The organism is Hyalangium gracile, from assembly GCF_020103725.1.
Classification (GTDB): Bacteria; Myxococcota; Myxococcia; order Myxococcales; family Myxococcaceae; genus Hyalangium; species Hyalangium gracile.
In genome coordinates this window covers 344,215-459,557 of record NZ_JAHXBG010000006.1, presented here as the reverse complement: position 1 = coordinate 459,557, position 115,343 = coordinate 344,215, and the positions used below count along the sequence as shown (strand labels likewise).

The window sequence follows — 115,343 nt, the reverse complement described above, 5'->3', positions numbered from 1 at the left end:
GGGTGAGGGTGTTCTCGTAGCTGCTGATGCGCTCGGACACGCTGCTCTTCTTGTTCTCCGCCGAGACGGCGAGCATGTCCGTGTTCTTCTTGAAGTCGTACAGGGCCAGCTCGCTCACCTGCGAGGCCTTCTCGAGCTCGGCCTTGCGCTCCTCGAGCCACTGGGTGGCGCTCTCGGTGGTGCGCAGGCGCAGCGCCAGGTTCTCCGCCATGTAGGCCTGGGCCACCTCGTTGGCGAGCAGCGCCGCGCGCTGGGGATCCAGGTCCTCCACGGCCACGTTCACCACGCGCGAGTCCTTCACCGGCGACACGCCGATGCGAGACTGGAGCAGGCCGGCCGCGTCCGCGCCCTGCATGAGCTGCTGGCGGAGCTTCTCGTCCTTGACGTGCGTCAGCCCCAGGAAGGCCGCGTCATGCTGGAGGCCCAGCTTCTCCACCACCCGGGTGGCCACCGCGCGCGAGGTGATGACCTGGTTCTGGGTGGCGTAGTACTCCTTGTTGAACCAGTAGTTGCCGCGCTCGTCCCCCATCAACTCCTTCACGTCGTTGTCGAGCACGCGAGGGGCGGCCACGTCGATGATGAGGGAGGTGCTGGCGGCGTAGACCTTGGGCTGGCGCAGCGTCTGCACGGAAGCCAGGCCGGTGACGAGCACGGCGACGGCCAGGACGACCCACTTGCGGCGCCAGAACGCGCGCACGTAGCGCATCACGTTCAATGGCGTCAGTCCGGCGCTCGCCGGGTCGTTCACGGAACCTTCCAACGTCGCTCTCCTGGAGACTTCCTCGCGCGGCGGCGCCCCGGCTCGGACACCTGGCCCCGACCTGCACCCACAACCGGCGCCGAGCGTGCCCCTTCCGGGCCAAGGGGTCAATCTTCCAGGACGGGTTGTGGAATGCCTGGATGCTCGCCGGGCGGACCCTTGCCTCCGAGGGCCGCGCACATTGGCCGGGGCGTGTGCTAGTGACGCCCGCGTGAGTCCGCCTCTCTCCGTGGTCGTCCCCTACTCTCCCACCACCGCCGCCATCGCGGCCCGCTTCGCCCAGGCGCTGGCGGGCCGGGCCGAGGTCGTCCTCGCGGGCGAGGGCGCCGTCAACATGCCCTCGGGGCCAGGTGTCCACGTGCTCTCCGGCATGGCCGGCAAGGGAGCAGCCATCCGCGCCGCGCTGGAGAAGGTGACGGGAGCGGTGACGGTGCTCCAGGAGCCGGACGAGGCCTACACGCCCTCCACCTATGAGGCGCTCTGCCGTCCCATCCAGGAGGACACGGCGGACGCCGTCTTCGGCCGCCGCTCGGCGCCGGGGCTGCGGCCGGAGCTGCTGGCCGATCGCGCGCTGGGCGGCTTCACCCGCTTCGTCGCGGACGTGGCGCTGGAGGATCCGCTCACGGGCGTGCGCGCCTTCCGGACGGAGGCGCTGCGCTCGGTGACGCTCACCAGCGAGGACGACGCGGTGGACGCGGAGCTGGTGGTGAAGCTGGCCGCGCAGCTCTACCGGCTGACGGAGGTGCCCCTGCACCTGCAGGCCAGCCCCCGGCACACGCTGGGCTCGCACCTCACGACGCTGCGGACGCTGATGCGGTACGCCACGGTGCGCGACGACGCGGACAACCAGCACGAGGGCTACAGCACGCTGGAGCGGATGGACGGCGCCAACAACTACAACGCCTGGCTGGGCCGCCGGTTCCGCGAGCACCTGGGCCGGCGGGTGCTGGAGATCGGCGCGGGCATCGGGACCATCACCAAGGAGCTGGAGTCGGGGTGCGAGAAGCTCATCGCGCTCGAGGTGGATCGCTTCTACGTGGACCGGCTGAAGAACCTGTTCCGGGGCAAGCCGCACGTGCAGCCGTACCTGTCGGACGTGGCGCTGGCGGACTGGGAGTCGCTGAAGGCCGAGCACCTGGACACCATCGTGCTGTCCAACGTGCTGGAGCACATCCCGGACGACGGGGCGGCGGTGCGGCGCTTTCGGCAGATCCTCCCCGAGGGGGGCAAGGTGCTGGTGCTGGTGCCGGCGCTGCCGCAGCTGTTCGGGGCCATCGACGAGGCGGTGGGGCACTACCGGCGCTACACGCCGGAGACGCTGCGCAAGGTGCTGGAGGAGAACGGCTTCGCGGTGGACACGCTGGAGTGGATGAACCTGGTGGGGATACCGGGGTGGTTCATGAACAGCCGGGTGCTGCGGCGGCGGGCGGTGCCTCGGTTCCAGCTCAAGCTGTATGACCGGCTGGCGCCGCTGCTCGCGGAGGCGGAGCGGCACGTGAAGCTGCCGGTGGGGATGAGTCTGTTCGCGGTTGCACGCGTCACGGGAGAGGCCGGATGAAGAGGGTCGAAGCCATCATCAAGCCGTCGAAGCTGGAAGAGGTGAAGGAAGCGCTGCACAGGCTGGGCGTGCAGGGCATGACGGCCACGGATGTGAAGGGGTTCGGGCGGCAGCGGGGCCACACGGAGTTCTACAAGGGCGCCGAGGCGTCGGTGGGCTTCCTGCAGAAGGTGAAGCTCGAGGTGGTGGTGGACGACGAGCAGGTGGGCCAGGTGGTGGAGGCCATCGTCGGCGCGGCGCGGACGGGGAAGATCGGCGACGGGAAGATCTTCGTGATGCCGGTGGAAGAGGTGATCCGCATCCGCACCGGGGAGCGCGGTAGCAAGGCGCTGTGAGCACGGCGCCCCGACAGGCCGAGCCCGCCGCTCCGAGCACGGCGGAGTCCTCGACGGCTCCCGTGGCGGCGCCGGACCGGATGCCGCGGGTGGTGTGGGCGGTGCTGGTGGCGCTGTATGTGCTGGCGTTCCCGTACCACCCGGGACTGCGCTCGCCGAACGAGCTGTGCCGGCTGTGGCAGACGCGGGCGCTGGTGGAGTACGGGACGCTGGAGATCAACCAGGCCCTCCAGGACTACGGCTACGTGGGGGACCTGTCGGTGAAGGACGGGAAGTACTACTCGTCCAAGGCGCCGCTGCTGTCCTTCGCGGCGGTGCCCATCTACGCGGCGCTGCGAGTGGTGGGCGGCGGCTTCCGGTACGCGGTGCCGGAGGTGCCGCTGGTCTTCTTCACCCGGCTGTTCCTCACGGTGCTGCCGACGCTGCTGATGCTGTGGGGCGTGCGGCGCTTCCTGCGCACGTACGTGACTCCGGGCGTGGCGGACGCGGTGACGGTGACGTACGGGCTGGGCTCGCTGGCGTACAGCTACTCGCTGCTCTTCATGAGCCACCAGACGACGGCGGTGCTGCTCTTCGGGAGCTTCTACGCGCTGTGGCGGTGCGCGCGCGGCGAGTGGCGCGAGCGCGGCTATCTGGTCGCCGGGGCGTACGCGGGAGCGACGGTGGCCGCGGAGTACACGGGCGCGATGGCGGTGCTCGCGCTGGTGCTGTACGCGGTGCTGACGGTGCTGTGGCGGCAGGAGCCCATGCGCGAGCGGCTCGTCCGGCTGGGGCGCGCGGCGGGGCTGGCCACGCTGGGGGCGCTGCCCTTCGTGGTGGGGCTGATGCTCTACCACCAGGCGGCGTTCGGGCACCCGCTGGAGAGCGGCTACAAGCACCTCAACGACGCGGCGTATCAGCCGTGGCACCTGGGAGGCTTCCTGGGCATCCGCTATCCGGATCCGCGAGCCTTCTTCCTCTCCTACTTCAGTCCGCTGCGTGGGCTCTTCACGCTGTCGCCGTTCCTGCTGCTGGCGCTGCCGGGGCTGGTGCTGCTGCGTCGCGAGGGCCGGGCGTCCGTGGAGTCACGAGCGCTGTTCTGGCTCTCGGCGGCGGTGCTGGCGGGCTACACGTACTTCACCTCGTCGTTCACCTATGAGTCGTGGGGCTGGACGACGGGGCCTCGGCACCTGACGGGGCTGGTGCCCTTCCTGCTGCTGCCGGCGGGCCTGCTGCTGGAACGGCTGCGCGCGGGACAGCGCGGATGGCTGCTGGGCGCGGCGGCGGCGGCGTGCATGGTCTCCATCGTCATCACGGGCGCGGCGACGTTCATCAACTACGTGCCGGACGATGTCTCCAACGCCTTCCTCGGGCTGGCGGTACCGCTGCTGAAGTCGGGCTACCTGCCGCCCACCGTGCTGAGCTTCTGGGGCATCTCGCAGCCCGTGGCGGGACTCCCGCTGCTGGTGGGCCTGCTCGCGATGGCGGGCTGGGTCTTCCTGCGGCTGGGCGCGGCCGAGGTGGGCATCCCCGCGCCGACCGTGCTGTTCGGCGGCATGCTCACGGCGGCGCTGCTGCTGGCACTGCAGGGAGCCACCACGAAGCACCACGCGCAGGACCAGGCCGCGGTGCGCTTCCTCCAGTCGCAGTGGCTCACGCCTCCTCGGCGCGCCGTGCCCTTCTGGCCAGACCCGCGAACCTGAGGTTTTGCCGCAGGATTCGTGCCCCCGCCGGTCGCGGCTTCGGCTAACTGGTATGCTTGTCATACCAGTTCGCGCTCCGTCGCCGGAAAGCCCCCGGTGCCGTCGATCCGCCTGTGCTAGAAAATCCGCACTCATTGCGCGAAGACGGGCCGGGCTCCGCGCAAGACGTCTGCCCCCGTGACGTCACCCTGAGGAGAAGATGAGAGCCCTGCTCCTGCTTCTGCCCCTGCTGGCCCTGCCCGCTCTGGCCGCCCCCCGACAGGCGTACGTCCTGCGAATCGAAGGTGCCGATGCCTTCGTCGACCTCGGGCGCGCGGATGCCGCCGCACCCGGCACCCGGCTCCGCGTCTACCGCGTCATCGAGGCCCGCCACCCGGCCACCGGCAAGGTGCTGAGAGATCGCTTCCTCCTCGGCGAGGCGGAGGTCCTCGAAGCCGGAGAGGCGCTCTCGCGCATCGGCGGCGCCAAGGAGTTCCTCCTGCGCCTCGAGGTGGGTGACGAGGTCGAGCTCGCGGTGGCTCCTGCCGTGCCGCCCACCACGCCCACCACCACCGCCAGGCCCGGTGCTCCCGCCTCCCCCACCCCTCCCGATGCCGAGCGGGCCGCCCTGCGCTCCTCATGGGATGCCGCGCTGAAGCTCCCGCCCTCCGAGCGTGCCCGTGTCTGGGAGGGGTTCCTCGCCGCCTGGCCCCAGACGGATCTCGCCGGCCCCATCCGCGCCGAGATCGCGCTGCTGCGCGCTACCCCGGCTGCTCAGCCGGGAGAAGAGGCCCCCACCCCGCCCGCCGAGTCCGTTCTGAAGGTGGCGGGCCCGGACACCGCGCTCGTCGGCGAGCCCGTCATCATCTCCCTCACGCACCTGGCCGGCCCGGCACCTCGAGGCGCCATGCTGCACTGGCGCCAGCAAGGTGCTCCCGGCTTCCAGACGCACCACATGCGCGCCGAGCCCACGGGCCACTTCCGAGCGCAGCTCCCCCAGGACTCCGTGGCGGAGCCGGCCATCGAGTACTTCGTCGAGGCCACGCTGGAAGACGGCGCCACCCAGCCCGTCGCCGGCAGCGCCACCCAGCCCCAGCGCGTCGCCATCAAGCTCCCGCCGAGCGCCCGGCTCATCGAGCGCGAGAACCGCAGCCGCGTGCGCATCCACGACGAGTACGTCGACTTCAACCGCTTCAAGGGCAACGACGTCTACAACCTCTTCGAGGTGGACTTCCTCTACCGCGTCCTCACCACCGTACACTCGGTCCGCGTCGGCTTTGGCAGCTACCAGGGACGGGGCACCCCGAAGGAGCTGCTGGACACGGACACCGCCCCGAAGCGCGTGGGCTTCACCTACGGCTTCAGCGAGCTCGAGCTCCGCCTCCTCCCCTCGCTGGCGGGGCTCGCCCGGGTCAGCGCGGGCGTCAACCGCGAGGGCCTCACCACCGGCCTGGAGCTGGGCATGCGCATCGGCAGCGAGACGGGCACGTCCCTCACCGTGCGCGGCGCCACCATCCGCAACATCGGCAAGCGCGCCAACCTCGCCCTCGCCTGGGATGCCGTCCGAGGCTGGCCCATGAGCGCCGAGGTGGTCGTCACCAACGAGCCCATCGGCGAGGACCTCGGCGTGCGCCTGCTCTACACCGTGGGCCGCTCCGTGACGCCCTGGCTCGATGTGTCCGGGCGCGTGGGCTACCAGCTGCGCGACATCAACCACTCCGGCCTCACCCTGGGGCTGGGCACCACCTTCCACTGGTAGCGGTCACCGGAGAGCCCTCCCATGACGCCACTGTCCACCGCCACCGCCCTCCTCCTCTGGCTCGCCACCCAGGCGCCCCAGGCCAGCAAGCCCCCAGCGCCTGCGCCTCCGCCGCTCGAGGTGCGCCACGTCCCCCTGGCCCAGGTGTTCTCAGGGCGGGGAGAGCTCGTCCTCGAGGCCGAAGTCACCCCGGCCTTCCGTCTCGGCCAGCTCGTCGCCCACCACCGCGTCGCCGGGCAGTCCACCTTCCAGGAGACGGCCTTCACGCTCATCGAGCCGAGCCACTACGCCGCCACCCTGCCCCTGCCTCCCGAGCAGCGAGCACCGGTGGAGTACTACCTCACGGTCCGCGACACGGACGGCAAGCAGTCCTTCCCCTTCGCCAGCGCCGAGGCGCCCCACACCGTGCTCATCCAGGTGCCGGACAAGGAGCTCGAGCGCGAGGCGCTGCTGGCTTCCCATGGCCACCGCCGCTCGCGCGTGGCCCTCTTCGCCGAGTACGTGGACTATGGCTCCACCCGCGCGGGCACCGTCCGCTACCTGGATCGCTACTACCGGCTCGAGGCGGACTACCTCCACCGGCTCCTCACGGACGTGGCGGGCATCCGGGTGGACTCCATCCGCATCGGCGTGGGCCACCTGCGCGCCCGGATTCCTCCCTCCGAGCTCCCCATCCCCTCGGAGTTCCCCCCGCTGGAGATACCTCCCACGCGACGCACGGGCCTCGACTACGGCTTCTCCGAGCTGGAGGTGAGCCTGAGCCCCCACTTCGGCTACACCACGCGGCTGGTGCTCGGAGGAAACGCCGAGGGCTTCGCCGCGGGGCTCGGTGGACGGCTCCGCATCGGCCCGGTGCGAGGCTCCCACGTCGAGCTCGAGGGGGAGACGACCTCGGGCCTCGGCAGCTCGGGCACGGTGCGCCTGGCCTGGGACACCGTGCCCCGCGTGCCCATGAGCGCCGCCATCCAGGTGACCAGCTTCCCGGACGGCCCCACCGGCGTGCGCCTGCTCTACCGCGCGGACTTCGAGCTCTCTCCGTCCCTCACCCTGGGAGCCCAGGTGGGCTACCAGGCCCGCATCTCCATCAGCGGTGGACCCACCCTGGGGCTGGCCTCGAGCTACGCCTGGTAGGAGAGGAGCCACACCCATGGTGCTGACGGCCTTCGTGCTCCTGCTGCTCTCGGCGGAGCCCAACCCCACCTTCGCGGTGGTCACCACCGCGTCCCCCGAGCTCGCCCGTGTGGCGGACACCGCGGGGACGACCCTGGCCGAGCGGCTCGAGCTGACCCATGTGGAGCTGGGCGGCCACCTCAAGACGATGGGAGCCGGGTGCGTCGCGGAGCTGCGCTGCCTCGCCTCCGCGCCGGGGCTCGCGGAGGTCGCGCGCATGCTGCACCTGAGCGTGCGGCGGCTCTCCGGCGGCCGGCTGGCCGTGGAGCTGCGCTACATCGACCGCGCACGGCTGGTGCTGCTGGACCGGAGCGCCGCCATCGTCGAGCCCGGCGAGCTCTCCACCTGGGCCGAGCAGGCCGCCACGCGCATCTTCACCCGCCTCAACGCGCCGGCGCGAACCCTGCCTCCGAGCCCCTTCTCCGCCAGGCCTCCCGCTCCGGCCCCGAGGGCGCCCCCGGTGGCCCCACCGGGCAAGGGTGTCCGAGGCGCGGACGAGGAGCCCTGAGCCCGACGCGCCCAGACTCGACACGGACTGTCATCCTCTAGATGATGGAGGGCGCTCGCATCATGGCCCTCGCGTCGCCGCTCGGGTACGGAGCCATGATTCAGGTCTGCGTAGCCCTAGCCGGAGAGTTTCATGGGAAGCCTCGAACCGAACGATCGTGAGCTGGCGTCGTACTGGATGCCGTTCACGCACAACCGCTACTTCAAGCAGCACCACGCCCGCCGCATGCTCGCCAAGGCGGAGGGCTCGTATTACTGGACCACCGAGGGCGACAAGCTCTTCGACGCGCTCTCCGGCCTGTGGTGCTCCGGCCTGGGCCACCGCCACCCGAAGATCGTCGAGGCGGTGAAGCAGCAGCTCGACTCGGTGGACTACAGCCCCGCCTTCCAGATGGGCTACGGCCCCACCTTCAAGCTGGCCGAGCGCATCGTCAGCATGGCGCCGGCCGGCATGGGCCAGGTGTTCTTCGTCAACTCGGGCTCCGAGGCCGTGGACACCTCGCTGAAGATGGCACTGGCCTACCACCGCGTGAAGGGCGAGGCCCACCGCACCCGCTTCATCGGCCGCGAGAAGGGCTACCACGGCGTGGGCTTCGGCGGCATCTCCGTGGGCGGCATGGTGGCCAACCGGAAGATGTACCCCACGGCCATGCTCACCGGCGTGGACCACCTGCCCCACACCCACAACCTCAAGGAGATGGCCTTCACCAAGGGCGAGCCCACCTGGGGCCTGCAGCTGGCCAACGAGCTCGAGCGGCTCATCGCCCTGCACGACGCCTCCACCATCGCCGCCGTCATCGTCGAGCCGATGCAGGGCTCGGCCGGCGTCATCGTCCCGCCCAAGGGCTACCTCCAGCGCCTGCGGGAGATCTGCTCCAAGAACGGCATCCTGCTCATCTTCGACGAGGTGATTACCGGCTTCGGCCGCATGGGCGCCAACTTCGCCGCGCAGCACTACGGCGTGGTGCCGGACATGATCACCTTCGCCAAGGGCGTCAACAACGGCACCGTGCCCATGGGCGGCGTCATCGTCCGCAAGGACATCCACGACGCGCTGATGACGGGCCCGGACCACATGGTGGAGTTCTTCCACGGCTACACCTACTCGGGCCACCCGCTGGCCGTGGCCGCCGCGCATGCCACGCTGGACGTGCTGGCCTCCGAGGGCATCAACGAGCGCGTGAAGTCGCTGGTGCCGGTGCTCGAGGACGCCATCCACGGCCTCAAGGGCGAGCCCAACGTCATCGACATCCGCAACTGCCAGCTCGCCGCCGCGGTGGAGCTCTCGCCCATCGACGGCAAGCCCGGCCTGCGCGCCATCAAGGTGTTCGAGGAGGCGCTCAAGCGCGGCGTGCTCTTCCGCTTCACCGGCGACATCCTCGCCATGGGCCCGCCGTTCCACTCCACCCCGGACGAGCTGCGCCGCATGGCCGAGGTGCTGCGCGACTCCATCCGCGCCGCCGGGTAGCCCCTGGGGCTTCCCAGACGTACCCCGCAAAGACGACACCCCCGGAGGAAGCTCCCCCGGGGGTGCCTGTCACTCGGCGCTCGACCCGCTCGGGCTAATTAGTAGGTGCCCTTGAGCGAGACGCTCGAGTACGAGGAGTAGCCGCGCAGCATGACGTGGTAGCGGCCGGCGGTGCTCTTCGCCGCGAGGTTGCACGTCTCGTTGTTGCCGCTCAGGTACGGGCGGCAGTCGTACGAGGAGGTGGTCGGCTGCGCGTCGAACTTCACGTACATGTCCGCGTCACCCGAGCCGCCGCTCATCACGAACGAGACCGCGCGGCTGGCCGGCACGTCCAGGTAGTAGTAGGTCGCCGAGCTCGCCGCGCCCGACAGGCCCGTCTTCGCCACGCCGTTGCTCAGCGCGGTGCCGCCCGAGCTGGTGCTGCCCACGCCCACCGCCTGCCAGGCCGCCGACACGGAGGCCACGTCGGCCGCCGAGTAGCCCAGCTGCGTGGCGGCCTGCTCCGTGTACGTCTTCGCCTGCGCGAAGGTGGTGGAGGCCGTCATCAGGTCCACGTTGGCCTTGTAGAAGATGCGAGCGGCCTTCTCGACGCCGATGCCCGTCACGCTGACGGTGGAGCGGCCGCGCGGGTGCGTGCCACCCTTGGACAGCAGGGTGAAGGCCAGGTTGGCGATGCCCGAGCTGTAGTGCACGTCCGTGCTGGAGGTGTAGTCGGCGAAGAAGTCGAGCGACACGCCGTCCTTCCTCGGGTCGTCCATGTAGCGGAGCGCGTCACCCGCGGTGGCCGGCGTCCAGACGTCCTCGCCGACCTTCCAGATGTCCGCGCCGGTGCTCCAGGTGCCGCTCGCCCAGCTCTCGCACACCGCGGCGAAGATGTCGCTCATCGCCTCGTTGAGGCCGCCGGACTGGCCGGAGTACGTCAGGTTGGACTCGGAGCTGGTCACCGCGTGCGTCAGCTCGTGCGTGGTGACGTCCGCGTCCAGGCCCAGCGCGATGGAGGTGGTGCCGTTGCCGTCGCCGTACACCATCTGGGTGCCGTTCCAGTAGGCGTTCACGTAGTTGGTGCTGTAGTGCACCGTGCTCTTCAGCTGCGCGCCCGCGTTGTTGTACGAGTCGCGGTTGAACAGCGTCTTGTAGCAGTTGTAGGTGTCGCCCAGCCGCGCGTAGTTGGTGTCGACGTGGTTGTCACCGGTGGCCGCGCCGCCCTCGGAGCGCTTGAGCGTGCCGGGCAGGCTGGTGCCGTTGTTGGCGCTGTACAGCGCGCGGTTGAGCGCGGTGTGGATCTCCGAGCGCTTCTCCAGCAGGGAGCCGTCCGCCGCGCTGATATAGGTGCGCTCGCGGATGGGCAGGTCGCGCCCCTCGCCGACGACCATCAGCTCGTAGGCCAGCTTCAGCTTCTGGTCCGCGCCCGTGCGCACGTACACCAGGCGGGGCTCACCCTCTACCTCGATGCGGCGGCCCAGCACGGACAGCGAGCGCAGCGCCGCGTTGCGCGCCGCCTCCGGAGCGATGGCGGGCTTGGCGGAGACGGACTCCCCGTCGCGCGCCGTGCCGTTGGCCGCGAAGATGTTGCCGGCCTTGTCCACGTGGACGACGAGCTCCTCGCCAGCCACCAGCAGGCCGTTCTTCAGCTGCTGATAGCGGATGTGGCTGTTGCCCCGCTCGTCGGTGTTGATGCGCCGGACGATCAGGTCCGCGGCCTTCATGCGGAACGCGGCGGCGATGCCCGGCAGCGCCGAGCTGACCTGGCCATGGGCGTTGAGCGCCGACAGGCCCAGGACCGAGCCCGACGCCGAGCCCAGCCGGCCCTCGATCATGAACGGTACGCCGTTGTCATGGGCGCCTACCGTGCGGGCGTTGGGGAGCGCCGCGAGCGCGGACTGCACGTCTCCCAGGGCGAGCTCCTCCGCCTTCTCCGTTCCCGGAGCAGCGGCTTCCGGATCAGCCATCTCGCAGGCGGCGAGGGGCAGAGTGGCGAGCAGTGCGGCGACGATGCGATTGCGAACCAAGGAGATCCTCCTGCTAACGGCGGGGGTGCCGTGTGCACTGAGGCACTAAGCAGGGATTGGGCCAGTCACATAAAAACCATGGAATTCATGGGCTTATGAGCTGTGCTGCTAGGAGGGGTGGATCACGCTTGTCGCACAACACCACGCGAAAAATGTATCACTCGTTTACAGCCTCTCCGCTCAACTCCCTGGAATCACTCGGCAACGAGGGCTCGGGTGGCGCGTCGGGCGCACGGGGCGAATTGCCTCACGTGGGTCAAACTTCCCCAGGGCAGCCCTCCAAGCCAGAAACGACTAGCGCGTAATACTCCTTAATCATTTGAGATACAACCGCCCACGCCCGCGCGGTGGGCGCAGTGGAGCGAGTCTGCCGTGGGAGAACTTTCGCGACGGTGGGCCGTTCCTCGGCAACGCTCATCTCCTCTTCAGGAGCCTGCATGCTCATCGACATCGCCCCACGGACCCTCGTGGTGCTGCTCGCCGTGGGTCTGGCCGTCCCCGCCACCGTCCAACACCTCGTCACCGCCAAGGCGGACACGGGCTCGCTCGGGGGACCGAACCGCCATCTGACGTTCATCAGCACGGACAAGCCGCTGTACCGGCCCGGTGAGCAGGTGCTGGCGCGAGGCCTGATGCTCGAGGCGATCAGCCACAAGCCCGGCGGCCAGCAGCAGCTGGCGCTGATCGAGATCCGCGGGCCCAAGGGGGACGTGGTCACCACCGCGCGGGTGCAGACGCAGGACTCGGTCTGGGGCTACGCGTGGACGGTGCCTGCGGAGCAGGCGGGAGGCGAGTACACGCTCCAGGTCACCTACCCCCAGACGGGTGAGGCTCCGGCGGAGCGGAAGTTCGACGTGCGCGCCTACCGTGCGCCGCGGCTCAAGTCGCAGATCGAGTTCCTCCGCGATGGCTATGGACCGGGAGACTCGGTCACCGCCACGCTGGACGTGAAGCGCGCCGAGGGCGGTGTGCCGGCGGGAGCGAAGGTCACCGCCACGGCGGTGGTGGATGGAGCCACCGCGGCGCAGGTGACGGGCACCGTCGACGCGAAGGGGCTGTGCACGGTCAGCTTCAAGCTGCCGGCGAGGATGGCTCGCGGCGAGGGCTCGCTGGCCTTCGCCATCGAGGACGGCGGCGTGGTGGAGACGGCGGCCAAGACGATCCCCATCCTGCTGCAGACGCTGGACCTGGCCTTCTACCCGGAGGGCGGAGAGCTGGTGGGCGGCCTGGGCGCGCGCGTCTACTTCGAGGCGAAGACGCCGGCACGGAAGCCAGCGGACCTGGTGGGCGCGGTGATCGACCAGGCCACGGGCCAGACGGTGGCCTCGGTGCGCTCCGAGCACGAGGGGCGCGGCCGCTTCGAGTTCACCCCGAAGGCGGGCACGAAGTACGCGCTGCGCATCGACGAGCCGTCGGGCATCCAGAAGACCTTCCCACTGCCCGAGGTGAAGCCCCAGGGCGCCGTGCTGCGCGCGAGCGAGGACGTGGTGGCCGCGGGCAGGCCCGTCACCCTCTCCGTGGCGCTCTCGGGCGTGAGCAAGGCGAAGGTGACGCTGAGCAAGCGCGAGGTGGAGCTGGCCTCGGCGCAGGTCGGCCCCGGGGACAAGGTGACGCTCGATCCGAAGGACGCGGACGGCGTGCTCGTCGCCACGGTGTGGGACGGGAACGGGCGCCCGCTCGCGGAGCGGCTGGTGTTCCGCCAGCCGGCGAAGGCGCTCGACGTCGAGCTGCGGCTGGACAAGAAGAGCTACGTGCCGGGCGACACGGTGAAGCTCACCGCCCGGACGACGCGCGACGGCAAGCCGGTCTCCGCGCTGGTGATGCTCACCGTGACGGATGACGCGGTGCTCGAGCTCATCGAGAAGCGGGACCAGGCGCCCCAGCTGCCGGTGATGGTGCTGCTGGAGCCCGAGGTGAAGGAACTGGCCGACGCGCAGGTGTACCTGGACGAGAAGCACCCCAAGGCGAAGCTGGCGGTGGACCTGCTGCTGGGCACTCAGGGCTGGCGGCGGTTCGCGCTCGCGGATCCGGTGAGCTTCGTGGCGCGGCACGGGGATGCGGCCCGGCGAGTGTTCGCCGTCCGCGTGCCGGTGGCGCGGCCCCGGTTCTTCGAGGAGGAAATGGCCGTCGCCGAGGGCGCCGTGGCGGCTGGCGCTCCGCCTCCGCAGGCTGCCCCTCCGATGCCCAAGGGAGCACCGCCGAGGCCCGCCCGGCCCATGCCCGTCGCCGCGCCTGCGCCGATGGCGGGGCTCCCACCGCCCGCGCCTCCTCCGGCGTTCCCCGCCGGGCAGGCCATGCCGCGACAGCAGGCTAACGAGCGGGCCAACAAGCAGATGGTCGCCGCGGAGCACAGGGCGAAGGAGGCCAAGAGGGACATGGGGCTGTTTGCCGACAGGCTCGAAGTGGCTGCCGAGCCGCCCTACGAGCAGCCAGTGGTCTACATCCGCGAGTACGCGCACACGGTGCGGCCGGGCCGCAAGGCGGGAGACCGCGTGGACTTCTCGGAGACGCTCTACTGGAACGCGGGCGTCCGCACCTCCGCGCGGACGGGAGAGGTCCAGGTCTCCTTCGGACTGAACGACTCGGTGACGTCGTTCAAGGCCTTCGCGGGCACGGTGGGAGATGACGGGGCGCTCGGCTCGGCGGTGGCGGCCATCGAGTCGGTGCAGCCCTTCTACCTGGAGCCGAAGCTGCCGCTCGAGGTGACCTCGGGGGACATCATCCAGCTCCCGGTGGCGCTGGTGAACGGCACCGAGTCGGCGCTGAAGGGCGCGGGCGTGAGGATCGACTTCAAGGGAGACCTGAAGGTGGCCTCCATGGGCCCGGTGGACCTGGCGGCCCGGGAGCGCGCCCGGCGCATCGTGGAGCTGAAGATCGGCCACCAGTCCCAGCCCGTGGACCTGAAGCTCACGGCGAGCGCGGGCGACTACGCGGACACGGTGACGCGCACGGTGGCCATCAAGCCCAACGGATTTCCCATCCGGAGCTCGTTCGGCGGACTGGTGTCGGCGCAGAAGCCGGCGTCTCACACGGTGACGCTGCCGGCGAACCTGGTGCGCGGCAGCGTGAAGACGTCCATCGTGGTGTACCCGAGCCCGCTGGCGAACATGACGGAGTCGCTGGCGCGGCTCATCCAGGAGCCCTCGGGCTGCTTCGAGCAGACGAGCTCCACGACGTACCCGATGACGATGGCGCAGCAGTACTTCCAGTCCCACAGCGGGGTGGACCCGAAGCTGGTGGCCTCGGCGCGCGAGAAGCTGGAGGCGGGCTACAAGCGGCTGGTGGGCTTCGAGTGCCCGGAGAAGGGCTACGAGTGGTTCGGAGAGAACCCCGGCCACGAGGCGCTCACGGCGTTCGGCCTGCTGCACTTCGCGGACATGAAGCAGGTGCGGGACGTGGACAGCGCCATGCTGGAGCGCACGCGGGCGTGGCTGCTGCGGCAGCGGGACGGCAAGGGCGGCTTCGAGCGCAAGCGCCGCGCGCTGCACACCTGGATCGAGGACAAGGACACCTCGGACGCGTACATCCTCTGGGCGCTGCTGGAGAGCGCGCCCCGGCCCGCCGAGGCGGCACGGGAGCTGTCCAAGGAGCTCGCCTCCTTGAAGGTGGCGGCGACGAAGAGCCAGAACAGCTACGTGCTGGCGCTGGCGGCGAACACGCTGTCGCTGGCGGGGGATGCGGCGGAGGCCCGGAAGCTGATGGAGCGGCTGGCCGCGAAGCAGGGCAAGGAGGGCGTGGTGGAGGGCGGCAAGCAGTCCATCGTCGGCAGCATGGGCGAGACGCTGCAGATTGAGACCACGGCCCTGGCGGTGCTGGCGTGGCTGAGGGACTCCTCCTATGCGGCGAACGTGCAGCGCTCGATGAAGTTCCTGGCGAGCTCGTGCGAGGGGGGCCGCTACGGCTCGACGCAGAGCACGGTGCTGGCGCTGCGAGCCATCGTGGCCTTCGACAAGGCGCAGGCGGCGAAGCGGTCGGGCGGCGCGGTGCGGGTGTACGTGGACGGCCAGCCGGTGGGCAGCGCGGTGAGGTTCGAGGCGACGGCCCAGGAGGCCATCAAGCTGCCGGACGTGTCCGAGCTGCTCACCACGGGAGACCGGAAGATCGAGCTGCGGATGGAGGGCGGCGCGCAGCTGCCATACTCGGTGGAGGTCGTCTACAACGCGCTGGTGCCGGACAGCTCGCCGGAGACGCGGGTGGGGATGGAGGTGGCGCTGGCGAAGACGGCGCTCACCGAGGGAGAGCCCACCGAGGCGCGGGTGCTGGTGTCCAACAAGACGGACGAGAAGCTGCCGACGGCGGTGGCCATCTTCGGCGTGCCGGGAGGGCTCGAGGTGCGCCACGACCAGCTCAAGGAGCTGGTGAAGCGGAAGACGGTGGACGCCTACGAAGTCATCGGCCGCGACGTGGTGCTGTACTGGCGAGGCCTGGAGCCGCGGAAGAAGCTGGACGTGCCAGTGTCGCTGATCGCCGCGGTGCCCGGCACCTACACGGGCCCGGCGAGCCGCGCGTACCTCTACTACGCGGACGAGCACAAGGCCTGGATCAACGGCGTGAAGGTGTCCATCGCCCCGAAGCAGTGAGGCCCCATCAGCCAGGGCCGCGCCATCCCACTGTCACTCCCATGACAGTGGGTGGCTTCCGGGAGCGCTGGATTCCGGCCGTGTGCGAAAGCATGATTCCAAGGAGCCGATGGGCTCACCCGGATCCATGCACGCTCTTCCCGCGACCCTCCTGGCATTGAGTGCGACGGCGATTCTGGCGGGCTGCAAGCCAGCCCCACGGCCAGCGGAGCCCACGGGCTCCGGGGCACAGCCCCAGGGCGGAAGCGCTTCGCCTCGGGACCTCCAGCCCGTGTCGGCGTTCGCGAGCATCGCCGACCCTACGACTCGCTCGGTGGCGCTCTTCCGCGAGGCGGGCCGGGTGATCACCCATCCCCGCTGCACCAACTGCCACCCGCCGGATGACAAGCCGCGCCAGGGGATGGACCAGCGCGTCCACGTGCCGACGGTGTCGGGCGGGCCGGATGGCCATGGAACGGCGGGCCTGCCGTGCTCGACGTGTCACCAGGCGACCAACTCGCCCACCACTGGAGAGACCGTCGCGAGCATCCCGGGCAACCCCAAGTGGGCGCTGGCGCCGGTCAAGATGGCGTGGATAGGCAAATCGCTGGGGCAGATCTGCGAGCAGATCCGGTCCCCGAGTCGCAACGGCGGTAAGAACCTGGCCGAAATCCAGAAGCACATGGCGGAAGACGTCCTGGTCGGCTGGGGTTGGAACCCCGGCCCCGGACTCGAGCCGGTGCCCGGCACGCAGAAGGCGTTCGGTGAGCTGATCCAGGCCTGGATCGCCACCGGCGCCCACTGCCCGAAGCCCTAGCCCCGCTTCACGGACGCCAGCCGTTGCGGGGTGAGCGGCAGCTCGCGCACCCTCGAGCCCGTGGCATCGAAGACGGCGTTGGCCAGGGCAGCGGCGGTAGGCCCCTGCGCGGCCTCCCCTGCCCCCAGGAACGGCTCGCCCGGGCGATCGATGAGCTCCACCTCGACGGAAGGCACCTCCGAGAAGGTGAGGATGGGATAGGTGCTCCAGTCGCGCGAGAGGATGCGGTGGGCGTCGTACTGGACCGCCTCCTTCAGGCTCCAGCTCAAGGACTGGATCAGCCCTCCCTCGAGCTGGTTGACGAGCCCATCCGGGTTCACCACCTCGCCCGCGTCCGCCGCGAGCACGGCCCGGACGACCCGGATGGCATGGCTCTGGGGATCGACGAGGACCTCGAGGCAGACGGCGCAGTAGCTCGCGACGTTCTTGTAGCGAGCGAAGCCGACGCCACGCCCTCGCTGGGGCTCGCGGGAGAACGAGGACCAGCCGAACCGCTTCGCCGCCCGGGTGATGACGGCCTTGGCTCGCTCGTCCCGAAGCTGGCGGAGCCGGTACTCGATGGGGTCGACGCGGGCCGAGTGCGCCAGCTCGTCCATGAAGGACTCGATGGAGAAGACGTTGGCGTAGGCGCCCAGGCCCCGGTGGGACGAGGTGCGGACAGGCGTCGCGGTCACGAAGTGGGTGGTCACCTTCTGGCCGGGGAACGCGTAGAGCGGAATGGCGTTCCGGTCGGCGGCGTAGTTGGGCGGCCCTCCGTTCTTGGGGATGGGCACCAGGAAGGGCGTGACCAGCGACTGGCCCGCCAGCAGGTTCCCGGGGTTGCCGCCCGGACGCATGCCGTGGGAGGTGGACCAGAGCTCATACGCCCAGTCGAGCACGTTCCCCCTCGAGTCCACGCCCGCGCGGACCTTCGTCACCATCGCCGGGCCGTAGGGCTCCCAGGTGTGCTCGTCCTGGCGCGACCACTGCACGCGAACGGCTCGGCCGGGCAGCGCGCGGGCCAGGAGCGCGGCATCCGCGGCGGCGTCATCCGCGCCGTTGTGGCCGTAGCAGCCCGCGCCATTCATGTGCTGGCCCTGCACCTTCTCATTGGGCAGGCCGAGCATCTTCGCGATGGCCTCGCAGGTGTCGAAGACGCTCTGGCTGTGGGTGTGGACGGTCAGGACTTCCCCGTTCCACTCCGCCACGGCGCACGACGGGCCCAGGGAGCCATGCATCTGGTAGGGGCGCCGGTAGCTGGCCTCCAAGGTACGGGCCGGCGCGGGACCGCCCTTGCGCGCTGAGTCCTGGATGAGGGTGTCCTCGGTAGGCTGCTCCTGCAGCCAGCCATAGGGGTCCACGGGCAGGGCAGCCTTCTCCCGCCACTGGGCGGAGCGTGCGAGGCGATCAGCGGCCCGGATGGCCTGCCACTCCTTGGCCGCGATCACCGCCAGGAAGTTGCCGTCGCGCACCACCTTCAAGACGCCCGGCATGCTCGTCACGGCCGCCGTGTCCGCCTCGACGAGCGCCGCTCCATAGGAGGGAGGGCGCACCACCCGCCCATGCACCAGGGACTTGGGCCGGAGGTCCTGTACGAAGATGGCCTCACCGGTCACCTTGGGAGGCAGATCGCGACGAGGAATGGACCGACCGACATAGCGCCGCGCGGAGGCGGGCTTGGGTGAGACGGAGCCGGTCGCCTCCCGCTTCAGCTCCTGCCCACCAATCAGGCTCCAGTAGGTGACGGAGCGTTTGCTCGAGGGATCCGTGACGGTGCCATCCTGCACGCGCAGTCGGGAGACGGGCGCGCCCAGCTGCTTGCCAGCCATGGCCACCAGCACGGAGCGGACCTCCGCCGCGGCGTAGCGCACCGCCATGCCGCCTTCGGAGGTGGACATGCTGCCGGCCGTCGTCCCCTGGTTGGGGGACAGCGTGGTGTTGCCGGAGATGATCTCCAGCCGCGACAGGTCGATGTCCAGCTCGTCGGCGCAGATCTGACCAAGCGCCGTCAGGATGCCCTGCCCGAGCTCCACCTTGCCGGTCTTCAGGGTGACCACGCCGTCCGCGCTGATGCGCAGCCAGGCGTCGAGCTGGCTGTTTCTCGCCAGGTCCCTGGGGAGCTTGCTCGCGCTCGCCTTCTGACCGAAGGCGCGGGCACCGGACAGGGCGAAGGCCAGGACCAGCGAGCCCTTCAGCACGGAGCGACGACTGAGGGTCGTGCTCATCGAGCCATCTCCGCCGCGGCGCGCTTCACGGCGCGGACGATCCGGTTGTGGGAGCCGCACCGGCACAGGTTGGCATCCAGCGCGGTGCGGATCTCCTCCTCGGACGGGTTCGCCTTCTCTCGCAGCAGCGCCGCCGCCGCCATGATCATGCCCGGGATGCAGTAGGCGCACTGCCCTGCCTGCTCGTCGAGGAATGCGCGCTGAAGGGGGTGGAGGGCTCCATCCGGCGAGCGCAGTCCCTCCAGGGTGGTGATCGGTTGCTCGCTCAGGGAGGCGGCAGGAACGAAGCACGAGCGCAGGGGCCGTCCATCCTTCAGCACCGTGCAGGCGCCGCACTGGCCCACGCCACAGCCGTACCTGGCCCCATGAAGGCCCAGCTCATCACGCAGGACGTAGAGGAGCGGTGTGTCCTCGTCCGCGTCGATGACGTGGGTCTTGCCGTTGATGGTCAGCTTGAAGGCCATCCGTGCATCTCCACCGGTGTTCACCCCGTCGCGACAGGGGCAACGATCGGAGGGGGAAGGCTATCAATCCTCCGTTCATCGGCATGCTAGTCCCGCTGGAGTGTCTCGTCATCGACACGTGCTCCAGGCCGAGCACAGGTCCAGGTTTCACGCCGCTTCCCCGCTCACGTTGGCAGGGGCTTCACCACGAGCTCCTTGGAGGCGAGGAACTCCGGGTTGAACACCTTGGAGGCGTAGCGGCTGCCATGGTCACAGAGCAGCGTGACGATGCGCAGCCCCTGGTTGCGGTGCTTGAGGGCCACCTCATAGGCGGCGCGCACGTTGATGGCCGCCGAGGTCCCCACCACCAGCGCATCCTCGCGCGCCAGGTGGTACAGCATCTCGAGCATGTCCTGGTCGGACAGGCGCATGGCCTCGTCCACCCGGGCGCGGCGGAAGTTCTCCGTGAGCCGCATGATGCCGATGCCCTCGGTGATGGAGCTGCCCGAGCCCTCCATCTTCCCCTCCCGCACCCAGCAGTAGAGGCCGGAGCCGGCGGGGTCCACCATCACCACGCGCACCGCGGGGTTCTTCTCCTTGAGGTAGCGGCTCACGCCGGACACGGTGCCACCGCTGCCCACCGAGCACACGAGCACGTCCAGGCGACCCTCGCACTGCTCCCACAACTCCGGCCCGGTGGTGGCGTAGTGGAAGTCCCCGTTGGCGGTGTTCTCGAACTGGTTGGCCCAGAACCAGCCATGCTCCTCGGAGAGCGCGCGGGCCCGGTGGAAGAAGTGGTGGGGGTTGGAGAACGGCACCGCCGGCACCTTGCGCACCTCCACGCCCATGGCCTCGAGGTACTCGTACTTCTCGCGGGCCTGGTTGTCCGGCATCGTCACGACGACGCGGTAGCCGCGCTCGCGCCCCAGCAGGCCCAGGCCGATGCCGGTGTTGCCCGCCGTGCCCTCGACGATGGTGCCGCCGGGAGCCAGCTTCCCCTCGGCCTCGGCGCGCTGGATCATCCCCTTGGCGGCGCGGTCCTTGATGCTGCCGCCGGGGTTCATGAACTCGGCCTTGCCCAGGATGTCGCAGCCGGTGAGCCGAGACAGCGAGCCGATGCGCAGCAGCGGTGTGTTGCCGACCGTGTCCCAGAGTGAACCGATTCGTGGAGCCATGAGGAGCCTCAGCGCGCCGGGAGTTGGGCTTCAATGCGCGCCTTCTCGGCGATCATCAGGTTGCGCACGTGATCCAGCAGGGCCTGCACGTTGTCACCGAAGGGAGCGGGGTCCACGGGCGGCAGCACCTGCACGTGACAGTCGGCCCGGGTCTGCAGCTTGAGGCCATGCTTGGGCAGGGTCTTCGCGGTGCCGGTGAGCACCACGGGGATGACGGGACACTTCATCTTCACCGCGAGCTGGAAGGCGCCATCCTTGAAGGCCTTCATCTGCCCATCCGGAGAGCGGGTGCCCTCGGGGAACAAGAGGACGGGTACTCCGCGCGCGAGCCAGCGCTCGCACTGGGCCATCATCCGCCCCACGCTCTCCCTGTCTCCGCGCACCAGAGGCACGTAGCGGTTGAGCGACATGTTCCAGCCGATGAAGGGCAGCTTGAAGTTGGACGCCTTGGACACCCACTTGAAGGGCCGGTACAGGCCGAAGAGGACCAGGATGTCGCCCAGCGACTCATGGTTGGACACCAGCACCGCGGCGCCCTTCCAGGGCAGGTGCTCGCGGCCCTCGACCCGCAGGTGCCAGAGCGGGTTCACGTACATGTAGAGCTGGGCCCAGAAGCACGAGTACAGGTGCAGCACCCGCCCGTTGCGGTCGAACGGAAGCGTGACGAGCCACAGCACCAGTGCCCCCAGGAAGAGCACCAGACTCGAGACCGCCAGGAACGTCCAGAAGACGATGGAGAACAGGAGTCGAATAGCGCGGTGCAGTGTGCCACACACCGGCGGCAGGGGAAGGGGGAAGCTGCGGATTCACCCTCCCCGCTCCGGCTTGGAGACGGTGGCCGAGATGACCACCATGCCGCCCAGCTTCTGGAGCAGGGGCAGCGAGAGCAGCGCGTAGTCCGCCACATGCAGGGCGTCCACGGCGAGCCGCCGCTCCGGGCAGGTGCGCTCGTAGGTGCTGCCTCGCAGGAGGAAGCGGTTGAACCAGCTCAGCAGCGCGAAGTGCCGCAGCCGCGCGCCCGGCAGCTTCTGGAGGATGAGCCCCAGCTCGGCCGTCTGGAGCGGCCGCTCATCCGGCGTGGCGCCATCATGGATGGGGATGCGCGCGCGCAGGCGGCGCAGCGTCGGGCTGAGGCTGAGCGGCTCGGAGAAGATGACCTGCGCGCCGGGCCGGGCCCAGTGCACCAGCTTGTCCAGCACCGCCTCCAGCTCGGGGATGAGGTGGTGGAGGATGCCGTCTCCCCAGATGACGTCGAAGCTGCCCTCGGGGAACTCAGCCACTTCCAGGGGGGAGCAGAGAAAGCGCACGCGATCCTCCAGGCCCGCGCGCCGAGCGCGCTCGGTCGCCAGGCGGACGGAGCGGGGCGAGATGTCGATGCCCGTCACCCGCGCGCCCCGGCTGGCCAGCAGGATGGCGTTGGTGCCGTCCCCACAGCCCACGTCCAGCACGTGCTTGTCGCTCAGCTCTCCGAGCGCATCGAAGCGGTACTCCTTGTGGAACCAGGGACGCAGTGGCCCCGCGTACCTGCGCAGCACCTCCGCATCCATCGGCGTGATGCCACGCAGCTGAGCCTCCGCCAGTCGATCGAAGAAAGCCGCTTCCGAAACCCACCGCTCCGCCCTCATGTCTCCCCCATCCTTCGAGTGGTCTGACTGGGAAATGCGCGAGGGGCGGCGCGTGGACGAATCTTTTTTTCGAGCCCTTTCTCCGAGCACGCGCATGTCGCACAGCCGACGTCTCCTGTGCGCGGAGAGGCGCTGCGTGCGTGCGGAATTCACGCGGGAACCTTCTGGAAAAGGCGGTGTCAGTACCCCCAGCAAGCAAGCAGGAGCCGCCATGGCCATTCCTCTGACAGTCAAGGTTTTCAAGGGCGAGACGCTCGTCACGACGCAGGACTTCGAGCGCGACATCATCAAGATCGGCCGCCTGTCGTCGGCCCACCTGCGGCTGGAGGACGAGAAGGTCAGCCGGGTCCACTCCGTGCTCGAGGTGGGGACGGATGGTTCGCTGTCCATCATCGACATGGGCAGCGTCGAGGGCACGTACATCAACGGCAAGCGCGTCAACCGGGGCCGCGTCACCTTCGGCGATGAGATCCGCGTGGGCGGCACCACCCTGCGGCTGGAGAACCCGGCCGCGGTGGCCGCGGTGAACCTCTCCGCCGCCGTGGCGAGCGCCGAGGTGCCCGCGCCGAGTGCCCCGGTGGCCGTCGAGGTGGCTCCAGCGCCTGTCGCCGCGGTGGAGCCGTCCCTGGCCGTCGCGGAGAAGCACGAGCTCGTGACGCAGCCGGTGGAGGCGACGCCCGCCGAGCCCATGCCTCGCGTGCGCGCCGAGCGCCGGAGCCGAGCGAGCGGGCCGCTGGGCGTGTCGCTGAGCTTCGTGTGGGGCGACCAGCGCGTGGGCGAGTTCTTCCTGCCTCCGGGCGAGAAGAAGTCCTTCACGGTGGGCAGCGCGGCGGGCGTGGACTTCGTCACGGGCGACTCGCGGCTCGGCAGTCAGAGCCTGGAGGTGCTGCGCACGGACGGGCAGACGTACAGCGTCTGCTTCACGGGAAGGATGAAGGGCGAGCTCATCCGGAACGAAGAGACGCTGAGCCTCGAGGCGGTCATCGAGTCCGGCAAGGCGACGCACGAGGACTCGGCGTACACGCTGGCGCTGGAGACGGAGGACGTCTTCTGGGTGGACCTGGGCGGAGTGACGCTGGAGGTCTGCTTCCAGCCGGTGCCCCGGCGGGTGTACGTGCCGCTGGCCGAGTCGGTGGACTACCGGGCGCTCAACATCTTCCTGGTGATGTTCTTCGCCGCGACGATGTTCGTGATCAGCGCGATGAACCGGAGCGACCGGGACGACGCCTTCGCCGACGAGCTCAACGTCGACCAGACGCGCCTGACGAAGCTCATCATCAAGCCGCCCGAGCCGCAGAAGAACCCCCTCATCGCGAAGCTCAACGAGCAGAAGGCCCAGCAGAAGCCTTCCGCGCCGCAGACGAGCCGGGAGCCGAAGAAGCAGCCCAAGCTCCCGAACAAGTCGCTGACGACTCCGATCACGGCGACGCCGAAGGACACCGCGCGGACCATGGTCAAGAGCCTGCTCGGCGGCGGCAGGGCGGGCGTCGCCAGCATCTTCGGCGGCTCCGGCCTGAACAGCGACCTCAGGAACGCCATCAGCAACGTCAGCGTCGCGGTGGGGACTCCAGGCGGAATCATCGGGCTGGGGACGAAGACGGGGCCTGGTGGCCCGGGTGGTTCGGGCGGGAGCACCATCGGCCTGGGCCCCATCGGGACATCGGGCCGCGCGGGCGGCAACAAGGACTACGGGGCAGCGGTGGGGCTCACCGGCAAGCAGACGGTGGACGTGGCCATCGCCATGTCGGAGCCGGAGGTGAAGGAAGGCTCGCTGGACAAGGAATTGGTGCGCAAGGTCATCCAGGACCACCGGCAGCAGATCCGCGCCTGCTTCGAGAGCCTGCTCAACCAGTACCCGGACCTGAACGGCAAGGTGCAGACGCAGTTCACCATCGGGCCGCAGGGGCAGGTGCTCCAGTCGAACGTGACGCAGTCGAGCACGGGCAGCAAGGAGCTGGATTCCTGCGTGGCCCGCCACGTGCGGCTCTGGGAGTTCCCCAAACCCAAGGGCGGAGGCATCGTGGTCGTCAGCTACCCGTTCATCTTCAAGCAGGCCGGTAGGTGAAACAGCCCGGAGGCGGTGGGTTCGATTCCCGCCGCCTCTATCCCGAGAAGCACGACACTCCCGACGGATTGCTGAGCTTCTGTGGTTTTTCCGGGGCCTCACGTAACCTCCAGCCCCCTCGTTGCGATAGGCGGACTCATTTGGCGGCAGGGCCAACGGCGTGTTCACCCGCTGCATCGCCTACGGCTCACACCAACTGCAATGGCTCCACGGCGCGTTGGGTGGCGCCGCCACGTTGGCGGACACTGCATGGGCGGTGGATGAACCCGACATGGAGCTGGCCCTCCTGCGCCTGTCCGGCCCGCGTCTCCAGGCGGCCATGTCCGGCACCACCCTGCTTGCCGCGTGGGTCGACTTCCTCCACCTCGCTGGCGCCGTGCTCCGGCAGTGCCCCGCCTACAGCACGGAGAGGCTGTACGCGGACATGAACCGCGTGCAGCAACGCATCGAGCCCTCCTTGAAGGCGCTCTCCTCCCTGGAACCCTCACAGGTGGAGGCCGCAGCGCTCGCGATGCCCGAACTCATGGGTCAGCTCTCTCGGGAGTTTCACTCCCTCCGAGAGGGAGCACGCGTCGCCAACGAGCGCGCCGGTCAGCTCATGGCGGCAGCGCAGGCCGTCGAGATGCTCACCCTGCTCTCGATGCTGAGGCTGCCCCTGCCACGGCTGCCCCCAGCCGCCCCTGCCTCGCTCGGCGTGGGCCTGGTGATGGGCTCCAACGGCGTGATGATGGGGTCCCAGGTGGTTGTCACTGCCGAGTGGGTGGAGATGATGCGCCGACTGGTGCAGGCGGGCGTCCTCTCCGTTCCAGCCGTCAGCTCCGCCGTCCGCATCCACGCCGGCCAGGTGCTGATGTCTCAGGCGCGCGGGGACCTGCCGCAGGGCGTGCGCGAGGCGCTGGGCGACGGACCTGAGGTTCGCGCCATGCACGAAACCGGCAAAGCGGGCGCTGGCATGGCCGAGCCACCCGAGCACCATGTCATGCCCAAGGAGCACCGCGAGTGGTTCGAGCAGCGCGGCTTCACGGGTGCCATGGATATCGATCAGTTCTGCGTCCGATTGGAAACGGCGATACATCAGGCGATTCACGGCGGTGGCAACTGGCGCCTGGGCCGCACATGGCCCGGCGAATGGAATCAGTTGATCATGCGCGCGCTACGAGATGCAGAGGAAGAGATTGGCCAGATGTTGACTCGTGACCAGGTCTTGAAGGTCCTCGCAAGAGAGATGAAGCGCTATAACATCCCGATGAACTTCACCCGCTGGAAAGGGCGATGACCGACGGAAGCTCCTGGCAGGGCAACTGGAAGACTCGCTTGTATGAGCGAGTCCGTGAGCGCGGCTATGAGTCACTCACCGCCTTTGCCGAAGCGCACCCGACCCTTCCGCTGGTCGAGCTGGCCCAGAAACTGGGAGGGGATGAGGTCAACGCCGTGCAGGTGTTCAGCGGGTTGGTGGCCGAGGCGGAACGCAGCCATCAGCTCACACGCCTGGTGCGCGGCCAGTTCGTGCGCGAGCTCGCCGAGAGTTTCCCGGACGGCTGGCCGGCCTCGATGGATGACGAGACTCGATTCGAGGTTGCCATGATGCTTGGCTCGTGGAGCGCCTTCACCCCTGAAACCCACCAGGGGCGCGTCACGCGGGTCAGGGCAGCCCTCCGAGCCACTCCTCCGCCCCCAGGATGGCGCCCGCTCAGCTCCGATGATGAGCTGCTCCGCACGCTCTTGCCCGACGAGGAAGTCTGAGCAGCGGGTTCGATTCCCGCCGCCTCCATCCCGTGGTCATTTCCATGGTCGCGTGACCCATCAACTCACCATCGGAAGTGGGAAGTTGGGCCTGTGGAGCCCTCCTGCGTCCAAGCTGACCTGCTGGGCTCGTGGAGCCCTCCTGCGTCCGACACTGGCCGCTGGGCCCGTATCGTCGAGCACGCTCTAATTCGGCGGTGTGATGCCTGCTGCTGCCGCGACCGCGCGCGCGTGGGCTATGCCCTGCATCCCTTCTCTACGTAGGTAGTGACTCTTGCGGATGCGCTTGAGCATCCCCTCCACTTCCTCAAGCATGGCGAACGCCTGCCGGGCTCGCTCTGGGAAGCGGGGCAATGATTGGACGAAGAGACATGCCACATGGATCCGGTGGGTGATGTCCGCATATCCGAGCCGCTCACAGCGCCTTAAGAGTGCGCCGAATTCGTCCCACCCTGCGCCCTCGCCGTAAGCCTCGGTGATGATCAGTTTCGCGGTGATCTGCTGGAGGTGCAGACGTTCGCGGCGCGTTCTCGCTTCTCGGATCAACTCCTTTTCTTGCGCCAACATGGCCCGTTTCAGCTCTGCATAAGGCGCTTTCGCCTTGTAGAGCTTGACCAGGAGGTCATCGCGACGATCTGCAACGCTCTGCCACCAATCCTTGCGCGTGGTCCGCACCATCAACCTCCTGGGCAGGGGTGGCCGTTTGCTTCATCCGGCCACTGTCCATCACGCATGCAGAGATCCATGCACGACTGACACTGGCTCTCGCCCCACACGCGGCGCTGTTTCTCTCCCGCGAAGAACTCTTTGCATACCACGTAGTGATCCCTACAGGTCTCGCGCCAGCGCTGCTTTTCCTCTGGCGTAGGAATCGGCGGGGAAACCGGCTCCGGGCTTCCCTTGGGGCCGGGTTGGTTCTTGGGGCTGGGCTTTCGATTCGCCGAGGGCTCCTGCTTATTGGATGCCTTGGGCCTCGCACGCTCACGGGATGCCCTCCGCTCGTATGCATCCAACCCCTCTTTGATGGCAACCGCCACCACCACGGTGCCAATGATAATCACTGCTCCAGCGACGACTGCCGGCGACGCAAAGACGCAGAGCCCTACGCCCATGGTCGCGGCAGCCGCACCCGCAGAGGCGACAGCGCATCTTCCTGTGACATCACGGAACTTGACCCTGTCATGGTCGAGCGCGTGATAGCACCTCTCCGCAAGAATAGGCCATTCGTTGGAAGCTTCGCGCACCACGCAATGCCCGTCGTCCGTCCAGGGGTACTGCGCTGCCCGCTGAAGGTTGGCGAATCTTGGACTCGGATCCTCCCACTCTCCCGGGCTCGGCTCCGTCGTTGCGCAGGCCGAGAGCAGAAGTAGGAGCAGCAGTGTGCTGCAAGTTCGGATACGCATGGCCACGTTCTTTCAAGCAAGCGAGGTGCTGCGGGTCAAGGCTGCGGGAGTTTCCGCTATAGCGTACCAGCGCGCCCCGGCACGAGCGCAGGTGCGGCCCAGCATGGCAGCCAGGAAGGCGGGCCCGTCGAGCTACTCGGGCCGTGGGGCCCCGCGCGTCGGACAGGCAGGCGCGAGCATCGGACAGGGGAAACTGGGCCAGGCGAGCCCGCGCGCGCGTCGAGGCTCGTCTGCTGCGCCCGTGGAGCCCTGGCGCGTCGGACACCTGCCAGCCCGGCCCCGTGGAGCACGCTCCAGGGCCGCAGCGGCGCTCACCGTGGCGCCCTCGCGCGCCCGATGGCGGATGGCAGCGGCGCCTTTCTCTAATAGTTGGCCGGGAGTTGAGGAAACGGAGGGGGAAAGGGATCAGCACGATGCTCGTACCAGAAAGTCGTTGTGGGGTCGAACTGAGGATTCCATCCCGAGTTGGCGAACTCCAACCGTACACACTGCGATTGTCGAGTCTGCGAGTTTTCTCCCCGCCAGCGCACGCATAGCTGTTCAGTCGGTTGGCAATAGATCGAATATTTCAGAGCATCCCTTCGCGTCGGCACTTCCTCTTGGTAGCAGTAGGCCGACTGTGGCGGCCTGGCTGGCCATATGGGTGGAAGCCAGACCTCGACGATGCCTTTGGGCGTATTGGGATATCGAGTGCCAAAGTTCTCGACGTTGAAGCTGACATCCAGTTTGTGATCCGCCATGAACTCATCGAGCACCGACTTCAGCGCTTTCGCCGCCTGTTCATCCTCTGGGTGAAAGTAGAGGAGAGTTGCCCCGAGATTCTTGTAGACGAATTCCCTCCCAGGGACCTTGTATCCTCTCAGGCGCAGTTCGGACATGGCTTGTTCCACCAGCGATGCGTCCGCTCGATGGGTGTATTGTATATAGAGCATGGTGGCACGCGCGATTTCCGAGTCGCCGCTGCCGAGAGCGGCGACCTGCTCGCCAGCCTGTCTCCACTCGATCCTGTCAGAAACTGTCGAGGCGGTGGCTTCGAATCGGTTGAACAGTTTCTGGGAGAAATCGGGCGGAAAAGAGAGGGTGATGACACGGCGCATTCGCTCCTGCTCATCGGGGGTCCGCCCGAAGAATCTCTCGGGATCCCTGACGACGAGTTCCACGAATTTGAGGCCGTACTCGCGATCCTGCTGGACTCGCTCATTCTCGAGGGCTCCCTGCTTTTCGATCCACGCCACGGCGACTTGGGAGGCGGAGATGAAGAGACTTCCCAGCGCAATGGCCGCGTACAAGCCTGGGAACCTCTTTTCTGGGCCCATTGGCTCCTACCCCGCTCCGCTCGATTTTCCTTGTGATGGCATGCCCCCCCGTAATTGATACGGGGTGGAGCGTGAATGCCGCCTCCGCAGGATGTGTCATCTGGCCGAACTGGCAGCAGGTGACCCCGTCCAGCAGTGCACGCAAGAACTGCGTCCCAGCAGACGGCCGCTGTGGATGGCCGCCGCGCTGACGCAACGCATGGGAGGGACAGGGCGCTGCCACTCCCATGGGCTGGCTTCTCGTGAGCCCTGGGAGATCGGGGAACTCTGGCCGCTCGGATCCGTGAGCGGCTTGACCTGGTTGGGTCGCATGTGCCCCCAGTGTGCCCCTCCAGCGGGGAATTGAACGGGACGAGACGGGACGAGATGGGACGAAGCGGGGGAACGATCCGGTGTGAGATCAAGGCGTTGGCCGGTAACAGCGCGACCTGCTGAGGGTTTTGCTTCCACCTTGTTGCGGGTTCGATTCCCGCCGCCTCCACTCGAGGCGAACAGCCACCTGAGCAGGTTGCGGGCTGCTTCGGCCTCAAGGCTTCATGTAGCCTCCGCCTTCCACCATCACGGCAGGCCGACCCATGAGAAGAACAGCCCTCGCGTTGGCAGGCATCGCGGCCGTGCTCATGAGCTGTGCGGCGGGGAGCGGGCGCCTTGAGGTTCCCCATGCGGCAGGTACCGCCTATCGGCAGGAGGCAGGGCCCGCAGTCCGCTCGTTCTCTGCCAGGGCGGCTACGCCTGTCGCCGCTTCAGAGCCCGAGCGCCAGTTCGTCACTCGCACCCGCCAAGCGCTCCTCAGTGCCCTCGAGGACGTGAACCGCCCCAGGGGCGATATCGCCGCTGCGCTCCGCCAGCTCGCGGACAACAGAGGCCTCGCCGGCCAGGTCAACGGCCTGTTCGTCCCTTCCATCGCCTATGGCTCTCACCAGATGCAATGGCTTGCTGGCGCTCTGGGGGGCATCAGCCCGCTGGCTGACGCTGCATGGGCGGTGGATGAGCCGACCATGGGATTGGCCCTCCTGCGCCTCGCTGGCCCACGACTCCAGGCCGCCATCTCCGGCGTCACTCTGCTCGCCGCATGGGTCGATTTTCTCAACCTTGCAGAGGCTATCCTGCGACAGTGCCCCGCCTACAGCGTCGAGCGGCTGCTGCGGAACATCCACCGCGTGCAGCAGCTCATTGAGCCCTCCATGAGGGCACTGTCCTCCCTGGAGCCAGCACAGGTAGAGGCAGCAACGGCCGCGCTGCCCGCGTTGATGGGCCAGCTCACCCAGGAGTTCCATTCCCTCCGTGAGGGCGCTCGCGCGTCCATGGAACGCGCAGGTCAGTTCATCGCGGCGGCGCAAGCGATAGAGATGCTCACGATGGTATCGATGTTGAAGTTGTCGCTGCCACGGCTGCCGCCAACCGCACCTGCCTTGGTGGGCGTGGGACTGGTGATGGGCTCCAACGGAGTGATGATGGGCTCGCAGCTCGTTGTCACCGCCGAGTGGGTGGAGTTGATGCGACGGCTGGTGCGGGCGGGCGTCCTCTCTGCTTTCGCTGTCGGCGCCGCAGTGCGCATCCACGCCGGACTGGTGTTGATGGCGCAAGCGAACCAGGCGTTACCGCAAGGCGTGCGCGAGGCGCTGGGCGAGGGCCCCGAGGTTTCCGCCATACACGAGACTGGCAAAGCGGGAGCGGGGATGGCCGAACGGCCACAACATCACGTCCTGCCGGAGGAGTTCCGCGAGTGGTTCGAGAAGCGCGGCTTCAATGGCAGCATGGACATCGACAAGTTCTGCGTCGAGTTGGAGCAGGCTCACCACCAGGCGGTCCATGGCGGTGGCAATTGGCGTCTGGGGCGTACATGGCCTCGAGAATGGAACCAGATGATCATGAAGGCGCTACGCGACGCTGAGCTCGAGGTGGGCCGGAGGTTGACGCGAAACGAGGTCCTGAACCTCGTCGCGGAGCGTATGAAGGACTACGGCATTCCGATGAACTTCACCCCCTGGAGAGGGCGATGACCGACGGACGTGCCTGGCAGGGCAACTGGAAGGCCCGACTGTATGAGCGGGTACGCGAGCGGGGCTACGAGTCGCTCACCGCGTTCGCCGAGGCGCGCCCTGCGGTCCCGCTGTATGCGTTGGCCGAGGAACTGGGCAAGGAGGATGTCGTCGGAGTGCAGGTGCTGAGCGAGTTGCTTGCGGAGGCGGAGCAGCGCAAACAGGTCACACGCTTCGTGCGCGATGTGCTCGTGCGCATGTTGGCCCAGAGCCTCCCCGATGGTTGGCCAGCCGTGATGGACGACGCAAACCGTTTCAAGGTGGCCAAGGCGCTCGGTTCATGGTCCGCCTACACCCCTGAAACACATCAGGCACGAGCTGATCAGGTCAGGGCTGCACTCCGTGCGACGCCACCGCCGCCTGGCTGGCGTCCGTTGGGTCCCGACGACGCGCTGCTCCGCACGCTCTTGCCCGACGAGGAAGTCTGAGCAGCGGGTTCGATTCCCGCCGCCTCCAGTCGAGCGCTCCCATCTCGGGCCAGTGGAGCACCCGGCAGATCTCTCAGCGCGAGTTGACGCGCCCACCAACCTCCGGGAAACGATCATACGCGCGCACAAGCGCCTCCAGGTGCGCTGGGTTGTCGAGATCCAGCGGCGTCTCCGTGAGCCGAACCACCCACCCGCCCGTCGCCGTGCGCCGCAACCGGGGTCCCAGTGGGGCGTCGCCGCCAGCACCACCACGGTGCCCTTCGCGGTGACCTGGACATCCGCCAGCACCTGCCGCCAGGGCCTCTCCCTTGGGGAACGGGGCCTGCTGCTCCCATCGAGGAGCCGACAGGGGCCACGGTTCGGACTATCGTCCGAACCCCATGGCCAACTCCTATTTGATGAAGCTCCGTCCAATGAGGGGGCGCTACACGCAGACATCGCTCGGTCCATCGTCGCCAAGCCCCAGGCCCTGCATGCGCGACAAGCGGCGCTGGCCTGGTGGGGTGCCAGCGCGATGAACCGTGTGCGGGGCTACGCTGTCATCGAAGACGAGCTGCATCTCGATGGGATGCGCGTCATCGAGGTGCGGCACGCGCCGGCGCTCGTCCTACCTACCCACGCGCATGACACGGCGAAGCTCGGCGTCTTGCTGGCTGGGGGAGGCAGTGAGCGGTCCGGGCTCGAGCTCGACAGCCATACGCCGCTCGCCCTCTTTACGCGTCGACCCCTTCGCTCTCACGAGAACCAATACCACGCGCAGGGCGCTCACTTGCTGTTCGTCCAGTTGGACCCCAGCGACAGACGGGCGCGCGCCGCCATCGACCCGCCGCGCCTCGCTCTCCCTACCGCTCTCGAGCTCGGACAGCTCCTGGCGCGGGCGTTCGGCGAGCCCCGTCCGTGCCGGCGCCGTCGCGTACGCGATGCGGTCAAGACGATCTTGCGCACGCTCGATGAAATGCCCCGACGGCGCCCGCCCGCATGGCTCGACGAGGCCCGCGAGCTCCTCGTGGCGAACATGGCCCAGCCGCCAACGCTGGGAGAGCTCGGGCGCGTCGTCGGCACGCACCCCGTGCACCTCGCGCAATCCTTTCGCGCCCACTGGGGCATGACGACGCGTCACTATCTGCGTGCACATCGCGTGTTTCACGCCCTGGAGCTCATCGACCGCGGGGGCACGCTCGCCGAAACAGCGGCGGCGGTCGGCTTCGCCGATCAGAGTCATATGACGAGGGCCATTCGCCGCGAGCGGGGCGCCCCGCCGGGAGCGCTGCGACGGCAGTCTGCCGACTCTTGACGCGTTCGCGACGGGCGGAGCGCGGACCACGACGCGCGACGTGAGGGCAGGCTGCCCTAATCGTGTTCAAGACCCGATACACACCCGCGGGTAGCGTGAGCCTCTGACGGGCCCTGACGTCACCCGCACGCTCCAGAGGAGCCTGGGCCCGATGCACCGCTTGCGTCACACGAGGAGGTCCTTGCCATGGAGAAGCCAGTCGCGCGCATCGAACCGACGGGGCTCAGTCGCACAGCCGGAGCGTTCCTGGCCCTCGCTCTTGCCACCCTCACCTCTCAGGCTCGCGCAGCAGGCGCCCACAAGGCCGGCGAGATCGTCATCGAGACCGCCTCCGTGAAGAAGATCGGGGCCGGGACGGTGCGGTACGAGCTAGGCACCCTCTACGTGCCAGAGAACCGGGCCGTCCCGGGCAGCCGCGTCATCGGCATTGGGTTCGCCCGTTTCCGAGCGGCGCAGCCCACGGGGGCCCCGCCAATCTTCAATCTGCCCGGCGGGCCTGGGAATAGCGATCTCAACGCCCTGGTCGACGGAGACCCTGTTGGGCAAGCCCTGCTCACACTGTGGGACATGCTCAACGCCGCGGGCGACGTCGTGGTCCTTGACCAACGCGGCTTTTCGAAGCGCGGAGAGATGCTCGAGTTTGCCTACCTGCACCAACCCTTGGACAGGCCGGGTTCGCCGTCGGCCGAGACCGCGAACATGGTGAAGGCGGCCCGAGAAGCGATCGCGGCCCACCCGGATAAAGACCTCGCCGGGTACACCATCGTTCAGTGCGCCGAGGACGTGAACGATCTGCGGCGGGCCCTTGGGTACGACAAGATCACGCTCTCCGGGGAGAGCTTCGGGTCGCAGTGGGCGTTCGCCGTGATGCGGCTTCACCCCGAGATTGTCGCCCGCGCGCAGCTGGCGGCCGTCGAGCCGCTCGACTTCGGGTACGACATGCCTTCGCACGTCCTCGCGGCGCTTCAACGCATTGCCTTCGACGCCGACCGGGACCCCGGGCTCGCGCCCTACCTGCCGAAGGGCGGCGTCATGGGCGCGTTGCGCGCGGTGCGCGAACGCTTCGCGCGCGGGCCAGTCACGGTCAAGCTCGAGGACGAGACGACGGGGAGGGTTCGAGAGGTGGTGCTCGGGCTCAATGAGCTTCAGGACTCGCTGGTCGCGCCCGCCCACGTGTGGCCGGCCTTTGTCCTGTCGCTCTATCACGGTCACTATGATGACTGGGCGCGCGACCTCGTGAAGCAGCGCCAGGACAACCGGTGGCCCCTCATCGGCCCGCTGATCGATACGAGCCTCGGAGTGACGGCGGCCCGTGAGCACCTCCTCCGAACCGACCCGGGCGTCGAGTTCCTCGGCACGGCCACCCTCGACTCCTACACCGGATCGGCGCCGGTCTGGCCGTCCCCGGACGTGGGTGACGAGCTACGGGTGCCGGTGTTGAGCTCCATCCCGGTGCTCTTCATCCATGGCGATTGGGACACGTCCACGCCCGTCGAGAACACGCTGAACATGCAGCCGTATTTTCCGAACAGCCGAACGATCCTGGTGCACCGTGGCAGGCACGGCGCCCGCTATGCGGTCCTTGAGCAGCAGCCCGCAGTCCGGGCGGCGGTCATCGAGTTCCTCAAGACCGGTGACACCCGCGGGGTACCGGCCAATGCCGTGCTGCCCGCCCCTCATTTCAAACGGCCCTCCTTCCCTGCGCCCGAGAAACCTTCGGGTCCTTAGCGGTCGTCGGGATTGGCGTGCTGTTCTTTCCGTTTCATGAGAGCCCTGCGCGACCGGCGGGTGCTCTGAAGTTACCCCGGTTTCGGGTCTCGGTGACCCGATGACAATCTGTACGCCCCTTCCGGCGCGCCCTCGGACAGATTGGCACTGCACCTCGCCCTGCTCCGCACGCTCCCAGGGCCCGCGGGGGGTGGCGCATGCATTGCACAGGGGCTGGGACTTCCCATGTGAAGCGGAGGGGTAGACATGCAGAACTCGAGGATGCTGTGCGCGGTGGCACTGGCTGTCATGGCCACGCTGGGAGCGGGCTGTTCAGGCGGGCTCACCGCCGAGGAGCAGGAGCGGCTGGTGGGCTCCTACCGACTGCCTCAGGACGGCATCGCGAATGACAACCACTACGTGGGGCCCTTCTGCTGCACCGGGCGCACGCTCATCGTCCGCGAGTCTCAGGGAGAGAGCGTGCTCGGCTATGCCTACTTCCTCTCCTGGGACGGGCAGGCCTACAACCACCCGGAGGGAAGCATTGCTCCGGACTTCGGCATCGAGCTGAGCGCCCGGTCGACGCCGGACGCAGGAGACGGCGAGGAGGAGAAGGGCCGCGTTGCCTTTACCTCCAAGGACTTCGAGGTCGGTGCATCCAAGCGTCAGCGGGTCGGCGCACTCGAATACATCGTCACCATCGAGAAGGTGAAGACACTCAAGTTCGAGGGCGCGCTCTACTTCCTGATGGACTCCCTGGAGGTCTCGGTGGATGTCCTGCGAGGACCGGACTGAGAAGCGAGCGTGAACAGGACGAAGTACCCGATTGCCATACTGTATCAGTCCCGTCACCTCCAGGCTCAGTTCGACCTGGCCAACGCCACGGCATCCGCGCCGGCGGGCTGGCGGATCGGGCTCGACGAATCGTTCACCGCACGCCAGATCACCTCCGCCACGTCGAGCGACCGGGTGAACGGCTCCATCACGAGGCTCACCCGCACGTTGAAGGGCTGGAGTTCCAGCGCGAGCGACTCGGTGAATGCGTTGAGCGCCGCCTTGCTCGCTGTGTACACGGCAAGCATCGGGAGCGGCTTCAGCGTCGTGCCGGACGAGACGTTCACGACGACTCCAGCCTTCCGTTGCCGGAACCGAGGCAGGAATGCCTGGGTCACGGCCGAGCCTCCCAGGGGCAAGCGCGCCACCGCGCAGATCGTGTTGCCCGATGGCGAGGTCAGAAATGGCGATCCAGATGGCCCGCCGGATGTTCGAATGCTGGTGGGTTACTGCGTCTTCGCTTCCCCGGACGCGAGCTTGCTCGTCTCGCTCCTTCCGCAACTCGTGCACGTCCGCGGCGAGCGAAGGCTCTCGACCCTCTTGGAGCTCGTGCGAGAGGAGTCCCGCGAACGGCGATGGATCCCGAGGCTCCCGGGGCACGAACGAGTTGAACGCCCGAGCCCTCTTCGACCGGTACCTCAACCTCCCTCCTGCTTCAGCCCAGGACCTTCACGGCCTTCACCATCTCCGCCCTCGGGTCCTCGAAGCCGAGAATCTCGAAGCCCAGCTTGCCGCAGACGCGCTGCATGGGGCGGTTGCCCCCGAGGATGTCCGCGACGATGCGCGAGAGGCCCCAGTCGCGGCCGATGTCCACCAGGCGCTGGAGCAGCTCCGTGCCCAGCCCCTGGCACTGCATCCTGTCGCTGATGAGCATGGCGAACTCCCCATCCGAGGTGCCGAGCAGCCGCGTGAGCCGGCCCACGCCGACGATCTCTCCGCCGTCCACCCGGGGGTTCTCGACGACCAGCGCCATCTCCCGTGCGTAGTCGATGAAGCAGATGCGCGTCAGGCGCTCGTGGGCCACCCGCTGATCCAGGCGCATCATGCCGGCGTAGCGCATGAACACGCTCTGCTCGGACAGGGCATGGTGGAACGCCACCATCCTCGGCTCGTCCTCGGGGCGGATGGGGCGAAGGATGTACTCCTGGCCATCCCGGGCCTTCCACCGCCAGGTGTACTGGTAGGGGTAGGGCTGGATGGCCAGCGGTGGCAGCGCGGACTCGGGCACCGACGTGGGGTGAAGCACCACGCGCGCGTCCAGCGCCAGCAGCCGCTCGGGCGAGGCCAGCAGCGGGTTGATGTCCACCTCCTGGATGAGGCGCTGCTCCACCACGAGCTGGCTGAAGCGCACCATCAGCTTCTCCAGCGCCGCCAGGTCCACGGGAGGGCGCCCGCGCACTCCCTTGAGCGCCTCGTGGATGCGGGTGCGCTCGATCATCCGACGCGCCAGCGTCGTGTTCAGGGGAGGCAGCCCCAGCGCCCGATCCTGGAACACCTCCACCAGCACACCGCCCGCGCCGAAGAGCAGCACCGGGCCGAACTGCGCATCCAGGCTGCTGCCGACGATGAGCTCGTACCCGTCCAGCCTCGCCATGGGCTGCACCGTCACGCCGTCGAAGGCGTCGCCCTGGCCCAGCTCCTGGAGCTTCCGGCGGATGCCCTCCACGGCCTCACGCACCGCGGCCGCGCTGCCCAGGTTCAGCCGCACGCCTCCCACGTCCGTCTTGTGGGTGATGGAGCGCGAGTGCAGCTTCACCACCACCGGGTAGCCCAGGGACTCGGCCTGCGCCACCGCCTCGTCCACCGTGCCGGCCAACCGCGTCTCCACGGTGGGGATGCCATAGGCGGCCAGCAACTGCTTGGACTCGTACTCCGTCAGCAGCGTGCGGCCCTCGGAGCGGACGGCGTGGATGAGCGCCTGGGCCCGCTCGCGAGCATCCCCCGTGGGCTCCTCCGCGAGGGTCGGCGTCTCATAGAGGGCGCTCAGGTTGTAGCTGTAGCGCCACATGTAATTGAAGATGCGCGCGGCCGTGTCCGGGTAGCCGAACGTCGGGATGCCCGCGTCATTGAGGATGCGCTCGCCCGCGGCGACCGCGGAGCCACCCATCCAGCTGGCCAGCACCGGCTTGCCCATGCGGGCGTAGGGCTTGAGCCGATCCGCCGTCTGCGTGGGCTCCGTCATGTCCTGGGGCGTGAGGATGACGAGCAGCCCATCGCTGTTCTCGTCCGCGCCGGCCACCTCGAGCGTCTTCGCATAGCGCTCGGGGTCCGCGTCTCCCAGGATGTCCACCGGGTTGCCGTGGCTCCACTGAGGTGGCAGGAACTCGTCGAGGGCCGTCACCGTCTGCTCGGACAGCTTCGCCAGCTCTCCTCCGCCCGACACGAGCGCATCCGTGGCCAGCACGCCCGGTCCGCCCGCGTTGGTGATCAGCGTGAGCCGACGGCCCTCTGGCCGGGGCTGCCGGGCCAGCACCTCGGCCATGTAGAAGAGGTCCGAGATGCTGTCGACACGCAGCACACCGGCGCGGCGGAAGGCGGCGGTGAGCACCTCGTCGCTGCCGGCCAGCGTGCCGGTGTGCGAGGCGGCCGCCTGGGCCGCCTGAGCGGTGCGCCCGGCCTTGATGACGATGATGGGCTTCTGGAGCGCCACCTCGCGCGCGGAGGAGAGGAATGCGCGCGCGTCGCCAATGGACTCCATGTACAGGAGGATGCTGCGGGTGCGGGGATCGTTGCCCAGGTAGTCGATGAGGTCTCCCCAGCCCACGTCCAGCATGGAGCCCATGGAGACGAAGGCGCTGAAGCCCACGGACTCGCGCAGGCTCCAGTCGAGGATGCCGGTGAGCAGGGCGCCGCTCTGGCTGATGAAGGCCACGTTGCCGGGCCGGGCCATGGCGCCCGCGAAGGTGGCGTTGAGGCCGGAGGTGGGGCGCATGACGCCCAGACAGTTGGGGCCGATGATGCGCAGGTGGCCCCGGGCCGCGGCCATCACCTCCTGCTCCAGGCGGACGCCCTCGGGGCCCGTCTCCTTGAAGCCGGCGGAGATGATGATGGCGCCCTTCACGCCTGCCTGGACGCACTCGCGGATGACGGCGGGCACGGTGGGGGACGGGGTGACGACCACGGCCAGATCCACCTGCTCCGGGATGGCGGAGATGGAAGGCCAGGCGCGGATGCCGAGCACGTTGTTCCGCTTCGGGTTGACCGGATAGACGGTGCCGCCGAAGGGGCTGCTGATGAGGTTCCAGAGAATGGTGCGGCCCACGCTGCCCTGGCGTTCGCTGGCGCCCACCACGGCCACGCTCCGGGGAGCGAAGAGGGCATCGAGCGGGTGTCGAGCCTGCTGGTGCAGCAGATCATACGTCGGTTCCAGCGGAGAGCGCGTCGCCATGACGCCCAGGCCTAGCAACGATGGGCGGGGAGCCAGACACAATTCGGTGCCACGCGCTCCCGGGATGCGTGACAGCAGACAGAGTCGCTGAAGCCCAGCAACGAACTGCGCACAGGACATTCAGGGCAATAGCCGGGACACCCTCCCTTCCTGTTCCATGACCGCGCATTCCGGTCACTCAGGGGGGACTGTGAAAAAGACTCTCGCGCAGGTGCTGTTGGCAATCACCGTGGTGTTGCTGGTCGGCTGCGCTGACTCTTCATCCGAGACGGGCTCGGCCCGCTTCGCCGTCTCCATGCGTCAGGCGCTGACCTCCAGCATCGCTCGTGTCTCCGTCACCTCCAGCGCCGCGGACATCCCTTCCGTGACCTTGGACCTCGCCCCCTCCAACGGGGTGTGGGGCGGCACCATCGGCAACATCCCCGCGGGCTCCAACCGCTCCTTCCAGGCTCGGGCCTTCGACTCCTCCGGGACCCTGCTCTTCGAGGGTTCCGCCTCTGGCGTCACCCTCTCCGCCAACCAGACCACCCTGGTCGCCATCACCCTCCAGCAGGTCAATCCTCCTCCCCCCTTCGTCAATGAGGCCCCGCTCATCGACTCCCTGGTGGCCTCCGCCACCTCTGTGTCCGCGGGCGGCGTCCTCTCCCTGTGGGCCACCGCTCATGATCCCAACCCGGGCGACACCCTCTCCTACGCCTGGAGCGCCACCGCGGGCTCCTTCGCCTCGCCCTCCGAGGCCGCCACCTCGTGGACCGCTCCGGCCTCCACCGGCCTCCAGACCCTCACGCTGACCGTGACGGACTCGCGCGGCCTGTCCTCCAGCATCTCCCTGTCCGTCAACGTCACCCATGACGGAGAGGGCGAGGCGCAGCTGTCCATCTGCTTCAACAGCTCCCCCGTGGTGGCCTCGCTCGGTGCCACGCCCACGCAGCTGTCCGTGGGGCAGACGACCTCTGTCTCCGTCGCTGCTTCCGACCCGGATGGGGACAGCCTCTCCTACTCCTGGAGCGCCACCTGCGCCGGCTCCTGGAGCAACGCCTCCTCCCATTCCGCGCGGTTCACGCCCTCGCTCCTGCCCGCCGGCGCCTGCAACAACTGCCGACTGACGGTCTCCGTCTCGGACGGACGAGGAGGACAGACCACGGGCAGCGTCGCCCTGTGCGTCCGGGACACGCCCCCTCCGCCCCCCTCCGAGCCCGCCATCATCCGCTCCTACAGGTCCTCGGACACGGCAACCCCGGGACAGGTGCTCACCTACGAGGTGGTGGCCAGCGATCCGCAGGGCGCGGCCCTCTCCTTCTCCTGGGAGGCCAATACAGGCTCGCTGGGCACCCCCGACAGCGACGGCTCTCGCAGCCGCATCACCTGGACAGCACCCGCCTGCGTCAACGCCAACGCTGCTGCTTCCATCACCGTCACCGTCACCAACCCCTTCTCCAGCTACCTCACGGCGACCCGGAGCTTCGCGGTGACGGGACTGCCAGACTGTCCCTTCCCCATGGGCTATTGGGCCCCCACGGGCTCCATGAGCCACCGTCGCACCTCCCACGCGATGGCGCTGCTGCCGGGCGGCAAGGTCCTCGTCAGCGGGGGACGGTTCGATGAAGCGGACCCCTTCGAGCCCTACCTCCACTCGGCGGAGGTGTACGACCCGGCCGCGGGCACCTGGAGCCCTACCGGCTCCATGGCGGAAGGGCGCGCGCGGCACACGGCGACGCTGCTACCGGGCGGCAAGGTCCTCGTCGTGGGAGGCAACAACCTCCCGGCAGCGGAGCTGTATGACCCGACCACGGGCACCTGGAGCCCTACCGGCCCCATGGCCACAGCTCGCTATTACCACACGGCGGCGCTGCTGCCGGGCGGCAGTGTCCTCGTCGCGGGAGGCTGGGGCAATTCACCGCCGGGCACGGCGGTGGAGCTGTACGACCCGGCCACGAACACCTGGAGCCAGACCGGCTCCATGAGCTCACCTCGCGAGAACCACACGGCGACGCTGCTGCCGGGCGGCAGGGTCCTCGTCGCGGGAGGCAATGGCCTCCGGACAGTGGAGCTGTATGACCCGGCCACGGGCACCTGGAGTCCCACCAACTCCATGAACAAGATTCATTTCAACCACACGGCGACGCTGCTGCCCAACGGCAAGGTCCTCGTCGCGGGGGGACTCGGCGGCCCCGACGGCTCCCAGGAGACAGCGGAGCTGTACGATCCGGCCCTGGGCACCTGGAGCATGACAGGCTCCATGGCCACCGCTCGCGAAGACCACACGGCGGTGCTGCTGCCCGACGGCAGGGTCCTCGCCGTCGGGGGACAGATCGTCGATGGCAACTATGAGCTCGCGTCGGCGGAGCTGTACACGCCCTGACGGGGGCCGTCGCGGTGGGCCCCCCGGGAGAAATCATCGGACTGGGAACGAAGACGGGACCTGGCGGTCCGAGCATCCGCTCCGGGCACGGGCCAAGCTCCTCATGGGGCACGCAGCGACGGCCCGCTAGTACGTGCAGCGCAGGACCTGGCGGTAGGTGCCGCAGTGGCCGAAGTCCGTCGTGCCCGCGGGCTGTGAGTGGTAGCAGCTGTAGACGGCGGGGTCGCAGTCGGGGCTGGGCCAGACGTCGTAGGCGTCGCCATCGGTGACCGCGAGCTCCGTCACGCGAGCGACGAGGCGCGCCGTCTTCTGCATGTCCACCCCGTTATCGGCGCCCGCGCTGAAGGTGAGCGGCACGGTGTGCGGGTCGATGGCCTGGTACAGCGCCGGATACGACCAGTCGAGGCGGTAGTTGGGCCGGCCGTAGACCTGCGGGATGCCGTCGGGCGCCGTGACGGAGAGCCAGTCCACGTACCCGGACACCGCGGCGCGGCCGCGATAGAGCAGGTTGTTGTTACCCCGGACGACGTAGATGGGGTTCACCGCCTCTTCGATCCAGATGCCGCTGTCGCCGCGGAAGTCGAAGAAGCGCGGGGCAATCACGATGCGCGCGGTGTACGAGCGCGGCGTGCCCGTGAAGGTGTCGACGCGCACGAAGAGCGGCAGGCCGGAGAGCACGGTGTTGAGCTCATGGCCCTCGCGGAGGACGATCTCGAACCGGCGCTCGCTGATGATGTTCGCCTCCCCGAAGGCGTCATCCGGGACGAAGCTCAGGACGTCCGAGAGGTAGCGGTTCGCGGTGGCGCGGATGATGAGGGCGCGGACACCCTCACGCTCCTCGAAGGTGCCGAGCGTCTCGAAGCTGAGCTCGTTGTCGCCTACCGCGGCGTAGAGACGGGTGGCCGTCACCGCGGCGGTGCTGACGCCGGTCTCCTCCGCGGTCTCGGGAATGTCGTTGTTGCAGGCCGCGAGCGCGGCGAGGCTGGCGAGGGCGAGGGTACGTAGTTGCATGGGGGGGCTCCACAGGTGAGGGCCCCCGAGTACCACAAGCCTGTGACATGCCGCATGCGGGGACTGTGTCAGTCCCGTCACAACGCCACACCTCGCCAGGGCCCACGGCGCACGGTGCTGCGCGCTCAGAAGAGGAAGGTGACGCCGTCACACGACTTCTGGTCGCACCTGCGCTCGCGGGTGAACCACCCCGCCCACTTCAGCTTGTCACCGCACGAGGGGCAGTACTGGTAGCCGCACTTCCTGCAGCAGTGCCAGTAGTACCAGCGGAAGCCGGTCCCCACGAAGAGCTTCTCGCACTTCACGCACACCTTCTCGGGCGACCAGAGGAGTTGCTGGTCCGTGCGCCAGGGTTTCTCCACCGAGTCGGTGGCGAAGGCGTCCCCCGAGCGCTCGACCTTGTCGTGCGAGGCGGAGGGCGCGGTCTTCCACGAGCTCACGGGGTAGTGCGTGGTCACCAGCAGGTCGCCTGTCGCTGTCGCGTCCAGCACCGTCACCGTCCCCACGATGGCCTGGTTCGTGACCGGCGCGGCTCCCGCCCCACCCGTGCCGCGCTCCAGCACCCCCGGCGTCTTGCCTCGCAGAGGGTGGGAGGACGGCTTCTTGTCCTTGAGCATCGGGAGCTTCTTGAGGCACTCGGCGGCGGACTGCGAGTTGAGGACGGCGCGGCGCGCGACGAAGCCGCCGCCGGACGTCGCCGTCTCCAGGTGCAGGAGCGCTTGCTGGCCAGTCTCGGTGTTCAGGGCGAAGAACAAGGTCATCAGCGCGACCTCGGAGTCCTCGAACTGGGAGTGCTTCTTGCGCTGGGTATAGGGCTCGGGCACCTTGGTCTTGGTGCCGGCGATCTTCTTGGTGACCTGCGGGTCCACGATCAAGCGCTCCTGGTGGATGCCCAGGTAGGCCGCGCGCGTGACCGGGTCCAGGTGCTCGCTCTCCTTGGGAGCCGTCTTGCCCTTCGTCGGCGAGAAGCCCTCACCGCTGATGTGGGCATGGGCGTGCGGGGGATGCGTGGAGACAGGGGTCCACGTCGTCCCGGCCGTCACCGGCGTCGAGCTGGGGGCGTGTGTGACGGTGGAGGCGAACATCAAGTCCACGCACTCGGTCACGGAGAGCCGGTACTTGTAATCGGCGTTCTTGGAATCGAGCCCGTTGGTGACACGTTTCAGAAAGAGGCTGACGAGCGGCATGCCTTCTCATGTTAGCGGCGTCGACGGGAGTTCCAACGCCTCTCCGGGTTGTCCAACCCAGGAAGATGGGCACGCGGCGCCGAGGGAGGGCCAGCAGGCCCTCCACTCCACGTGTGTCGAGCGTATTCGCGCGCTGATCCGCGCACAGCTCACGCCTTCGCGAGCTTCTCGAGGACCTTCGACCAGTGCTCGCGCATGGCCTCCCGGGCCTTCGCGTCCGGCAGCTTCTCCATGTGTACATGGAGCGAAGCTCCTCGCGCCTTCGGCACCAGCGTGAGCTGCAACGTGGCCGGCTTCTTCCAATCGTCTGGCTGCCACGTCATGCGCAGGCGCTGCTCGGGCTTCACCACCCGGAGCTCTCCGCGCACGCCGGGGGCTCCGCGCCTCTTGGGGACCTCATAGCCCTTCCCCGGCTCGAGCTTCAGCGTCGCGCCCGGGCCGAGCCAGCGCTCCGCCTGCTTCGAGACCAGGTCCCACAACGCGGGGACGGTCATCGGCAGCGTGCGCACCACCCCCACCTGGAAGCCCGTCGTGGCGGTCTCGCCCACCACCCGCTTGCCGCGAGCCTGCTCATACGCCACCGCGATCGACTGCTGCCACCAGCCGGACTCGACCTCTCGGGCCACGAGCGCGACGAGCTGCTTGTGGTTCAGCTCGGCCGCCCCCGCCGCATCCAGGGCACGCATCCAGGTCTTCCAATCCCGCCCGGTGGCGTCCTTCACGGCGCTGTCGGTCACGCGGGCGGTGATGAGCGCGCTCTTACTCGCAGCCGCGGGCTTCTTCCCGCCCGTGGCGATCTCCGCGAGCCGTGCCTGCACCAGCCGCTTCACCAGCTTCGCCGGGAGCGGCTCGTCGGGCTGGAAGGTGACGCCGCTCTTCGACGTGGAGTACCCCTCCAGCTCCGACTTCAGTGCCGGCACCACACCGCCGCTGAACGGGTAGTAGCCACAGTGGCTCTTGAAGAACGCGAAGCCCGCCACGACTTCCCCATCGACCTTGAAGGCGGGCATCCGGTAGCTGATCGTCTCGGTGGCCCCTGGCAGCAGCTTCCGGAGCTGCAGGCGCAGCGCCCCCAGCGTCTTCCTCGCCACCGGGTCCTTCACGCTCGCCAGATATGCGTCGATCGGCTGCTGTTCCCGACTCTTCGTCGCCATGCTCTTCGCCCCCCTGAAGCGCTTCACCCCGACTTAGCAGATCACTCCAGGGGCTGGGGGAACGCCGGGCCGCTGCCCCTTCCACTGCTCCCAGCTCCCCCGCCTTACCCTCGCGCCCCTGGTGGAAGTTCAGGTAGGGGCGGCGGCTGGCTCACAGGTTCCCGATGAAGTCCCGCTTGCCGATGTCCACGCCGTTGTGACGCAGGATGTCGTAGGCGGTCGTGACGTGGAAGAAGAAGTTGGGCAGCACGAAGTTCAGCAGATAGGGCTGGCCCAGCAGGCGCATCTCGCCATCCCTTCGCTTGATGGTGACGGGGCGCTCCTCGCTGCCGTCGACCTGCGCCGCGCTCACGCCCTGGAGGAAGGCGACAGTCTTGGCGATGCGCTCCTTCAGTTCGGGGAACGACGTCTCCGTGTCGGGGAAGCTGGGAATCTCGATTCCCGCCAGACGGGCCGTACAGCCCTTCGCGTGGTCCGTCGCGGTCTGAATCTGGAAGGACAAGGGCAGCATGTCAGGTGCCAGACGGGCCTGGATGAGGACGGAGGGATTGAACTTCTTCGCCTCCGCATGGGCCGCGGCCTTGTCGAGAATCGCCGAGAGGTTGTTCAGCGCGCGGATGAAGACAGGGACAGACGCCTGGTACATGGAAAGTGACATGGGGATGGCTCCGGAAAAGGAGCCCTCTTGCTAGCCACGAGGCCCGGGCATCGCCACTGCTTTCAGCGCACGGCGTGAGCCAACGGCACGGCATTCTTTTCTTCCTCCACGCTCCTGCCCTTCCCTTCCCAGGCCAGAGTCTTCCCACCGGCGGCCTCCGAGGCCCGGGAGGCGTTCACTCGAGGTCTTTTCCCACAGGTACGCGGAGTGCACCCCGTCCGCACACTTCCCCAGCTTCCGGAGGTGTGTCGTGGTGCCAGGTCGCACGGTAGGACGATGGTTGTGGGCGCTGGTGGTGCTCATCACATGGGCCGGCTGTGGCGGCGGCGTGGACCCGGAGCCCCCGGCTTCAGCCGTCCCGAGCCTCCAGCAGGCCTCCACCCAGGCCCCCACGGCAACCACGACGTACACGTTCACGCCCCTGGCCGATGCGCGCGTGGAGGAGGGCCTTCCGACGCGGAACCTGGGCATCGAGAGCACCCTGCTCGCCGATCTCTCGCCTCGCACGGAGAGCTACCTGCGCTTCTCCCTCAACAACGTGAAGGGGACGGTGACGCGCGCCCGGCTGCGGCTCTACGCCTCGGATGGCACCTCGGATGGGCCGCGGGTCTTCCCCCTGGAGCGATACTGGGAGGAGGAGCGCGTCACCTGGAACAACCGGCCCGCCCGGCTCGGCGGGGCGCTGGCGGACCTGGGCGCCATCTCTCCGGGCACCTGGGTGGAGTATGACGTGACAGCCGTGGTGCGCGGCGGCAGCGACGTGAACCTCGCGCTCGTGCCGACCTCGAGCGATGGCGCGGACTTCATCTCCCGAGAGGGCCGGGCGGACCTGCGGCCCCAGCTCGTCGTCACCGTCACCCTGGAGCCACCCGCCCCCGCGGGCTGCATGCTGCGCACGGACCTCTACCGCCGGGGCCTCATCGGCTTCACGGATGGCTTCGTCTCGCAGAGCGAGCCCAACAGGAACTTCGGCGCGGAGCGGGAGCTTCAGGTGGATGGCTCTCCCCGGCTGGAGTCCTACTTCCAGTTCGACGTGGACACGCTGGGGATGACGGTGCGCAAGGCCTGGCTGGAGTTCTACGTCACCAACCCCACCTCCAATGGCCCGCTGCTGTACCGCTCTCGCGGCGACTGGACCGAGCAGGGCCTCACCTGGAACACCCGGCCGGGACTGTCCACGAGCCCGGTGGGCAACCTGGGCGCCGTCAGCGCCGGCAGCCGCGTGCGCTACGATGTGACGGGCGTCGTGACGGACTGGGGGCTCTACAACTTCGCCCTGCTCCCCGAGTCCTCCGACGGCGTGGCCTTCTCCTCGGGGGATGAGCCCTACTACGACCGCATGCCCCGCCTGCTCTACACCCTGGACAGCCCCCTGTTCTGCTCCTACCACGGGACAGGCGGGGGCCTCACGGAGTGGACGCGGCAGTACGGCGGCGCGGGGCCCGAGGCCCTGAGCACCCTGGCTCCCCGTCCGCAGGGCGGCTTCGTGGCGGCGGGGCGCTTCGGCTCGGCGACCTTCCCCCAGGACGAGGGGTTCGCGCTGGCGCAGTACTCCTCGACAGGCGGCGCGGAGTGGAGCCGCGTGGTGGCCACCGACAACGTGTGGCCGACGCGCCTCGTCGTCACGTCGCTGGGCAACATCCTCGCGGTGGGGCGCTACCACGGCTCGCCGGACCTCGGGACGGGGCCCCTGCCCTTCGTCCCGGAGGATGCGTACCAGTACGGCTTCTTCATCGCCAAGTTCTCCCCGACGGGGCAGACCGTCTGGGCTCGCGGCTTCATCGCCCGGGATGCCCAGGGCCAGCCCGTGCAGGCCTTCCCCGCCGCGGTCGCCACCGATGCCAATGGCAGCCTCCTGGTGACGGGCGGCTTCGCGGGCCGGATGGACCTGGGGGGCGGCGTCCTCGTCTCGAATGCATTGGGAGACACGGGCAACTGGTCGAGCCTGGGCGGCTTCGTGGCGAGGTTCTCCTGGGACGGTCGGCACGTCTGGTCCAGGGCCTTCCAGAGCGGCCAGGACGATTCCTCCGATGAGCGGCCCCAGGGCCATGGCGTGGCCGCGGACGCGGCGGGCAACGTCCTCGTCGCCGGCGCGGCGGGAGCCTGGACGAACCTGGGGGATGGCCCTCTGGGGCTGCGAGCGCCCTTCATCGCGAAGTACAGCCCCTCGGGCAGCCTGCTGTGGAAGCGGGCCCTCCATGGAGCCTATGGCGCCGTGAGGGACATCCAGCCCCAGGGGACGAACCGCATCGCCTTCACCGGCAATCTGGGAGGTACCTTCACCTTCGCGGGGGGCACCTACCTCGGTGGCAACCCCTATGACAGCTACCCGTATCCGCCCAACACCAACGGCTTCATCGGGACGCTGACCGCCTCGGGGGCGGACGTCTGGCTGCGATCCCTCGGGACGGGGACCGGCTTCATCCTGGACTTCCAGCGCCTGGCCGTGAGCGAGGATGGAGGCCTCACGGTCTCCGGCTCGGGCCAGGAGGTGTTCGAGGTCGGCGGCGGACACTTCGGCTTCTCCACGGGCTTCGATCCCTTCCTCAGCACGTGGCGCACCTTCGTGGCGCGCTACTCGGCGAGCGGCGAGCACCAGTGGTCCCGCGTGTTCGACCACGACCGGACGTTCAGTGTCGCGCTGCAGCCGGGAGGGGCCGTGGTGGTGGGCGCCTCCCTCCACGGAGAGCTCGAGCTGGACGGCCGCACCTATACGCCGGTGGGCGACAGCGACCTGCTCTACCTGAGGTTGGTGCCCCCCAACTAAACGGCAGCACGCCGCCAGGACGCGACAGCCCAAGGGAGTGCGGCCGCCGGGCTGACGTCCGCGCTCTCGACCGGCTCCGTCACGAGGGCTGCGCCCCGTGCCGCCGGAGCTGCTCCTGGATGCGATCCTTGCGGAGGAGCGCCTTCTCCACGAACGCGAGGACGCTCTCCTCGCTCGCTCCGCCAAAGCGCCGGAGGAGCTGATCGTGGACGGCCAGTGCCTCCTCGAGGCGATCCAGGTGCTCGAGCGCCACGCCCTTGTCGAAGAGCGCCAGGGCCACCAGCTCCTGCTCCTCCGGCGCCACGTCCGCACCGAAGCGCTGGAGCGCCCCGTCATAGGCGGCCAGTTCCTCCTCGTACCGGTGGAGCTTCTTCAGGACACTGCCCTTGTGGACGAGCGCCCTGGCCAGCATCCGAGGAATCCTGCCGCTCCGCTCCGAGCCGAACCGCTGGATCATCTCATCGCAGCAGGAGACGACCTGCTCGGGCCGAGCCAGCTCCACGAGGAGGACGATCCGGCTCCAGAGGGCCCTGGCGACCAGCTCTCGCAGCGGCGCCTCTCCCGCCTCGCCCTCCCGCTGAAGCAGCGCGTCGAGCGCATCCAGGGCCGCCTCGGGCTGCCGCATCCGCCTCATGAGCAGCGCCTTGCCCATGAGGCCCTGGGCCACCTGCTCCCGGACGGGGAGCTCCTCCACTTCGCCCAGCAGCCGGAGCTGCTCGTCATAGGTCGACAGCTCCTCCTGGGGCCGGCTCAGCTCGCTCAGGGCCGTCGCCCTCAAGGAGAACGCCCGGGCCACCGCCTCACGCAGGACCACGAGCCCGAAACCGGAGAAGCGCCTGACCAGCTCGTCGCACAGGGGCAACACCTCCGCGTACCGGCGCAGCTCCATCGACACCAGGGCCTTGCTCACGAGCGCCTTGGACATCTGGAGGTGGATCTCGTCACTGGCTCCTCCATCCAGGCTCCGGATCGCCTCGTCGAAGAGGTCCAGCGCTTCCTGCTTCCGGCCCGTCACCGCCAGCAGCAGCGCCTTGCTGATGCGCATGCTGTTGGCACCCGGCAGCAGCGCGGGCTCTGAGACACCTCCGAAGCGCTGGAGTCCTTCCTCCAGGACAGTCCATGCCTCCGGGAGCCTGCCGATCTGCCAGAGGTGGATGGCCCTGGCGTTCATGGCCATGGCCACGGAGTTGAGGACGGACGCCTGGGACATGCCACCAAACCGCTGGGCAATCTCATCGCCCAGCGCCAGGGGCTCCTCGCGCCGCCCCTGATCGACCAGGTGGAGCATCCTGTTGAGCAAGGCCTTGGCCAGCCATTCCTGGAAGCTCGCCTCGGTGCTCCCCCCCAGGCGCTGGATGACGGCGTCACAGGCGGCCATGGACTCCTCGGTCCGCTTCTGGCGCCGGAGGATGACCGCCTTGTTCACAAGCGCCCTGGCCACCTGCGCGTGAACCGCCGTGTCGGTCGCTCCGTCGAAGCGCAGGAGGCTCTCGTTGAGGAGGACCAGCGCCTGCTCGCTGCGGCCCTGCCGCTCCATGGCCAGGGCTTCCGCGATGAGCGCCTGCGCCTCCTGCTCGGCGGACTGTGTGCCGCGCGGAGGCTCGGGGCGGAGACTCACGTCATCGTCAACGGCCATGGACCTACCTCCGGAGTCTCCCATCATCCCGGGTCTCGGGCTGGCGCAGGTAACAAACCGCGTGGTGCGCGTTCTTTTTTCTCGGGCGACGGTTCGCCTGCTGTCCCTTCCCTCTCGAGGAGTTCATGAAGGCCACGATTCTCGTCGGAATGCTGTCGCTGTCGCTGGGCCAGAACAGCTCATCCCCCTCCGTTGAGCGGATGCCTCCCGCGCAGGTCTCCAAGCAGGACGCGCGGGTGCTCGTGAATGCCTACGCGGCGGCCCTGCTCGCGCGGGACGCGGTGACGGTCCAGAGCATTCTCTCCCACTCCAGCCTGGAGAAGATCCGGGAGGCGGGGCTCCGGCGCAACCTTCCGGATCCGCTGGCCGCCTTCATCGAGCGCGAGCGGCGCAACCTGGTGGAGGCGCTCGGAGGTGAGGAGCGCCTGAGCACCAGCTTCGAGGTCAGCACCGTGGAAGGCAGCTCGGGCGGGCAGGTGCTGGCCGCCTCGTTGTCCTTGAGCGGCAAGGGCCTGTCGAAGCCGCTGCGGATGACGCAGGAGCAGGGGGCGCTCAAGATCGTCGCGGGACGCTCCGCGGGGAACACCCCGGAGCTGAGCAGCAGCAGCAGTGACTACAAGGTCGCCAACTACACCTCCGTGCCCCACGCCTTCGAGTGCGCCGACTCGCGCAGCTACGGCGTCCCGGCGTACGGCCTGTCGGGAGGGTTCGACTGCTACAAGGATCCCGGCTTCTGCATCCCGCACACGGAGCTCGGACCGGGAATCACGATGGCGAGCTGCGTCGATTACAGCTGCGGCTTCCTGTGGGACGGAACGCACTTCACCTACGCGGGCACCTCCTACTTCTGCGACTACAACACCTGGGGTGAGGACTTCCTCATCCTGTCGAACCAACACGCCGCGTGCCACGACGCGTGCTAGCGGGGAGTGACCGACCTCCGGCTCCTTGCCCGGGCTCAGGCGGCGGGTTCGATTCCCGCCGCCTCCATCCCGAGAAGCCCAGCAATCCTGCCTTCCCAGGAGGGGCGCGGCAGGCGCCTGGCTCTCCGTGCGCGCGGGACGATCTTCGTGGTTGAGCTCGTAAAACCATTTGGTATAGTAAACCACATGGTTTTAGATCGCTCGCCCCGGCTGGATCTCGTATTTCACGCCCTGGCCCACCCGGCCCGTCGGGCGATCATCCGGCAACTCTCGGGCGGGGAGCGCAACCTCAGCGAGCTGGCCGCGCCCCTGAAAATGACTTTCCCGGCGGCCACCAAGCACGTGCGCGTGCTGGAGCACGCCAAGCTCATCCGGCGCCGCGTCGAAGGCCGGCAGCATTTCTGCCGCCTGGAGGCCGCGCCGCTCAAGGAAGCGACGCTCTGGACCGAGTCGTTCCGCCAGCACTGGGAGACCCGCTTCGAAGCGCTTGACTCTCTGCTCGATGAGATGAAGTCCGAGGAGCGAGCGCGTACCCGCCGGACCTGAGCGTCTCACCGCCATTCAACCCAGTCCGACCCCTCTCGGTCGTCTGTCACGAGTCACAACACCATGAACACCACGTCAGCCCGAGGCCTGCAGATCTCAACCCCCACGGACACCACCATCGTGCTCACCCGCACGTTCAACGCGCCTCGGCGGCTGGTGTGGGAGGCCATGTTCACTCCGGACAAGATGCGTCGCTGGATGCTGCCGCCGCCGGGCTGGACCGTGACCACCTGCGAGTGTGATGCGCGCGTGGGCGGCAAGCTCTCGGTGGAGTGGAAGAGCGATGAAGCCAATCCGGTCATGACTCTCCGGGGCGAATTCACGGAGGTGGCCCTGCACGAGCACGCCGTTCACACGGAAACGATGGCATTGGGGTCGGGCCAGACGGTTGGCTCGCTCGTGGAGAAGCACCAGTTCGCCGATCAGGGCGCCGCCACCGCGATGCGCATCACGCAAACCTATCACTCGAAAGAAGACCGCGACGGCGCGCTCGCTTCCGTCATGGATCAGGGCATGGAAGCCTGTTATCAAAAGCTGGACGCGCTGCTCGGCGAGCGGAGCTAGGGCAACGCTGCCGCCACCGCACGATGACGCCCCAGCAGGCTGGAGGCGATCAGCGGAAGGCGCGGGAGTTGATCGCGGCGAGCGAGATCATCCGGGCCACTGCGATGCCTCGGGTATCTTGTCGGTTCAAGGTGTTACCTCATCAGACGAACCGCGGTCACGCGGAAGCCAATGGTTCGCTCCCAAGACACGGCGCCCTGCCTTCGAGGCTCGCTGCGTTGGAGGGGGCGCTTTGCTTCGGGGAGGCGCATGCGGAACGCGACTTCTCCCCCTTGCTACTTCCCGTTGTATGCCACGACCCGGGTATTGCCACAAGCCCCCCTCTGTGAGGCAGAGACGCCGGCCGCACGCGAAAGACAGCGGGCGCGGAGGAGCACATGCTCAACGAAGCCGGACGCAGTGGGGCCACGAAGCACCATGCAGTGCTGATCGCCGGAGGCGGCCCGACGGGCCTGATGCTGGCAGCCGAGCTGGCGTTGGCGGGGATCGACGTCGCCGTCGTCGAGCGTCGCGTGGACCAGGAGCTCCCCGGGTCACGCGCTGGCGGCCTGCACGCCCGCACGATCGAGGTGTTCGATCAGCGGGGCGTCGCCGAGCGCTTCCTCTCGCAGGGACAGCTCATGCAGGTCGCGGGCTTCTCGTTCATCCCGCTCGACATCAGCGACTTCCCGACGCGCCACAACTACGGGCTCGCGCTCAGGCAGGCTCGCATCGAGCGCATCATGGCCGAGTGGGTCGCCGAGCTGCCGGTGACGTTCTATCGAGGGCGTGAGGTGACGGGGTTCGCGCAGGACGACGCCGGCGTCGACGTCGAGCTGTCGGACGGCGCCTCGCTCCGGGCCACGTACCTCGTCGGGTGCGACGGAGGGCGAAGCCTGGTTCGCAAGCAGGCAGGCATCGAGTTCGCCGGCTGGGACGCGTCGACCAGCTTCCTCATCGCCGAGGTCGAGATGACCCAGGAGCCCGCCTGGGGCGTCCGCCGTGGAGACAAGGGCGTCAACGCCATCGGCAAGATCGACGACGGGAAGCGCGCCAGCGTCGTGCTGGTCGAGCCGCAGGTCGGCAACAGAGGCGAGCCGACCCTGGAGGAGCTGCGCGCGGCGCTGATTGCGGTCTACGGGACCGACTTCGGCGTTCGCAATCCGACCTGGCTCTCCCGGTTCTCCGACATGGCTCGGCAGGCGGCGGCCTACCGGGAGCGACGGGTGCTCCTGGCCGGCGACGCGGCGCACGTGCATGCGCCCACGGGCGGACAGGGGCTCAACATCGGCGTGCAGGACGCCGTGAATCTCGGCTGGAAGCTCGCGCAGGTGGTGAAGGGCCTCTCGCCGGAGACCCTCCTCGACACCTACCACGCCGAGCGGCACCCCATCGGTGCCCGCGTGCTCCGCCTGACGATGGCCCAGATAGCGCTCGGCCGCGGCGATGACCGCACCGAGGCCCTGCGCGAGAACATGGCCGAGCTGCTGAAGATGGAGCAGCCGCGTAAGAAGTACGCCGCGATGATGTCGGGCCTCGACGTCCACTACGACTTCGGTGCGGGGCACCCGCTGCTCGGGCGTCGCATGCCCGACCTCGAGCTGAGCACCCAGAGCGGTCCGAAGCGCGTGTTCTCGCTTCTGCATGAGGCCCGACCGGTCTTTCTCAACCTCGGCGAGCCGGGCGCCCTGGACATCACCCCGTGGGCGGAGCGGGTTCGGCGGGTCGATGGCCGGTACGCGGGCGCGTGGGAGCTCCCGGTCTTCGGGGCGGTCGCCGCGCCCTCGGCCGTCCTGGTTCGGCCCGATGGCCATGTCGCGTGGGTGGGAGACGGCACGGATTCGGGGCTGCGTGACGCGCTCACCCGGTGGTTCGGACCGCCTACGCTGGCGTAGCCTGGGGCACACCGCTGCCCAGGCCGCCCAGCGCGGTATGTGTCCCCATCCCCTGGGGTGTTGAGGTACCGTTGGAGCCATGTCCAATGGCTTCATCTGGTCCAGCGCGGACGAACCGCACGCCGCTCGGCGGCGCGAGATGCTTCGCACGCATCCCGAGATCAAGGAACTCTACGGCCCGTGCTCGCGCACGAAGTACGTCTGCACGCTGCTCGTCGGGCTGCAGCTCTCGCTCGCCTTCCTGCTGCGTGACGCGCCCTGGTGGCTGATTGTTCTGGTCGCCTACACGGTGGGAGGAGTGATCAACCAGGCACTCCTCCTGGCCATTCACGAGCTCTCTCACAACCTCGCGTTCCGCAAGCCCTGGCACAATCGCGTGTTCGGAGTCTTCATCAACCTGCCCGTGGGTGTGCCGGTCGCGGAGACGTTCCGCTACTACCACCTGCGCCATCACAGCCATCAGGGTGACGAGCGGCTCGACACGGATCTCCCGACGGAGTTCGAGGCGCGCCTGCTGCGCTATCGCCCGCTCAAGCTGCTCTGGCTCGCTTGCCAGGGCTTTGCCTACGCGCTCCGCCCGCTGTTCGTGGATCCAAAGAAGCCGAGCGCTTCCGAGCTCGCGAACCTGCTCGTGCAGGTCGCGTTCAACGTGGCCGTGTTCTATTTCTGGGGCGGCAAAGCGCTGGCCTATCTGCCGATCAGCTCGCTGATCGTCATGGGGCTCCATCCGATTGCCGGACACTACATCTCGGAGCACTACGTCTTCCGCGAAGGGCAAGAGACCTACTCGTACTACGGGCCGCTCAACGTGTTCGCGTTCAACGTCGGCTACCACAACGAGCACCACGACTTCCCCTACGTGCCTGGCTCGCGCCTGCCGAAGCTGCGAGCGACGGCGCCAGAATTCTACGACGGTCTCATGGCGCACAAGTCGTGGACGGCGACGCTCTGGCACTTCGTCATGAACCCCAACCTGGGCGGATACAGCCGCATCAAGCGGCGCGTGGAGCGGCGGCGAGACTAGGAACGCCTACACACTCGCGGCCGTCTTCTGGGTCTTCGGTTCGGCGGAATGGTGCGACGCGCTCCGGCTTGGGCGAGACGGACGGCGCGTGAACTCCGGGCTTGCGAGTTCGTCACAGCCGCATGCCCGAAACTCTTCGACTCACTGTCCTGGTGGCCCTGTTCGCCTCCGTGTCCGTGGCCTGGGCAAACCAGCCCGTGTCGCCAGTGCCGCTCCTCGCGCTCACTCGTGGCGGGCTCGTCCTGTATGACGTCGAGGCGAACAGCTCGACCCAGGTGCAAGGGCTGGGAGAGCTCTGGGAGGCGAAGCTGCTCGCCTCGCCATGACCCCGCGCTCAGCGAAGGGCCGCGGGCGTACAGGCGGGAGAGAGGTAGAAGCTGGACGGTCTCATGCGTGCCCAGACCAGAGCGTCACTCGCGCGGCTTGGCGCGCCACTGCTGGACGCTCCGGATGCCCTGTCCCGTCCACCCCTCGATGAGGTCGCCCCACGCGGCGAGCGCTCGCGGCCCCAGGCGCCGCTCGATGAGGTCAGCGGGGCCCTGTCCATGGCTCTGCCCCTGCAGACTCTCGAACAAGCCGACGACGCACAGGTTCTGTGCTTCGGCGTCACCCTTCTCGAAGACCTGTTCGATCACCTGGAACACGTGCTCGGTCCACGGTGCCTTGCACCCGCCGAGCAGCGCCGCGAACAGCTCGCGTCCCAGGTCCGCGATGGCCACGTAGTAGAGGTGCTCGGCATGGATGCGCCCCCGTCGCGCTCGCCACTTCAGCCGGCAGTCGATCAGTGCGTCGATGAAGTCGCGGCTCGTCCAGGCCGTCTTCTCGGGCGACGGTTCGGCCACGGGCGCCACCAGCTCATGCCGTAACACCGGCGTCAGCAACGTGGGCTCGATGAAGCCGCGCGCCACGGCCCACCGCGCGAGCGCCCATGACTTCTTGCGCGAGCGCCACCCGACCCTCAGCGACTTGTCTGGCGCGAGCACGACGGTGATCAGGCGCGCCCGTTCCTCGGGGCTGATCCTCGGGTGCACGAGCGCGCACGCGAAAGCATCGTGCGCGTGGTAGCTCTTCTTGAAGTGGCTCCGCTCGGAGCTGTCGCACGCATACGCGAGCGCAAGGAGCTCGTTCGGCTCCCAGTATCCGGCGGCGGCGAGCAGCAGCCTTGCCACCTTCGCCTCGGCTCTCGGAAACAGGCCCGGCTCGACCGTCTGCCCCGGCTTGCCCTTGGCTCGTCGCACGCATTCGGCTCGCTCATCGTCGCTGAGCTCACCCGGCAGGGTGTCCGGCGGAAACGGCCCGGCAAGGAGTTCCTTCATGGCTTGATGCTACCCGATGGCACGCGCAACCCCGAGCCTCCAGTCGACTGAGCTCGCACGGCTGAAGGCAGCTTGAGCTCATGCTACGAGTAAGGCTGTCCACACATCGCGTTGGGGATCCCTTTGGCTACGAGCACCGCGCTTTTCGAGCAGCATGTCCTCTCGTCGTTGGAGACGCAGACGAAGCTCTCGGATCTGGTTGCAGGCCAACTGCGCGCTGACAGTCTTCATCTCCGATCGGCATGGCGGGATTGAGGGAGCGCGATGCCACCCAAGGGGTATCGCTTTGCTCCCGTTCCAGCCCGAACATGGGTCACTCTCAGACCTTGTCAGAGGCTCCTGGCTCAGGATTCTTCGAGAGCTCTTCGAACCTGATTCGTCGAGCACGACCGGGTCGCGAAACTCCCAAGGAGGGCTCATGTCCGTCAACGGTGCTTCACGAAGTGGTTCGGCAGGGGGTGTCTCGCGCGGAAGCTCGGCACACAGCCAGTCGGCGGAACGCTCGAGGACGTCAACGAGTCAGACGACGCACAGCCAAAGGACGGTACGCGGCACACCCACCACACGGTCCCAGCAAGTCAGAGGGACGGCTCCCCCCCAGGACACATTTGAGTCCAGGCCACAGAACAAGAAGATCAGCGACGTCGTCGCGCAGCTCAATCCCAAGGCCAACTACCTGGCTGCTCGCGGACAGACCTTCTGCAACCAGTTCGCGGCTGACTACGCGAGCCGTATGGGTGACCCGTCGCTGCGGGGCAAGCTCGCCAATCAGCAGTACGAGCACCTGAACACCCCGGCCAATGGCTACCGCGTCGCCACCGCCGCCGAGGCGATGCAAGCCGCGGCCGAGGGAAGAATCGCGTTCGCGGCCTACAGAAACCCCAACGGCCACGGCCACATCGCGGCGGTGGTGGGAGAGACGAAGGGCAAGCCTGCCATCGCCCAGGCGGGAAAAAAGAACTACGACTTCGTTGGAGTCAACTACGGCTTCAGCAACAGAAGCCAGCCTACCTACTTCGTGCGAAACTGACGCCGTCAGCCCCGCCGTGCTCAGGCAAAGACCGCCATGGTGATGGGCTCCGCTGACACCCCCGACGCGCTCGAGCAGTTCCAGCGGGCTGGCGGCAAGTCATCAGGCAGCTCCCTCGGGGCTCTCAAGAGTTCGCAGACCCACGCGCGCACAGGGACTTCGTTGATCTGCGTGTAACGGCCGTGGGCTTTGGCCTGACCGCCGGAGGCTACCTCCTCCACTGCGAGGGGGTGGCGCTTCCGGTGTTCATCCCCCGCCTGGCTCGCAGGATCCACGCGGACCCTTTGGTTTAAGTTAATCTTGGCTTTCAAAATATCTTGAAGTCCTGAACGAGCCTCCTCCCGATAATCCTGAAGAAATTGATCCCGGGGAGGCGATCATGAGGGTGTTCGTGCCCATGAGCAGTGGGGGCAGCCCGGCTTCCGCGGGAGGCGTCGGGTCACCGCAGGTAGGGCTGAGCTCGTTCCAGACGCGCCTGTCGGCTGCCAGCGGCGCTCCTGCGTCCTCCCTGGGGAACGCCTCGCCCAGCGGTGCGGAGATCCTCCAGCATTCGCAGGAGCAGATGCGCTCCCTGCTGCGCCTTCAGTACCAGCTCTCCATGGGCCGCGACTCGCTCACCTCCAACGTCTTGAAGGTGCGGCACGAGACGGCAAAGAACGCGATCTCGAACATCCGCTGAGCGCGCTCGCCCAACGACCGCAGGTAGGGTTCGACCTGAGCGGAGGAGAATCGTAGCTGACGCTGGCGGCTAACCCGCTCGGGCGTAGTGACTCGGAGGCTGGCCCACGTGCCGGGTGAACGCAGTGCTGAACGCGCTCGCCGAGCCGTAGCCGACGCGCTCGGCCACCTCGGCGATCCCGAAATCGTGGCGACCGAGCAGCTCCCTCGCGACGGCCATCCGCCAGGCAAGCAGGTACTCCATCGGCGCCAGGCCCACGGTGCGGGTGAACCGCTCGAAGAATGCCGAGCGGGAGAGCGCCGCGGTCTTCGCGAGCTCGGCCACCGTCCACGAGCGCGAGAGCTGGCCATGCATCTGTCGTATCGCTGGCGCGAGCCGCGCATCGGCCAGCCCGCGCAGCAGCCCCGGAGGCGCGTCGTCGCCTGAAGTCGACCGCAGCGCTTCGATGAGCAGCACCTCCACGAGCCGCGTGAGCACGAGGTCGCGCCCCGAGCGCTGCTCGCTCGATTCCTCACCGACGAGCCGCACCAGCAGCGAGAGCCGCTCCACACCTCGCACGTGCACCAGCGCCGGCAGCAGCGACACCAGGAGCGCCGCGTCAGGCGAGTCGAAGACGAAATAGCCGCCGAGCAGCCGCACGTCCGGACGCCCTCCGCGCGTTCCGTGGCGGACCTCTCCCGTCGGCGAGGGGGTCACCTTGGGGTCGATGCGCTCTGGCGCCACGGGCTCGAAGCCCGACATGGTGAAGCCCGGCGTCGCCGGCAGGAGGACGAAGTCACCTGCCTCGAGCGTGATGGCCCGCTGACCGTCAACCGCGAGGCGGCAGCTGCCCTCGAGCACGGCGCAGAAGCTCGGCTGGCCAAAGTCCGAGTAGCGAACCCCCCAGCGGCCAGCGCCGCTGATGCGCTTCGAGAACACGGCGCGCGGCTGGAGCAGCGCGATGACTTGCGAGAGCGGATCCTTCATTCCAGGACTCCTGCTAATGAGATACGGACTCCCCATGATAGAGCGTCCAGTGGGCCGCGAGTACCTTACTCCCAACCATGAACGCCGCGCCCACCGCGGCAAGGGAGTCGACATGAAGACGGTGCTCATCACGGGTTGCTCTTCTGGGTATGGCCTCGAGACCGCTCGCTACTTCCACGCGCAAGGCTGGAACGTGGTCGCCACCATGCGAACGCCGCGCGGGGACGCCCTGCCCCGCTCGGACCGGATGCGCGTGGTTGCGCTCGATGTGACGAAGCCCGAGAGCATCGCCGCGGCGCTCGAGGCGAGCGGGCCTGTCGACGTGCTCGTCAACAACGCGGGCGTCGGGCTCCTGGGCGCCTTCGAGGTGACGCCGATGAGCACGGTGCGCGACGTGTTCGAGACCAACACCTTCGGAGTGATGGCGGTGACGCAGGCCGTGCTGCCCCGGTTCCGCGCGCGCAAGTCGGGGGTCGTCGTGAATGTGACGTCGAGCGCGACGCTGGCGCCCATGCCGCTGGTGGCCGTGTACACCGCGAGCAAGATGGCCATCGAAGGCTTCACCGCGTCGCTCGCGTTCGAGCTCGAGGCATTCAATGTCCGGGTGAAGCTGGTGGAGCCGGGCTATTGCCCGAGCACGCGCTTCGCGAGCAACGGGGGGACCCGAATGGAAGGACTTCTCCCCGAGCCCTACGCGACCTTCGCGCAGCGCGTCTTCGCTTCTCTCGGACAACAGTCCGCGGTAACCCGGGAGTCCGACGTGGCCGAGGCGGTGTGGCGTGCCGCGAACGACTCGACCGGACAGCTGCGCTTCCCAGCCGGTCCCGACGCGGTGGCGCTCGCCCGGTCCGCCTGAGCGAACCCTTACGACAGTCCGACCGTTCGGCGCGGCGCCGGTCCGACCGTTCGGCACGGCACCGAACCGAACGGTCGGACCGGCGCCGAACCGAACGAACCATCCGAACGTTCGGACCGAAGCCGTGGCATCCACAGCCGCGGGATATCCGCTGAGAGTGAACGATGTGCACTCCTGTGCGAAAACGCACAGGGGAAGGCGCGAACGGGCTTGCCACGGCGCCGCCCGCTTCAAAACTTGGGCCCAACGAGGGGAAGCCCACATCCATGGCGGAGCACATCATCTACCTGCTGGGGCCTTTTCAGGTGCCCGGCCTGGGACAGGAGCGCCACGTGCGCGTGTACGCGCCGAACGAAGCGGCGGGTGGCGCGCCGGTCCTCTTCATGTTCGACGGACAGAACATCTTCCACGACGCGCCCTCGTTCTCGGGCGGCTGGTACGTCCACCACGCGGTGAAGCAGTTGGAGGAGCAGGGGCTGCCGGCACCGGTCATCGTCGGGATCGACCACGGCGGCTCCTCGCGGCTCGACGAGTTGTCTCCCTTCACCTCGGGCGACAGCGCGGGGCGGGCGGATGAGCTGCTCGCCTGGTTGAAGGCGGAGTTGGCGCCGCGAATCGCTCAGGAGTTCAAGGTGCGGACGGACCCGGCGGGCACCGCCGTGGGCGGCTCGTCCATGGGCGGCCTTGCGGCGCTCTACGCGCACTTCCGCCACCCGGACCTGTTCGGCGCCGCGCTGTGCATGTCGCCGTCCTTCTGGTTCGCGGAACGGAGAATCTTCGACTACGTCGCCGCGCAGCCGAAGCCCTGGACGTCGCGCATCTACATCGACGCGGGCGCCAGGGAGGGCGGGGGCTCGGTGGTCGCCGACGCGGAGCGCATGGTCCAGCACCTGCGCGAGCGAGGCTGGGACGACACCTCGCTCTGCTGGATCGCGGACCAGGACGGGCACCACAGCGAGCACGACTGGCGCAAGCGCGCGCCCGCCGCGCTGCAGTTCCTCTTCACCGGAACGCCAGGCCAGCGCCCCGAGGCGCCCGCGCCCATGTCGCCGCCCCCGGGCGAGTCGCCTCCTCCGCCCGCGTAGCGCCACGGCGTGCTCAGCGCCGACGGCCCACCTTCACGAAGTCGATGAGCGCCTTGAGCTTGGGAGCCACGTGTGCCCGGCTCGGGTAATAGAGGAAGAAGCCCGGCAAGGTGGGGCAATAGGGCTCGAGCACACGCGCAAGGCGCTTCTCGGCCACCAGCTTCCGGATGCGATTCTCCGGGGCGAAGGCGAGCCCCAGTCCGTCCACGGCGGCGGCCACCAACAGCTCCGAATCGTCGAAGATGACCCGGCCCTCGACCGCCACCTCGATGCGCTTTTCCCCCTCCGTGAGATTCCAGCGGAAGAGGCCCCCGGTCGTCCTGCTGCGATAGTTGATGCAGTCGTGATGGCGCAGGTCGCGAGGGTGCTTCGGCTTGCCGTGCGTCGCGAAGTACGAAGGCGAGCCCACCACCGCCATGGGGATGTCATCGCTCACCTGAATGGCGATCATCTCCCGCTCCATCAGATCGCCCACGCGGAAGCCCGCGTCGAAGCCCTGCTCGATGATGTCGACGAGCGCGTCGTCCAGCTGGATGTCCACCTGGATGTCGGGATAGGCCGCGAGGAACTCGGCGAGGCGGGAACCGAGCACCTCCTGGTAGCCGTAGCGCGGCATGTTCAGACGCAGGAGCCCCGCGGGGCGGTCACGCAGCTCGCCCAGGGACTCGAACGCCTCGTGCACCCCCTGCATCGCGGGCTCAAGCCGGGCGAGAAAGCGCGCCCCCGCCTCCGTGAGCCCGACACTGCGCGTGGTCCGCTGGAGGAGGCGAACTCCCACGCGCTCCTCGAGCGCCCGGAGCGTCTGGCTCACCGCGGAGGGGGTGACCCGGAGCTCCGTCGCCGCGGCGGTGAAGCTCCGCTTGCGCGCCACCGCCAGGAACGCCGTGAGGCCGGAGAGGTCGTCGTGCATTCCTTAGCGTAGCTACAAAGTGTATCCAGATACGACGTGTTTCTCTACGAAGTGGACCGCCTTAGTCATTGCCCCGAGGAGGAAGTCATGGGCACACAAGGCAAGGTCTGGTTCGTCACGGGTTCGTCGTCGGGGTTCGGCCGCTGCATCGTGGAGGAGGTCATCGCGCGTGGAGAGCGCGTCGTCGCCACGGCGAGGGACACACGCTCGCTGGAGGACCTGGTGGCGCGCGCTCCGGAGCGCGTGCTCGCCGTCCGGCTCGATGTCACGAAGCCCGAGGAGATTCGCAGCGCCGTCTCGGCGGCGGAGGAGCGCTTCGGTGGCATCGACGTGGTGGTGAACAACGCGGGCTACAGCATTCTGGGCGCGGTGGAGGAGACGAGCGACGAGGAGCTCCGGGCGGCGTTCGAGCCGCTGTTCTTCGGAGCGGTGGCGGTCACGCGCGCGGTGCTTCCTCGGATGCGGGAGCGCCGCTCGGGAACCATCGTGCAGCTGACGAGCTTGACCGGGCTCGTCACGTTCCCGGGCACCGGAGCGTACAGCGCGGCGAAGCACGCCCTGGAGGCGCTGTCCGAGTCGCTCGCGAAGGAAGTCGAGCCCCACGGCGTGCGGGTGCTCATCGTCGAGCCGGGGATGTTCCGGACGCAGCTGCTCGGCCCTTCGTACCGGCCGATGCCGGAGATGGAGGCGTACGCCGCGACGGTCGGCCAGATGCGCACGTACGTGGAGCAGTCCCGCGGCCAGCAGCCAGGCGATCCCGCCAAGGCCGCCAAGGCCATCTTCGACGCGGTGGCCTCGAGCCCCTCGACGTTGCGCCTCCCCTTGGGGACGGATGCGCCCGGAGCGATCCGCGAGAAGCTCGCGCAGGTGAAGGCGGAGGTGGACCGCACGGAGCAGCTCGCGCTCTCCATGGGGTTCTGAGTCGGGTCCGGGCGCCTCCCGGCTGTGGTGACAGCAGTCACCACCTCGGCCTGGGAACTGGTGACAGCAGACAGCACCTGCCCCGGCCAGGAGGTCTGCGTCTCAGAGGGAGCGCCGTGCCAGCCGGGCGTGGCACAGCCGGTGCAATCAGGGTGGGCAGGCACGCTTCTCCCGAGGCTCACATGATCAAGAGCAAGTTCTCCGCCTTCAAGCTTCCGTCCCTCCAGACGCCCTCCTCCCGAGGCAACCAGCACACGGGAGCCCCCACCGCTCCTGGCCTCAACCCCGGCGGGCTGAACAGGCCCGGGGCGACGCCGCGGAGCCCTCAGCTCCAGGACTCCTTTGGCCAGAGCCGGGGCCTGCCCAGCGCGGGCACGCCCTCCGCCGGCCCGTCCATGTGGTCCCGGATGAATCCGTCGAACCTGTTCACGCCCTCCCCGGCGCGGCAGCAGCAGGCGGCCATCAAGCAGGACGCCGCCTCGCTGCAGAACGTGCCGGGTGGCTTCCCCGCCCCCACCGGCCTCTACCACGCCACCTCGACGGCCGCGTGGAACGGCATGAGCAAGACGGGAGGCCTGGTCCCCGCCTCGATGCTCAACCAGCACGGCATCCAGCGCGTGACGGGCGAGGGCGACCAGTTCAGCAAGCAGGCGGGTGAGAAGGACTTCATCAGCTTCGGTCAGGGCCCCAAGGGCCTGGGCACCTCGCGCGCCTACTTCCAGCAGACGGCGAACTCGCCCAGCTACAGCCCCCACCTCTACTCGGATGCCCAGCTCAGCGACGAGATCGCCCAGTCGAAGAAGCTGCTCGCCAACTGGAACCTGCCCGAGGGCCGGGTGGTCGGCGACATGGTGGACAAGCCTCGGGTGGAGGCGCGTCTGCGTCACCTGGAGGCGGAGCAGAGCATGCGCAAGAACATGCCCGGGAGAGAGACGCCCTACCCCATCATGTTCGACTTCAAGGGCGACAACCTGAACGCCAAGCCCATGGGCATGGGCCCGGGAGAGGCCGCGGTGCACGGGCCCGTCATGTTCAAGGACAACCTGCAGCGCATGTTCGTCCCGGCGGACAAGGTGAAGGACATGCAGGCCCGCCTGGATGCGACGATGGGCCCCGGCCACAACGTGCAGGTGCTCTCCTTCGAGGGCCAGACGAAGTTCCTCGAGCAGCAGAAGAAGGCCAATGGAGCCAACGCCTCCAATCCGGCCTACCTCGCCCTGCGTGAGGATGGGGTCGTCTCCAGCAACCTCAACAGGATGGAGAGCAACCGCCAGACCTTCTACAACATGGCAGGCGAGAACCTGAACGTGCCGACCCTCTAGTCGTCGCCCCCTGCCCGCCTTCCTCTTTCTTCTTCAAGGAGACTTCTCCATGACCACCCTCTTGGCCGTTCCCAAAGCCAGTGATTCCTATCCGCGCGGCGCGCTCTCGGAGATCAGCGTGTCCGCCGGCGGCAAGCTCCAGGTGAAGTGCGACGACGACATCATCTATGACTGGGTGACGACGCTGCTGGCCGAGCGCCTGTTCGTGCAGGGCGAGGGCTTCGGCAAGCTGAAGCGCGACGCCCGCGGCCAGCTCACGAGGGATCCGGAGACGCGCAAGTTCCAGATCGAGCGCTACGTGGACCTGGCGCAGCCCGCGCAGGAGATCCTCGGGGCCATCCGCGACAACCTGGAGGCCACCGAGCAGTTCGAGCTGTCCTGGAAGGACTGAGCGGCGCGCCCCTGGTAGCCCCGCCTTCAACGCGGCCCGTCCGTCCCATGTGAGACGGACGGGCCGTTCTTTTTTCCCAGGCTACCGCTTCGCCGCGAGCCGGAGCTGGTCGCCCTGGCACTGGAAGTTGATGCCGCCGCCGCACTTGCGCGGTGTCCTGGCGTCCTTGTCCAGGCAGATGCCCACCTCCACGAGCTGGCTCTTGTTGCACTTGATGGCGACCATGTCCGCGGTGAGCGAAGGGTTGGCCGCCAGCAGGTCCTGGAGGAAGTCCTGCTTCTTCACGACGATGGGCTGCTCGGGGTTGCGGTAGCGCTCGGGAACCTGGAAGGAGGTGAAGACGGCGCGCACCGCCTGGAAGTAGCCGTCCACGCCGAGCCCGCTGCAGGTGCCGTGCTTCTTCCACTCGTGCTGGACGAGCTGGCTCGAGGGCATGATGTCGAGCATCGAGTCGACCACCTGCTGGGGGACCTGCTCCGTCGAGCAGTTCTGCGGCCACTTGCCGTTGTCGTATTGCGGCCACAGCCCGTGCACGACGAACCCGAAGTGCTTGTCGGGGCCGCACTGCCGCGGGTCGCCGGAGCCTCCCTTCGAGGCGCAGTACTGGGGCGACCAGGACAGATCGAGCAGGTAGTAGTCGAAGGAAGGCTGCGGCTGGGCGTGCGCCGTCATCGACACGAGCAGCATGCTGGCGAGCGCCAGCGCGGAACGAAGGGCATTCATGGCTTTCTCCTGGGGAGGGGGGCTGGGGTGTGACGGAAGGCACCCTACCCAGGGCGGGCCCCGAGCAATGTGAGGCGGCTCACAGCAGAACCGTGAAGCTGCTCACTCCCGCGGACGCACGTAGGGGTCCACGTGCCGCCGGGAACTCCCGGCAGGCTCCGCGGACCCCTCTTGGTGACACGCTTCGCGCTGGAACTCTCACGCGCGGGCGGCAGCCCTTCAGGCCGCTGCCACCTGCACCTTGGCCCGGCTCATGACGTGGTCCACGGCCGTGAGGTGCCAAGCCATCTGATCGATCCGGGCCATGTTCTGGGGCTCGGCCTTCAGGGCGGCCATCACCTCGTGCAGCTGCAGGCCGGCGGCGTCGGCCTCGTCCTTGAGGAGCTTCTCCACCCGCTGCGGGGTGAGCGCCAGCTTGTCCCGCTTGCAGATGGCGCCCAGGGCCAGGGCGATGCGCAGCCGCAGCTCCACCTCGGCCCGCGTCTGCCCATCCTCCAGCCAGCCCCGCAGCGCCTCGGCCCGGCGCGCGTCGTCGAAGCCCAGCTTGGTCAGCACCTGCTCCTCGCTGGCGCTCCAGCGGCGGCGGATCTCCTCATCCACCAGGTCCGCCGGCACCGTCACCCGGGTGCGCGCCGCCACCGTGGCCAGCACCTGCCGCTGCACCTGGCTCATCAGCAGCTGCGTGGCCTCGGCCTCCATCTGGCGCACCACCTTCTTCATGGCCTCCGCCAGGGTGGTGGCGCCGAAGGCCTTCAGGAAGGCCGGGTTGCTCAGCTCGGGGTAGGTCACCTCGCGCGCACCCCACAGCTGCACGGTGAAGCGCGCCACGGCCCCCCGCAGGGACTCGACGGGGTAGTCGCTCGGCAGGGTGATGTCCACCGTCACCTTCTCCCGGGGCTTGCGGCCCACCAGCGACTCGTAGAGCCCCGGCAGCATGGGCTCGGGCTCCAGCCGCACCCACTCGCCGGTGCGCACGCTGAAGGGAATGAGCTTGCCCCGGCTGTAGCCGACGATGTCGAACTGCACCTCGTCTCCCCACGCCACCTTCTCGCTGGGGTAGCGGAAGCGCTCGGTGGCCAGGGGGCGCGCCAGCTCCAGGAAGCGCGCCTGGACCTGCTCCGCGGTGAACGCCTCCGGAGGCGTGATGGTGACGGACAGGTCCTCCAGGGAGGGCGCCTCCACCCGAGGAAGGGACATCATCACCGAACGATCATCCTGCGGGAGCGGCGAAGACAGCATCGGAATCGAGAAGGAGCTCATGGAAGTCACCCTGGAGAACACGCGTTGGAGGAGGAACTACCAGCCCTTGAAGAAGTCCTTGATGCCCTCGCCCACCTTCTTGGCGGTGTCCTTGATGCCCTCGCCCACCTTCTCGGCGGTGTCCTTGATGCCCTCGCCCACCTTCTTGGCGGTGTCCTTGACGCCCTCACCCACCTTCTTGGCGACGTCCTTGATCTCGCCTCCGAAGTTCTTCACCACCTCGCTCACGACGGAGGTGCCCGTCGAGATGAGGCCGCCCACCTGGGAGACGATGGGGATGTTGGTCGCGGCCAGCGCCGAGCCTCCGGCGACGATGCCCGAGGTGATCTTGTCGCCCACGCTCGCGTTCGGGTCCTTGAACGTCTTCACCGCGTTGGCGATGTCCAGGCCCGCCATGGCGACGTTGGCGCCCGGGATGAAGCGGGAGAGGGCCTTGCCGCCCGTCTTCAGAGCCGTCTTCGCCAGGTCATCGGCCTTGCCCGCCAGGCCGGAGGGCTTGACGTCCGGCGCGGAGGAGGGCCTGGCGTCCGGCGTGGACGGCTTGCTCTCCGGGCCGTTGGGCCTGGTGGACTGGGAGTCCGGCGTGGACGGCTTGGACTCCGGGCCGTTGGGCTTGTTGGAGGAGGGGTGCCTGCGGAACTGATCGCCCAGGTCGGCCAGGTCTCCCACGCCACCGGCGAGATCCCCCACGCCGCCGAAGAACTGTCCCAGCTGGCTGGCCGGGTCGGCGTACTGGCCCGCGTACGGATCGGCGTACTGGCCCGCGTACGGATCGGCGACCTGGCCGGCATACGGGTCGGCGTACTGGCCCGCGTACGGGTCGGCGTACTGGCCCAGCTGGTCCGCGCTGTACTGCCCCGCCTCGACGTTGCCCGCAGCCAGCGGGCCCTGGGTGTAGGCCATGCCCTGGAGGACATCGAGCTGGCGCGCGCCCGAGCCGCCGTTGACGACGCCGGCAACCTGGTTGGCGATGTTCAGGGGCATCTGGGCCGCCCCCGCCAAGGCGTTCGTGGCCGCACCCTGCAGCCCGGCGAACTGCGCCTGAGCGCTCGAGGCGAGGCCCGCCGCCAGCTGGATGCCCGCCTGAGCGGAGGCCAGCGCGCGGGTGGCCACCCCGAGGGCCTCGCCGATCGCAGCCTGAGCCCCCAGGCCCTTCTGGGCAACGGCGTCGACAGCGCCGCCGATCAGGGCAGGCATGGCACCGCGCGCGGCCACCGCGGTTCCCGCTTCGAACGACGAGGCGTCCTGCTGGACCGGCAGCATCCGCTTCTCCGCCACCTCGAGCGGCATGACAGGCTTCTGGGAGACGGGCTCCGCGGGAAGCGACTGGGCCAGGGGCAGGAAGGGGCGGTTGCCGGAGATGGGAGCGGTCATGGGGGGCCTCGAAGAAAGGGGTCGGACAGGGCTAGAGCAGGCCGCGTGCCAACCGCTCCCAGGCGAGCGATATCGCCGGTTTCCCTCTAGAAGCCCTGGGTGTACGCCCCGCTCACCCCACCCTCTCTGGTGACAGCCGTTCGGAGAGCGGTGACGGCTGTCATCACCGGTAGACTCGGGGCGAGGCGGGCGCGCTCCAGCGCCGCCACGGGAGAAGGCATGGACCGGCTGCAAGAGGCACTCGAGGCATGGCGCCGGGCGCTGGGCGAGGAGCACGTGCTCGTCGACGAGGCGACGCTGGCCCGGGCCGGCACGGCGACCTTCGCCACCACCCAGGCTGTCGGCGCGGTGCTGCGTCCTGGGAATACCGAGGAAGTTCGCGCCTGTGTGCGCATCGCCCAGCAGCTGCATGTCCCCCTCACCCCGGTGAGCGCCGGGCGCAACCAGGGCTATGGCTCGCGGGTGCCGGCCCGGAATGGGGTGCTGGTGGAGCTGGGCCGGATGAACCGGGTGCTCGAGTTCAACGAGGAGCTGGCGTACCTCACCGTGGAGCCGGGCGTCTCCTTCGCGCAGGCCCACGCCTTCCTGGAGGAGCAGGGCTCACGGCTGCAGCTGGCCACCATCGGCGGGCCGCCCCAGGCGAGCCTCATCGGCAACGCGCTCGAGCGGGGGGATGGGACGGGGCCCCACGGGGACATCTTCCAGCACGTGTGCGGGCTGGAGGTGGTGCTGCCCACGGGTGAGTGCCTCCACACCGGGCCCGGGCGCTACCCCCGAGCCCAGGCGGCGTCCGTGCTGCGCTGGGGCGCGGGCCCCGGCCTGGATGGGCTCTTCAGCCAGTCGAACCTGGGCATCGTGACGCGGATGACGTTCTGGCTGGTGCCGCGGGCGCCCTGCCTCCGCCTGGTGTCTGGCGTGCTGGAGGACCCCTTCCAGGTGGGCCCGGTGTTGGAGCGCCTGCGGCAGCTGCGGCTGGAGGGCACCCTGCGCGAGGCCTTCTCCCTATGGAATGACTACAAGGTGCTCTCCGTGCTCGGCCAGTACCCGTGGGAGGCGACCCGGGGGCTCACGCCGCTGCCCGAGTCCCTGCGCCAGAAGCTGCGCGCCGAGCAGAAGGTCTTCCCCTGGCACGTGAGCTGCGTGCTCGAGGCCCCGAGCGAGGCCCAGGCCCAGGCCGCACAGGAGCGCGTGGAGCACGTGCTGAAGGAGGCCCTGCCCACCCTGTCCTGCCTGCGAGAGGAAGAGGTGGGGCCCGGGGGGCTGCGGCAGGTGCCCTCGGCGCGCAACCTGCGGATGATGTACTGGCGCAAGCGCACGCCCCTGCCCGAGGTGCCGGAGCCGGAGCGGGACGGGTGCGGCTTCATCTGGCTGTCCTGCGCCGTGCCGATGACGGCCTCCCACCTAGAGACGGCGCTGGCGCTCGCGGAGCCCGTGCCGCTGCGGTTCGGCTTCGAGCCCAACCTGTGCGTGCTGGGAGTCTCGGCGCGCTGCGCCTATCTGGTGGTGGCGATCATCTATGATCGAGCGGTTGAAGGAGAGGATGCCCGCGCGCTGGCGTGCCACCACGCCCTGCAGCAGGCCCTGGGGGAAGCGGGCTACTACCCGGCGCGCCTGGGCATCCAGTCGCCCGTGCTCCCCTTCGTGCCGGAGGATGACTCGCTGGCGGTGCTGAGGACGCTCAAGGCCGCGCTGGACCCTCACGGCATCCTCTCTCCCGGGCGCTACCTGCCCTGAGGCCCCTGCCTGGTGACGGCTGTCATCTCGCTGGTGGATGCAGTCACCGGGCGAACCTGGGCGCTTGTCATCCTCTGCCCCTCCTTGGGGGCTCTCCTCCCACCTAACCCCTTGAGAGCACGTTGAGTTCCGGGGAGCACCGGCCCTGGCACGAGCGCTGCAGTCATGCCTTCTCGTCAAGGCACTTCCCCTCGGCAGCCGCCCCCTCACCGGTCCTCTCAGGAGATATCCCATGCGTCTCGGCAAGCTCCCCAAGTTCAACCTCCCCAGCCTCCCCAAGCCGAGCTTGCCCAAGCCGAGCGCTCCGAAGCCGACCGCGCCCAAGCCGACCTTCACCCCGCGCCCGGACATCAACGGCAACTTCCCCGGCCAGAAGCCGGGCGGCGCGCCCAAGCCGACCTTCACCCCGCGCCCGGACATCAACGGCAACTTCCCTGGCCAGAAGCCGGGCGGCGCGCCCAAGCCGACCTTCACCCCGCGCCCGGACATCAACGGCAACTTCCCCGGCCAGAAGCCGGGCGGCGTCTCCACCTTCACCCCGCGCCCGGACATCAACGGCAACCTCCCTGGCCAGAAGCCCAACCTGGGTAACCCGTTCAGCGGCCTGAACAACCCGTTCAGCGGCATCAACAAGCCCTTCAGCGGCCTGAACAACCCGCTCAGTGGCCTGAACAACCCGCTCAGCGGCATCAACAAGCCCTTCAGCGGCCTGAACAACCCGCTCGGCGGCATCGGCAACCCGCTCGGCGGCGTTGGCAATGTGCTCGGTGGCATCGGCAGCGGCATCGGCGGTGCCTTCTCGGCGGCGGGCGGCGTCCTCGGCGGCGTGGCCAGCGGCGCGGCGGGCCTTGTCGGCGCGGGCCTCGAGGCGGCCACCATGCTGCCCAGCGCCCTGGCCATGATGAACCCGCAGATGATGGATCCGTACGCGGCCGGCGCCCTGCCTCCCGACCTCGCCGGCGCCATGCCGGCCGATCCGTACGCCGCCAGCGCCATGCCGATGGACCCGTACGCCGCCGGCGCCCCGCCGATGGACCCGTACGCCGCCGGTGCCCTGCCGATGGATCCGTACGCCGCTGGCGCCCTGCCTCCCGACCTCGCTGGCGCCCCAATGATGGACCCGTACGCGGCCAGCGCCCTGCCGATGGATCCGTACGCGGCGGGCGGACTCCCTGCCGACCTTGCTGGCGCCCCGACGATGGATCCGTACGCGGCGGGTGGCGCGCTCCCGGCGGAGACCCCCGCGGCTGCTCCGGCCGATCCCCTGCAGGCGAGCCTGGGCAACATCTTCGACACGGTGTCCAACGCCATCAACACCGCGACCCAGGCCGTCAACAGCATCAAGCAGATCGTCGACCCCCCGGTGTTCTAGCCGTCGACGCAGCCGCCCTTCGAAGGTCCTGACAACAGCCGGCCTCCACGCCTCTGACGGAAACGTCGGGTGTGGGGGCCGTGCTCGTTCATGCATCACGCGTGGCCCGAGCACCGAGCCGAGCTCCTCGCTCCGGCCTCGGCCCCTCACCTGGTGACAACCGTCACTTCCCAGGTGAGTGCAGTCACCTCTCCCCTCTTCCCAGAGGGGAGAGGACTCGCCGAAACCGGGTGGGCTCCCGTCCGCTGTACTCCCAGGTGGTGACAGCTCTCACGGTCCTGGTGATGGCGCTCACCAGCTCTCTGGCTCCTCCCACCCCCGCCCCAACGTAACCCCTTGAAACCAGGTATGCCTGAGGGCGCCAAGGGTGGGACCAGGAGATGGCATGTCGGATGCTAAGGGACATGGCATCACCTCCACGCACTGGACACGGTGCGCACCCCTCAAGGAGACACTGTCATGGCCCGCATCGGTTTCCGCTCGTTCCGCTCGCCTTCGCTGTCCGCCCCCAAGGCTCCGGGCCTGGCCCCGAAGCCGACCCGGGCCATCCACAACCCGAACAAGCCGGCGGTCAGCTCGCAGGGCACGGCCCGCAGCCTGTTCGAGACGAAGACGCCCAAGGCGCCCGAGGGCTACGGCCTGCAGCGTCGCAACGAGGGGCTGCTGCCCAAGCACCACCGGGCCAACGCGCCGCAGGTGATGGGCTCCAACAACTTCCCGGACGTGCGGCCGGGCGGCCAGCTCTTCGGCTCGCCGGGCGGTGGCGCGCAGGTGAACGCGACGCACAACCTGACGGGCAGCGGCCACGTCTCGTCGCTGGCGGGCTCGGACATCTCGGCGCCGGCCAGCTACCGGCCGGACCTGTCTGACCGCGTGGGCAGGCCGGTGGGCTCGTACACGGGAGCCGCGGGCACCAAGGCCGAGAAGATGACGGAGCACCGGAAGGAGAGCCACCGCATCCAGCAGATGATGGCGAACAACACCGGCGGCCCGGGCAGCAACAACGCGGTGGCCAACGAGCGGAAGTACGGCTACTCGTACGCGAACGAGAACGGCAACGGCCGCTTCACCCGGGAGGGCTCGGCCGAGGCGAGCTACACCTCGGCGGGAGTGCGGGTGGAGGACAGCCACCAGGGCCGCTTCGGGCGGACGGAGTGGAAGGGGTCCGCGGAGGGCCCCGCGGCGAAGCTGGCCGGCGAGTATGAGCTCCGGGCGAACAAGAACCCCGGCGAGCAGGCGCTGGCCGCGCACGTGAAGGCGGAGGGCTCCGCCAGCCTGTACAAGGCCACCGGAGCGGTGGACCACCGCTTCAACCGGCACTTCGGAGTGGGCGCGCATGGCTTCTCGGAGGCCAGCGCCTTCAGCTCCAACGAGGCCTCGCTGGTGGCGGACCGCAAGCAGCACACGTACATGGGCAAGCTGTCGAGCGCCAACATCGCGGGCGTGCAGGCCGGTGGCGGCGTCTCGGGCAAAGTGGGCCCGTTCCAGGGTGACGTCACGGCGGCCAAGCTGGTGGGCGTGGGGCACGTGTTCAACGTGGGTGCCGGCGTGAACCGCGGCGTCTACAGCGGCGTGGTGGACCTGGGCGGAGCGATGGGCGCCGGCGGCCGGCTGCGCGTGGGCGGCAGCTTCGACGGCGTGGAGGCGAAGGACTCGCTGCGCAACGCGCACAACAAGATGACCAACCCGAACTACAGCCAGGAGGTCCGCGACCGGACGAAGGGCTCGACGATCGAGGAGCGCGCGCAGTTCCAGAAGATGACCATCGACCAGAACGAGCTCTTCAACGCGGCGTACAAGCAGCAGCTGGCCGATCAGCGCGCGGCGCAGGTGAAGAACGCGACGAACGTGGAGATCCCCTCCGGCTCGCTGAGCCCCTCGATGTTCGACCACATCTTCGCGGGTGGGTGAGCGGGGTGAGCCCGGGCCCGCGGCAGCGCCGTAGGCCCGGGCCTGACGTCTACTGGTTGGGGGAAAGGCGCCGGAGCTCCTGCTTCTGAGTGTCGCTCAGGTACGAGCTGCCCTTCCTGGGGCTGCTGGTCCGGTTGAGGATCGCCTTCACGTCGCGGACCTCGTTCTTGATGAAGTCGATCGCCAGCGCCTGCAGCTCCTTGCCCATGGCGATGAGCGCCGCCCCGTCCTTCATGGTCAGGTCCGGCCCCGTCGGGTTCTTGAGGATGGGAGGGATCTGCCCCTGCCTCAGCGCGTCGAGCGTCGCGCGGCCGCCCAGCAGGCGGGTGCTGGCGTAGGCCTGGAACCGCGCCGCGGTATCCGGGTTCTTGAAGAGCTTCGTCAGCAGGAACTTCGCGGCCCCGGGCACCTGGTCGCTGCGCCGCATGGGCAGCTGCTGCGCGTCCCGCTCCAGCTTCTCGAAGGCCTGCTTGAACTGCTTGTCGTCGCCGTCGCCCAGCGAGAAGCGATCGCGGAGCTCTCCCATGGCGATGTTGCCCTTCATGGTGGCGAGCTCCTCCATCACGAAGATCATCAGCTTGGCCTGGACCAGCCCGATGGCCAGCGGCGGCGCCGCGGCAATCTCGAACACCGTCGCGGTGCTCCCGGTGACGGCGCCGATGCCGGACAGCACCGAGATGCCGCTGTCAGCCAGGTCCACCGCCGCCTTCCAGCGATCCGACTGGCTGACCTTCTTCCCATCCAGGTCCGTGCCGTACGCCACCTTCTTCGCGTTGCCGTAGAGCCCCACGAGGTCCGTGGGCAGCTTGAAGGCGCCCGCCACTCCGCCCAGCAGCTTGATGACCTGCTCCTCCAGCCCCGGCTGCTGGGCGACGAGCTGCAGCAGCCCGCTCACCAGCGCGGGGGCGGAGCTGATCCCCGCGAAGGTGCCCTCGGCCGTCTTGCCCTTGGCGATGCTGTCGGCCGCGTTCTTCAGCGTGTCCAGCGCGTCCGGCAGGCCGGGGATGTTCAGCGCGGTCGCCGCGGTCTTCAGGTTCCCGGAGAGGGTCGAGATGGTCTCGAGGTTCTTGAGGAGGTCGGCGGAGTTCTCGAGCTGAGGGACCTGGACCTGCTTCGCCGTCGCCTCCTGGGCCACCTTGTCGAACATGGCCTTGAGCGGCCGGCCCAGCGGGCCCGACGCCTGGACGTACTCCAACATCCGCTGCTTGTCGGCCTCGAGGTTCTCGGGGCTGACGCTCCCCGAGCGCAGCGCGTACGCGATGTCGATCGCGGCGGTGAACTTGCCCACCTGCTCATCGCCCAGCTTCCGTGAGAAGGCCTCCGCGCTGATCTCCTCCGTCATGGCCGCCACCACGTCGGCATCCGGGAGCTGGCCGAGCGGCATGTTGGCGATGTTGTTCATCAGGGCGATGGCCGCGCGCGGCGTCTTCCCGGCGCTCTCGGTGCCGGCCAGCAGCGTCTTCTGGATGTCCCCCATCTGGGTGGCCATCGCCTGGAGCGCGGGCTTCAGAGGGCTCTTGTCGGGGAGCGCCTTGAGCGCGGTCTCGAGCTTGCGCTGCGCCTCGGGGAGCGCGTCGAACGCCGAGTCCTTGCCGTGCCCGAGCTCCCGCGTGGTGCGCATCGCCTCGTAGTAGGCGATCATCCCCTCGCGAGTGGCCGGGTCATTGACGTACTTGAGCATCTTGTCGAAGTCGACGTCGGTGCCGTTGATGGCCGCCTCGCGCAGCGAGGGCAGCACCGCGCCCTGCATCGCGTAGAGCTTGTCGAGCGAGTCCAGCCCCAGTGACGCCGCGAGGTTCGCGTCCTTCAGGATGCCGAGCTGTTCCGGATCGAAGGTATAGGCATCGGTGGGGTTGTTGTTGGCCGCCTTCTTGAAGTCGTCGGCGGTCTTGAGCACCAGCCCGGTGTCCTTGTCCACCACGAGCTGATCGCCGAAGCGCCGGTCCATCTCGGCGGCGGCGATCGTCGAGACCTCCTTCGAGAAGCCGAGCTTCTGCGCCGCGTCGATGACGAACGCCTGCGGGAGGCTCGGGAGCGCGCCCTCCTGGGGCACGGGGACATCCTTCACCGTCTTGGGCTCCTTGGGGCTCGCCGGGAGGTCCAGGGCCTCGGGGGGCCGCGCGGTGGCCCGCAGCATGGCGGTCTTGAGGAGATCGTCGGTCACCAGCGGCTTCAGCAGACCGTTGCCCAGCAACTGCTGATCCATGGGCTTTGTCCGCGGGGACATCGTGAAGGTGTCCCGCTGCAGGATGCTCGGCTGCGGCTTGACCGGCTGCTGCGGCTTGACCGGCTGCTGCTGCTTGGGCGTCGTGGGCTTCTTCGCGTCCGTCTTCGCCGTCGTGGGCTTCTTCTTGTCTGGCGGATCATTCTGCTGAATCGGGCGAGGGCGGGGACCGGTGATCTTCTGGGAGGACATGTTCGCTCCTTCAAGCTGTGCCTACAGGCGACCACAGGTGGGGCAAGGCCCTCTGCGTGCCGTTCACCGAGAGGTCGCCCGTGCTCGATTCTTTTTGCATTTCCCGGATTTATTCCGAACCCGGGTGAGAGCGGGGATTCCGCTGAAGTATGTTTCCCTGGCTAGACCTACCCAGAGCCGTTTCCATGCCTCCGTGTCCTGACGAGAACGAACTGCTGGAGTGGGAGCAGGGGCGCCTGTCCGTGGACGCCGAGGCCCGGCTGGAGGCCCACCTGGATCAGTGCGCGGCGTGCTGCGCGGTGGTGGCAGGGCTCAAGGGGCAGGCGGCACTGGGCGACGAGCCCCTGGAGTCCCTGTCGCCCGGGCCGGGGGCGCCTCCGCACGCTGGAGCACGTGTGGGGCGCTATGTGCTGCTGCGGCGCGTGGGAGAGGGGGGCATGGGGGTCGTCTTCGCCGCGTATGATCCGGACCTGGACCGGGAGGTGGCGCTCAAGCTGCTCAAGCCCGGGGCGGTGACGGACGCGGGGGCAGGCGGGCGGCTGGTGCGCGAGGCCCAGGCGCTGGCCCGGCTCTCCCACCCCAACGTCGTCATCGTGCATGACGTGGGCCTGGACGGTGACACCGTCTTCCTCGCCATGGAGCTGGTGCGGGGGCGGACGCTGCGGCACTGGCTGGCGGAGGCGCCTCGGCCGTGGCGCGAGGTGCTCGCGCGCTTCCTCCAGGCGGGCCGGGGGCTGGCGGCCGCGCACGCGGTGGGGCTGGTGCACAGCGACTTCAAGCCAGACAACGTGCTGCTGGGAGACGACGGCCAGGTGCGCGTCACCGACTTCGGCCTCGCGCTCCGGCTCCCCACCGAGCCGCTGCCTGGGGAGGGCTCCACCTCGGAGTCCTCGCCGTGGGGAGAAGACACCCTCGCGGGCGTGCGGCAGGGAACCCCCGCGTACATGTCCCCGGAGCAGTGGCGGGGCCAGCGAGCCGACGCGCGCAGCGACCAGTTCAGCTTCTGCGTCGCGTTGTACGAGGCCCTCTTCGGCCAGCGGCCTTTCGCGGGGGCGACAGCGGGAGAGCGCGCCCGGGCCCTGCGCGAGGGACGGGTGACGCCGCCGCCTCCCGGCTCGGCGGTGCCCGGCGCCGTGCGAGACGCCTTGCTGCGGGGCCTGGCCCTGGAGCCGAACTCTCGCCACCTCTCAATGGACGCGCTGCTGGCCCGGCTCGAGTCCGGCTCGCGGGTACGCCGCTGGCGCTGGGCGGCCGCGGCGCTGGCCGCGGGAGTGGTGGCCAGCACCGCCCTGGGCTTCGCGCTGGCCCGGGGAGATGCCACGCGGGTGTGCACCGGCCTGGAGGCCCGGCTGGAGGGTACCTGGGACACGGCGCGCCGGGCTCGGCTGGAGCAGCGCTTCCGTCAGGGCGCGCTGTCGTCCCCCGGGGACACCTTCGAGTCCACCGTGCGAGCGCTGGACGCCTATGCCCAGGCGCTGGTGGCCCAGGAGCGCCAGTCCTGCGAGGACACGCGAGTGCGGCAGGCGCAGTCCGAGCGGTTGATGGATCTGCGCGCCGCGTGCCTGGATGGCCGGCGCCAGGCGCTGCGCGTCCTGGTGGAGCTGCTGGAGACAGGAGAGCGGGAGGCGCTCACCCGGGCGCCCGAGGCCGCGCGGCAGCTGCCCTCCCTGGCTGCGTGCGCGGACCGGGACGCGCTCGCCCGCGTGGATCCCCTGCCGCAGGCCCCGGAAGCCCGGCGGCAGCTGGCCGCGCTGAGCCAGGAGCTGGACGGACTGCGCGTGCAGGGCGCGGCCGGCTTCCATGCGCGCGCACTGCCCCGGCTGGAAGAGGTGGTGGCGGAGCTGCGGGGGCTGGGGCACCGGCCCACGCTGGCGCGAGCCCTGCTGCTGCTGGGCGAGCTGCGAGGCACCGCGGGCAGCTTCGCGCCGGCGCGCGAGGTGCTGGAGGAGGCAGTGCGCGTCGCGGAGGCCGGGCACGACGACGAGACGGCCGCGCACGCATGGAACCGCCTCCTCTATACGGAAACCGAGGGCATGGGCCTGGTGAAGGAGGCCGAGCGCACCGCGCGCATGGCGGAGGCGGCCCTGGAGCGGCTGGGGCCCGAGGCCTCCCTGGAGCTGGCCGCCGAGCTGCACCGCGTCCGCAGCAGCCTCAGCTACAAGCAGGGGGAGTACGCGCGGGCGCTGGCCGACGCCAGCCAGGCCCTCGCACTGCTGGAGCGAGCGCGAGGGCCTCGAGACGTGGCGCTCGCCGACATGCTCATCGGCATGGGCCTGGCGCTCAACGCGCTGGGGCGCTACGCCGAGGCGGAGCGGCACCATGGGCGCGCCCTGGCGTTGGTCGAAACGGTGTACGGCTTGGAGCACCCGCTGCGCGCCGCGCACCTCAACAACGTGGCCACCGCGCTGCGGCTCCAGGGGAAGGTGGCCGAGGCGGTGGCGCGCTACGGCGAAGCGCTCGCGCTGGGCGAGCGCCTCCTCGGCGCGGAGCACTCCAGCACGAGCATGATCCGGGTGAACCTGGGAGACGCGCTCGCGCGGCAAGGCCAGCTGGCCGAGGCGCTGCCCCACTACGAGCGCGCCCTGGCGAGCCTGCGCAAGGCAGGAGACGGGGGCCGGCTACGGGTGGCCAACGTGCTGCTGAGCCTGGGCAATGCCCAGGTGGACCTGGGGCAGCACGGGCAGGCGGAGGCGTCCTACCGCGAGGCGCTCGCCATCCAGGAGGCGCAGCTTGGTCCCCGGCACCCGGACGTCGCCCTGTCGCGCAACAACCTGGGCTGGGTGGCGATGGACGCGGGCCGACTGGAGGAGGCGCGCGCCCACTTCGAGGCGGCGCGCGCGCTGTGGGAGGCCACGCTCGGCCCCAACCACCCGAAGGTGGCCAGCGCGCTGTACAACCTGGGGGAGGTGGAGCTGCACCTGCGCAGGGTGAAGCCGGCGCTCGCCCACCTGCGGCGGGCGCTGGAGGTGCGTGAGCAGGCGCTCGGGGCGGAGCACCCCCGGGTGGCGCAGACGCTCGGGCTGCTGGGCGAGGCGCTGGTGGAGGGCGGCCAGCTGCGCGAGGCCCGCGAGCCGCTGGAGCGGGCGGTGGCGCTCTCCGCGAGGGTGGAGCTGGCCCCGCCGGAGCGGGCTCGTGCGCGCTTCGCGCTCGCTCGCGTCCTCTGGCCAACGAGCGGGGAGCGGCCCCGGGCGCTCGCCCTGGCGCGAGAGGCCCAGGAGGCCTACGCCCGAGGCGCGCCCGCCTACACGGCCCGAGCGCGAGAGGTGCAGGCCTGGCTGGAGGCGCACGGCCCTCCCTGAGCCGGGCGTCGTGTCTCACTCCCGTCCGCGAGGGCGGGCTCGTCGGTGGAGGTGCTTCTTGAAGTCCGAGCAGACCGAGTCCTTCCTGTCGCGGGCGCCGCGGGCGCTCGTCCCGGCGCTGCGAGCCCATGCGGGCCTGGAGCAAGCGCTCGCGGGCCTGGTGCGGGAGGCACGCGAGGCGTGGCCGAGGGTGGACATGGATGCGGGGGCCTTCCTGGCATACGTGGCCGAGCGGCTGCCCTCCACGGGCGAGGCCGGCGAGGTGCTCGCGAGCCTGCGCGCCGGGGAGCTCTTCCTCGCCTTCGCCTGCGTGCGAGGGGACGCGCGGGCACTCGAGGCGCTCGACGCGCACGTACTGTCCCAGGTGGGGACGTGGCTGCCGCGCGAGGCGCCCTCCCTCGTGGACGAGCTGCGGCAGGCGTTGAGCCAGCGGCTGCTCGTCCCAGTGGACGGGGTAGCGCCCAAGCTGGCCTCGTATTCCGGGCGTGGTCCGCTGGAGCAGTGGGTCCGGGCGGTGGCGCTGCGGCTCCACATCGACCAGCAGCGCGCCGCGCCGCGCGAGCAGCCCGTGGGGGAGGCCCCGGCGGAGCTGGCGGAGCGACTGGGCGCGGACCCGGAGCTGGCCTTCATCCGCGAGCGGCACCAGGAGGACTTCCGCGTGGCGTTCCGCGCCGCGCTGGGCAGGCTGGAGGCCCGGGAGCGCAACCTGCTGCGGCTGCACCACGTGCACGGCCTGTCCATGGACTCGGTGGCCGCCACCTACCAGGCGCCCCGCTCCACCGTGGCGCGCTGGGTGGCCCGTGCTCGCGAGCGGCTGCTGGCGCTCACCCGCGAGGAGCTGACGTCACGGCTGGGGCTGACGCCCGACGAGCTGGACAGCATGCTGCGCCTGGTGAGCAGCCAGCTCGATGTCAGCCTCCGCCAGCTCCTGACGGATTGAGGAGCCAGGCCTGCTACTGGCAGGCGATTCCGGGCAGGCCGCGATACGCCCCCTGCGAAGTCCACCGCGTATAGGGCGTGCCGCACGGGCCTCCGTACGGATCATCGATGCCGTAGTTGGGCACCCAGTACTCGAAGTGCAGGTGCGGCCCGGTGGAGGCGCCGGAGGAGCCCACCCGCGCGATCCAGTAGGCGCAGGACAGGGAGGTATTCCGAGCGAACTGCTGCGTGTATGCCTTCAAGTGCCAGTACTTGGTCTTGGAGCCATCCGCGTGCCTCATGATGATGTAGTTGGCGGTGTAGAGGCCGCAAGCGGCGTACGGGTTGCCCTGATCCCAGTAGTTGCAGCGGTCGAAGTAGCCATCCACCGAGGACTCGATGACGCCACTGGCGGCGTTCATGGCCCACACGCCGTAGTCCATCTTGCTGAACCCGCCCACCAGGGCGTAGTCCGTGCCCGTGTGGCCGCTGTAGCGGACGCCGCCACAGGCATAGTCCCGGCCACCGTAGTCCTTGTACGCGCTGACCACGCAGCCCCCATTGCCGCACTGGTCCGCGAGCTGAGAGGCGGGAAAGCGGAAGTACGTCTGCGCCGAGGAGACCGCCGGAACGGCCAGCAGCGCGAACACCATCGAGACGGTGAGCTTCTTCATCATCGGGCTCATCACTTGTCACCTCCCACGTCCGCCGCCGCCTGCCCCGTGCGCACGTTGATCGTCCAGAACGCGCCGCCGCCCGCGTTGTAACGAAGCACGTCCTCGCTCACCCACTCCATGTGGTGACTCGAGACGGGCGGGGGGACGAAGCTGGCCGGAACGCCCTCGAACAGCATCCAGTTCTCCAGCCCGACATTCGTCAACTGGCGGGGCTCCTCGCCCTCTACCGTCGTGACGTAGAAGGAAGCCACGGTGGTCCGGCCCGACACGAAGACCACCGTCTTGCCGTCCGGCGAGATGGAGGGCGCCGCGTCCACGCCAGGCCCGTCCGCCAGCACCTTCACGTTGCCCTTGAGGTCGATGAGGGCCACGGACGTCTCATGCGTCTCGGTGCCGGTGGCCTGCATGGTGGCCACCAGCGCGTCCCCCTTCGCCGTGGGGAACAGATCGCCACCCACTCCCCGAGCCAGCACCCGCTCACGACCGCCACGGTCTCGCAGGCGCAGGGTGCCCTGCCCGTCCAGCAGGGCCACGTTGACGCCCACCGAGCGCGCCTCGCGGTACTTGAACTCGCGATCCACCACGCTCACGGCGCCGGTCGTCTCGTCATACTGGACGATGGCCAGCAGCGGCAGATCGTCCGTCCCCAGGGGCTGCTCGGGGATCTCCGCGACGACCCCGGCCAGCATGCCGCGGCCCTGGCCGAAGAGCTGGACGAACCGGGCCTTGGCCCCGAACTCCCTCTCGACGGCGGGGACCAGGCGCTCACGCGCCTTCTGGATGCGGCGCAGATCCGCCGGGTTCATGCGCTCGGCCGCCATGGCGCTGGAGGCCCCCAGCGTCATGGCCGTGAGGGCCAACAACGGCAGGACCCGGGAACACGAAGGTCTCTTCGTCACGATTGTCTCCGTAGGTGGGTGAACGCCAGCGCCTGGCGCCAGCGTCCATTTCGGTTCTTCCCCTAGGACGAGACCTGGGGAATTTCGTCCCACCCGACGAAAAACAAATTGGGGAGCCGCTCCGTACCGCTTCTCTGGGGTGCCCTTCGATGCGGTGGGCTTCAATGGCGTCTCCCATGGCGAGCCCCACGATGCAGCCCTGGATGCGGGAGCGGTCCACCCGCCCACCTCCGGAAGCGACGAGCCACCTGGCCATCGGGACGCCACTATGATGGTCCGGGAGACGCGAGGTAACCCCATGCTGCTGGATCATCCCCTGATCAACCAACGCTACTTCTTTCCACGGCGCCAGCAGCCACCGGCTCCCTTCCTCGTGGATTGCGGCGAAGCCAGGCTGGTCTGCTACCGAGCCGAGCGGCACCCCGGGGCCAGGACACTGCTCCACTTCCACGGCAACGGCGAGGTGGTGGACGACTACGTGCCCGACTTCGTCGAGATGTTTCTCTCGATGGGCGTGAACGTCTTCCTGGCGGAGTACCGCGGCTATGGCGGTTCGACGGGGACTCCGTCCCTGGCCCGGATGCTGGAGGACACCGAGCCTCTCTTCCGAGCCTTGGGCCTCCCGGAAGAGCGCCTCGTCGTCTTCGGTCGCTCGGTGGGCTCCATCTACGCCATCGAGCTCGCGGCGCGCCACCCCCGCATCGCGGGGCTGATCCTCGAGAGCGGGATCGCTGATCCGCTGGAGCGCATCCTCCTTCGGGTCCAGCCTCAGGAGATCGGCACTACGCTCGAGGCGATGACCAGCGAAGCCAGACGACTCCTCGATCATCAGCAGAAGCTCAGCCGCTACCCGGGGCCACTGCTCGTGCTCCACGCCGAGCATGACAGCCTGGTCGACGCCTCCCACGCCCGACGCAACCATGCCTGGGCCGCGGGAGCCGACAAGACGCTCCGGCTCCTCCCCCGCGGCGATCACAACTCCATCCTCCCTGCCAACCGTGAGGAGTACCTGGGCGCGCTGCGGACCTTCCTTGCCAGGCCCTGATGCCCCAGGCCTTGTCCAAGGCGGGCGAAAGTTCACCTTCGGTGGCGGGTTCGATTCCCGCCGCCTCCACCTAGCGACCTGTGAAGGCAAGGAACCTGCCTGCTACCGCAGCACCGCGCGCCTCTCTCACTCAGGGGCGCGGTCCATGACTGTGTCATGCCTCACGCCGTGTGCTGCACAGGCGGAACCGGCTCCACCTCGAACTCGGGAGGAACCACAGCCGCCAGCGCATTGAGCAGCGTGGGTACCTGTCGCACCGGGATGCTCGTGATGTCGAGCACCGTCACTGGCCGATCAGCGCCTCCTGGTACTGGACAACGCCTATCGGAAGTCCGAAGGCGCGGAGGTGGGGGGAGGCTTGCGGCGGGATTTCAATGCGGGGGCGTAGCACCGAGCCCTGAAGAAGACGTAGCCGCTCTCCTCGCACGCCTCGGCATCCTTCGTGCTCTTGCGCGAGCGCCACCCGACCCTCAGGGACTTGTCCGGCGCGAGCACGACGGTGATCAGGCGCGCCCGTTCCTCAGGGCTGATCCTCGGGTGCACGAGCGCGCACGCGAAAGCATCGTGCGCGTGGTAGCTCTTCTTGAAGTGGCTCCGCTCGGAGCTGTCGCACGCATACGCGAGCGCAAGGAGCTCGTTCGGCTCCCAGTATCCGGCGGCGGCGAGCAGCAGCCTTGCCACCTTCGCCTCGGCTCTCGGAAACAGGCCCGGCTCGACCGTCTGCCCCGGCTTGCCCTTGGCTCGCCGCACGCATTCGGCTCGCGCATCGTCGCTGAGCGCACCAGGCAGGGTGTCCGGCGGAAACGGCCCGCCGAGGAGTTCCTTCATGGCTTGATGGTACCCGATGGCACGCGCATGGGAGAAAGTGGGGCACTACTCAATCGTGGAGTTCGTCACCACGATGGGCGTATCCGAGTGATTCGAGATCTGCGGATACGTCACGTACCACGAGCCGCCGGTGTTGTTCTTGATCACCGAGCGATCGATGCGGATGTCGCCCGAGTGATCGTTGCTGACGAAGAAGATGGCACTGCCGTGAGCGTTGACCTCGTTGTTCTCGATGCGAGTGCCGCACAGGGACAGCGTCATCTCGTTGCCATCGTTGTAGATCGCCCCGCCGCTGCCCCCGCCCGGAGTGCCGTCCTTGGGTGGATTCGCGCCGTTGCCCACGGCCCGGTTGTGGGAGAACAGGCTGTTGATGACGGTCCATGACACTCCGATGCTGCTGAGGCCGCCGCCGTTGGAGCAGGCTCCGCCATAGCCCGGCTTGCCGCCGAAGGTGCTGTTCACCACGTAGACGGGGAGTCCCTCGTACTGGCTGAACGCGCGAATGGCGCCGCCACCGACATCGGGCCCGGTATCGGCGCACACGCTGTTGAAGAAGCGGGAGTTGATCACCTTCAAGCGCCCACCCCGCACCCAGACCGCGCCGCCTCCGTCGAACTCGCTCTCGGATTTGGAGTTGGCGTCCACGAACGTCAGGTTCTGGAGCGTCAGTCGGGGATGATCCTGGTTCTGGCAGTGGGAGGTCGTCCACACCTGCGCCTTGTCGCAGGTGTTCATGTAGAGGATGCGGTGCTTGCCCGCTCCGCTGAGCGTCACCAGCCCTTTGCCGTCGATGACGATCTCCGGCCCCTTGTCGTTGAAGATCTTCGCGGTCCTGTCGAGCGTGATGGTGACCGGCTCCGGCCCGCAGTCGAACGTGATGACTCCGCCCTTGGCCACGGCCGCGATGAAGGCCTCACTGGTGCAGCTCGCAGGAGTTCCCGTACCGACGATCGTCGTGGGCTTGGAGACGTCGGCGAGGCCCGCCTCAGCCGGGACGCCGCACGTGGCCTCCGCGTTCGGATTGCCGGCGGGCGGACCGTCCTTGGGATTGGTCAGCGGGTTGGGCACCTCCACGCCATCCGAGCAGCCCATCGAGCCAGCGAGCACGAACCCCGCGACCAGCGACACGACCGCACGAGCGGGCCACCGACGAAGTCTCTTGTGACGCATGTTGCCTCCGGGAGAAGCAGTGTACGCCAGCGTGCTCTCCTCGTGCTGACCAGGCGCGTCATCCCCCTCCTCGACTCCTGCCGAGGTCCGCTTCAAGGGCCAGCCGACGCGCAAAGAACGACAGGATTTCGTCCCGCGCGGCAAGGGTCGGCTCGCCTGCGGCATCGATCAGATGTGCCGTGACCACGCTGTGAGGGCAACCGACGACGTGCTTGAAGAACGGCGGCGGATCAGGGTTCGCCGCCTCGCCTGGGAGCACGTTCGCGACGAATCGGTCCCCGAGCGCCTGGGCGTAGGCCGCGAACCGCTGCGCCGTGCAGAACCGATCTCCCTCGAAGCGATAGCCGAGGACCGTCAGGTCCTCGCGCTCGAGACGCGCCTTCACAGTCGCCAGCTCGTCCGGTGAGATCTGGATTCCCGCCGGATCGTTCAACGGCAGCGACGGCTGGCACACCACCGGAGCGAGCAGCGAAGGCTCGAGCATCATCGAGAGCGCGAAGTTGCCGGTGAAGCACATCCCGATGGCGCCCACGCCCCGACCGCCGCACTGCTCGTGCGCGAGGCTCGCCAGGGCGCGCAGCCACCGTGTGACGGGGCTCGATGCGTTGGCGGCGAACGCACGGAACTCGGCGCTGACACAGGCGCGCTGGAGCACCGCCGCGCCTTCCTCCGCGTGCGGGAAGGCGCCGTCGCGCCCGAACAGAGAGGGCATGTAGACGGTAAAGCCCGCGTCCCGAACCCAGCGGCTGAAGCGAGCGACATGCGGGCTGATGCCTGGCATCTCGGCCATGACAATCACCGCGGGCCCGGTGCCCGCGACGTAGACACCCTTGGTGTCACCGAGCAGGGTGATCGCGCGGCGCTCGAAGTCGTCGAGCGGATCGTCTTCCAGGCCTGTGGGGCGGGTGGGTTGCTTGGTCATGCTCGACAGCATGAGGGGGGCCGGGGCCCATGACCAGGTGGCAGGAACGCCATTGTTCGGTCTATTCTTGCCAGATGCCTTCGACCGTCACTCACCTGGTCTTCGACGGCGTCGCCGATGGCCCGGTGGGCGTTGCCCTCGACATCGTGGGCGCCGCGGCGCGCGTCGTTCGGGCAGGGCTCGTCGCTCTCCCCAGGGGCCGCATGGCGCCTCTCCAGCGGATCGTCTCCATGGACGGCAAGCCGGTTCGCACGGCGGCCAGGCGCACGCTGGCGGTGGACAGCGCGTTGAGTCTGCGAGGACTGGGCGCGGGCGACGTGCTGGTGTTGCCGGGGCTTGGGATGACGACGGCGCCCGCGATCGCCGCCGGGCTCGACCGCCCGGACATCGCGAGCGGCGTCGAGCTCATTGCGCGCGCAGCGGCGAAGGGCGTGCTCGTTGCCGCGTCCTGCTCGGCGACCTTCGTTCTCGGGGCTTCGCGAGTGCTCGACGGTCGGCAGGCGACGACGACCTGGTGGCTGGGCCCCACCTTCGCCCAGCGCTTCCCGCGAGTGGGCTTGCGCACGGATCGGATGGTGGTCGAGTCAGGAGGAGTCTTCACGGCCGGCTCCGCGTTCGCACACGCCGACCTCATGCTGGCGATATTGGCCTCGACCCTGAGTCCCTCGCTTGCGCACACGGTTGCCAGGTATCTCGTCCTGGACGAGCGCGCTTCGCAGTCTCGCTACATGGTGATGGAGCACCTCGGCAGCTCGGACCCGGTCATTCGCAAGATCGAGGACTTCGTCACCTCCCACATCGAACGACAGCTCACGCTTCACGAGATGGCTCGCGCCACCGCCACCTCGCCACGCACGCTGGCTCGGAAGGTGGAGAAGGCGCTGGGGACGACTCCGCGGCACTTCGCACAACGCCTGCGGGTGGCCCAGGCGGTGCACCTGCTCGAGACCACGCAGCACTCGGTGGAGGACGTCGCTGCTCGTGTCGGCTACGCAGACCCGGCCGCGTTCCGACGCATCTTCCGGAGAGAGACCGGCGAGACACCGCTCGCGCGTCGTATGCGAAGAGGATAGGAGCACCGAGGGTTGGCCGGCTCCAGCCTTGTTGCCGCCTCAGGCGGCTCTCTGGCCTCTTCCGGCTTCGGCCCTGCCCACGCTTGGGGAGCTCCGCAACCGCAGGGCGCGCATTCCGCGGTAGCTTCTCAGCAGGTTATAAAAGGGCTGTCTTGCCCATGAAAATCCGAGGAACGGAGCGGCCCAATATACATGAAGAGCCTGATTGAATATGCCGAACTGGCATGGAATCACTCGTTTTTGATTGATTTTGAATCCAATCAACCTTGTCCCGCCGACATGTTCACAAAGGAGTGGGTAGAAAGAAAAGCTCCGAACCGATGGTGCAACAAGGGTGGTTGGTATTGGATTCTGACAAATGCCTCCCTGGATACACTCCGCGCCCAAACGAAAATCAGAGAATGCCAGAAAGCGCTTGATATTACCCAGGCTGCCTCATTCAACGTGGGCACATTGCCGCCAGAAATCTTGTGTAGCATCCCCGATACGCAATTCCGAGTGGTCTATAACGGGACGCACGAAACAGTCTTCTCCCGATTGAGGAATCATACGGCGACCACGGATCAGGGCCCTTATTCCATCGGTCTCAACCTCTACCCTGACCTCGTGCGGAAACACCGCTGGTCCGTGTGTATATTCCACATCGAAATGATCGATGCCATCGAGGTTCTGGCCAATGATGAAAAGCGCGTGTTCAAGGAGCTAGTCACCAAGCATGCGCGATCGAGAGTGGCTGTCGAAATGGCCTGGCGCATGAGGTATGGCTGGCCGCTCCTCAACCGCAAGGGTCTCGAGGATCGAAAAGCAACGAGAGCAGACCTCCCGGAGTCGTCGCAAGAGGATACGGCCGCAGGAGAGGTGGACAACGCCTGATTTTTCAGGAATGTCCCCGAAGAGGAGACCATACCGGGCGGGACCGGACCGAACTGGTCCGCTTGTCATACCAGTCTCGAGCGGGAGCGGAGCCGGGGCTGGAGGAGCAGAGCCCGGCCCTGGCCGCTGGACGACGCGAACCGTTTCCAGGTTGCCAAGGCGCTCAGCGCGTGGATTGCCTACACTCCGGAAGCTCATCAGGAACGCGCAAGACAGGTAGCGGCAGCGCTCCTCGCCACGCCACCGTCGCCCGGTTGGCGCCCGCTGGGCCCTGATGATGAGCTACTCCTCACACTCCTGCCCGACGAGGAAGCCTGACAGGCAACGGCTGCTTGCGCATCACCTGTCAGCGGGTTCGATTCCCGCCGCTCCCAAGTAGAGCAACGAGGGCAGGCGGCGCAGCCCCCTTGGGCGACTCTCACTGGAGCAAGCGGAGGAAGCTGGGTGCGGCTCGTGAGCACTGAGCCCGTGGGGGAGTTGGGCCTGTGGGCGGGGGACGAGCCGCAGGCGAGCTCGGGGCCTCAGGCAGCCCCGCAGCGAGAGGTGCTCAGGGCCGCGGACGAAGCAGCGCGAGAGAAGGAGGACGCACCAGAGGCCGACGCCGCCGAAGCTGAAGAGGAAGCCGCGCCCGAGCCCCCGACTGCAAGGGGCAAAACCACCACGTGATCTCCCGGCCAATCGCCAAGGCGTTGGAACGGCACAAGACCCTTCGTGGATTGTACGAGCCTCGGGACAAGCGCTTCGTGGCCAAGGCGAAGAACAAGGAGTCACACTGCGGCTACCAGAAATGGCACCGCGACGTGGACCTGGAAGTCATGATGTGGCTCAGGGAGCATGAGAAGGCGACGCCGGAGCAGTTCATGAGCAAGCTGCGCGAGATCTACGGCCGCGAGGATACACTCGAGAGGTTTCCCAATGGCTTCGGACCTGCCACCTGATCCGCGCTTCTTCGTGCTGGAACCGAACGTGTGGGGGGCTTACGACACACAGTTCGATGATGTCGATCCCGTCAATCTCGGGGATGCCCCCCATTGCCCACGGTGTGGCGAGCACATGGGAATGCTGACGTGGCTGCCCCCCTACCGCGTCGCCTTGGAACTCCATGGTCAGGTGCCAGGGGACTTCGTAGCAGGGCCCGGATATGAGGTGCTCATCTCCGAGCGCTTCGCCCAGGCATTCCGGGCAGAAGGATTGACAGGTCTGCTGGGCTTCAACCCCGTAGAGATGGTGCGCGTGCGCAGGAAGCGCAAGGGGCCCTCGCCACATGCCGTACCCTCCTACTTCGCCGTCACGGCCTGCTTCGGACAGGGCGCCGTGGATGCGGCACGGAGCCGTATCCGCCGATCAGAGCCCATCACCTGCCCCGAGTGTCGCTCCGCTGGAGTGGATTCCGTTCACGGCTTTGCCCTGGAGCCGGGCACCTGGCAAGGGGAGGACGTGTTCCGGCCTCGCGGCAAGCGGGGCAGTCTTGTTGTCTCCGAGCGCTTCGCCGAGTTCGTCCAGCGGCACGGCTTCACGAACCTGAAGCTGACTCCCACCGAGGAGTACGTGTGGGATCCTGACGGGAAGGGCCCGCCGGCAGCTACCCAGGCAACGCCCACTTGAGCCTCTCACAACACACCTGCGCGAAGCCGTGCGCCAATACTCCGCACGCCAGGTACCAGGTAAAGGCCCGCTCCACGTGCCGGAGCAGGCCGTGCCCCACATCGCTCGCCTCCCCCAGCATTGCAGTCTTACGGAAACGGCGCTCGACCAGAGTGGGATCGCGCTCGCCAGAAACTCCGAGCGGCGGGTTCGATTCCCGCCGCCTCCATCCCGAGAAGCCCAGAAATCTCGAGGGTTGATGGTCTGCCTCCTCCTACCGGCGCTACATTGGAGACCTTGTCCTAGTCATGATGACCTCATCCACGATCCTGGCGCTGATCTCCACCCTGGCCGCAAGCCGCCCCTTCAAGCTCGAAGAGGTGGACCGGCTCATGGCGACCTCTCTCAAGCCCGAGGTCTCTGTCTCCAATGCCTACTTCACGGTCTACCGTGCGAAGGACACGGCGAAAGCGCCCCTCCACAACGTCGAGCTGCGTGTGCCAACCTCCAAGTCCCACCGCAAGGATGGCTTGCTTCTGTTCGAGATCGCCCCCTCCACGTGTGTGACCCAGGAGCAAGCACGGCACCACTTCGGGCCTTCCCCGGAGCTCTCCGTTCCCACGCCCCACCAGCCCCCGGACTCTCCAATCTATCTGAGCTACTCCCAGCCCTGGGGCAGCCTCCGTCTGGGCTTCTCGCGCACCGCCAAGGCCTGCCTCGTCTCGGTCGTCCTCGACGCTGATAAGTAGGTCCTCCTGCTCGGCCGGCTCCCAGGCGTGCGGCCCTTCAACGGCTCCTGGCCTTCCGCTGCCTCGAGGCCAGCTCCCTGATAACCTCCGCGTCATGTCCGCCTCCCGTCCCTCCTCGGGCTCCGCCGCCGACGGGGGAGGCCGCCTGCCCGCCACGCGCGAAGGCAGCCCCTCAGGCCGCGACGAGCGCCCTCCCACCACCCTGGAGGGAAGCCTCGAGCGCGTCACCTACTCCAACGAGGAGGCCGGCTGGAGCGTGGTGAGGGTGGTGCTCTCCGGACGCAAGGAGCCCATCACCGCCGTGGGAAACCTCCTGGGCGTCCAGCCCGGGGAGTCCCTGCGCCTCACAGGCCAGTGGGTGCACGACCGCAAGTACGGCGAGCAGTTCCGCGTCAGCTCCTTCTCCACGGTGAAGCCGGCGACGCTGGTGGGCATCGAGAAGTACCTCGGCAGCGGCCTGGTCAAGGGCGTGGGCCCGGCCATGGCTCGCCGCCTGGTGGAGCACTTCGGCCTGGAGACGCTCGACATCATCGACTCGAAGCCCGAGCGGCTGGCGGAGGTGAAGGGCTTCGGGGAGAAGCGCCGCAAGCTCCTGCGCGACACCTGGGCCGAGCAGCGTGACATCCGCCAGGTGATGGTCTTCCTGCAGTCCCACGAAGTACCCGCCAGCTTCGCGGTGAAGGTCTACAAGCAGTACGGCGCCCGAGCCATCGACGTCGTGCGCGAGAACCCCTACCGGCTGGCCATCGACGTGTACGGCATCGGCTTCCTCACCGCCGACCGCATCGCCCGCTCGCTCGGCGTGCCCTCCGACTCGCCCAAGCGCGCCGAGGCAGGGGTGCTGCACGTGCTGCGCGAGTTCTCCGAGGACGGCCACCTCTACGCGCCGCGCGACGAGCTCACCGCGCGCACCGTGGAGCTGCTGGAGGTACCGCCCCCGCTCGTGGAGGCGGCCATCACCCGGCTGGACGCCGCCGAGTACATCGCCGTGGAGAAGGCCAGTGCCCTGGCCCTCCCCCGCCCCGAGGATGCGTGCGAGGCGGTGTACCTGAAGGCCCTCCACGTCTCGGAGATCGGTGTCGCCAACCTCCTCAAGGCGCTGTGCGCCTGGCCCGCCCGTCCCCTGGAGGTGGACGTGGAGCGAGCCATCGCCTGGGCCGAGGGCCACCAGGGCCTCTCGCTCGCCCCCGAGCAGAAGGAGGCCGTGCGACAGGCGATGGTGTCCAAGGTGCTCGTCATCACCGGCGGCCCGGGCACCGGGAAGACGACGCTGGTCAACGTCATCCTCTCCATCCTGGAGAAGAAGGAGCGCCGGATCCTGCTGTCTGCTCCCACCGGGCGCGCGGCCAAGCGGCTGGGGGAGACGACGGGGCGAGAGGCGGAGACCATCCACCGGCTGCTCGAGTACAACCCGCGCACCCACAGCTTCCAGCGCGATCGGCACAACCCGCTCCAGGCCGATGTGCTGGTGCTCGACGAGGTGTCCATGGTGGACACCTTGCTCATGCTCAACGTGCTCAAGGCGCTGCCGCCCCACTGTCAGCTGCTGCTGGTGGGGGATGTGGACCAGCTGCCGAGCGTGGGCCCGGGCAGCGTCCTCCAGGACATCATCGCCTCCGGGCACGTGCCAGTGGTGCGGCTGAAGCACATCTTCCGCCAGGCCCAGGAGAGCCTCATCATCACCAACGCCCACCGCATCAACCAGGGGGAGCTGCCCCAGGTGCCCCCCGCGGACGCGCTGGCCGACTTCTACTTCATCGAGAAGGAGGAGCCCGAGGCCATCCTCGCGGCCCTCAAGACGCTGGTGAAGGAGCGCATTCCGCGCCGCTTCGGGCTGCACCCGGTGGACGAGGTGCAGGTGCTCGTGCCGATGAACCGGGGCCTCATCGGCACCGCGAACCTCAACGCCACGCTTCAGGAGCACCTGAACCCTTCCGGGGAGGAGCTCTCCCGGGGCAACCGGACGTTCCGGGTGGGCGACAAGGTAATGCAGGTGCGCAACAACTACGAGCTCGGCGTCTTCAACGGAGACATCGGGCGGGTGGAGGCCATCGATCGGGAGGAGCAGGAGCTGGTGGTGCGCTACGACGGGCGGCGGGTGGTCTACGCGTGGGCGGACCTGGACGAGCTGGTGCTCGCCTACGCCACCAGTGTGCACAAGTCGCAAGGCAGCGAGTACCCGTGTGTGGTGCTGCCCCTGCACACGCAGCACTACACGCTGCTGCAGCGCAACCTGCTCTACACCGGGGTGACGCGAGGCAGGAAGCTGGTGGTGCTCGTGGGGAGCAGGAAGGCGCTGGGGCTCGCGGTGCGCAACGGGGAGACCCAGAAGCGCTTCACTCGTCTGGCCGCGCGGCTGCGGGACTCCACCCCCAGCTGGTAGCGGGAGGCTTGGACACCCGCACCTCGTGTGGTTCAGTGCCAGGTGATGCCCTCACCCCTCACGACGGACCGCTTCACCCTGCAGCGGATTGAGCCAGGGGACCAGCCCTTCATCTTCGAAGGCCTGAGCCACCCGCGGGTGATTCCCTTCTACGGGGTCCGGTACGATTCACTCGAAGCCACCAAGGCCCAGATGGACTTCTACGAGACCCTGGAGCGGGAGGGGACCGGGCAGTGGTGGAAGATCGTCAGCAGGCAGAGCCAGGAACCCCTGGGCGCAATCGGGTACAACCATCATCAAGCCCAGCACAAGAAAGCCGAGATCGGCTACTGGCTGCTCCCGCGCTTCTGGGGGCAGGGCATCATCACGGAAGCGATGCCCGCCCTGCTTCACTACATGCGACGGGAGAAGGGCATCCACCGCATCGAGGCGCTGGTGGAGGAAGGAAACACCGCCAGCAATCGGCTCCTGGAGCGCATGGGGTTCCGCTACGAGGGCACCCTGCGCGACTGCGAGATCAAGGACGGTCACTACATCAGCCTTCGTGTCTACAGCCTGCTCTCGACGGATCCCGCGGGCTCGGGCCAGGGCTGAGCCAGCCGGCCGGCGCTGTGAGCGGGCTCACCGGCATCGAGTGAACGCGTTCACTCCCCTGCCATGGCACGCTTGATATGACTCGCCGGGACGTCCCCATCCCGGCGTTGACTCCGCCCTGCCCCCCAGGAGGTACCCCGTGCCGCGACGCTCACCCCGAAGCGCCTTCCCTCTCCGTCACCTGCCCTGGCCCTCGGTGTTGCTCGGGCTCGGGCTCGGGCTGCTCTGCGCCTGCGCCACGACGGGAGGCGGAGGCCGTCCCTCCCCGGAGTCCTCCGTTACCGTCTTCATCGGGAAGATCCTCACCATGGACGACCAGGGGACGATCGCCGAAGCCGTCTCGGTGGACAGCAAGGGGCGCATCCTCGAGGTGGGCACGGAGAAGGAGCTCCTCCAGGCGCCGCGGGGCCAGGGCATGAAGATCGTCCGCCTGGAGCCGCAGCAGGTGCTGCTGCCCGGCTTCATCGAGCCGCACATGCACACCCTCATGACGCTGATCCAGGACATGGCCGGCCTCCATGATCTGGCTCCGTGCCTGCCGGGCCCCTACTCCTCCGCGAACCCGTCGAGCTGCAAGAACGAGCTGCTCGAGGCGCTCCAGACGATGCAGCCCGCTGCCTCCGCCAAGGCGCCCTCCGACGAGTTCCTGCTCGGGGTGAACCTGGACCCCTCGCGGCAGCAGTTCAGCCCGTCCCCCTGCGCAGGACAGCAGACGACTCCGTCCTTCGCGGACCTGCCGAAGAAGTATCTGGCTGCCTGCGTGAGCGCGGACCGCCCGGTCTTCATCGTGGATCAGTCGGGTCACCTGGCCTACGTGAACCAGAAGGCCATCGACGTCACGTGCGCCTCCTTGAAGAAGGAGCACCAGGAGTGCCCTCCCGCCTCCATGGCGGCAACCGGTGGAGAGTGGGTGAAGGGCAAGGACGGGCAGTTCACCGGGCTCATCCGTGAGGAGGCTGGATTCAAGCCGTTCCTTCAGGCGATGGGCAAGAGCCTCACCCCGCTCGCGCTGCTCGAGTCCGACCCGCGCAGGCTCATCGCGGAGTCCACCGCGAGCATGAAGCGGACCATCCAGGAGATGCGCGAGGCGGGGCTCACCACCCTCTCCGAAGGTGGACTGATGAGCAAGCAGCAGCTCGAGGCGGCGAAGCTCCTCGCGGAGGATCCGGCGTTCCCGATGCGAATGACCGGTGTCGTCTTCTACCAGGCCGCATATGACGCCAAGGAGAAGCGTGAGCTGCTGCGGCCCACGGGGCCCGCCTGCGACCCCCAGCGGGACGCTTCCTGCAAGCTGCCGAAGTGGCTCGGGGCGGGCAGCATCAAGCTGTGGGTGGACGGCTCGACCCAGGGGTGCACGGCCAAGCTCCAGCTCCCGTACCGCTATCAGTCTCCGGGGCACTGCGCGGGCTCGGAGGAGGGGCGGGCCAACTACAAGGGCCCCGCGGACGTCGCCGACCAGCTCCGGCCGCTGTGGTTGGCGAAGGAGTGGCGCTTCCAGGTGCACGCCAACGGCAACGAGGCCATCCAGTGGGCCATCGATGCGTTCGCGAGCCTTCAGCAGGAGGCCCAGAATCCGCACCGGGTGCTGTTCATCCACGACACGGTGGGAGCCCTGGACACCACCCAGCGCATCGCCGGCCTGCGCAATGGGAGCTACGTGGCGAAGGACGGCAAGAAGACGCCCCCGCTCGATGCCCGGGTGACCCACCTCATCGGCCACGTCGCCTACTGGGGCAACGCCTTCGTGGGGATGCTCGGCGAGGACGCGGCGCGGAACATCGACCCGGTCGGCTTCGATCGCCAGTATGGCGTCCCGTTCTCGCTGCACAGCGACTCGTTCGTGACGCCGCCGCGCCCGCTCTGGTACGTCGAGCAGGCCGTCACCCGGCGCACCTGGGCCTATCCCGCGCTCGAGAAGTCCTTCGTACTCGGTCCAGAGCATGTCGCCACCGTCCAGGAGGCGCTGCGGGCCATCACCCTGGAGCCGGCGCGGCAACATGAGCTGGACGCGTGGCTCGGGAGCATCGAGCAGGGCAAGATCGCGGACTTCGTCGTGCTCGACGCCAACCCGCTCGACTTCGACCCGAGCCGGGGTGGAGACCCGACGAAGATCAGCAAGATCCGGGTAGTCCAGACGTACCTCAACGGCGAGCCGACGGCGGGCGGACGCTGAGTCCACCTCGGACAGGCAGGCTGGATTCTTCCTGCCCTCCAGGGGTGTCGGAGTGCTCCGCCGGGGACGAAGCCGGCCGGAGCACACCCTCGATATAGTGACCAGCCATGCGCAGAGGCTCGATCGCGGCTCAGGCGATTGCCACGGTGGTGGATGCGGCCGAGGAGATGGGCATCTCGCGGGAGGCGCTCCTGGGCGCGATTGGCGTCACGCCGGAAGCGCTTCAGGAGAGGGACGGCCGCCTCCCGGTCGCCGTCGCGATGACCCTCTTCCGCGAGCTGGAGCGCATGACGGGCGATCCCACGATCGGCCTCCACCTCACCGAGCGCATCCGCAGCACGGCTCACGGCGTCAAGGTGTACCTGTTCCGCGCCAGCCCGACGCTGCGCTCGGCCTTCGAGCGCATCATCCGCTACCTCCCGCTGACCAACGACAGCCAGGAGACGGAGCTCGAGGTGCGCGGCTCGCAGGCGTTCGTGCGTTGGCGGGTCCGCCCCCCCTCCCCTCCGATGAATCCCCAGGGGTCCGAGTTCTACGCGGGCAGCCTGCTGCGCACCGCCCGCGAGGCCACCGTGGCGCCCTGGCGAGCGCTGGAGGTGCGCTTCAGCCATCCTCCCATCGAGCCGCGGGCCGAGCGCGAGCGCATCCTGGGAGCTCCGGTGCGCTTCGGCTGCCCCCATGACGAGTTCGTCCTTCCCGCCTCGGTGCTCGACCTGCCGCTGCGCGAGCCGGACCCCTTCCTCCTCGAGGTCCTCCAGCGCCACGCCAACGAGATGCTGCACAGGATGGGCTCGCGGAGCGCCTGCGACCGGGTCCGGACCGTGCTGCTCGATCTACTCCCGGAGGGGCGCGCCACGCTCGAGGAGACCGCGGCGGAGCTGAAGGCGAGCCCGCGCACCCTTCAGCGCGAGCTCCAGCAGGAGGGCACCTCCTTCACGCGGCTTCTCGATGAGGTGAAGCGCGAGGTGGCGCAGCAGTTCATCGCCCGGAGCCGCATGGAGATCATCGAGGTGGCGTTCGCCGCCGGCTTCACGGAGCTGAGCGCCTTCTACCGAGCCTTCCGCCGCTGGACGGGCACCACCCCCGGCGAGTACCGCCGCCAGCACGAGCCGGGCTGAGCCACCCCGTCCGGGGCCCTTGTCGGCACCTCCAGCAGTCACGGCGCTGGCTTGGGAAACACGTGGAGCCGGCCAGACTGGGAGAGCACGACGAGCTCGGGCCGAGCATCTCCGAGCACATCCACGGACTTGACCCAGCTGACAGGCCCGTCCACGGAGTAGGTCCTCGGCTGGCCCCACTTCCCCCCGCCGGCTCCCGGCAACACCCACAACCGGGTGCCGTTCTCCGTCGTCCCCGTCAGGTCCGCGAGGCCATCGGCATTCAGGTCCTCCAGCGTCAGCACCGAGTCCACCGTGGGCAACGAGCAGGCCCATGGCGCCTGCAGCGTGCCATGCCCATCCCCCAGGAAGAACGTCACGCTCTGGCTGCCGGGCCGCTTGTAGACCATGTCCAGGGTTCCGTTCCCGTCCGCGTCCACGGCCTCGAACGAGATGGAGTAGGCGTAGTCCGCCTGGAATCCATGGCCGGGCAGCAACGTGCCGTCCGGAGCAATGGGCTGGAGGTTGATTCCCAGCGTCACGTCCGCGAAGTCCAGCGTGCCATCCCCATTGAAATCACCAGCCACCGGAGAGCGGTGCCCGTAGCACCTGTCATCGGGCTCGGGGTTGAAGTCACTCATGGCCTGGGCACGGAACTGACGGTTGCCCTGATGCGTGAACAGGTTCGCCGAGCCGATGCAGGGGCCCTTGAACGTCACCACCAGCTCTTCGTGCCCGTCGCGGTTGAAGTCCGCGGCCACGATGCCTCCGCCTCCCTCGCCCCGCTTGAGGATCTGCGCGGAGCTGAAGGGCTCCTCCGCCGGGTCGTTCCAGAGGATGCCGGCCTCATCGGTGTAGGAACTGAAAGCGAGGTCCTCCCTCCCGTCTCCGTCGAAGTCCCCGGCCGCGAGGTACTGCATCGGTCCGGCGGGAACGCGCCAGCTCAGCGGCGCACCCAGGGGATTTCCGACGATGCGCACTCCCTCCGAGGGCTCCGCGAGGGCGAAGTCCTTCCGCCCGTCCCCATCGAAGTCCCCCACGGCCACGACCTCCGTGCCGACGCCTCCCGTCTCCCAGGTCATCACCGGAGAGACAGGCGGAAGCGGGTCGGACTGCTCGGGCTGCGAGGACAGGGCGCAGGTGAAGGGAGCTCTCGGCTCATGCACGGACCGCGCGGGGATCGCATACACGGACACGGCATTGTCATCCGCCTCGGTGACCAGGAGCTCCGGAGTACCGTCTCCATCCAGGTCCGCGGCGATCGCGGCGGTCGGAGTCCGGCCCACGGCCAGCTCGCCATGCTCGACGAACCTCCCATCTCCCAGACCTCGCAGGAGGGACACCGCCCCTTGCTGGGAGTGCACGGCCACTGCGTCGGGGACGCCGTCCTTGTCCAGGTGGGTGACGGCCAGGCGCTGGGGAGCCGAGTCGAGCCGCAGCGACGACGCCACGGAGAAGCCACCGTGGCCATCTCCGAGGAAGCCCCAGACGGTGTCCCCCGCCAGGGCGAGCAGATCCTGATGGCCATCCCCATCGAGGTCCGCGGTCTCCATCTGCTGAAAGGCATGGCTCAACGGAAGGAGCCCGCCAGCGCTGACGTGGGAGAGAACATCTCCGATGAAGATCTGCGAGGGCCCGCCTGGCGTGGAGAGCGCATGGCTGAACACGACATCCATGAGCCCGTCTTCGTTGAAGTCCGCCACCACGGCCACCAGGCCCTCGCTCATCGGTTCAACGACCCGCTGCCCATCGGGATACGAGAGGTGACGAGACCTGGAGCCCCCGTCACTGTTCCCCTCGCGCAGGTAGAAGCCCCCCGGAGTCATCATGTCGATGGCGTCGTAGCTGTGCAGGGACCAGAGCAGCGGTGTCCCAGTGCCGCTCGTCCAGACTCCGAGACTGGAGACGATGGATGAGCCCATGCCCCAGGCATCAGGGGCGAAGCCGCCATCTCCCCGACCGAGCAACACAAAGGCGCCATAGGGGCCTCCCCCGAGCGCATCCAGCTGGCCATCCCCGTTGACGTCCGCGACCACGAGGGGCGCCAACAGGCTGCTCGTCCGGCGCCAGCCCGACACCGTCGAGAGCTCGCCAGTCCCGTCGTTGAGCAACACGAGGAACTCACCCACTCGGGAGACATACTCGCTGGTGTAGTTGCGGCCGCTCCCATTGATGGCGACATCGGGAGCGCCGTCATGGTTGAAGTCGCCCACGGCCAGGCCCGCCGGCGCAACCCCCGCGTAGAAGGAGGCCCGCCACCAGGCACTCCGCGACACGGGGCTGTGTGGCGGCTTGGGCTCCGGCTCCGGCGCTGGCTCGGGTGCCCCTGAGTCGGGGGGAGGCTGGGTGGGGCCATCGACCGTCCCCTCCGGGCCGGGAACTGTCGGCGTCTCCACGTCTGGCACCACGTCTGGCACGATGATGGGGACCGGTTCCTCGGCGGGCGTGGAGAGCGCTCCCCCTCCACAGGCCGCGAGCGCCAGCGCCGCCAGCACCCACCCGCGTCGCCCTCCCACCCCTACCGCCTCCCGCCCCCCACCCCAACGCCTCGCCTTCGAACGCGCGCGCATCTCGAATGCCCCCTCCACCCGCACCCTTGCGGTGACTCATGTCCTCAAATGCTCGGGGACCCGGAAATGGACGAAGAATTTTTTCGTGAGGTGGAAAACAGGGGGGCCTACCGGGGCTCCCCCATGTGAGGCAGGCGGCCAGTTTCTTGACGCGCTCCGCCGCGCAAGTCTAATCGCGCCACAGGGCTGTTGTGCCCTGTAGCACAGGTCTCCCACGGTCCACCGCCCATGGCCGCCATCATCTACTGTGAGAGTACAGCAGCCCTGAGGTGGTTCCTCGAGAGGTCCCACCTGTGCGTGGTGCACCCTGGCAAGGCCGCCTCGGTGTTTCCGCGGGAGTTGGTCAGCTGCATCCAGTACGTGGGCGAGAGCATCGGAATGGCGGTGGCCTCTCCGTGGGCGCTCCAGACCTGTCTGGAGCGGCTCAGTGGGGCCTGGGCCGAGCAGCTGGGCCCGGACGAGCCGGTCATCTTCAAGGGCGCGCGGGCCGTGTGGCGCGAGTCCCACCCGGACAGCACGGGTGAGGGTCCTCTGGTGGACACCCTGAGCCGGCTCATGGTTCGCGCCCGGGCCGACGAGCGTAAGCAGCGGCTCCGCCAGGAGTTCGTCAAGCGGCTGAAGACGCTGGCGGACAACGCCCGTGGCGGCAGTGGCAGGCAAGCACCCGGCTTGCCCACCTCCCCCGCCAGGCTCAATCCGTACGACGTGCTGGGAGTGGGTCCGGACGCCTCGAGCCAGGATGTCCGCACCGCCTGGAAGACGCGGGCGTTGGAGTACCACCCTGACCGGGTGGCGAACCTTGGCAAGAAGCTCAAGGAGGTGGCCGAGGAGGAGACGCGGACCATCAATGCCGCCTACGAGATGATTCGGCGCGCCAGGTAGGCTCCTCGCGCGCCGCGGGCGCTCAGGGGAGCCGGAAGACGCGCAGGTTCTCTTCTCCCTTGCGCACGTAGACGAGAGCGTCGTGCGTGGCCAGGTAGAAGAAGCGGTTCTTGACGAGGTTGTGCCACCCGCCGAAGGCGCCGGCCTCGTACTCCGGAGCCTCGATGAGCTTGAGGTCGCTCAGGTCGATCTTGAAGGTCCGGTACTCGAACGTGCCATCCCCATCGCGGTCATACGGGAACGCGGCGATGTAGCGCTGGAGCGACGGGACGTAGGTGAAGATCATCCCCTCGAAGTCATCGCTCTTGTTGATGCGTGACTCCTCGAGGGTGCTCCCCAGGAGAAGGTACTCCCACTTCGTCGTGTCCATGTCGTACGTGACCAGCCTCGGAGGGAAGGACACGTGCCTCGGATCCGGATAGGGGAAACTCACCAGCTTGCGACCGACCCGGACCATCTGGGCGAAGGACCAGGCGGGGGGAGTGATCACCTCCCAGTTCCAGGTCTGGTCGTCGGTGTCGAAGGACCACCACCTCGAATAGTTGTAGTTCTCCGTGGGACCAAACAGATAACGGTGGTTCACCTCGTCCCAGAACGTCCAGCCCAGCGCGCCGCCGTAACCGGTCTCCCCGCTGTAGGTGGCTCCCGGAGTGTTGAAGGGGTTGTGGCGTTTCCAGGAGTGGGTGACCAGGCTGTAGCGCCACATCCGCCGGATGCCAAAGGCCACCTCCTGGAGGTCCGGGTTGTAGACGATGCCGTTGTACGTGTGGCGAGCCACCGGGTGGCCGGTGGACGCGGCGGGCCGGGCCGGATCGAAGAACTCATCGGAGAAGACGTCGCTGTCCGGGTGGGCCTTGGCGTAGTCCATGGCGGGCGGGTAGGAGCTGTAGGTGATCCCCCAGGGGACTCCCGCCCAGTTCGCCGGGTTGTCGGGGAGCTGCTCGATGCTCCAGCGCATCGTCGCCATGTCGAAGCGGTAGAGGCCGTTGTTGGTGCTGTCGTTGTGCCCGCCGCCGAAGGCCCACCAGCGGGCGCGAGGCGCGTCGACCCCCACGCCGGAGTAGGCGTTGATGACGCCGGCCAGCCCCAGGGAACCGAGGTCCCGGAAGCCAGGGATCGCCGCCTTGATCGCCGCATCGAGCGAGGTGAGCGGCGTGCCAGCCACCTCGATCCACCGCCCCTTGGGGACGATGGCCCACGACACCTCGTTCACGAGCCCTGTCGCGTCACGCCCAGGGGTCCACACGTTGCCCGAGAGCGTGCCGGTGTCCGTGCCAGTGCCCCAGGTGAACGGAGGGGGCGGTGGGGGTGGATACCCGCCGTCGGTTGGAGCTCCCCCGTCGGTTGGAATCCCCCCGTCGGTTGGAGGACTCCCCGCGTCGGGTGAAGGAGTCTCATCGGGTGGCTCCGACGACCCGCAGCCAGCGAGCACTCCCGCGACGGAGAGCGACAGGATGAGGACCCAAGAGGATGAACGTCGGCGAGGACTGACTGCGGGCATGCACCACTCCCTGGAAGGCGCTGAACGGCACGGAAGCAGGTGCGACCCCAAGGCAAGTCACATGCCATGGGGCGTTTGCGCGGGCGCTCCTGGGAACATGGCCCATGAGGCGCACCCTGCGCGTGGAATCAAGGAGGGCCCACCCCACACCCTGTGGCCCCCGGGCCCCACACGTTCATCGGTCCGCCCCTGGCGATGCTTCGCCTCGTGGGCGTGATGCGCTCAGGACTTGCCGTAAAGATAGACGTGAGCCTGCTGGAACAGCCCTTCAGGCCCGGCATGGTTCATCCGGTGCTCCATCCGTGCCCCGGCTGTCACCTTTCCGCAGAACGACAAGACTCTGTCCAGGTCATAGAGAAAGAGCGAGTCATCCGTCTGTCCCTCATGCTTCGGCACCAGGAAGTTGAATGCCACGCCAACGCGAGCTGCCTCCCACATCTTGTCGATCAAGGCCTCCATGATGACGTGGTTATCCGTTTCAAGCCTCAGGGCGAGCGTCCCTGACCCGAAGACGAAGTCGTACTTCTGCTTCAGCTCCACCGCGAGGAAGTCCGCTCGCTCGAACACGCGATGGGGATGCTTCACACGAGCGAGCCCGATGGAAGGCTCGACGATGTCGATCCCCAGGTACTCGCCCACCTCGTACGGCTCGAGCACCGCGACGAGATCCCCCGTGCCACAGCCCACGTCCAGCACCGACGCGCCCTTCAAGGGATGACGCGCGAGGCCTTCTATCTCCAGAAGCATCTTGAAGTTCTCGTGCTGATCTTCCTCCACCCACAAGTCATCCAGGTTCTCCATCAGGCAGTAGGTGTAGATCTTCTCCGTGATCTTCCTGTCTTCCTCGGAGTAGGGCTTCTTGATCCGCATGCCAGGACCCTCTGTGAAATGGCGTACCGAGTCAAGACACGGGGTCAGAACGCGGTCTGCAGCTGGACGCGGAACTGATTGTCGCGCTCGCCCGAGCCCGGCTCCCAGATCCGGAACACGTCGCCCTGCAGCTTGAAGGAGTGCTCGTGGAAGTAGTAGCTCACGCCCACGCCGGCCTCGTTCGCGTGGGAGAGGCTGGTGTCGTCGCCGCTGCCCCGAACGAGGGAATAGCGGGCCGAGAACTCCAGGTCGATCCTCGGGAGCAGGTAGCCCGCCTGGAGGAACCAGCCGTAGCCGTTGCGCGCGGCCTCGGTGGGCACCGGGGCTCCTTCGTCATCCACCGCATCCCCCGCGTTGCGGCTGCCACGGCGGGAGCTGAACTCCGACTGGGCGGAGAACCCCCGCCATTTGAACATCGCATCCACGGTGAACACGTCGTAGTCGGTCGTCCCGTCGTCTCGCGGAGCGCGTCCGAGAATGCCCCGCGTGGCACGGGCCTTCTCCAGGTGCGCGAAGGCCGCTCCGAGCGACAGGCCCGGCTTCTCGGAGCGCTTCAGGTCCGCCTCGCTGTAGTCCTCGAAGCTTCCGAAGGGGAGCACCTCCACCCGGGCCAGCGCCATCAGCCCCGGCGCCGCGATGGCGTTGTAGCTGTGCCCTCCTCCAATGAAGACGCCCGCGTAGTACCGGAGCAGCCCCAGACCGAAGAGGTCCTCGGAGCGCAGGTCCACTCCAATGTCCCGGTCCAGGTTGAACTCGCTGTTCACGATGGAGCGATCCACGAGCATCAGGTCCCCCGATGAGATGACCCGCTGGCGGTTGAAGGGCACCTTGTACTGCCCCACCCGGAGCGTCAGGTCGCGCAGGTGGTCGAACTCCATGTACAGCTCGAGCAGCGGCGACAGCGTCGCGACGTTGTCGCGGTTCGTCTGGGGCGGACTCTCGTCGCCCGACAGGTCCGTGAAGCCAATGTCTCTCGGCGAGAAGGCCAGCTCCAGCTTGAACGTGTTGTGCTCCCCGAACATGAAGCCGGAGAAGGCCACCCGGGCGCGGCGGAGCATGAAGCCGTGCTCGAACGTACGCCCCTCGTCCTCCGCGGGCGTGTCCTCCGCCTGGTAGAGGAACTGCCCGCGCAGCCGCGTCACCAGCCGGAAGCGCTCATCCTCGCTGTTGATCTCCAAGCCCTTGCCGGGCCGCCAGCGAATCCTCGTCGCTGGACTGTCGGAAGCGGGCGGCGGCGGGGACTCGGCGGGCTGCGCCGGCTGGGAAGCCGCCGTGGGCGCCTCCTCGCCTGGCCAGGCCTGGGCGAGCGGTGCAAGCAGCGCAGCCATGCCCCACGGCATGGCACGCAGGAAGGAGCGGCAGGAAGTGATGGCATCCATAGCGGCGCGGATCCTGCCCGATGGGAGATGATTCCCTCCTCTCCACGTGACGCTCCGGCCGCCTGAGTGTGCGGAGAGCAGCACTCGAGCGAGCCCGATGTCTCACGGCCGTCACGACCATTGCCTCATGCGCCAACACGTCCGACGACACGCGCCAATCCGCTACACGCACTTCGACGGCGACATCACGGCGGAGCACATCGACATCAACCTCTACGACGGCCATGTGAACCGGTGAGCCCGGATTAGCCGTTCCGGCGCGACTGGGTCCGGCGCAGCCGCTGCTGCTTCCTCTCCCGTCGCGGTTGGCGCCGCTCGCCACTGCTGAGAGAGGAAGGCACCAGGCCCGGCGTCGGCACCTCGGGCGCACTACGCTCGAGCCTTCCCCCCTGCCCTGCGCCGCCTCGGCTCGTTCTCGGCGAGCACGTCGCGGACGGAGGTCCAGCGCAGACCGGGATAGCGCTCGTTGTCCAGCGGCTCGATGGGAGCAAGGCCGCTGAACATGTTGTGCATGTACTGCATCCCCTGCCACGGCGGAAACACGCCGTGGCGCCCAGGGCCGAGGATGCGCATCACACGGATCATCGCACCCAGGCGCCCGAGCCCTCCGGCTCGCAGCGGCTGGAAGCGCTCGCCGGTCACCTCGGTCGCCACCGCGGCCAGCCCCCGCGCATCGAGCACATCGCCCGCGACGCGCAGCACACGGGGCGTCTGGGAGTCCATCGCGGCCAGCGCCGTGAACGCCGCGGTGTCCTGGATGGTCGTGAAGGGCAGCCGCTGCTCCGCGCTCCCCCAGAACAGCACCCGGTGGAACCGGAAGAGGATCATCGGCGCGGGACCGACGAGCAGATCCGTGAACATCCCGTTGAAGATGGACGTGGCCGCGATGGGCGCGCGCTCCAGCCGCGTATGAAACTCCCGGCGCAGGTCGAGGTTGCGGTTCGAGCCAGCAGGCAGCCGGGTGAAGTCGATCGAGAAGTCGGAGGGAATGAAGCGCGGCACCCCGGCCTTGACGGCGCCCTCGAGCAGCACGCCCTGGGCATCGATGATCACCTCGCGCAGTCCGGAGAGCGCGGAGACGACACACGGGGCGCCTTCGCAGGCGCGAGCGACACTGGTCGCATCGGCGAGGTTCACCTCGGAGATCGAGACGCCGTGCTTTCGCAGCGCCTCGGTCCGCTCGGCGGGGGTTCCTGGACGCACGAGCGCCCGAACGGAGGCACCGCGTTGGGTCAATTCGCGCGCGATGCGTCCGCCGAGATCACCCGTGGCACCAGCAAGGACGATAGGAGGGTTGGGCATGGGTTGGCCGCTGGCAGGCGTAGCTGATTCGAGCCGGTTCCGCCACAGCCCGAGGAAGCTCAGCCCCAGGGCTCGGGCCGCGCCCCAGGGCCCCGTTCCCGGAGGACCACGCTCCTGGAGACCCTGGGCCGGCCCTCCAACTCGAGCGCGAAGTGGAACAGCGGCTGCGAGCAGTACCGTGCCCCCTTCACGAGTTCCTCCAGCGGACGGGGATCGGTCCGCACCTGACAGGTGATTCCCGCCACCGTGAAGCGCTGTGTCGTGCGGGACTCCGGCAGCTCCGCCAGCGGGTGCGCCTTGGGCCTGGCTCCGAGCACGAACCGCCTCCGTGACGCCTCGAACCACACTCCTCGCGCGAACAGCTTGAAGTCCGTCAGCATCTCGTCCACATCCCCGCCGAACTCGCATGAGCGGCGGCAGTGCTTCGCCTCGTAGGCGTGCCGCTCCTGGAGCCACGCGGAGTTCTCGACGAGGAACACGCCGGAGTACTCCTCGTCCTCATATTCATAGGGCACATACTCGCCGCGACACACCCGGAGCGAATCAAAGGCCTCGAACGTCACCCGGACCCACTGCTCCCTCTCCTGCGTGGGATAGAGGATGACCGGGGGCCCCTCCCCGTAGGGTACGGAATTAGCCGTTCCGACGCGCCTGGGCCCGGCGCAGCCGCTGCTCCTTCCTCTCCCGCCGTAGCTGGCGCTGCTCGCCACGGCTGAGCGAGGAAGGGCGTCGCCGCCTGGGAATGAGCGGGAGCCGCTGGACGAGCCATACGGCCAGCAGGAGCATCAGGAACACCACCACGAGGCCCTGCACGGGGGCCAACCGCAGCCGCACGGGAATCAGCTCCCTGACCTCGGGGATGAGGAGCAGGGGGAGGGCCACGAGACAGGAGCCGATGATCCATCGGCTCCGAAGGGATACGGGCTGCCCACGGCCCCCCTCTCCCCAGCGCCACCTGGGCTGCTTCTCGTATCCGTCGAGAAGCATCGGCCACACCACCACGGTGGCGACCAGCAGTATCGAGATCACAGCACAGGCCATGTCGCACTCGGACGGAGGGCCGCGGGCCCCCTCCCTGCTCATTGTAGGAGCATGACGAGGACTGCGTCACCTGAGGCCCCCTCGCTCCTGGCTGTGCCACTCGTCCGTGTCGGGCGAGAACTCCGCCGACTGGTATGCTTGTCATACCAGTTCGCAACCAGTCCGGCCGACAGGCAGGGGCCCGGTCCACGAGGAAGGGGGCACCAGCTCGTGTTCCACTTCGAGCCGGAACGCCCCCTGGGTCCCACCTGCCCCGCTCTCTAGTGGCGAGGCTGCGCCTGCCGGCGGCGCTCAGCGCTGCTGGCCTCGCGGCTTGAGCTGCGTCTCCTGCTCCGCCACGGGCCCGGGTGCGGCTCGCGGCGCGACGAGCCGCGTGGTCTCCGCCGCCGCGGCGGGGGACTTGGGCAGCTCGCCCGTGCGCAGCGCTTCCACCTCCTCGGGCGTCGGATCGCTGAGCTCCAGCAGCGCCCGCTCGCGCGCCCACCGGTCCGCGAAGTTCTCGCGCAACCAGGTCGCGAGCTCGACCGCCGGTAGCGCATGCCGGACCTGCTCGAGCCCAAGCAGGAAGGCCCTCGCGTCGGCGAAGCGCTGCTCCGCCTGTGGGTGGAGCGCGGTCTCGAGAACTCCTCGGAGCAGCTGATACGCGGCGGGCGCGTCGCGACGTTCCAGGCTCGGCAGCGCGTTGCCATGAGTCGCCACGTCGGGAAGCTCGCCGAACAGCAGCTCATGGAGCACGCAGCCCAGCGCGAAGAGATCGCCGGACACGGTCGCATCCGCCCCTTCGAGCCGCTCGGGAGGCATGTACGCGGCCTTTCCGATGACGAGCCCTGCCTGCGTGAGCCGCGTGTCGACGGGCGCGGCGGCTCTCGGGGCGGTGCGCTCCTGGGCTTCCCCGGAGCGGTGGGCGATCCCGAAGTCGACCACCTTCACCACGCCATCGAAGGACACGAACAGGTTGTCCGCGCTGATGTCGCGGTGGATGACGCCATGCTCGTGCGCGTAGGCCAGCCCGCGCAGGGCCTGCTGGCCGATCTCGACGATCACCTCGAGCGGCAGCCTGCCTCCCTGGGCGACGCGCCGGAAGAGCTCGAACACGCTCACACCGCTCAGGTACTCCATGACGATGAACCACGCGCCGTCGATCTGCCCGAGATCGTGGACCGAGACGATGTTCGGGTGATGCAGGCGCGCGGAGGTCCGCGCCTCACCGATGAAGCGCTGGACCTGGACGGTCAGGTCCTCCTGCTCGTCCTCGAGCATCCGCTTGAGGACCACCAGCCGATGAAACCCCGCGCGCCCGGTCCGCACCGCCAGCCACACTTCTCCCATGCCGCCCCGGCCGAGCTGGAGCAGCCGGCGGTAGCGATGGATGCCGGTGCCCAGGTCCGCGCCTCGCAGGGAGCGCGCGGTGAGGATGGCCAGCGAGGCGGAGGCGAGCATCAGGAAGGGCAGCCCCACGAGCACGAAGAGCGAGGGCCCCGGGAGCCACCCCAGATCGATGGCGAGCTCACGGCCCAGGAGCGCGAGCGCGACCAGGGCCGCGCCGAGCACCGCCACGGCCATCGCGCCCCGGCGCCTCAGCAGCCGTACCGCCTCCACGGCCCAGAGCCCCGTCACGCAGGTGGCCAGGAGCCAGAACAGCGGCAGGCTCAGGCCCGCGGTGGTCTGCGAGAGCGTCTCCGCGGTCATCCCCGTCGCGGGCAGCCTGAAGAGGGACCAGGACACATCCAGCACGCGAACCCCGCCCAGCACGAGGGCCACCCCCAGCATCACGCGCCTCCACAGCGTGAGCGGCACGTCCAGCAGCGACCAGGCCGCCCGCAGCAGCGTGTAGGGCAGCGGGACCGACGGGAGCACGCCCAGCAGGAGCCAGGGGCGAGTGTCGGAGATCATCGAGCTGGCTTCGTCGCTGGTGAGGCCGGTGGTGAGGCTCAGCACCGCGAACCCGAGGAAGCTCGAGGCGAGCCAGAGCTGAACCCGCTGGGTCCTCACCGCCATCCACGTCACGAAGTGCAGCAGCGCGAGAACGCAGAACGCTCCCGCGAGCGCGAGGTGCAGCACCGTGTAAGGGGTCACGGGCCCGAAGCGTAGTCGGCTTTCCAGGCCCGCGTGAAGCGCCCGCGGCCCGGTGGCCGGAGCCCTCCTTCCGAGCGGAGCCCACCACGGTCACCTCCCCAGGCGCCTGCCCACTCGGGGGCCTGTCACACAACCGTCACGGAGACGGGGCTTGCGGAACCATGACATTCCAATATCGTAATTCCGTCATGTCGGCCGCCATCAAGTCCCTGGATGTCCGCTTCGCCTCCCGGCTCTTCAAGGCGCTGGGGGACGAGACGCGCCTGCGCATGGTCGCGCTGCTCAGCCACGGGGAGCTGTGCGTCTGCCACTTCGAGTCCGCCCTCCAGCTGACGCAATCGAACACCTCCCGCCAGCTCGCCGTGCTGAAGAACGCCGGCGTCGTCGAGGCCCGCCGGGACGCAAGCTGGGTCTACTACCGGCTGGCCCCCCAGCTGGACGAGCTGTGCAAGGCGCAGCTCAAGGCCCTGGTCGCCGCCTTCACCAGGCGCGAGGTGCTCCGCGAGGACGTCGAGCGCCTCCTCAAGAGCCGTGGTCCCAACGCCTGCAAGTAGCACCCGGCCCTCTCCCCTCCTCCCGCCTTCCTTCCCATGACCGCCACCGCCCCTTCCCCCAGCATCGTCAAGAAGCTCTCCGTCATCGACCGGTTCCTGCCGGTGTGGATCTTCGCCGCCATGGGACTGGGAATCGGCCTCGGCCGCGCCTTCCCGGACCTGGGCGCCCGGCTGGACACGGTGAAGCTGGACACCGTCTCGCTGCCCATCGCCATCGGCCTCTTGTGGATGATGTACCCGGTGCTCGCGAAGGTGCGCTACGGAGAGCTGGGCCGGCTGCGCACGCGCGGCAGGCTCTTCACCACCTCGCTGGTGCTCAACTGGGTGGTGGGGCCGGTGCTGATGTTCGCGCTGGCCTGGCTCTTCCTCCCGGACCTGCCGCACTACCGCAATGGCCTGGTGCTCATCGGCCTGGCCCGCTGCATCGCCATGGTCCTCATCTGGAACATGCTGGCTTGCGGCAGCAACGAGGTAGCCGCCGTGCTGGTGGCGCTCAACTCCGTCTTCCAGATCCTCTTCTACTCGGTGCTGGGCTGGCTCTTCCTCACCGTCATCCCGGGCTGGCTCGGCGCGGATGTTACCGCCTTCGACGTGTCCATGGGGAGCATCGCCAGGAGCGTGCTCATCTTCCTGGGCGTGCCGCTGGTGGCTGGCGCGCTGACGCGCATCGGGCTCACCCGCCTCAAGGGCGAGCAGTGGTACGAGCAGCGCTTCCTGCCGCGCCTCGGCCCCACCGCGCTGCTCGGCCTGCTCTACACCATCGTCCTGATGTTCGCGATGCAGGGAGAGAAGATCACCCGCCTGCCGCTGGACGTGGTGCGCATCTCCCTGCCGCTGCTCGTCTACTTCGTCGTCATGTTCACCAGCGCCTTCTTCCTCTCGCGCCGGCTGGGCTTCAGCTACGAGGAGACGGCGTCGCTCTCCTTCACGGCGGCGGGCAACAACTTCGAGCTGGCCATCGCGGTGGCGGTCGGCGTGTTCGGCATGGCCTCGGGGGAGGCGCTGGCGGGCGTGGTCGGTCCGCTCATCGAGGTGCCCGCCCTCATCGCGCTCGTCTACCTCTCGCTGGGGCTCAAGCGTCGGCTCTTCCCTGAAGCCCCTGACGCCGTCCTGCCCCGCCGCTTCGAGGGCCAGGCGCCCCCGTCCGAGCCGGGCAAGGTCTCTCCGTAGCCCCACACCGCTTCCCAGGAGCCATCCTCATGAACACGGTCATCTTCGCCTGCGTGCACAACGCCGGTCGCTCGCAGATGGCGGCGGCCTTCTTCAACGCGCTGGCGGACCCCGCCAAGGCACGTGCCGTGTCCGCGGGCACCCAGCCGGGGGAGCGTGTCCATCCCGAGGTGCAGGCCGCCATGGCCGAGGTGGGCATCGATCTGTCGGGGGCCAGGCCCCAGCGCCTCACGGACGAGCTGGCCCGGGGCGCTCAGTGGCTCATCACCATGGGCTGCGGGGACGCCTGCCCGTATGTGCCTGGGCTGAAGCGTGGCGACTGGCCGCTGGAGGACCCCAAGGGCAAGCCGGTGGAGCGTGTGCGCGAGATTCGCGATGACGTCCGCTCCCGCGTCTCGGCGCTGCTGAAGCAGGAGGGCTGGGACAGATAGTGCGTCCTGCCTGCCAGGCTGGGCTCAGGGTCTTGCCATTCCAAGCTCATTGAATCGCGAGTCATCGTCCCCAAGGCCTAGAACCGCCCCACGACTCCGCCGAGGATTCCTCCGGACGGAGTCGCGGCGACGACGGGCAGCACCTCGAGACTCGTCGCTGGACGGAGCGTGCCCACCGCCGGGGCCGCCTCGGACTCGGCGAAGGCGTTGGACACCTCGTATCCAATGATGGCGCCCACCAGGGGAGCCGTCGCGATGACGAGCACCGACCAGTCGCTCTCGAGCGTGGCCAGGACGAGGCCGCCCATGCCACCCCCCAGCACTCCACCGACGAGCGTTGGCAGGAAGCCTCCGCGGCTGCGAAACAGCACCCCAGCCCCATACACGCCGAGCACGCTGCCCACCGTGAGGCTGGCGAAGGTGACGCTGTTGAGGATGAGCTCATCCCCGGTCGAGATGCACGACTCGCTGATCGGGCAGTTGGAGGCGCCCACGCCGCCGACGAACCCACCCACGGCCCCCGCGGCTCCGCCCACGCTGCCAAACAGAAGCTCGAGCAGCACGCGGCCCACCACCCATGCGTCATCGTCGTAGGTCCTCTGGGGCGAGAGGGAGTGCGAGAGCTGATAGCCCAGCGTCGAGCCCAGGGCCGGCAGCGTCAGCAGCACCGCCAGAGGGAACGCATCGTCCGGATCCGCCTCGCTGATGCCCTCGGCGGAGAGGAGGACGAACTGGCCAACCGCCACTGCACCCCACCCCACCATGCTGCCGGCAAGGGCGGAGACGTACGAGCCCCGCCCTTCCGAGTACCTGCTCGCGAAGTAGGTCCCGGCAGGCACTCCGAAGAGCGCCCCGACGTAGGCCCCCGAGAGCTGAGCTCCGGCACACACCTTCCTCTCACATCCAGCAGGCTGGGCGAGCAGGTGCCCCATCAGCGCGCCTCCCCCTGCTCCCACCAGGCCTCCTCCCATCCCCCCGAGCAGCCCGATCCCCGCGCGCGACAAGAAGCCCGGCTCCTTCCTTCGGGAGGACTCCTGACGGGGAATGAGCTCGCCAGCGTCGTTCGCGGGGACGAGCGGCGGCGTGGACAAGGGCTGACGAGGCGCGTCCGTGGACTCGGGGCTCTGCGAGGCAGAAGCCGGACCCGCCCCAGACAGCACCACCATCAGCAGCACGCAGGCGACCTTCATGGAGCCAAGCTTATGTCGAGCCTGGGAGGTGAGGACTCGCGGACACTCCGCCTGTCGCCTGGGCGACGCCCCGCGAGAACGGCCTCTGTCCCCGCCCGACGAGCCTGCCGCCCCGGGGTTTGCTGGCTACGTTCCGACCCCATCCGCCATGCACACCTGTTCCTCTTCACTGTTCCGGCCTCGTGGTAACGAGCTGCAGCGCGTTCGGCCCGAGCTTGCCTCGCACGCGGGCTCCCTGGACCCGCTCCGGTGTCACGCGGCCATCGGCGAGCTGCTGGGGCGCAAGAACTACCCCTGCGTCCCGGCGCTGCGCTCGTACAAGCTGGAGGAGTTCCTCGTCGGCCTCTACCCCGGAGAGCTGGGCTCGGGGGCCTCGAGCCGGGCCCTGCTGGAGGACCTGCTGTACTTCCGCGAGCAGCAGAAGCAGTCCGGCTCCGCCTACATGACGTTCTGGGCCTTCTTCTCCGGCCAGAGCGAGTTCGACGAGACGGCCTTCGAGGAGCGGCTGTGGCGGGAGATCTCCTATGTCTCCTCGCACCAGGATCCGGCGGCCGGCTGGGACGTGAACTTCAGCGATGATCCGGCCGACCCCAGGTTCTGCCCGAGCTTCGGCGGCGAGGCCTTCTTCATCGTCGGCATGCACCCGAACAGCTCCCGGCTGGCGCGGCGCTTCCCCTTCCCCACGGTGGTCTTCAACCTCTATGACCAGTTCGAGCAGCTCTCCCGCGAGGGCCGCTACGAGTCCACCGTGAAGACCAACCGCGCGCGCGAGCTGAAGTTCCAGGGCTCGCTCAACCCCATGGTCGAGCAGCACGGGGACAAGTGGGAGGCCATCCAGTTCTCGGGCAAGGACAACCCTGCCGAGTGGAAGTGCCCCTTCCAGCACGGGCTCAAGCCGCCGGAGAACCCGTCGTGAGGGTGCTCTCGCCAGCGCCGCTCCAGACCATCCCCGCGCAGACAGGCGTGGCGTTCGAGCTGAAGCGCGGACAGCTGCTGCGCGTGGTGGATCCCCAGGGCGCCCAGGTGTCGGATCTCTTCTGCTTCTCGGCGGCGGACCCGGCCGAGCACTTCTCCGCCAGCCGCTCCATCGACTACGCGGACACGCTCTTTCTCACCACCGGCCACGTCCTCTACTCGAACCGCAGCCAGGCCATGCTGCGCATCGTGGAGGACAGCTGCGGCCGGCATGACCTGCTCATGCCCCCGTGCAGCCTGCGGATGTTCCAGATCGTCGCGGGCAACGAGGACTACCACCCGAGCTGCCACGAGAACCTGGCCCGCAGCCTGGGACGCTTCGGCTTCGGGCCGGACGCCATCGGCACGACGTTCAACATCTTCATGAACGTCTCGGTGGACCCCCGGGGTGCCATCCAGATCGCGCCGCCGCTGTCCCGCGCGGGCGCCTCCGTGCTGCTGCGCGCGGAGATGGATCTCCTCGTCGGGCTGACGGCCTGCTCCCATGAGGGGACCAACGCCGGCGTCTGCAAGCCCATCCAATACCAGGTCCTCGACGAGCCCCGCGCATGAGCTACAAGTCACCGTACGAGCTGGAGAACAGCCACGAGCTCGCTCCCTCCACCTCGGAGAACTACTACCCCATCGAGGTCCGGACCATCTCGGAGGGGTTTCGCGGAGCCTTCTCCACGGAGTTCATCCCCCGGGGCGCCACCATCGCCCGGGACGGTGGCGTGGTCGTCTCGGCGATCGACGACGTGCTGTCGGACAAGAACTACGTGGCGCTCATCGGTGACGGCCTCTGGCTGGCGCCGAGGGACTACGAGCGGCTCGAGCCGATCTTCTTCCTCAACCACAACTGCGCCTCGAACGTGGCGCGCTATGGCGGGCTCGTCTACGTGGCCAAGCGGGACATCGCTCCCGGCGAGGAGCTCACCATCGACTATGCCCCGCTGGTCTCGGGCTTCCGGGACTGGAGCTTCCAGTGCCTCTGCCGCTCGCCGGTATGCCGAGGCACCATCAGCAGCCATGACTGGGAGAACCCCGTCGTCGCCGCGCAGCTCTGGCCGGAGTGGCTCCCCTTCATCCAGAAGAAGATCCAGGCCCGGAGGGCTCAGCTCAAGTCCAGCTCCAGCAGCCCGTAGGCCACGTGCGTGTGGCCTTGCTGGAGCAGCTCCCGCGACAGCTCCGCGTAGGCCGCCTCCACGCCGCGCTCACCGGGTTGGACGGCGTACTGAGAGGAGGCCAGATACCGCAAGGTGTCCGTGACGGGCGCGGGGTTGGGCAGCTCCGGGGCGTCGTAGTCGTGCTGGACGATCGACCACTGGAGGCTCCGTCCCGGGAAGAGCTCGCGGCAGAGCTGGGGCACCTCCCACGTGTCGCGCTCCTGCGAGCCCACCGTCCACGTCAGGAAGCACGCCTTCACGGGCAGGCGGTACGTGTCATGGAAGCGGCGCACGAGCCGGAACGAGGCCAGCTGGAGATCCGCGCCCGTGCGGCCTCCGGCGGAGTTCAAGGCCAGCGCGCCCCGGCGAGGCGAAGGCGCGAAGGGCACGTTGGCCAGGAACAGGACGTTCCCGTCGATGCGCAGGGAGGGCGGGAAGCCCTGGGTCATGTCGTTGAGCAGCGCGGTGAACTGGTCGGGCCCCAGCCCGTTCAGCCGGGCGTTGAGCGAGGCATAGAGGATGGCACGGGCATTGGCATCGCAGGACACCCGCCGCGCCGGGCCCGGGAAGCCGATGGGCGTGTGCCCACAGCCAGCCGCAGGATCGATGACCCAGCTCGCCCAGTCCCGCAGCCCTCGCTGCCGGACGGTGTCGAGGAGCAGCAGCGACTCGTCGGGATCCGGGAAGACACGCATCAGGTGCGAGACCCAGGCGCCATCGGTGATGAAGAGCCTGTCGCCGATGCGGTTCACCTTCACCTGCAGGCGGCCGTCCACGAGCAGCCCCACCTGCTCCAGCGCCTGGAGGCCCGAGACGGTGAAGGGCGTCCGGCTGTCCTCCTTCAGCCACCGCTGGTAGCGCGAGGACTGGAAGAGGCCGTCCAGCTCCTTTCGAAGCTGGGCGAGCAGATCCGGGTTCTGGGAGACATCGAGCCAGAGCAGGTTCAGCCGTTCCGTAGGGAGCATGCCGCGTCTCCCTTAGCAGCCCCCTCCGGCGAGGAGGGGGGCCCGAGCACCGAGCGTCTCAAAGAGAACCTACCGGACTCTCAGTGAATGACGATGGTGGGCGCCTGCGGGCTGGTGAGGAACCCGGGGATGGTCGCGGTGAAGGTGGTGGCCCGCGCCGTGCTCCCGTCGCACGGAGTGCTCGTGTCCACTCCCGCGCCGAGCCCCGAGAGGGTGATGGTGTTGCCCCCCATGGGGCCCTCGACGACCAGGTCCGAGCCGTTCGTGAGGGAGATCTGCCCCACGGAGAGAGAGCCAGGGCCACCCGCCGCGCACGACGGAGGCAGCGAGCCCGCGTCCAGCTCGAGACGCCTCACGATGCCCAGGGTGCTGGGGTTCAGCTGGGCCACGAAGCCACTGCTGAGGCTTCCAACCCACCTGTAGGAGAACTCTTCGGAATAGCCCACCGCGACCCCCGCGCCGTTCGCCACGATGGCCAACACCGGCACGGTCTCCGACTCTCCGAGCGCGGTGCTCGTCGGCGCCGCCGCGCAGGTACCGGAAGCATCCGCCGAGACCTGAGCGAAGAGCCGGTAGAGGGTGACCTGATGCGGATACGGATACGGCTCGTTCACGACGTCCCGCCTGGCCTGGATCGCGTAGTCGCAGCCCGCCCAGGACGCACGAGCCTCACTGACGAGCGGGAGCGCGGACCCGAGGCTCGCGCTCACGAGCTGGAACCGGGGGCTGGAGTAGAAGGTCGACAAGGAGGTGGAGATCGACGGATCATCCTGGAGGTAGGTGCTCAGGATGTGGCCAGGGCCCGCCGCGGCGATGCCACCCCGGACCTGCGGATAGCTCCCATTGTTGGTGGCGGGATCCACTGTGGAGAGCGCGACCTCCGAGTCAGCCTCCAGGGTGCCCAGCGCCGTCACTCGCGTGCCGAGCACCTTGCGCACCCCGCCGCGGGTGCCCTGCCAGCCAATCCAGTAGTCCCTCCCATCGAAGGTCACCTCGGGCCCCATCACGGCCGCCGGGCCCACGGAGATGTCTCCCGAGTCCAGCAAGGCCCCATCGAGGCCGCTCACCCGCCGAGCCCACAGGTTGTCGTCTCCGCCAATCCACGTCACGAGGAACCTGCCCCCCTCGCCCGCCACCGCCGGGAGGCGCTCATTGCCCGGACTCGCGGCCAGGGAGATGGCCGGGCTGTCCAGCACCTGCCGCGTGGAGGCGTTGATGCGGGCGGCCTCGATGTTCTGGTTCCGCTCCCACGTCACCAGGTACTTGCCGTCCGAGTACGCCACACGGCTGTTCTGGCCGCCCTGCGCGAGGAGGAAGCTGCTGGAGTCCACGAGCGTGGCATACGAAGACACTCGAATCCCATACACTCCCGAGACGAACGCGCCGTTGGCGTCATAGCCATACCCTTGCCAGGTGACCAGGTAGTTCGTCCCATCGAAGGCCAGGGCCGGCTCCTCGTGCGGGACCGAGGGAGCCCCTGCGGGCAGGGTGCTGATGCGGAACGGCGTGCTATCGAGCACCGCGCCATCCGAGGCCCGCACACGGGCACCGTAGATGGTGGGAGTCGAATTGTACGAGACCCAGACGACCAGGAAGTTCGTGCCGTCGAAGGCCACCGCCGGATCAAAGTTGGGGCCGGAGCTGCTGTTGATCGTCAGGGGAACGGAGTCCAGCACCTGGCCCGTCGAAGCACTGACGCGGAGGCCCTGCAGGATGAAGCCTCCTCCAGAGACAGGGTGAGACCAGGCCATCAGGTAGACGCCGTTGCCCGCGCCGACCGTGGGCATGTAGTGGGGAACGGTGCTCGGCACCAGGGGGTCCGCCATGCGCTCTGGAGAGACGTGCACCCTGCCCTCCGTGACGAGCCTGGCGCTCACGCGGGGACCCACTGTCGCCGCGTCCGTGGCGTAGGCGGCCAGGTAGCGGCCCGAGTCCATCGCGGCGATGGCTCCGCGGGCCGAGGAGGCCTCGCTCAAGCCGAGCTCCGCGTTGGGAGCAAGCTCGGCCAGCGCGGAGACCCGCGTGCTGAGCGCTCGGGTGACTCCATTCCGCGGGCTGTTCCAGAGGACACGATAGTCAGCCCCGTCCACCGTCACCGAGGGCGGCGCCAGGGCGTTCGTCCCCACCTGGGTGTTCGCGGAGCCCAGCAAGGTATGGTTGTACTTCACCCGCCGCGCCCAGACGTTGCCAGCCTCCAGCCACGTCACCAGGAACTCGCCTCCCTGGCCGGCGACGTCGGGAACCTGCTGATCGGCGGAGGTCGACACGGTGACGGGGCTCGAATGCCCCCGTGTGCGAGCGTTGATGCCGAGCGCCTTGAGGTTCGAGCCTTCCACCCACGTCGCCATGTAGTAGCCGTTCGAGAAGGCGACCCGGGCGGCAGTCGAGGGTGAATAGGAGAAGGAGAGCGGCCACATGTCGAGGTGCGTCACATCCGAGGCGCGGAGGAAGGTCCCGGAGAGCTGGTTGAACAAGTACCCTGGCGCGGGGCTCCAGGCGTAGGACCAGGACACCAGACAATTCGTCCCATTGCAGGCCACGGACGGGGTGGTGTACGCGCGATCATAGTCCGCGGGAAAGCTGGAGATGCTGGCGCGGAAGGACGTGGAGTCGACCAGCGATCCATCCGAGGCATTCACCCGCCTGCCCTGGATGCTGGGCGCTCCACCGCTCTCCGCCCAGACGACCAGGAAGTGGGTGCCGTCGAAGGCCACGGCGGGCTCGGTCTGCGAGGAGGCTCCCGTGGCGATGGGCAGCGGGCTGGAG

General features: G+C 68.5%; 94 protein-coding genes and 3 pseudogenes (2 of these 97 only partly in view). 56 read left to right on the top strand and 41 right to left on the bottom strand.

From position 1 onward, the window contains the following. A protein-coding gene (locus tag KY572_RS14835) for a GumC family protein (protein WP_407659959.1) crosses the window boundary here: on the bottom strand, positions 1-706 show its start. Its footprint begins 1,433 nt before the window's first position; 706 of the gene's 2,139 nt are visible here — the first part of the coding sequence; it begins with the start codon at positions 704-706; its stop codon lies beyond the left edge, outside the window. Between the two features lie 265 nt (positions 707-971). Between KY572_RS14835 and KY572_RS14830 the strand changes: the two genes are divergently transcribed. The 7 genes from KY572_RS14830 to KY572_RS14800 all read left to right on the top strand — a co-directional run bounded on the left by KY572_RS14830 (position 972) and on the right by KY572_RS14800 (position 9,218). After that, positions 972-2,318: a methyltransferase domain-containing protein gene (locus tag KY572_RS14830; protein ID WP_224243255.1), complete on the top strand. Its 1,347-nt coding sequence runs from the start codon at positions 972-974 to the stop codon at positions 2,316-2,318. Then, positions 2,315-2,653, top strand: coding sequence for a P-II family nitrogen regulator (locus KY572_RS14825; protein WP_224243254.1), 339 nt, complete (start codon positions 2,315-2,317; stop codon positions 2,651-2,653). Before KY572_RS14830 ends, KY572_RS14825 begins: the two co-directional genes overlap by 4 nt. An 80-nt stretch (positions 2,654-2,733) precedes the next feature. Next, positions 2,734-4,335: a hypothetical protein gene (locus KY572_RS14820; RefSeq protein WP_224243336.1), complete on the top strand. Its 1,602-nt coding sequence runs from the start codon at positions 2,734-2,736 to the stop codon at positions 4,333-4,335. A gap of 199 nt (positions 4,336-4,534) precedes the next feature. After that, the gene (locus tag KY572_RS14815; protein WP_224243253.1) at positions 4,535-6,073 is read left to right on the top strand and encodes a hypothetical protein; all 1,539 of its coding nucleotides are present in this window, start codon (positions 4,535-4,537) and stop codon (positions 6,071-6,073) included. Between the two features lie 21 nt (positions 6,074-6,094). Next, complete coding sequence (locus KY572_RS14810; protein WP_224243252.1) at positions 6,095-7,204, top strand: hypothetical protein; 1,110 nt, start codon at positions 6,095-6,097, stop codon at positions 7,202-7,204. Between the two features lie 16 nt (positions 7,205-7,220). Then, on the top strand, positions 7,221-7,751 hold the full coding sequence (locus KY572_RS14805) for a hypothetical protein (protein WP_224243251.1): 531 nt from the start codon (positions 7,221-7,223) through the stop codon (positions 7,749-7,751). Positions 7,752-7,883: 132 nt separating this feature from the next. Then, positions 7,884-9,218, top strand: coding sequence for an aspartate aminotransferase family protein (locus KY572_RS14800; protein ID WP_224243250.1), 1,335 nt, complete (start codon positions 7,884-7,886; stop codon positions 9,216-9,218). A 98-nt stretch (positions 9,219-9,316) separates the two neighbouring features. On the opposite strand, the gene KY572_RS14795 is transcribed toward KY572_RS14800, so the two are convergent. Beyond that, entirely contained in the window at positions 9,317-11,227 is a 1,911-nt protein-coding gene (locus tag KY572_RS14795) for a M4 family metallopeptidase (RefSeq protein ID WP_224243249.1), read from the bottom strand. A gap of 437 nt (positions 11,228-11,664) precedes the next feature. Here KY572_RS14795 and KY572_RS14790 point away from each other — a divergent pair, with 437 nt between their 5' ends. After that, on the top strand, positions 11,665-15,807 hold the full coding sequence (locus tag KY572_RS14790) for an MG2 domain-containing protein (protein ID WP_224243248.1): 4,143 nt from the start codon (positions 11,665-11,667) through the stop codon (positions 15,805-15,807). A gap of 271 nt (positions 15,808-16,078) precedes the next feature. Next, on the top strand, positions 16,079-16,603 hold the full coding sequence (locus KY572_RS14785; RefSeq protein ID WP_224243247.1) for an Isoquinoline 1-oxidoreductase subunit: 525 nt from the start codon (positions 16,079-16,081) through the stop codon (positions 16,601-16,603). On the opposite strand, the gene KY572_RS14780 is transcribed toward KY572_RS14785, so the two are convergent. The 5 genes from KY572_RS14780 to KY572_RS14760 form a co-directional block, all read right to left on the bottom strand. Continuing rightward, complete coding sequence (locus KY572_RS14780) at positions 16,600-18,807, bottom strand: xanthine dehydrogenase family protein molybdopterin-binding subunit (protein ID WP_224243246.1); 2,208 nt, start codon at positions 18,805-18,807, stop codon at positions 16,600-16,602. The genes KY572_RS14785 and KY572_RS14780 overlap by 4 nt on opposite strands. Then, positions 18,804-19,271 carry a (2Fe-2S)-binding protein gene (locus tag KY572_RS14775; RefSeq protein WP_224243245.1) on the bottom strand — a complete coding sequence of 156 codons (468 nt, stop codon included), beginning with the start codon at positions 19,269-19,271 and terminating at the stop codon, positions 18,804-18,806. Before KY572_RS14775 ends, KY572_RS14780 begins: the two co-directional genes overlap by 4 nt. A gap of 164 nt (positions 19,272-19,435) precedes the next feature. Then, positions 19,436-20,425, bottom strand: a complete 990-nt coding sequence (locus KY572_RS14770) for a cysteine synthase A (RefSeq protein WP_224243244.1) — start codon at positions 20,423-20,425, stop codon at positions 19,436-19,438. Positions 20,426-20,433: 8 nt separating this feature from the next. Continuing rightward, the gene (locus KY572_RS14765) at positions 20,434-21,123 is read right to left on the bottom strand and encodes a lysophospholipid acyltransferase family protein (protein ID WP_224243335.1); all 690 of its coding nucleotides are present in this window, start codon (positions 21,121-21,123) and stop codon (positions 20,434-20,436) included. A 108-nt stretch (positions 21,124-21,231) separates the two neighbouring features. After that, entirely contained in the window at positions 21,232-22,050 is an 819-nt protein-coding gene (locus KY572_RS14760) for a class I SAM-dependent methyltransferase (protein ID WP_224243243.1), read from the bottom strand. Positions 22,051-22,261: 211 nt separating this feature from the next. Between KY572_RS14760 and gltG the strand changes: the two genes are divergently transcribed. The 3 genes from gltG to KY572_RS14745 all read left to right on the top strand — a co-directional run bounded on the left by gltG (position 22,262) and on the right by KY572_RS14745 (position 25,858). Then, the gene (gene gltG, locus KY572_RS14755) at positions 22,262-24,115 is read left to right on the top strand and encodes an adventurous gliding motility protein GltG (RefSeq protein WP_224243242.1); all 1,854 of its coding nucleotides are present in this window, start codon (positions 22,262-22,264) and stop codon (positions 24,113-24,115) included. Between the two features lie 160 nt (positions 24,116-24,275). Further along, entirely contained in the window at positions 24,276-25,391 is a 1,116-nt protein-coding gene (locus tag KY572_RS14750) for a DUF2380 domain-containing protein (RefSeq protein WP_317987848.1), read from the top strand. Further along, entirely contained in the window at positions 25,388-25,858 is a 471-nt protein-coding gene (locus KY572_RS14745; protein ID WP_224243241.1) for an NUDIX hydrolase, read from the top strand. The genes KY572_RS14750 and KY572_RS14745 overlap by 4 nt, the downstream gene beginning before the upstream one ends. A gap of 186 nt (positions 25,859-26,044) precedes the next feature. On the opposite strand, the gene KY572_RS14740 is transcribed toward KY572_RS14745, so the two are convergent. After that, the gene (locus KY572_RS14740; RefSeq protein WP_224243240.1) at positions 26,045-26,536 is read right to left on the bottom strand and encodes a hypothetical protein; all 492 of its coding nucleotides are present in this window, start codon (positions 26,534-26,536) and stop codon (positions 26,045-26,047) included. A 1,087-nt stretch (positions 26,537-27,623) separates the two neighbouring features. Then, positions 27,624-28,550, bottom strand: a complete 927-nt coding sequence (locus KY572_RS14730; RefSeq protein ID WP_224243239.1) for a hypothetical protein — start codon at positions 28,548-28,550, stop codon at positions 27,624-27,626. A gap of 833 nt (positions 28,551-29,383) precedes the next feature. Here KY572_RS14730 and KY572_RS14725 point away from each other — a divergent pair. Together KY572_RS14725 and KY572_RS14720 are read left to right on the top strand one after the other, a co-directional pair. Further along, positions 29,384-30,580 carry a DUF2380 domain-containing protein gene (locus KY572_RS14725; RefSeq protein WP_224243238.1) on the top strand — a complete coding sequence of 399 codons (1,197 nt, stop codon included), beginning with the start codon at positions 29,384-29,386 and terminating at the stop codon, positions 30,578-30,580. Further along, the gene (locus KY572_RS14720; RefSeq protein ID WP_224243237.1) at positions 30,577-31,047 is read left to right on the top strand and encodes an NUDIX hydrolase; all 471 of its coding nucleotides are present in this window, start codon (positions 30,577-30,579) and stop codon (positions 31,045-31,047) included. The genes KY572_RS14725 and KY572_RS14720 overlap by 4 nt, the downstream gene beginning before the upstream one ends. Positions 31,048-31,120: 73 nt before the next feature. Here KY572_RS14720 and KY572_RS14715 read toward each other — a convergent pair whose 3' ends face one another. Continuing rightward, positions 31,121-31,273: a DUF5953 family protein gene (locus tag KY572_RS14715; RefSeq protein ID WP_224243334.1), complete on the bottom strand. Its 153-nt coding sequence runs from the start codon at positions 31,271-31,273 to the stop codon at positions 31,121-31,123. Between the two features lie 288 nt (positions 31,274-31,561). Here KY572_RS14715 and KY572_RS14710 point away from each other — a divergent pair, with 288 nt between their 5' ends. From KY572_RS14710 to KY572_RS14700, 3 genes are all read left to right on the top strand, one after another. Further along, positions 31,562-32,341, top strand: a complete 780-nt coding sequence (locus tag KY572_RS14710; protein WP_224243236.1) for an AraC family transcriptional regulator — start codon at positions 31,562-31,564, stop codon at positions 32,339-32,341. A 186-nt stretch (positions 32,342-32,527) separates the two neighbouring features. Then, the gene (locus KY572_RS14705; protein ID WP_224243235.1) at positions 32,528-34,069 is read left to right on the top strand and encodes an alpha/beta hydrolase; all 1,542 of its coding nucleotides are present in this window, start codon (positions 32,528-32,530) and stop codon (positions 34,067-34,069) included. A 246-nt stretch (positions 34,070-34,315) separates the two neighbouring features. Beyond that, a complete protein-coding gene (locus KY572_RS14700) occupies positions 34,316-34,843 on the top strand; it encodes a hypothetical protein (protein WP_224243234.1) in 528 nt (175 codons plus the stop codon). 65 nt (positions 34,844-34,908) lie between these two features. Here KY572_RS14700 and KY572_RS14695 read toward each other — a convergent pair. Beyond that, positions 34,909-35,232, bottom strand: a pseudogene (locus KY572_RS14695) (SDR family NAD(P)-dependent oxidoreductase); the annotation flags it as partial. Here KY572_RS14695 and KY572_RS47790 point away from each other — a divergent pair. Continuing rightward, positions 35,114-35,446, top strand: a pseudogene (locus tag KY572_RS47790) (cupin domain-containing protein); the annotation flags it as partial. The pseudogenes KY572_RS14695 and KY572_RS47790 overlap by 119 nt on opposite strands. Positions 35,447-35,537: 91 nt before the next feature. Here the strand turns inward: KY572_RS47790 and KY572_RS14685 are convergent. Beyond that, a complete protein-coding gene (locus tag KY572_RS14685; protein WP_224243233.1) occupies positions 35,538-38,270 on the bottom strand; it encodes a bifunctional acetate--CoA ligase family protein/GNAT family N-acetyltransferase in 2,733 nt (910 codons plus the stop codon). A gap of 157 nt (positions 38,271-38,427) precedes the next feature. On the opposite strand from KY572_RS14685, the gene KY572_RS14680 reads away from it, so the two are divergent. After that, the gene (locus KY572_RS14680) at positions 38,428-40,632 is read left to right on the top strand and encodes a kelch repeat-containing protein (protein WP_456077667.1); all 2,205 of its coding nucleotides are present in this window, start codon (positions 38,428-38,430) and stop codon (positions 40,630-40,632) included. Between the two features lie 126 nt (positions 40,633-40,758). On the opposite strand, the gene KY572_RS14675 is transcribed toward KY572_RS14680, so the two are convergent. The 4 genes from KY572_RS14675 to KY572_RS14660 form a co-directional block, all read right to left on the bottom strand. Next, positions 40,759-41,643: a hypothetical protein gene (locus tag KY572_RS14675; protein ID WP_224243231.1), complete on the bottom strand. Its 885-nt coding sequence runs from the start codon at positions 41,641-41,643 to the stop codon at positions 40,759-40,761. A 125-nt stretch (positions 41,644-41,768) separates the two neighbouring features. Next, positions 41,769-42,830: an FYVE zinc finger domain-containing protein gene (locus tag KY572_RS14670; protein WP_224243230.1), complete on the bottom strand. Its 1,062-nt coding sequence runs from the start codon at positions 42,828-42,830 to the stop codon at positions 41,769-41,771. Between the two features lie 149 nt (positions 42,831-42,979). Then, a complete protein-coding gene (locus tag KY572_RS14665) occupies positions 42,980-43,984 on the bottom strand; it encodes an SRPBCC domain-containing protein (protein WP_224243229.1) in 1,005 nt (334 codons plus the stop codon). Positions 43,985-44,135: 151 nt separating this feature from the next. Beyond that, a complete protein-coding gene (locus tag KY572_RS14660) occupies positions 44,136-44,642 on the bottom strand; it encodes a DUF1993 domain-containing protein (RefSeq protein WP_224243228.1) in 507 nt (168 codons plus the stop codon). 250 nt (positions 44,643-44,892) lie between these two features. Here KY572_RS14660 and KY572_RS14655 point away from each other — a divergent pair, with 250 nt between their 5' ends. Continuing rightward, positions 44,893-47,409 carry a CBM96 family carbohydrate-binding protein gene (locus KY572_RS14655; protein ID WP_224243227.1) on the top strand — a complete coding sequence of 839 codons (2,517 nt, stop codon included), beginning with the start codon at positions 44,893-44,895 and terminating at the stop codon, positions 47,407-47,409. A gap of 79 nt (positions 47,410-47,488) precedes the next feature. On the opposite strand, the gene KY572_RS14650 is transcribed toward KY572_RS14655, so the two are convergent. Next, positions 47,489-49,045 (bottom strand): tetratricopeptide repeat protein, encoded by a 1,557-nt coding sequence (locus KY572_RS14650; protein ID WP_224243226.1) that lies wholly within the window; start codon positions 49,043-49,045, stop codon positions 47,489-47,491. 125 nt (positions 49,046-49,170) lie between these two features. Here KY572_RS14650 and KY572_RS14645 point away from each other — a divergent pair, with 125 nt between their 5' ends. From KY572_RS14645 to KY572_RS14620, 6 genes are all read left to right on the top strand, one after another. Further along, complete coding sequence (locus tag KY572_RS14645) at positions 49,171-49,968, top strand: hypothetical protein (RefSeq protein WP_224243225.1); 798 nt, start codon at positions 49,171-49,173, stop codon at positions 49,966-49,968. A gap of 186 nt (positions 49,969-50,154) precedes the next feature. Further along, on the top strand, positions 50,155-50,514 hold the full coding sequence (locus KY572_RS14640; protein WP_224243224.1) for an ArsR/SmtB family transcription factor: 360 nt from the start codon (positions 50,155-50,157) through the stop codon (positions 50,512-50,514). Between the two features lie 63 nt (positions 50,515-50,577). Further along, positions 50,578-51,078, top strand: a complete 501-nt coding sequence (locus KY572_RS14635) for an SRPBCC domain-containing protein (RefSeq protein WP_224243223.1) — start codon at positions 50,578-50,580, stop codon at positions 51,076-51,078. Positions 51,079-51,455: 377 nt separating this feature from the next. Next, the gene (locus KY572_RS14630) at positions 51,456-52,952 is read left to right on the top strand and encodes an FAD-dependent monooxygenase (protein ID WP_224243222.1); all 1,497 of its coding nucleotides are present in this window, start codon (positions 51,456-51,458) and stop codon (positions 52,950-52,952) included. Positions 52,953-53,031: 79 nt separating this feature from the next. Continuing rightward, positions 53,032-53,976 carry a fatty acid desaturase gene (locus KY572_RS14625; RefSeq protein ID WP_224243221.1) on the top strand — a complete coding sequence of 315 codons (945 nt, stop codon included), beginning with the start codon at positions 53,032-53,034 and terminating at the stop codon, positions 53,974-53,976. 122 nt (positions 53,977-54,098) lie between these two features. Beyond that, positions 54,099-54,302, top strand: a complete 204-nt coding sequence (locus tag KY572_RS14620; RefSeq protein WP_224243220.1) for a hypothetical protein — start codon at positions 54,099-54,101, stop codon at positions 54,300-54,302. A gap of 84 nt (positions 54,303-54,386) precedes the next feature. Here KY572_RS14620 and KY572_RS14615 read toward each other — a convergent pair whose 3' ends face one another. Continuing rightward, positions 54,387-55,292 (bottom strand): DUF7674 family protein, encoded by a 906-nt coding sequence (locus KY572_RS14615; RefSeq protein WP_224243219.1) that lies wholly within the window; start codon positions 55,290-55,292, stop codon positions 54,387-54,389. Positions 55,293-56,025: 733 nt separating this feature from the next. Here KY572_RS14615 and KY572_RS14610 point away from each other — a divergent pair. Then, a complete protein-coding gene (locus KY572_RS14610) occupies positions 56,026-56,322 on the top strand; it encodes a hypothetical protein (protein WP_224243218.1) in 297 nt (98 codons plus the stop codon). Positions 56,323-56,701: 379 nt separating this feature from the next. Then, a complete protein-coding gene (locus tag KY572_RS14605; RefSeq protein WP_224243217.1) occupies positions 56,702-57,001 on the top strand; it encodes a hypothetical protein in 300 nt (99 codons plus the stop codon). Positions 57,002-57,070: 69 nt separating this feature from the next. On the opposite strand, the gene KY572_RS14600 is transcribed toward KY572_RS14605, so the two are convergent. Further along, positions 57,071-57,967 (bottom strand): AraC family transcriptional regulator, encoded by an 897-nt coding sequence (locus KY572_RS14600; protein ID WP_224243216.1) that lies wholly within the window; start codon positions 57,965-57,967, stop codon positions 57,071-57,073. 112 nt (positions 57,968-58,079) lie between these two features. Between KY572_RS14600 and KY572_RS14595 the strand changes: the two genes are divergently transcribed. Together KY572_RS14595 and KY572_RS14590 are read left to right on the top strand one after the other, a co-directional pair. After that, entirely contained in the window at positions 58,080-58,823 is a 744-nt protein-coding gene (locus tag KY572_RS14595; protein WP_224243333.1) for an SDR family oxidoreductase, read from the top strand. A gap of 266 nt (positions 58,824-59,089) precedes the next feature. Beyond that, positions 59,090-59,908 (top strand): alpha/beta hydrolase, encoded by an 819-nt coding sequence (locus KY572_RS14590; protein ID WP_224243215.1) that lies wholly within the window; start codon positions 59,090-59,092, stop codon positions 59,906-59,908. Between the two features lie 13 nt (positions 59,909-59,921). On the opposite strand, the gene KY572_RS14585 is transcribed toward KY572_RS14590, so the two are convergent. Further along, positions 59,922-60,818: a LysR family transcriptional regulator gene (locus KY572_RS14585; RefSeq protein WP_224243214.1), complete on the bottom strand. Its 897-nt coding sequence runs from the start codon at positions 60,816-60,818 to the stop codon at positions 59,922-59,924. Between the two features lie 87 nt (positions 60,819-60,905). Here KY572_RS14585 and KY572_RS14580 point away from each other — a divergent pair, with 87 nt between their 5' ends. The 3 genes from KY572_RS14580 to KY572_RS14570 all read left to right on the top strand — a co-directional run bounded on the left by KY572_RS14580 (position 60,906) and on the right by KY572_RS14570 (position 63,452). Continuing rightward, on the top strand, positions 60,906-61,739 hold the full coding sequence (locus KY572_RS14580; RefSeq protein WP_224243213.1) for an oxidoreductase: 834 nt from the start codon (positions 60,906-60,908) through the stop codon (positions 61,737-61,739). Between the two features lie 182 nt (positions 61,740-61,921). Beyond that, complete coding sequence (locus tag KY572_RS14575; RefSeq protein WP_224243212.1) at positions 61,922-63,061, top strand: hypothetical protein; 1,140 nt, start codon at positions 61,922-61,924, stop codon at positions 63,059-63,061. A gap of 49 nt (positions 63,062-63,110) precedes the next feature. Further along, a complete protein-coding gene (locus KY572_RS14570; protein ID WP_224243211.1) occupies positions 63,111-63,452 on the top strand; it encodes a hypothetical protein in 342 nt (113 codons plus the stop codon). Between the two features lie 81 nt (positions 63,453-63,533). Here KY572_RS14570 and KY572_RS14565 read toward each other — a convergent pair whose 3' ends face one another. From KY572_RS14565 to KY572_RS14555, 3 genes are all read right to left on the bottom strand, one after another. Then, positions 63,534-64,175, bottom strand: coding sequence for a ribonuclease T2 family protein (locus KY572_RS14565; RefSeq protein ID WP_224243210.1), 642 nt, complete (start codon positions 64,173-64,175; stop codon positions 63,534-63,536). A 219-nt stretch (positions 64,176-64,394) separates the two neighbouring features. Then, positions 64,395-65,375 carry a trigger factor gene (locus KY572_RS14560; RefSeq protein WP_224243209.1) on the bottom strand — a complete coding sequence of 327 codons (981 nt, stop codon included), beginning with the start codon at positions 65,373-65,375 and terminating at the stop codon, positions 64,395-64,397. A gap of 96 nt (positions 65,376-65,471) precedes the next feature. Further along, on the bottom strand, positions 65,472-66,809 hold the full coding sequence (locus KY572_RS14555) for a hypothetical protein (protein WP_224243208.1): 1,338 nt from the start codon (positions 66,807-66,809) through the stop codon (positions 65,472-65,474). A 219-nt stretch (positions 66,810-67,028) separates the two neighbouring features. Here KY572_RS14555 and KY572_RS14550 point away from each other — a divergent pair, with 219 nt between their 5' ends. The 3 genes from KY572_RS14550 (at position 67,029) to KY572_RS14540 (ending at position 71,826) form a co-directional block, all read left to right on the top strand. Then, positions 67,029-68,543 carry an FAD-binding oxidoreductase gene (locus KY572_RS14550; RefSeq protein ID WP_224243207.1) on the top strand — a complete coding sequence of 505 codons (1,515 nt, stop codon included), beginning with the start codon at positions 67,029-67,031 and terminating at the stop codon, positions 68,541-68,543. A gap of 232 nt (positions 68,544-68,775) precedes the next feature. Next, on the top strand, positions 68,776-69,915 hold the full coding sequence (locus KY572_RS14545; RefSeq protein WP_224243206.1) for a hypothetical protein: 1,140 nt from the start codon (positions 68,776-68,778) through the stop codon (positions 69,913-69,915). Between the two features lie 459 nt (positions 69,916-70,374). Then, on the top strand, positions 70,375-71,826 hold the full coding sequence (locus tag KY572_RS14540) for a hypothetical protein (protein WP_224243205.1): 1,452 nt from the start codon (positions 70,375-70,377) through the stop codon (positions 71,824-71,826). 49 nt (positions 71,827-71,875) lie between these two features. On the opposite strand, the gene KY572_RS14535 is transcribed toward KY572_RS14540, so the two are convergent. Beyond that, a complete protein-coding gene (locus KY572_RS14535) occupies positions 71,876-74,242 on the bottom strand; it encodes a hypothetical protein (RefSeq protein WP_224243204.1) in 2,367 nt (788 codons plus the stop codon). Positions 74,243-74,427: 185 nt separating this feature from the next. Between KY572_RS14535 and KY572_RS14530 the strand changes: the two genes are divergently transcribed. Together KY572_RS14530 and KY572_RS14525 are read left to right on the top strand one after the other, a co-directional pair. Then, a complete protein-coding gene (locus KY572_RS14530; protein ID WP_224243203.1) occupies positions 74,428-77,541 on the top strand; it encodes a tetratricopeptide repeat protein in 3,114 nt (1,037 codons plus the stop codon). Positions 77,542-77,599: 58 nt separating this feature from the next. Then, entirely contained in the window at positions 77,600-78,481 is an 882-nt protein-coding gene (locus tag KY572_RS14525; RefSeq protein ID WP_224243202.1) for a sigma-70 family RNA polymerase sigma factor, read from the top strand. A 13-nt stretch (positions 78,482-78,494) separates the two neighbouring features. Here KY572_RS14525 and KY572_RS14520 read toward each other — a convergent pair whose 3' ends face one another. Together KY572_RS14520 and KY572_RS14515 are read right to left on the bottom strand one after the other, a co-directional pair. Further along, entirely contained in the window at positions 78,495-79,145 is a 651-nt protein-coding gene (locus KY572_RS14520; RefSeq protein ID WP_224243201.1) for a M23 family metallopeptidase, read from the bottom strand. Then, on the bottom strand, positions 79,145-80,035 hold the full coding sequence (locus tag KY572_RS14515; RefSeq protein WP_224243200.1) for a TolB family protein: 891 nt from the start codon (positions 80,033-80,035) through the stop codon (positions 79,145-79,147). The genes KY572_RS14520 and KY572_RS14515 overlap by 1 nt, the downstream gene beginning before the upstream one ends. A gap of 298 nt (positions 80,036-80,333) precedes the next feature. Between KY572_RS14515 and KY572_RS14510 the strand changes: the two genes are divergently transcribed. After that, entirely contained in the window at positions 80,334-81,080 is a 747-nt protein-coding gene (locus KY572_RS14510) for an alpha/beta hydrolase (protein WP_224243199.1), read from the top strand. A gap of 161 nt (positions 81,081-81,241) precedes the next feature. On the opposite strand, the gene KY572_RS47195 is transcribed toward KY572_RS14510, so the two are convergent. Genes KY572_RS47195 through KY572_RS14495 form a run of 4 tightly spaced genes read right to left on the bottom strand, consistent with a single transcriptional unit; the run spans position 81,242 to position 84,000 of the window. Beyond that, a complete protein-coding gene (locus KY572_RS47195; protein WP_263451662.1) occupies positions 81,242-81,367 on the bottom strand; it encodes a hypothetical protein in 126 nt (41 codons plus the stop codon). A 34-nt stretch (positions 81,368-81,401) separates the two neighbouring features. Beyond that, positions 81,402-81,908, bottom strand: a complete 507-nt coding sequence (locus tag KY572_RS14505) for a hypothetical protein (RefSeq protein ID WP_224243198.1) — start codon at positions 81,906-81,908, stop codon at positions 81,402-81,404. A 45-nt stretch (positions 81,909-81,953) separates the two neighbouring features. Then, positions 81,954-83,078, bottom strand: a complete 1,125-nt coding sequence (locus KY572_RS14500; RefSeq protein ID WP_224243197.1) for a hypothetical protein — start codon at positions 83,076-83,078, stop codon at positions 81,954-81,956. Between the two features lie 58 nt (positions 83,079-83,136). Further along, the gene (locus KY572_RS14495; protein ID WP_224243196.1) at positions 83,137-84,000 is read right to left on the bottom strand and encodes a dienelactone hydrolase family protein; all 864 of its coding nucleotides are present in this window, start codon (positions 83,998-84,000) and stop codon (positions 83,137-83,139) included. A gap of 74 nt (positions 84,001-84,074) precedes the next feature. Here KY572_RS14495 and KY572_RS14490 point away from each other — a divergent pair, with 74 nt between their 5' ends. The 10 genes and pseudogenes from KY572_RS14490 (at position 84,075) to KY572_RS14445 (ending at position 94,547) form a co-directional block, all read left to right on the top strand. After that, positions 84,075-85,073: a GlxA family transcriptional regulator gene (locus KY572_RS14490; protein WP_224243195.1), complete on the top strand. Its 999-nt coding sequence runs from the start codon at positions 84,075-84,077 to the stop codon at positions 85,071-85,073. A 192-nt stretch (positions 85,074-85,265) separates the two neighbouring features. Then, positions 85,266-85,946 (top strand): hypothetical protein, encoded by a 681-nt coding sequence (locus KY572_RS14485; RefSeq protein ID WP_224243194.1) that lies wholly within the window; start codon positions 85,266-85,268, stop codon positions 85,944-85,946. Positions 85,947-86,066: 120 nt separating this feature from the next. Beyond that, positions 86,067-86,264, top strand: a pseudogene (locus KY572_RS14480) (NUDIX hydrolase); the annotation flags it as partial. 344 nt (positions 86,265-86,608) lie between these two features. Further along, positions 86,609-86,884 (top strand): hypothetical protein, encoded by a 276-nt coding sequence (locus tag KY572_RS14475; RefSeq protein ID WP_224243193.1) that lies wholly within the window; start codon positions 86,609-86,611, stop codon positions 86,882-86,884. A 115-nt stretch (positions 86,885-86,999) separates the two neighbouring features. Next, a complete protein-coding gene (locus tag KY572_RS14470) occupies positions 87,000-87,551 on the top strand; it encodes an imm11 family protein (protein WP_224243192.1) in 552 nt (183 codons plus the stop codon). A gap of 287 nt (positions 87,552-87,838) precedes the next feature. Then, the gene (locus KY572_RS14465) at positions 87,839-88,279 is read left to right on the top strand and encodes a hypothetical protein (protein ID WP_224243191.1); all 441 of its coding nucleotides are present in this window, start codon (positions 87,839-87,841) and stop codon (positions 88,277-88,279) included. 94 nt (positions 88,280-88,373) lie between these two features. After that, positions 88,374-90,662 (top strand): SF1B family DNA helicase RecD2, encoded by a 2,289-nt coding sequence (gene recD2 / locus KY572_RS14460; RefSeq protein WP_224243190.1) that lies wholly within the window; start codon positions 88,374-88,376, stop codon positions 90,660-90,662. 45 nt (positions 90,663-90,707) lie between these two features. Next, on the top strand, positions 90,708-91,256 hold the full coding sequence (locus KY572_RS14455; protein WP_224243189.1) for a GNAT family N-acetyltransferase: 549 nt from the start codon (positions 90,708-90,710) through the stop codon (positions 91,254-91,256). A gap of 139 nt (positions 91,257-91,395) precedes the next feature. After that, complete coding sequence (locus KY572_RS14450; RefSeq protein ID WP_224243188.1) at positions 91,396-93,429, top strand: amidohydrolase; 2,034 nt, start codon at positions 91,396-91,398, stop codon at positions 93,427-93,429. 107 nt (positions 93,430-93,536) lie between these two features. Next, complete coding sequence (locus KY572_RS14445; RefSeq protein ID WP_224243187.1) at positions 93,537-94,547, top strand: AraC family transcriptional regulator; 1,011 nt, start codon at positions 93,537-93,539, stop codon at positions 94,545-94,547. 38 nt (positions 94,548-94,585) lie between these two features. Here KY572_RS14445 and KY572_RS47785 read toward each other — a convergent pair whose 3' ends face one another. Further along, on the bottom strand, positions 94,586-97,042 hold the full coding sequence (locus KY572_RS47785; protein WP_224243186.1) for an FG-GAP repeat domain-containing protein: 2,457 nt from the start codon (positions 97,040-97,042) through the stop codon (positions 94,586-94,588). 351 nt (positions 97,043-97,393) lie between these two features. Between KY572_RS47785 and KY572_RS47780 the strand changes: the two genes are divergently transcribed. Beyond that, positions 97,394-97,978, top strand: a complete 585-nt coding sequence (locus KY572_RS47780) for a J domain-containing protein (protein WP_224243185.1) — start codon at positions 97,394-97,396, stop codon at positions 97,976-97,978. A gap of 22 nt (positions 97,979-98,000) precedes the next feature. Here the strand turns inward: KY572_RS47780 and KY572_RS14430 are convergent, their stop codons facing one another. The 7 genes from KY572_RS14430 to KY572_RS14400 all read right to left on the bottom strand — a co-directional run bounded on the left by KY572_RS14430 (position 98,001) and on the right by KY572_RS14400 (position 106,147). Further along, on the bottom strand, positions 98,001-99,191 hold the full coding sequence (locus KY572_RS14430; RefSeq protein ID WP_224243184.1) for a hypothetical protein: 1,191 nt from the start codon (positions 99,189-99,191) through the stop codon (positions 98,001-98,003). A gap of 510 nt (positions 99,192-99,701) precedes the next feature. After that, positions 99,702-100,349 carry a class I SAM-dependent methyltransferase gene (locus KY572_RS14425; RefSeq protein ID WP_224243183.1) on the bottom strand — a complete coding sequence of 216 codons (648 nt, stop codon included), beginning with the start codon at positions 100,347-100,349 and terminating at the stop codon, positions 99,702-99,704. A gap of 44 nt (positions 100,350-100,393) precedes the next feature. Further along, the gene (locus KY572_RS14420; protein WP_224243182.1) at positions 100,394-101,728 is read right to left on the bottom strand and encodes an OprO/OprP family phosphate-selective porin; all 1,335 of its coding nucleotides are present in this window, start codon (positions 101,726-101,728) and stop codon (positions 100,394-100,396) included. A gap of 369 nt (positions 101,729-102,097) precedes the next feature. Further along, positions 102,098-103,030 (bottom strand): aromatic alcohol reductase, encoded by a 933-nt coding sequence (locus KY572_RS14415; protein WP_224243181.1) that lies wholly within the window; start codon positions 103,028-103,030, stop codon positions 102,098-102,100. Positions 103,031-103,089: 59 nt separating this feature from the next. Continuing rightward, on the bottom strand, positions 103,090-103,593 hold the full coding sequence (locus KY572_RS14410; protein WP_224243180.1) for a hypothetical protein: 504 nt from the start codon (positions 103,591-103,593) through the stop codon (positions 103,090-103,092). 70 nt (positions 103,594-103,663) lie between these two features. Next, a complete protein-coding gene (locus KY572_RS14405) occupies positions 103,664-104,017 on the bottom strand; it encodes a hypothetical protein (protein ID WP_224243179.1) in 354 nt (117 codons plus the stop codon). 345 nt (positions 104,018-104,362) lie between these two features. After that, a complete protein-coding gene (locus tag KY572_RS14400; RefSeq protein ID WP_224243178.1) occupies positions 104,363-106,147 on the bottom strand; it encodes a serine/threonine-protein kinase in 1,785 nt (594 codons plus the stop codon). 188 nt (positions 106,148-106,335) lie between these two features. On the opposite strand from KY572_RS14400, the gene KY572_RS14395 reads away from it, so the two are divergent. Genes KY572_RS14395 through KY572_RS14385 form a run of 3 tightly spaced genes read left to right on the top strand, consistent with a single transcriptional unit; the run spans position 106,336 to position 108,302 of the window. After that, on the top strand, positions 106,336-106,701 hold the full coding sequence (locus tag KY572_RS14395) for an ArsR/SmtB family transcription factor (protein ID WP_224243177.1): 366 nt from the start codon (positions 106,336-106,338) through the stop codon (positions 106,699-106,701). A gap of 36 nt (positions 106,702-106,737) precedes the next feature. Then, positions 106,738-107,871, top strand: coding sequence for an ACR3 family arsenite efflux transporter (gene arsB, locus KY572_RS14390; RefSeq protein WP_224243176.1), 1,134 nt, complete (start codon positions 106,738-106,740; stop codon positions 107,869-107,871). Positions 107,872-107,900: 29 nt separating this feature from the next. Beyond that, positions 107,901-108,302: an arsenate-mycothiol transferase ArsC gene (locus tag KY572_RS14385; protein WP_224243175.1), complete on the top strand. Its 402-nt coding sequence runs from the start codon at positions 107,901-107,903 to the stop codon at positions 108,300-108,302. Positions 108,303-108,379: 77 nt separating this feature from the next. Here the strand turns inward: KY572_RS14385 and KY572_RS14380 are convergent, their stop codons facing one another. Continuing rightward, positions 108,380-109,492, bottom strand: a complete 1,113-nt coding sequence (locus KY572_RS14380) for a hypothetical protein (RefSeq protein ID WP_224243174.1) — start codon at positions 109,490-109,492, stop codon at positions 108,380-108,382. Positions 109,493-109,640: 148 nt separating this feature from the next. Between KY572_RS14380 and gntA the strand changes: the two genes are divergently transcribed. Genes gntA through KY572_RS14365 form a run of 3 tightly spaced genes read left to right on the top strand, consistent with a single transcriptional unit; the run spans position 109,641 to position 111,591 of the window. After that, entirely contained in the window at positions 109,641-110,408 is a 768-nt protein-coding gene (gene gntA, locus KY572_RS14375; RefSeq protein WP_224243173.1) for a guanitoxin biosynthesis heme-dependent pre-guanitoxin N-hydroxylase GntA, read from the top strand. Continuing rightward, positions 110,405-111,019, top strand: a complete 615-nt coding sequence (locus KY572_RS14370; protein WP_224243172.1) for a DUF1989 domain-containing protein — start codon at positions 110,405-110,407, stop codon at positions 111,017-111,019. Before gntA ends, KY572_RS14370 begins: the two co-directional genes overlap by 4 nt. Further along, positions 111,016-111,591: an SET domain-containing protein-lysine N-methyltransferase gene (locus KY572_RS14365; RefSeq protein ID WP_224243171.1), complete on the top strand. Its 576-nt coding sequence runs from the start codon at positions 111,016-111,018 to the stop codon at positions 111,589-111,591. The genes KY572_RS14370 and KY572_RS14365 overlap by 4 nt, the downstream gene beginning before the upstream one ends. Here KY572_RS14365 and KY572_RS14360 read toward each other — a convergent pair. Together KY572_RS14360 and KY572_RS14355 are read right to left on the bottom strand one after the other, a co-directional pair. Beyond that, positions 111,561-112,577 (bottom strand): class I SAM-dependent methyltransferase, encoded by a 1,017-nt coding sequence (locus tag KY572_RS14360; protein WP_224243170.1) that lies wholly within the window; start codon positions 112,575-112,577, stop codon positions 111,561-111,563. The genes KY572_RS14365 and KY572_RS14360 overlap by 31 nt on opposite strands. 80 nt (positions 112,578-112,657) lie before the next feature. Next, positions 112,658-115,343, bottom strand: the 3' portion of a protein-coding gene (locus KY572_RS14355) for a hypothetical protein (protein ID WP_224243169.1). It continues 338 nt past the right edge of the window; the window shows 2,686 of its 3,024 coding nt (coding positions 339-3,024); its start codon lies off the right edge, out of view; it ends in the stop codon at positions 112,658-112,660.

Bases quoted from the DNA above. Each gene is read 5' to 3' on its own strand.
- KY572_RS14825 (WP_224243254.1), top strand. From the start codon at position 2,315: ATGAAGAGGGTCGAAGCCATCATCAAGCCGTCGAAGCTGGAAGAGGTG.
- KY572_RS14820 (WP_224243336.1), top strand. From the start codon at position 2,734: ATGCCGCGGGTGGTGTGGGCGGTGCTGGTGGCGCTGTATGTGCTGGCG.
- KY572_RS14815 (WP_224243253.1), top strand. From the start codon at position 4,535: ATGAGAGCCCTGCTCCTGCTTCTGCCCCTGCTGGCCCTGCCCGCTCTG.
- KY572_RS14810 (WP_224243252.1), top strand. From the start codon at position 6,095: ATGACGCCACTGTCCACCGCCACCGCCCTCCTCCTCTGGCTCGCCACC.
- KY572_RS14805 (WP_224243251.1), top strand. From the start codon at position 7,221: ATGGTGCTGACGGCCTTCGTGCTCCTGCTGCTCTCGGCGGAGCCCAAC.
- KY572_RS14800 (WP_224243250.1), top strand. From the start codon at position 7,884: ATGGGAAGCCTCGAACCGAACGATCGTGAGCTGGCGTCGTACTGGATG.
- KY572_RS14790 (WP_224243248.1), top strand. From the start codon at position 11,665: ATGCTCATCGACATCGCCCCACGGACCCTCGTGGTGCTGCTCGCCGTG.
- KY572_RS14780 (WP_224243246.1), bottom strand. From the start codon at position 18,807: ATGAGCACGACCCTCAGTCGTCGCTCCGTGCTGAAGGGCTCGCTGGTC.
- KY572_RS14775 (WP_224243245.1), bottom strand. From the start codon at position 19,271: ATGGCCTTCAAGCTGACCATCAACGGCAAGACCCACGTCATCGACGCG.
- KY572_RS14770 (WP_224243244.1), bottom strand. From the start codon at position 20,425: ATGGCTCCACGAATCGGTTCACTCTGGGACACGGTCGGCAACACACCG.
- KY572_RS14760 (WP_224243243.1), bottom strand. From the start codon at position 22,050: ATGAGGGCGGAGCGGTGGGTTTCGGAAGCGGCTTTCTTCGATCGACTG.
- gltG (WP_224243242.1), top strand. From the start codon at position 22,262: ATGGCCATTCCTCTGACAGTCAAGGTTTTCAAGGGCGAGACGCTCGTC.
- KY572_RS14745 (WP_224243241.1), top strand. From the start codon at position 25,388: ATGACCGACGGAAGCTCCTGGCAGGGCAACTGGAAGACTCGCTTGTAT.
- KY572_RS14740 (WP_224243240.1), bottom strand. From the start codon at position 26,536: ATGGTGCGGACCACGCGCAAGGATTGGTGGCAGAGCGTTGCAGATCGT.
- KY572_RS14720 (WP_224243237.1), top strand. From the start codon at position 30,577: ATGACCGACGGACGTGCCTGGCAGGGCAACTGGAAGGCCCGACTGTAT.
- KY572_RS14710 (WP_224243236.1), top strand. From the start codon at position 31,562: ATGAACCGTGTGCGGGGCTACGCTGTCATCGAAGACGAGCTGCATCTC.
- KY572_RS14705 (WP_224243235.1), top strand. From the start codon at position 32,528: ATGGAGAAGCCAGTCGCGCGCATCGAACCGACGGGGCTCAGTCGCACA.
- KY572_RS14700 (WP_224243234.1), top strand. From the start codon at position 34,316: ATGCAGAACTCGAGGATGCTGTGCGCGGTGGCACTGGCTGTCATGGCC.
- KY572_RS14685 (WP_224243233.1), bottom strand. From the start codon at position 38,270: ATGGCGACGCGCTCTCCGCTGGAACCGACGTATGATCTGCTGCACCAG.
- KY572_RS14680 (WP_456077667.1), top strand. From the start codon at position 38,428: ATGACCGCGCATTCCGGTCACTCAGGGGGGACTGTGAAAAAGACTCTC.
- KY572_RS14675 (WP_224243231.1), bottom strand. From the start codon at position 41,643: ATGCAACTACGTACCCTCGCCCTCGCCAGCCTCGCCGCGCTCGCGGCC.
- KY572_RS14670 (WP_224243230.1), bottom strand. From the start codon at position 42,830: ATGCCGCTCGTCAGCCTCTTTCTGAAACGTGTCACCAACGGGCTCGAT.
- KY572_RS14665 (WP_224243229.1), bottom strand. From the start codon at position 43,984: ATGGCGACGAAGAGTCGGGAACAGCAGCCGATCGACGCATATCTGGCG.
- KY572_RS14660 (WP_224243228.1), bottom strand. From the start codon at position 44,642: ATGTCACTTTCCATGTACCAGGCGTCTGTCCCTGTCTTCATCCGCGCG.
- KY572_RS14650 (WP_224243226.1), bottom strand. From the start codon at position 49,045: ATGGCCGTTGACGATGACGTGAGTCTCCGCCCCGAGCCTCCGCGCGGC.
- KY572_RS14645 (WP_224243225.1), top strand. From the start codon at position 49,171: ATGAAGGCCACGATTCTCGTCGGAATGCTGTCGCTGTCGCTGGGCCAG.
- KY572_RS14640 (WP_224243224.1), top strand. From the start codon at position 50,155: ATGGTTTTAGATCGCTCGCCCCGGCTGGATCTCGTATTTCACGCCCTG.
- KY572_RS14635 (WP_224243223.1), top strand. From the start codon at position 50,578: ATGAACACCACGTCAGCCCGAGGCCTGCAGATCTCAACCCCCACGGAC.
- KY572_RS14630 (WP_224243222.1), top strand. From the start codon at position 51,456: ATGCTCAACGAAGCCGGACGCAGTGGGGCCACGAAGCACCATGCAGTG.
- KY572_RS14625 (WP_224243221.1), top strand. From the start codon at position 53,032: ATGTCCAATGGCTTCATCTGGTCCAGCGCGGACGAACCGCACGCCGCT.
- KY572_RS14620 (WP_224243220.1), top strand. From the start codon at position 54,099: ATGCCCGAAACTCTTCGACTCACTGTCCTGGTGGCCCTGTTCGCCTCC.
- KY572_RS14615 (WP_224243219.1), bottom strand. From the start codon at position 55,292: ATGAAGGAACTCCTTGCCGGGCCGTTTCCGCCGGACACCCTGCCGGGT.
- KY572_RS14610 (WP_224243218.1), top strand. From the start codon at position 56,026: ATGGGTGACCCGTCGCTGCGGGGCAAGCTCGCCAATCAGCAGTACGAG.
- KY572_RS14605 (WP_224243217.1), top strand. From the start codon at position 56,702: ATGAGGGTGTTCGTGCCCATGAGCAGTGGGGGCAGCCCGGCTTCCGCG.
- KY572_RS14600 (WP_224243216.1), bottom strand. From the start codon at position 57,967: ATGAAGGATCCGCTCTCGCAAGTCATCGCGCTGCTCCAGCCGCGCGCC.
- KY572_RS14595 (WP_224243333.1), top strand. From the start codon at position 58,080: ATGAAGACGGTGCTCATCACGGGTTGCTCTTCTGGGTATGGCCTCGAG.
- KY572_RS14590 (WP_224243215.1), top strand. From the start codon at position 59,090: ATGGCGGAGCACATCATCTACCTGCTGGGGCCTTTTCAGGTGCCCGGC.
- KY572_RS14585 (WP_224243214.1), bottom strand. From the start codon at position 60,818: ATGCACGACGACCTCTCCGGCCTCACGGCGTTCCTGGCGGTGGCGCGC.
- KY572_RS14580 (WP_224243213.1), top strand. From the start codon at position 60,906: ATGGGCACACAAGGCAAGGTCTGGTTCGTCACGGGTTCGTCGTCGGGG.
- KY572_RS14575 (WP_224243212.1), top strand. From the start codon at position 61,922: ATGATCAAGAGCAAGTTCTCCGCCTTCAAGCTTCCGTCCCTCCAGACG.
- KY572_RS14570 (WP_224243211.1), top strand. From the start codon at position 63,111: ATGACCACCCTCTTGGCCGTTCCCAAAGCCAGTGATTCCTATCCGCGC.
- KY572_RS14565 (WP_224243210.1), bottom strand. From the start codon at position 64,175: ATGAATGCCCTTCGTTCCGCGCTGGCGCTCGCCAGCATGCTGCTCGTG.
- KY572_RS14560 (WP_224243209.1), bottom strand. From the start codon at position 65,375: ATGATGTCCCTTCCTCGGGTGGAGGCGCCCTCCCTGGAGGACCTGTCC.
- KY572_RS14555 (WP_224243208.1), bottom strand. From the start codon at position 66,809: ATGACCGCTCCCATCTCCGGCAACCGCCCCTTCCTGCCCCTGGCCCAG.
- KY572_RS14550 (WP_224243207.1), top strand. From the start codon at position 67,029: ATGGACCGGCTGCAAGAGGCACTCGAGGCATGGCGCCGGGCGCTGGGC.
- KY572_RS14545 (WP_224243206.1), top strand. From the start codon at position 68,776: ATGCGTCTCGGCAAGCTCCCCAAGTTCAACCTCCCCAGCCTCCCCAAG.
- KY572_RS14540 (WP_224243205.1), top strand. From the start codon at position 70,375: ATGGCCCGCATCGGTTTCCGCTCGTTCCGCTCGCCTTCGCTGTCCGCC.
- KY572_RS14535 (WP_224243204.1), bottom strand. From the start codon at position 74,242: ATGTCCTCCCAGAAGATCACCGGTCCCCGCCCTCGCCCGATTCAGCAG.
- KY572_RS14530 (WP_224243203.1), top strand. From the start codon at position 74,428: ATGCCTCCGTGTCCTGACGAGAACGAACTGCTGGAGTGGGAGCAGGGG.
- KY572_RS14520 (WP_224243201.1), bottom strand. From the start codon at position 79,145: ATGAGCCCGATGATGAAGAAGCTCACCGTCTCGATGGTGTTCGCGCTG.
- KY572_RS14510 (WP_224243199.1), top strand. From the start codon at position 80,334: ATGCTGCTGGATCATCCCCTGATCAACCAACGCTACTTCTTTCCACGG.
- KY572_RS14505 (WP_224243198.1), bottom strand. From the start codon at position 81,908: ATGAAGGAACTCCTCGGCGGGCCGTTTCCGCCGGACACCCTGCCTGGT.
- KY572_RS14500 (WP_224243197.1), bottom strand. From the start codon at position 83,078: ATGCGTCACAAGAGACTTCGTCGGTGGCCCGCTCGTGCGGTCGTGTCG.
- KY572_RS14495 (WP_224243196.1), bottom strand. From the start codon at position 84,000: ATGACCAAGCAACCCACCCGCCCCACAGGCCTGGAAGACGATCCGCTC.
- KY572_RS14490 (WP_224243195.1), top strand. From the start codon at position 84,075: ATGCCTTCGACCGTCACTCACCTGGTCTTCGACGGCGTCGCCGATGGC.
- KY572_RS14485 (WP_224243194.1), top strand. From the start codon at position 85,266: ATGAAGAGCCTGATTGAATATGCCGAACTGGCATGGAATCACTCGTTT.
- KY572_RS14470 (WP_224243192.1), top strand. From the start codon at position 87,000: ATGGGAATGCTGACGTGGCTGCCCCCCTACCGCGTCGCCTTGGAACTC.
- KY572_RS14465 (WP_224243191.1), top strand. From the start codon at position 87,839: ATGATGACCTCATCCACGATCCTGGCGCTGATCTCCACCCTGGCCGCA.
- recD2 (WP_224243190.1), top strand. From the start codon at position 88,374: ATGTCCGCCTCCCGTCCCTCCTCGGGCTCCGCCGCCGACGGGGGAGGC.
- KY572_RS14455 (WP_224243189.1), top strand. From the start codon at position 90,708: ATGCCCTCACCCCTCACGACGGACCGCTTCACCCTGCAGCGGATTGAG.
- KY572_RS14445 (WP_224243187.1), top strand. From the start codon at position 93,537: ATGCGCAGAGGCTCGATCGCGGCTCAGGCGATTGCCACGGTGGTGGAT.
- KY572_RS14425 (WP_224243183.1), bottom strand. From the start codon at position 100,349: ATGCGGATCAAGAAGCCCTACTCCGAGGAAGACAGGAAGATCACGGAG.
- KY572_RS14420 (WP_224243182.1), bottom strand. From the start codon at position 101,728: ATGGATGCCATCACTTCCTGCCGCTCCTTCCTGCGTGCCATGCCGTGG.
- KY572_RS14415 (WP_224243181.1), bottom strand. From the start codon at position 103,030: ATGCCCAACCCTCCTATCGTCCTTGCTGGTGCCACGGGTGATCTCGGC.
- KY572_RS14405 (WP_224243179.1), bottom strand. From the start codon at position 104,017: ATGCTTCTCGACGGATACGAGAAGCAGCCCAGGTGGCGCTGGGGAGAG.
- KY572_RS14395 (WP_224243177.1), top strand. From the start codon at position 106,336: ATGTCGGCCGCCATCAAGTCCCTGGATGTCCGCTTCGCCTCCCGGCTC.
- arsB (WP_224243176.1), top strand. From the start codon at position 106,738: ATGACCGCCACCGCCCCTTCCCCCAGCATCGTCAAGAAGCTCTCCGTC.
- KY572_RS14385 (WP_224243175.1), top strand. From the start codon at position 107,901: ATGAACACGGTCATCTTCGCCTGCGTGCACAACGCCGGTCGCTCGCAG.
- KY572_RS14380 (WP_224243174.1), bottom strand. From the start codon at position 109,492: ATGAAGGTCGCCTGCGTGCTGCTGATGGTGGTGCTGTCTGGGGCGGGT.
- gntA (WP_224243173.1), top strand. From the start codon at position 109,641: ATGCACACCTGTTCCTCTTCACTGTTCCGGCCTCGTGGTAACGAGCTG.
- KY572_RS14365 (WP_224243171.1), top strand. From the start codon at position 111,016: ATGAGCTACAAGTCACCGTACGAGCTGGAGAACAGCCACGAGCTCGCT.
- KY572_RS14360 (WP_224243170.1), bottom strand. From the start codon at position 112,577: ATGCTCCCTACGGAACGGCTGAACCTGCTCTGGCTCGATGTCTCCCAG.